We start from the raw sequence: 112283 nt of genomic DNA on the forward strand, positions 1-112283 counted from the left end.
TTACCCATGCAGGAGACATGCGAGTGGGCAACGGCCCAAAGCCGTTGCCCACTAGCGGTGTCTGCTGAAAGGTCACATGTCTCGCTCCGTGCACCGGGGAAGATGGATCCGCCTGCCTTACGCTACGCACACCCCAGTCCGCCGTCAACCCCTAGCGCGGCGCTCAGCACTCCTCTTCGTCCTCTCGATGTCGCGCAGGAGGGCCTCGTGCATCGAAGGCCAGTCGAAGGTTGTTTCCCCAGGCTCAAGGTTCCACTGCCCGTTCAGATAGTCAAGGAAGACCATCGCCCGATCGAGCCTGTCATCAATATTCCCGACATCGTGAATCTTCGACCTTGCGACCGGGTCAACAATAGGCGTGTCGACAATTATGGAGTCGACATATGCGAAATAGGTAATCATTCGCTTTCGCATATAGGCGCCAGCTTGCGTTACTTGCAAGCTATAGCCGGTCGACTCTTCGTCCCCACGCTTGAGGAGTCTGCGATTTATGCCCCGCTCCAACTGACCCTCCACTTGCTCAATGGAGTAACCCAGTTCCTGGCAGTGCCGATAGAGAACGCCAATATCGACGAACCCGTTGGGGCTAGCCTCGCCGCGCGATTCACACGCAGCAAGCAATATCAACAATAAGAAATGTTCACGGCCATCCTTTGAGATGATGTCAAACACATTGGCAACGGGCGAAGACTCGGGATCATAGTAGGACCCCTCCTCGAACATGATCGCACGCAAAAATTCATGCAGAGGAATAGTGTATCGACCGCCCCGTTCGTGAACCTCAAGGATTCGGCGCGTTGAGACGTATCCACTTCCGACAAACGTCGAAATGAAGTCGAGTGCGCGGCGAACGTTTCCCGAGGACAGATTATCGACTAGTTCCACAAGCGCTTCATTGCGCTCGAAGGCCTCAGTGAGGACATCCAGATAGACCATCAAGTTTTCCGACGTCACAGTAAGACCTGTCGGGAAGGACTCAAGGCGACCGGATCGCTCGAGCTGCTCACGGGCAAACCGAAGGCGCCTGCTGATGACCAAGTCAACGCGTGGCGGCTGCACGGAGAATACCTTCGGCAGATACGCAGTGATGGAACCCGACCGCCTCGACCTATTAAAAGTGTCCGGTCGGAGGCTCAAAAACACCGCCACGGGCCAGGTCTCAGCGAGACTCTGCCCTAAGACATAAATCTGCTCTTGGAACACTGCGTCGTGGTGATCGACATTGTCCAAGATGACTAAGAAGTCTAAATTCCGGGTGCCTCGGAGGTGCTCCAAGCTTCTTCGAACGTGGTTCGTAGGAACGTTTATCTTTTCCTGGAGCATGCGAATTTCTTCCAGTCGATAGGCGGCTGGATCAAGTTCCTGCAGATCCCCATGGATGCTCCGAGAAAATTGGTTGATCTCCTTGTTGTATACCGCTCGCACGAAAGACCGTTCGTTTATATCGACCCCCAGCTGCTCACGCAGTCTTTCTGTTATAGCTTCAGTCAGTGCGCTGGCGGGGTCGCTCAAGACCGCAGACTCACGCAAGAAGTCAACGTAAAATACGAGCGTATTCCTTAGCAGGTCTGCGGCATCCACGCGCACCAGGTGCTTGAGAAAGATCGATTTCCCGACGCCCACATCGCCCAAGAGTACGACTGGCCGCCGGGACAAAGCGGCTGAAACAACTTGCCCTGTGAGGCCACCAGCGTGGCCCTTCTTGTCCACCACCGCTTTAGGAGAATCGCCTTCTAAAATTCCAGCGTAGCGGTTGCGTAGTATCTCCTTGCTTACAGCGGCATACTGGGACAGTGCCCCACTGGTGCAGTAGCACTCCCTTAGGAACTCGTCCGAAACGTCCCGTTCTTGCATGATGTCAAGCAAGAAGAGATCAGCAAGCAGGGAGACGTCTGTCTCGAGTTCAGTGCGCGGGCGAAATCCTGGGTACTGCGGAAGTCGGGCTGAGAGGCGCTCGGGGGGTGGGGGCAGGGAGCCACCGCGAGTGAGCAGTCGAAGCAGCTCGCCTGAGCGCACTCCGGAAGGGGACAGCGCGTCCCACAGCGAAGGGAAACGTTCAACCATGGACGCTGGAGAGCTGAAAACTAGGGCCTTGCCTTCCAATGGTGGAGTGCCGTCTTGGCGATTAGCAATGAACGTTATAAGCTGCTTCCCGTTGCACAGTGCCGCGTAGGGGATGCCGCCGCGCTGGGCATAGCCAAGGACCTGCTGCAGCGCCGCCCGCGTGTCCGCAGAATGCTCCATCAATGTTCGCAGTTGAACGACGCCTTGATCGTCCATGCCGGCTGGGAGCGTGAAGTGAGAGCCAACCCTTTTGGCTTCCACTACTACAACTCGATGCTGGTTGTTGAGGACGTAGTCGAGGTATTGACCGCCCTGATGCTCCTCAGCATTGATATTGTGAGGGTGCCAGCCAAGGCACTCCTTGAGAAGCACATCTATGAGCCTCAGGCGTGTGGTCGCCTCGTTTTCGGATCCAACTACCAGGCTTTCTGCCTCTCGCGCGAAGTCATCGATCTGGGCCCGACAATGTTCATACAACGTCACTGCGCCTCACCCTTGTTGTCTAACGGTCGCCCAGCCACTTCGGCAATTGACATGTTCCCCAGGTTTGAGCCGGCAACTCCGACGCGTCCTAGTCGTGCCATCACGCGCCGCCGCCGCCACGTAGGACTCCTTCGCTCTTCGTTAGGCGACGTCGTCCTGCAACTGCTCGTCTCAGGTTCTGGCATAACCCGGCGCAGCGCGTGCAGCTGCCTAGCTCGGCGTGGGCACCACGGTGGACAGCTGCGGTTGTGGTGTACCCCCAACAGCCGTCTGCTCGAGGGCCAAAGTCGATGCGAGGTGGACCGGGCCAGTTCGCGTTGGGGGCAGTGTGAGGTCCTGTCTCGCGGCGCACCGACTTCGGTTCGTACCAGATCGCTTTCCTCCTGCAGTTGGTGCGAGGCCTCGTGCTCAACGAGCCCACCCAAGGGATGACCCCCCGGAGCCCACGTTGTCCCAGTGGCGGCTCGGAGTCACTGCCTGGCGTCCGGCACACTGGCCGGCTAGTGACTCGACTGCTGAGCGCGAGCGCGTGTAGATGCCAGCTTCGGTGGTCGAGCTCCCCTCTCAGATGCCGCCGCGTCGGGTGCATGAGTGAACCCACCTCCCCATGAGAGTCTCGCCCGCCACCTTGACCGGGCCCTGTCAGGAGACAGTAGCAACACTCTTCGCCCCGGGTTGTGGCTCCGAGGACGTCAAGATGACTTGCCACGGCGCTCCGATGTCGGAGGAGGCCTGGGTCCGGATGGAGGGCCTGCCGGTGGTGTCAGCCAGGGAGCAGCGGACCGAGGTCATAGACGTGGATCGCCACGTCGCAACACTCGAGCGGTACCGCGAGCGGCATTGCCCGCGGGGGCTACACCTTCGGTTGGACGCAATCTGAGGTTGCTCAGGCTGTTCCAAGTCTCGGAAATATGGCGATGCCGCAGGCCGATGTGTCTGTGAAGACGCTGAGCTGCGACGTGCTTCTGGCCGGGGCCGTCATGGTGTGAATTGCGGGTTGCGCGCCAAACGATGGCCGCTAACGGCCTTCACTGACGCACCGTATGTCGCGCGACACCGTCGGTAGTGGCCCGTTTCATGCTGTATGAAGCGCCCTGGGTTCGATGAAGACTCGGGCTTGAGATATCGACTTGAGTTTGGTCGCGCCGGCTGGGCAGTGCAATACGCCGTCTCGTCTCGGCGGGGGGGTAGGTCGTCGGTGAACCTGTGCCGAGGGTTGTTGTGACGGTGGTCCCAGCCGAGGGTGCGGCAGTCCGGCTGTTCCGCGACCCGCTTCACCGTGCCCTGGCTGGTGCCCAGCTCTCCCCGCAGCGTGCGGAACGTCCGCTCCGCCGTCGCCTCCTCCTCATCGGTGGACCGACGCGACGTGGTCGTCTTCCTCGACTGGTTCCTCTCTGAGATGACTCCACCGTCGTCTACAAGGTCCGGGGCCAACCACCCTCGGGGCGGTTCACCTTGTCCGGTCCGTCGTTCCCAAGGTCGATCGACTGGTCCCCGATTGGTCCCGGGCCGCCGACGGCGTCGCAGGGACGGTACTGGGCGACCCGGCCTGACAGAACGCCTTGCGTTCAGCCCGCACCACCGATGTCCTGGCGCGGCTGCTCGCCCCGGTCCAACTGGTCGCCGTCGGAGGCGTCGACCACCCATCGGATCAGCCGGTGAACCTCTCGTGCGGTCAGCGTCTCGGAACCGCACCATGCCAGCGCCTCTCCCGTCTTCAGTCCCCCGTCCCCGATCAACGACCGCAGAGCTCGCCCTGCTCGCTGCTCGCACTCGGCTACCGCCGCGTCACGCTCGGCCAGTGCCACGACCAGCGCCTTGCCCCATTGGGCCTGCCGCCGCTCCTTCTCGGCTTGCTCCTCGCGCGCCTTCGCTCGAGCCTGCCGAGCTCGAAGCCGCGCCTGCTGCCGCAGCGTCTGCTTCTGCACCACGCACCTCCTCATTGACTCCCTCGGCACCTTCTGCACACCTGAAGCGGACGACCCTGCCCCAGGGACTCACCGCCGCACCGACTCGCCCCTCCCCCGACCCGCACGTGCCCAGCACGCCTCGCGCAAATCGACCCTGAGCCAAGCCCGTTCCACGCAGGCTCAGTGATCCTGACGCTGACCGAAGTCGCCCCGCTCATGTCCCACACACCTCTGGCATTGCCGGCCTTGGTATATCGTTGGCACGATAGGAAACCGTGTAGTAGCGACTCACCGGAGACGCCCGTGGACACCACCGCCAGCAACGTCCCCAGCGTTGGAGACGCGCCGACAACGCCTCGCAGATCGGGGCAGAAGGTCGTCTGCGGATGGTGCCGGACCGAAGTGCCCGTTCCTCCCCGCGGGCGCGTCCCGAAGTGGTGCTCCAGCTCCTGCCGCCACCGCGCGTGGGAGCAACGGCGCGCGGCCGACGCTGGTCTCGCCGCAGTCGAAGTCGTCGACCGCGTGGTCGAGGTGGTGAGAGTCGAGAAGGTCGTCGAGGAGCGTCGCGTGCGAGTGCCTGTGCCCCGGTCCCCCCGGTCGGCTCAGGAGTGGGTTGACGTCCTGAACCGACTCGACTGGGCGCTGCAGACCAACCGTCTGGAACTCGACGACCTGGCCGAGATAGAGCCGGCCCTGGCTCGAGTTATCGCCGCTTACCGTGCTCGGAGCGACAAGCTGCACCTGCGTCGGGGCCGTCGATGACTTCTTCAAGCACGGGGCAACGCCGACGTCGTCATTGCCGCGGCTACGACGTGCAACCACACGTTGCTCGCCACCGGGTGCAAGCCCGTCAAACAGATTGCCGCGCGGGTCTGTCAAACGCGGCGTTATGACGTGCAAGCTGCCACTAAGGAAACATCAACAGTGTCGCTTTCGCGCGGTTCTCGAGCGCCGCAAACGCTCAGCTTCTGAGTGCCGCCGGCCGGCAGCATGACGTGCCGGTCAGCGAGTCGTGTCAGCGTCGAGGCCTCGGACCGCGAAGCCATGTTCCGGGAGCCTTTTGGTCTGCCGACCCCCATGCCTGGCGAGCAGCACCGCCGCCAGGAGCCACAGCACCCAGCCCAGCGCTTCGACGCGCCAGTCGACACCGCCTGAGTCGGCTACCGACTGCAGCTGGAAGACGCGGACGCTGTTGATCGCCCCGTGGACGAGTACGGGTGGCCACACCGATCCAGAGACGAGTCGCAGGGCCACGAGGAAGGGCGCCCATGAGGCGATCCCCGCCAGATAAGCGGCGGACTCGGCCGAGATTGGGTCGGGCAGGAACGTGAGCGCTGGAAGGTGCCATAGCGTCCAGGCCCCTGCCGAGATGGCTGCAGCTGCCGGGAACCCGAGGTGTCGGGTCCGGCTGAGCAGCCATCCGCGCCAACCGGTCTCCTCGCCGACGGCGAATGTTGCCTGCAGCACTAGGAGGGGTAGGACGACGGATGCGGCAGTCAGGATCTCGGCGGTTGGTCGTGGGCGCCACCCGAGGAGCAGCCCCGAGACCAGCTGGACTGCCCCAATCAGCACCAGGATGCCCACTCCCATGGCCGCCCAGCGACCGGAACGGTTCCAACGAAGCGCCAGCAGGTCGCGGGCCCGGCCGGGGCGCAGCACCCGCAAGAAGACGAGCGCGGCGAGTAGGGGTGTGAGCTGGGCAACTGGGACCAGCGCCGGGGCCACGTCGGCGTCGCTGAACCCCAGGATGGCCGGGGCGATCACGAGCCAGCACAGCCCGCTGGCCAGGACGATGTGGCCGGCGATCTCACGCCAGGACGGATGGGGGGCGGCCGGTCGGTCACGCTCACTGTGGGTGTTGAAGGGCTGGTTGCCGTGTGTCTGCATGGTGCATCTCCTCGGTGCAGCGAACGCGGGAAAGGTCGTGCGAGATCTCGGATGCCTTGGGATGTGGTGGCTCACTGGCCGTCAACGTCAGTAGTGCTGAGCCCGAACCCCCGGACGGGGACTCGGGAGGGCTAGGGAGCCAGGAAGAGCATCAGGACGAGAGTGAAGAGGAACAAGCTCTGCCCGCTGTGGGTGATGATCCCGACGAGGGCGCTTTGGTAGCGGCGAGACGGTAGTGACAAGAGGAACGTGTCGATGAGGGCGATCGGGATCACCCAGGGGACGTGCAGGTGATAGACGGCGAAGAGGACACCGTTGGCGATCCAGTCCCACGATCCAAAGACGCCCCTCATCCGGGGCAAGAGGTAGCCCCGGAAGAGCAGTTCCTCACCCAGGACTGTGTTGAATACGAAGAAGGCCAGTAGAACCCCGAGCCAGAGCCAAGAGCCGGAGACCGTTGCCTGTCCGTCAGGGGACCCGAGAAAGTCGCCGAAGTCGCGCCCTGTGGCAGGGGCGAGCTCGAACGGAAGAAACTCCATGAGAGCGAACGCGATGACGCAGATCGGGACGACGAGCCATGTTCGTCCCCCGCGTCGGCCCGTACGCGGGTCACGGGGAGCACGCAGCCAGAGCACGTCCCGGACGACGGACCACTTGGAGGTTCGCTGTTCTTTGAAGACGAGAAGTAGGACCAGGACGAACTGCCAGACCATGCCCGCAGTGAGCACCACGATGAGGGACTGCGCGAGGGCGAGGGGAGAGTCCCATCCGGATGCGAGCAGTGGCGCGAGCACCCACGCTAACCCGGCCATGGGTACAGCGGCCGCTGCCCAGACTCCTATCACCCCGGGGAGGGTGAGTTGCGGGATCGGGTTCTCGGCTGCGATGTCACGCTCCGCGCTGCCTTCGGCTGACGCGGGCGGAGGAAGGGATGTCATGATCTGCTGCTCTCCGGCGGCAGGACAGCGAGGCGGGTAGCAGTCATGCCTGCTGCGGCGCGGGTCGCCCTTCGGGGACCGAGGTCGAGGGTGATGCGGTGCGGCGTGGCCAGGCCCAGGCGGAGCGAAGGATGAAGGCGAGAACGCCGACTTCCAGCGCGACGCCGAGGACGTAGAAGTACATCCAGGGCTCGCCCAATTCCCCCACCGCGTTGAACGCCGCGAAGGGGACCTGTAGCGAGGCCACGACCAGGTTCGTGATGCGGTTTGCCCGGGCGGGAAGGGTCATCGAGAGCACGACCATGAGGATGGGTATGGCCAGGAGAGTCAAGGCCGAGATGGCCCAGGTGGGTGTGATGTCGAGCTCCCAGACGACCCCGGCCAGGATGCCGTCGACGACGCCGGGCTTGTAGAGGGCCAGGATGTCCACGTAGACGTAGAGGAACATGAAGCTGGTCCAGGCTGCGGCGAGTTTGGCCTGCACGGGGATCGGTGGGGTATCGAGCTGGTCCGGGGTGTTCGTTCGGTTGGTCATCGGTTCTTCTCCAGGGCAGAGCGGTCCTTCAGCCGCAGTGACGTCAGGTCCGAGGGTGAAAAGGGCACGAGGTGCCGTTCTGGTCGTCGTGGTCCTCAGATGGTGACCACGACCTTCCCCCGGGTGTGGCCGGCCTCGACGTAGCGGAGGGCGTCGGCCGCTTCGTCGAGGGGATAGGTGCGGTCGATCACGGGTGTGACCTGTCCAGTGGTGAGAAGGTCGGCCAGGGTGCGCAGGTCTCTAGGCTTCTCGACCGATGCGAAAGGCTTCAGATGCTGACGGGTGAACCCGGACAGCACGCGCGCTCTGACGATCCGAGCGAGGGGCCCGAGCCAGCGGCCGCCGCGTCCACTGTTGGGGATGAGCGTGCCGGCAGGCGCCAGCGCTCTGCGGACAGCTGCCAGGGGCTGGGCCTCCACGTTGTCGAGGATGACGTCGTAGCGACTCTCGGCGCGGGTGAAGTCGGTCCTGGTGTAGTCCACGACGTGGTCGGCACCCAGCGAGCGGACCAGGTCGACGTTGCGGGTGCTGCATACACCGGTCACCTCGGCGCCGAACGCCTTGGCGATCTGGACGGCGAAGGAGCCCACCCCGCCCGACGCTCCCGTGATCAGCACGGTCTGGCCGGGTCGAACCTTCGCGACGTCGCGCATGGCCTGTAACGCTGTCAAGGCCGAGGTGGGGACTGCCGCCGCCTCCACGAGCGATGTGCCGACGGGCACGGGCGCGACGTGGTCTGCCGGGACGCAGGCGTATTCGGCGAGCGTTCCCGCCGTGCTCCAGCCGAACACCTCGTCCCCGGGACGCACAGCGGTGACGTGCTTGCCGACCGCCGCCACGACGCCCGCGAAGTCCCGGCCGGGGATCCCAGGGCGCGGCCGGCGGAGCCCGAACACCAGGCGCAGCACGTACGGCCTCCCGGTCATGACGAAGTAGTCGCCGGGATGTACCGAGGCCGCGCCCACCTCGTCGAGCACATCGCCCGGACCGGGCAGCGGCAGGTCGACCTCGGTCGTCCGCAGGACCGACGGCGGGCCGTAGCGCTGCTGGACGACGGCCCGCGTCGATGCCGGCCTGTCCTCCGCCGCCTGGCGCGCTGGACCATCCGATGACTGCGTGGCTTTCACCGAAGTCTCCTTACGTCATAGGTTCAACAGCCGACAGCGTCGTACGGTGTACGCACTAGTCGTACGACGTACTATCGACGTACGCTGTACGATTGTCAAGAGGGTTGAGGAAGGGAGGTCACCCGTGCCTGTGGGGAACGAACGTCAGCCCGCGTCGGAGACGGGTCTGAGCAGGCATCGGGTCGTGGTCGAGGCCGTCCGGCTCGCCGACCAAGACGGGGTGCACGCGCTGAGCATGCGCCGGCTGGCAGGCGTGCTCGACGTGGGTGCGATGTCGCTCTACCACTACGTGGCGAGCAAGGAAGAACTGCTGGACGCCATGATCGATGTCGTGTTCGAGGAGATCGAACTTCCTCCCCAGGAAAGTGACTGGCAGACGGCGATGCGACGGCGGGCAGTGTCGGCCCGGCAGGTTCTCACCCGCCACCCGTGGGCGACCGGATTGATGGAGTCGCGGACGACGCCGGGGCCCGCGAACCTCCGTCACCGCGAAGCGGTCACCGCCTGCCTGCGCAGGTCCGGCTTCACGGTCCCGATGGCGACGCACGCCAACTGGTTGCTCGACAGCTACGTCTACGGGCACGCCTTGCAGGAAACGACCCTCCCGTTCGACACCGCCGACGAGCTCGCGGACATGGTCGAGGACGTCTACCTGCCCCAGCTCCCTCCCGACCAGTTTCCCTACCTCCACGAGTCCGCCGCGACGCTCGCCGCCACCGGTTACGACCCGGCAGAGGAGTTCATCTTCGGCCTCGACCTCATCCTGTCCGCGCTCGAGCCCCTGAGAGCCTCCGCATAGTCGGAAGGCCGAGGGGCGGTCCTGCTCGGTAACTCAGGAATGTCTGTGAGACAGGCCACGGCCCGCAACCCCATCAGGACGCCGAAGCCTCCCCATACCGTCTCGGGCGGCCCTGCCGCAGGCGCAGCCAGCGCTGCTCACAGCAGCGCTGCTGTGAGCAGCGCCCTGACGTCTGGGCCGAATCCTCACTGAGAGTGGTCACATGAGCACCGAATCAGCACCGGCGGGTCGATCTCTAGACGAGGAGATGTACCGGCGCCTGTTTGAGCGTCGAACGCTGCTCCTGGGCGAACCGCTGGAGGACTGGAACGCCAACCGCTTGTGCATCGGCCTGCTCTTGCTGGCCGTCGAGAACCCGGCCGCGGACATCAGGCTACTCATCAACTCACCCGGCGGCTCGGTGCCGGGCATGCTCGCGATCCGCGACTGCATGCGAGCGATCCGGAATGACGTGGTCACAGTCAACGTCGGCATGGCCTACAGTGCCGGTCAGTTCCTGCTGTCCTCCGGCACCCCGGGAAAGCGGTTCGCGATGCCACGCTCCAAGGTGCTGCTGCACCAGGGGTCGGCCGGCATCGGTGGCACGGCAATGGACATCGCCATCCAGGCCGACGACCTGCGGCATACCCGGGACACCGTCCTGAGCCTGATTGCCGAGGACACCGGTCAGGACGTGACCACCGTGGAGCGCGACTCGCGGCGGGACCGATGGTTCGATGCGCACGAGGCGATCGACTATGGGTTCGTGGACCACGTCATCGACAACATCGACCAGGTGATGCCGGTCGCCAGCCGGCCGGTCGGCCTCGGAGGACGTCCATGAGCAGCTACCCCATCCCCTACGTCACCACCCGCACCCACCAGGGAGAGCGCACGGTCGACATCTACTCCAGGCTGCTCGCCGACCGGATCGTCTACCTCGGCACCCCGATAGACGACGGGGTCGCCAACGCGATCATCGCCCAGCTCATTCACCTGGAGTCCGACGATCCAGACCAGCCGGTCCAGCTCTACATCAACTCCCCGGGCGGCTCGATCCCCGCGATGCTGGCGATCTACGACGCGATGCAGTTCGTGCGGGCGGAGGTTCACACCACCTGCGTGGGACAAGCTGCCTCCACGGCGGCTGTGCTGCTCGCCGGTGGCGAGGCCGGGCGTCGGGCGATCCTGCCGCACGGCAGGGTCGTCATCCACGCGCCTGCCGCCGAGGGACGAGGCGCGATCCCCGACCTGATTCTGGAGGCCGACGAGGTCGAACGGGTCCGCACCATGCTCGAGGAGGTGCTTGCCACTCATACCGGCAAGCCACGAGAGCAGATCCGGGAGGACACCGAGCGCGACTTGATCCTCACTGCAGAGGGGGCCTTGAACTACGGCGTCGTCGACGCCGTCTACACCAGCCGCGTCAGCAATGGCGAGTGAGCGTCAGGCCGCCAGGCAGACCGGGCCGCGACTCATCTGCGTGGCAGCCCGCCGCGTGACCTCACCAGCACCAAGGTCCAAAGCGCCGGCGACCGCGCTAAGCACTTCGGAGGAAGGGTCCTTGCGGCCACGCTCAATCTCCGAAAGATACTGCGGCGCAATGCCCGCGCGCTCGGCGACGTCAATGATCCGCTCGCCCCGGTCGAGTCGCTCCTGCCGGACGGTGTCACCCACCGCCTCACGCCACAACGGCTCGGCCAACGTTGTGTGACGGCTCGGGAAGCGGATCACCTCGGACACATTGCCCAGCCTACCCAACGGCAACCTGCCATCCGGTCCCACGAGACTGATGCTCCGTTCTGCCGCTTGGCAGCGCATAGGAAGCATGCTGCGGCCCGGGCCGAGCAGCCTGAGCCTGAGAGATCCTGCCGGCAAGACCGCACGCGTACCCGTCCCAATGTGCGCGACTGGCCGCGTATGACGGCTCTTCGACTTTGAGCGTGGTGGGGCCCTGACGTAGGGCTCGCGGCCCTGCGCCAGCATGGGTGTTGTCTAGGCATCCAATGAGCGAGGACCGCGAGCGTGCACCAGCGTATGTTCGACGTCGATGCGGCGTCGATACTGTTCAACCTGTCCGGGTACCGAGTCGTGAGCGCCAGCCCTGCTGCCGCCGACGAGCGTCCGAGGCAGGTGGTCATCGAGACCGTCGTCTGCGAGCGTGCCTGCCCGTCCTGCGGGGTGCTGTCCTCGCGGGTTCAGGCCCGCCCGGCCCAGCACGTGAAGGACGTGACCTGCGGCGGCAGCCGCTGGATGTGGTCGTGCGCAAGCGGCGGTACGTCTGCCGTGAGGCGCTGTGCCCGCGGCGCTCGTTCACCGAGGAGACCGAGCAGCTGCCGGCCCGGGCACGGGTCACGACGCGGCTGGCCGAGCAGGTGATCAGCGCCTGCCGGGCCGAGCCCCGCGCGGTGTCCCGGGTCGCCGATGAGGCTGGCCTGTCGTGGCCGACGGTGATGCGGATGCTGACCACCACCGTGGACCTGGACACCAGCGTCGACCGCCGGCACGTGGCGCGCCTGGGGATCGATGAGCACCGGTTCCGCACCGTGCGCTACCTGCGCGACCCCGACACCCAGAGCGTGAAGCGGGTCGAGCCCTGGTCGATCGTGGTCACCGACCTCGATAACGGCGCGATCTTGGACGTCGTCGACGGCCGCCGCGGCGGCACCGTAGAGGCGTGGTTGGGTGCCCGGCCCCGGTGGTGGCGCCGGCGGGTGCAGGTCGTCGCACTGGACATGTCCAGTGAGTTCCGTGCCGCCGTCTGCACGGCGCTGCCCAGGGCGAGGGTCAGCGTCGACCACTGGCACGTGGTGCGGCTGGCGAACGAGATGGACACCAAAGTGAGGCGGCGGCGGGTGTGGGAGCTGCACGAGCGTCGCGGCCGCGGCACCGACACCCCGTGGAAGTACCGCAAGCTGCTCACCTGCGCCGGCGACCGGCTCACCGTCCGTCAGCGGACGAAGCTGCAGCAGATCCTGGCCGAGGACGTCGAGCTTGCCGTCGCCTGGGGTATCAAGGAGCACGTCCGCCAGGTCCTCACCGCCCGCGGCACGTCTTCGTTCCAGCGGCACTGGGCCCACCTCGAGAGCGCTGTGCGAGCGACCCGCCTGCCCGAGCCGGTCGCGCTGTTCCGGACGCTGCGTGCGTGGCGTCGTGAGCTGCTCACCTTCTGTCGGACGAGGGTGACCAATGCGAGAACGGAGGCGGCGAACCTGACCGCCAAGACGATCAAGAGGGTTGGCCGCGGGTACCGCAATCACGACAACTACCGATGCCGCATCATTGGCTACGCGCCCCGACCGATCGCGGCGTGAACACCCGAACCACGCTCAAAGTTGAAGAGCCGCTTTACCTCCTATCGACCGCTTGCCCGCCTTCGTCGGGCTCCACCCTTAGAGAGCAGGCACGGTCGCTCTTGAAGCCATTCGCCACGGGATCGAAGCTCACGTCAAATGGTGAGACGGTGCTTGACTGGGCTCAGGAGGTTTCCCAGTAGCACTTTTAAGCCCGTTCCAATTCTGTTCATTGTGAGGTATGTCAACGATCGGACCAGTCCTGGCAGCAGTTGGGTTCTTAATGCCCGGAGCGACTGCCGGAAACCCGATCGGATTGATACAACCAACTATTGCAGCCAGCAATAGCAATGCAACAGGTCGAATCTCCGCACCATGGGGCAATTAGGCAAGTAGCGTCCTTCTGGGCGAAGTGACGCAGCGGGGAGCGATCGTCAGGGGAGTTTCGCTGAACAGCCTGGTGGCGGCTGGGCGTGATGTGACGCCTACCCCGTTGGTGGCCTCCGGCTCCCAACTCACTCCTGGGGAGGGCGGGCCAGGTCGGAGAGCTTGGCGGCGATCTCCGCGTCACGACCCTGAGCGGCGTGCTGGTAGCGAAGGGCGGCCGCGATGGTCGAGTGGCCGAGCCGCGCCTGTAGCTCGGCGAGCGTGGCGCCGGTCATGGCGGCCATGGTCGCGCCGGTGTGCCTGAGGTCATGGATCCGAAGGTCCTCGCGACCGGCAGCGGCCCGCGCCTTACGCCAGGCCGTGTGCAGCACCGTCGGCTGCATGTGGCGCTCGTGGTCGCGCATGGATGGGAAGAGCAGGGTGCCCGCGCCAGGTGGCACGTGCTTCTCCAGGTGCTGCTCCAGGGCAGGGACGATGTGCGGGGGCACGCTGACCTCACGGGTGCCGGCGGCCGACTTCGGCGTGCCGACGATCGGCTGGCCGCGGACCCATGACACCGCCCGGGTCACCTTCACCACGCCGCGGTTGAGGTCGAGATCGCGGCGGCGCAGCTCGAGCACCTCCCCCACCCGCAGGGCGCACCAGGCGCAGAGCAGGACGAGTGCACCGAGCTGGCCCGGCATCTCCTTCACTAGCACGTCCAGCTCGGGAAGCGTCGCCGGGCGGATCTCCTTCTTGGTCGGCGGGTTCGAAGCGGCGCGAACACGGCACGGGTTGCTGGCGAGGAGCTCGTCGGTGACCGCGGTGGTCAGGATGGCCCGCAGCAGCGCGTAGGCGCGCGCGTTGACCGTCGGGTGCTCCGGGGACATACCTGCCCACCATCGGCGCACGAGGGCCGGCGTGAGGTCCGACACGAGCAGGTCGCCGAACTCCGGCGCGAGGTAGCGCCGCAGTAGGTGCTCGTATCCCTCGCGGGTCCGCGGCTTGAGGGAGCGGTCGGTGAGCCACTGGCGGGCGTACTCGCCGAAGGTGGGCGGTGCCAGCCGCTCGGCCAGCTCCGCCCGCCGCTTTGGGGCGACCCAGCCGTCCCCGTTCACCAGGGCCCACTCCTTGGCCAACCAGGCCTCCGCATCTGCTTTGGCGAGGAAGGTGTGCGGAGCGGTGTGCCGCCCCAGATCGGGACCGGTGTAGCTCGCCTGCCACCGCTTCGACGGCAGCCGCCGCAGTGCCCCGAAGCCTCGTCTCGTTGCCATCCCGCACCCCATTTCGTGCAACATACGTGCAACAAGGGTGCCACTTCGCGCCTACTTCTGACAACGTGTGACCACGCCATCTACAGGCGCACGAACGTCGTTCCCGCAGGTCAGAGGGGTTCAATCGCTGCTCAGGAGGAGAGCTGGCGAAGGGACTCGAACCCTCAACCACCTGTTTACAAGACAGGTGCGCTACCAATTGCGCCACGCCAGCCGGTCCCGGCGCTGAGCCGAGCCGACCGTCGATGCTACCGGTCTCAGCCGATGACGTTGGCGTTGAGCCACTTCTGCAGGCCGACGACGGTGCGGTAGTTCATGGAGCTCGACCCGTCCCGCGAGATGCCGATGTGGCTCTGCAGCGCGGCCTGCGACAGCGGGCCCCAGTAACCGTCAGCGCGCGTGCCGATCTCCGCCTGCACCGCCTTGATCGTCCGCGTGTCCCACACCCCGGTCTCGGAGACGCCGACCCAGCGCTGGATCGCCTTGGTGGTGAGCGGTCCGCGGCTGCCGTCCAGCGCCAGCGGCGCCATGTCGCTGCTGCCGCCGCCCCCGGAGCCGCTGCTCACCTGAGCCATGATGCTGGCGCTGATCCAGCCGTAGCGTCCCTCCAGCTTCACCCAACCGCTGCTCTCCGATCCGGTGAAGGTCGTGCCGTAGCGCGCGCCACCGATCACGGCGTAGTTCGTGCCCGGGCCGGACCGGATGTTGGCGCCCTGCCCCGCCGTCACGCGCCACGTCGCGGAGTCGCCCGGCTCGGGCGTCGGCTCCGGGGTCGAGCCGCCGGGGTCGGTCGTCGTCAGCGTCGCTGCGGAGATCCAGCCCCGGCCGCCGTCAATCTGGACCCAGCCGTTGCTCAGGGAGCCGGTGATCCGGGTGCCTCGGCTGGCACCGCCAACCACGGGGTATGACGTGCTCGGGCCCGAGCGGATGTTGGCACCCTGCGAGGCGCTCACCCACCAGGTGCCCTCGGTGCCGGGGTCCGGCGCGGGGGTCGAGCCGCCCGGGTAGGGCTCGAGCCCGTTGCTGAGAGTCAGCCCCGCGCGGACCGAGCAGACCGGCCAGGCGCCCGGGCCCTGCACCTTGAGCACCTCCTGGGCGATCCTGATCTGCTGCAACTTGGTCGCCTGGTGCGCATACGCCGCATACCGCTGCCCGCCGAAGCCGACCCAGGTGGGCTGATAGAACTGCAGCCCGCCGTAGTAGCCGTTGCCCGTGTTGATGTCCCATCGGCCGCTCGACTCGCACTCGGCGACCCGGTCCCACACGTTGTGGCCGTCGGCCGACGCGCTCGGGGCAGTCAGGCCGACCGCCGCGAGGGAGGCGGTGCCGGCGAGGGTGGCCTGGCCGGCGCGACGCAGGGCGGCGCCGACGCGGCGGGGAGCACGGTGACGGGCAGGGCGAGCCATGGGGTAGTCCTATCGGTGGGACGGATTGGGGCGCCTGGGACGGGCCCCCGATCCACCGTAGGGAAGGTTCAGCGCCCAGGGAAGCCCACTGTGATGAGACTCACGTGGTGACGTACACGCCCACTGACGATTGTGACGCTGAGGAACGCGACGCTCAGCGGATCTGGAACGGCAGCAGGTCGAGCACCGAGTAGCCCTCCGGCAGCGGCCACCACGACACGAAATCGCCACCGGTGAGCGAGAGATAGGCCAGCGCCCCACCCCCGACGAGGCACAGCGTGATGAGGATCACCGACGGCACACCGGAGGGCACCACCCCCCGCACCACGGTCCGCGAGCCGCGCCGCAGCGACGTGCTCCCGAGCCCCCACCAGCCGAGCCAGCCACCGATGAGCGAGCCCAGCCCCACGGCGAGCGGGTGATCCGGCCCCACGCCGATCATGAGCTCGGTCGAGCTGACCAGCCCGGAGAAGACGAGCGCCACGACCCCCGCGACGGCCAGCGGCAGCAGCAACGACAGCAGCGTCCCGAGCGCGGCGGAGATCAGGTGCCACGGCGAGGCGAGCACCGCCATCGGCACGTCGCTCCGCCGCGGCCCGACCTCGTGCCGACGCAGCACCAGCCCGGTCAGCGACTTGTCGACCGTGCGCGTCACCAGCCCCCACACGGCATACAGCCCCCAGGCGAGCACCGGCACCGCCGACGCGATCCCGACGAACGCCACGAGCATCGCCGTGAGCGTCCCGCTGCGAGCGCTGCGCCCGATCCTCGGGTCCGGTCGCCCCTGCTCCGGGTATGCCGTCGGCCCGCCGTTCGCGCCGTCCGGTCGCGCCGGGGGCTGGCCCTGGCGCACCTGCGGGCTGGGTGCGTAGCCACCCTGCTGCGGCGCGTAGCCCTGGGGCGCGCCGGAGGGCTGGCCCTGCTCTCCTGCCCAGCCACGCTCCCTCACCGGGCCCTGCCCAGCCCACCCCCGCGGCTGCGCCTGCGTCGAGGACGACGGCCACTGCTGCGGCTCACGTGGCTGCGAGGGCGGGGGCGCCGGGGCTGCCCTCGTCGGGTCCGGCACCCGCCTGGGCGCCTCGCGCGTCGCCGGGCTCTGCGGCGTGGCCCGGGTCGCGTCCGGCACGCGCAGCAACGCCCCGGTGACGTCCTCGCCCCGGGCATACAGCTCGATCGCCTCGAGCACCTCCTCGGTGCTGGGGCGCCAGGACGGCCGCGGCGAGAGCGCCGTCGCCAGCAGCGGCGCCAGCTCGGGGTCGACCCCGTCGAGCTGCACCCGCCCCCGCACGACGCGGTCGAGGACCACGGTCATCGGGCCGCGGCCGAAGGGTGGCTGGCCGGACGCGGCATACGCCAGGCAGGCAGCCCACCCCCACCAGTCGGTCGCCTCGGTCACCTCGCCCCCGTCGACCAGCTCGGGCGACAGATAGCCCGGCGTGCCCATGACCAGCCCGGTCGAGGTCAGCCGGGAGTCGTCGGCGACCTGCGCGATGCCGAAGTCGATGACCACCGGGGTCAGCTGATCCCCCTCACCCACGAGCAGCACGTTGCCCGGCTTGAGGTCGCGGTGCACGATGCCGACGGCGTGGATCGCCTGCAGCGCGTCGGCCAGCCCACGCGCGAGCCGCAGCAGCGCCTCGCGCCCGAGCGGCCCCGTGCTGTCGATGACGTGGTCCAGCGGCCGACCGGGGACGTACTCCGTCACGATGTAGGGCGCATCCCCGTCGACGTCGGCGTCCAGGACCGCCGCGACCCGCGGGTGGTCCACCCGCGCGAGCGTGCTGACCTCGCGCCGCAGCCGCTCGCGCGACCGCTCGTCGTGCGCGATGTGCGGGCGCAGCACCTTGATCGCGACCTCGCGACCCCGGTCGTCGGTGGCGCGCCACACGACCCCCATGCCGCCCTCGCCGATCCGCTCCTGCAGGTCGTAGCGGCCCACCCGACGCGGCACGACGATCGGCACCTGCTCGGTGACGTCGCCCTGGCCCCCGTCCTCGCGCCCACCCGTGGGCACCGGACGGGTCGCGTCCGGTGCAGGCCGCTCGGCGTGCGGCATCTCGGTGGTCACGGGTTCCACGGTATGCGGTCTTCCTGGTCGGGTGGTGAACGTCCGGTGGCGTGGGGTGGACCGGCGGTGTGTCAGGCCCGGCCCCTAGGCTGGTGCCACGTCACAACGGACGATTGAGGGGCGCGAGAGGTTCCACATGGCCGAGAACTCCACCGACGGCACCTACGACTTCGTCATCGCGGCCAACCGGCTGCCGGTCGACCAGCACGTCCTCCCCGACGGCTCCACCGAGTGGCGCACCGCCCCCGGCGGCCTGGTCACGGCGATGGAGTCGGTGATGCGCGGGCGGGAGGCGGCCTGGGTGGGCTGGGCCGGCTTCCCCGGCGAGGCGCCCGAGCCCTTCGACGACGGGCAGCTGCGGCTGCACCCGATCCCGCTGTCGGCCAAGGAGCTCGCCGACTACTACGAGGGCTTCTCCAACGACACCCTCTGGCCGCTCTACCACGACGTCATCGTGCCGCCGACCTTCCACCGCTCCTGGTGGACCTGTTACCGCGAGGTCAACCAACGCTTCGCCGACGCGGTCTGCGAGGTCGCCGCGGAGGGCGCGACGGTGTGGATCCACGACTACCAGCTACAGCTCGTGCCCGCGCTGGTCCGCGACCAGCGCCCCGACCTGCGGATCGGGTGGTTCAACCACATCCCCTTCCCGCCGGTCGAGCTCTTCGCCCAGCTGCCCTGGCGCGCCAACATCCTGCGCGGCCTCCTCGGGGCCGACTTCCTCGGCTTCCAGCGCGCCGACGACGCCCGCAACTTCGGGCGCTCCTGCCGGGCGGTCCTGGGCGCGACCACCAAGGGCGACAAGGTCGAGTGGGCCGGCGCCGACGACGACCGGCTCGGCGCGGCACCGCGCACGGTCCGGGCCGCCGCGGTGCCCATCTCGATCGACGCGGCCGGCTTCCGCGAGCTCGCCGACTCCCCCGAGGTGCGCGAGCGCGCCGCTGAGATCCGGGCGTCGCTCGGCGACCCTGACGTCGTGCTGCTGGGCGTCGACCGGCTCGACTACACCAAGGGCATCAGGCACCGGCTGCGCGCTATCGGCGAGCTCTTCGAGGACGGCTCGATCGCCACCCCCGACGTGACCTTCGTCCAGGTCGCCACGCCCAGCCGGGAGCGGGTCGAGGCATACCGCACGCTGCGCGAGCAGATCGAGGGCACCGTCGGCCGGATCAACGGCGACTACTCCGACCTCGGCTCCAGCGCCGTGCACTACCTGCACCAGTCCTACCCCCGCGCCGAGATGGCCGCGATGTTCCAGGCCGCCGACGTCATGCTCGTCACCCCGCTGCGCGACGGCATGAATCTCGTCGCCAAGGAATACGTCACCGCCCGCCACGACGGCGGAGGCGCGCTGGTGCTCTCGGAGTTCACCGGTGCCGCCGAGGAGATGCCGCAGGCCTATCTGTGCAACCCGCACGACATCGCCGGCCTCAAGGAGACGATCCTGCGGGCGATCCGCGCCGAGCCGGCCGACAAGGCACGCCGGATGAAGTCGCTGCGACGCCGGGTCCGGAAGCACGACGTCCAGTCGTGGGCCGAGAACTTCCTCACCGCCCTCTCCGCTGCTCCCGAACGCCCGTCGAGGACCGTCCCCAAGGAGGACGCGTGACCCTCTCCCCCGACCTGCAGGCTGCCGTCGCCGACTTCGGCGCGCTCGAGCGCGTGCTCGTCGCCACCGACTTCGACGGGGTGCTGGCCCCGCTCGTGCTCGACCCGATGGACTCCCGCCCGGTCGACGGAGGTATGCCGGCGCTCACCGCCCTCGCCGAGCTCCCCGGCACGACGGTCGCCCTGGTCAGTGGTCGGGCGCTCGACCCCTTGCGCGAGCTCTCGGGCGCGCAGGACCCGCTCGTGCTCATCGGCAGCCACGGCGCCGAGGACTCCCGGCAGCCCGGCGGCCTGGCACTCGTCGACGACCAACTGGCGTTGCTGGAGCGCCTCGACGAGGAGCTCGCCGCCTTCCGCGAGGACCATCCCGGCGCCCGGGTGGAGAGCAAACCAGCCGCCCGCGTGGTGCACACGCGTGGGCTTCCCGAGGCCGAGGCCCAGGCCGCGCTCGCGGCGGCGCAGGAGCTGGGGGCACGGCATACCGCGCTGGAGGTGACGCCCGGAAAGGGCGTCGTCGAGCTAGCTGCCGCGCACGTCGGCAAGGGGGTCGCCCTCGTCGCGCTGGCCACGGAGCTCGGCGTTGACGCGGTCTTCTACGCCGGTGACGACCTCACCGACGAGCACGGCTTCGCGGCGCTCGCCGACGACCCCGACACCGATCGGGCTGGGCGCCGGCTCACGATCCGGGTGGGCGACGGCGAGACGTCAGCCCGCTTCCGCGTCACCGACGAGCAGCACAACGTCGAGCTGCTCCAGGCCCTCCTCGCCGCCCGCCAGCACGCGATCGCCTCAGCCAGTTAGCCCCCCTAGCCCCGGAGCCCCCACCCCAACCGGGTGTCGCGCATGGTTGCCCTCCGCCCCACCGGGCGCCACGGATGGTTGCCCCCAGCCCACCGGGCGTCGCGAAGGGTTGCCCTCAGCCCCACCGGGCGTCGCCCATGGTTGCTCGGCGCCGCACTGGCCCCGTCGACTGCCGCAAAATGAGCTCGGGGTCGAAGAGATACTCCCGCCGGTCCACCGGCTCGCCCGCGATCTCCTCCAGCACGGCCCTCACCGAGGCCTCGGCCATGCCGGCGACGTCCATGCGCACCGTGGTCAGCGGCGGGTCGACGAAGGTCATGAAGGCCACGTCGTCACCGCCGACGACCGAGAGGTCCTCCGGCACCCGCAGCCCGGCCTGCGCCGCGGCGCGGAAGACGCCGAGCGCCATGACGTCCGAGCCGCAGATGATGCCGGTCGCACCCGCCTCGATGAGCTGCCGCCCCGCGGCCGCGCCCCCCTCGATGGAGAAGAGCGTCGTGCAGGTCAGCGCGTCGACGTCGACCGCGTCGGCACCCGGATCACCGGCCGCAAGGTCCGCCATCGCCTCCCGGAAGCCCTCGATCCGGCGCTGCACCGGCACATACCGTGACGGCCCGGTCGCGAAACCGATCCGGGTATGTCCCAGGTCGCGCAGGTGCCGCACCGCCAGCCGCATCGACGCGTGGTCGTCGTGGCTGATGAAGGTGGCGTCGATCCCCTCGCGGTAGCCGTTGACCAGCGCGATCGGCAGGCCTCGGTCGCGCAGCGCGGTGTAGCGCTCGATCCCGGCACGGGTGTCGGCGTGGAAGCCGCTGACGAAGACGATCGCGGAGACCCCGCGGTCGAGCAGCATCTGGACGTACTCGTCCTCGTGCACGCCACCGGGCGTCTGCGTGCACAGCACCGGGGTGAACCCGGCGGCGGCCATCTGCGTCTCGATGCATTGGGCGAACATGGGGAAGACCGGGTTGGTCAGTTCCGGCGTCACCAGCCCGACCAGACCGGCGCTGTTGCGCTGCAGCTTGCTGGGCCGCTCATAGCCCAGCACGTCGACCGCGGTCAGCACCGCCTGCCGGGTCGCCGCCGCCACCCCCGGCTTGTCGTTGAGCACCCGGCTCACTGTCGCCTCGCTGACACCGACATAGGCCGCGAGGTCGGCGAGCCGCCCGCGGGCGGTGCCCGTGCCGTCGACCGGCCGCTTCGGGATCGTCATGCTGCTCACCAGCCACCTCGGTAGTCCTCGGGCACCGGCTCCCAGGCAGGCGCGTCGGTCGGCCACGTCACGACGTCGACGGTCGGTCCGTCGGCGCTGATCCGCACCGTCTGCGCACCCACGCCGGCGGCGTCCCCAAACCGCAGGACTCCACCGGCCGCGCCCGGGAGCGTCGTCACGGGAAGCTCCACGGCCGGGTGCGCGGCGCGGGCGATGTGCACCAACGCGGTCTCCTGCGGGTGCTCCCGCAGGAAGATCATCGCGTCGCCCTCAGCATAGAGCCAGCGCAGGCCGCCACCCCAGAGGGCGGGCGACTCGCGGCGCAGCGCGATGAGCGCGCGGTAGTGCTCGAGAAGCTCCTCGTCCCACGCTCCGTCGTCGCTCCCGCGGGAGTCCCACGGCATGGGTCGTCGGCCGTCCTCGCCAAAATCGCCAGGTATGCCGATCTCGTCGCCGTAGGTGATCATCGGGATCCCCGGCATCGTGAGCAGCAGCCCGGCCGCGACCCTGACCTGCTCGACGTCGTCGCCGACGAGGGTGCGCACCCGGGTCGTGTCGTGCGAGCCGACCAGCGTCATCGAGTGCGTCCAGGAGCGCCACGGCACCAGCGAGCCGAACTCCCGCATCGTCTCGGCCACCAGGTCGGCGCCCAGGCGCGGCACCTGCAGCGGGCTGCCGAGGAACTTGGGGGCGAAGTCGGCCGCACGCAGCCAGGTCCACACGGGCCGGGTGAAACCGGAGTAGTTCATCACCCCGTGCCAGCCGTCGCCGTCGACGTCGCGGCTGTGGTCGTGGGTGTGCTCGGCGACGAGCAACCCCTGGCCGCCGGTCGCGCGGTCCACCGCGGCACGCGTCTCGCGGGCGACCACGTGGGTGAGGTCGTCGCTCTTGTAGCGCCCGGTCATGTTGGCGACGTCGACCCGCCACGAGTCGAGGCCGCAGCCCTCCCCCAGCCAGCGCTCGATGACCGAGTCAGGCCCGTCGGTGAGGCGGGCGCGCAGGCTCTCCGCCCGGTGGTCCAGCTTGGGCAGGCTCTCGACACCCAGCCAGGTGACGACGTCACGCGAGTCGGCCTCGTCCCGGACGTACCACGCGCCGAACTCGCCGTCCGGGTCCTGGCGCGCGGCGGCATACCACTCGTGCGCGTCGCCGGTGTGGTTGGTCGTGATGTCGCCCATGACCCGCAGGCCGCGCTCGTGCGCCGCCTCCTGCAGCCGCAGCAGCGCCGCGTCACCCCCGAGCACCGGGTCGACGGCGTCGAAGGTCGAGGCGTCGTAGCGGTGATTGGAGCGCGCCGGGAAGACGGGCGTGAGGTAGAGCACGTCGGCACCGAGCTCGACGAGGTGGTCGAGGTGCTCGCGAGCGCCGTCCAGCGTGCCGCCGAAGACCTGGTAGGGGTTGTCCTCCCGGGTCAGCGAGACGGGGTCGTCCCAGCGGGCAGGCACCGCCCACGGCGGCAGGTCGGCGCGTGGTCCCCCGGCGTCGCCGTCGGGCTCGACGCCGGTGTCGCGGGCGAACCGGTCGGGGAACACCTGGTAGACGACCGCCTGCTGGGCCCACTCCGGCGGCGCGGGGTGGGTGGTGATGCGGAAGTCGCTCGTGTCGGGCACGTCGCGCGGGTGCACCCCGGTGCCGTTGAGCCAGGCATACCCGTCGCCACCGGCTCCCTCGAGCAGAAAGCGGTAGTTCGTCACCGGGTTGTGGCAGGTGATCTCGGCCTGCCACCAGTCCTCGTGGTCGTCGGAGTGCACGACGCGGGCGTCGGTGAAGAACTGCTCGCCGTCCGGGGTGGTCCGGACGTGCACCGCCGAGACCCCGACGGCGCGCGGCACCCGCACCCGGACCGAGACCACCGATCCGGGCGCGGGAGCCGCGTCGCTGACGTAGAGCGGCGACCCGTCGTGGTGGGGATCAGCCGCCTCGGTCACTTCACCGAGCCCGCCGTCATCCCGCCGATGAGCAGCCGCTGTAGGCTGAGGTAGACCAGCACCACCGGCAGCGAGGCCAGGAGAGCACCGGCCACGAACTGGCCGAAGTACTCGTTCTGGTTGGCCTCGCGGGTGTTGTAGAGCCCGACCGCGAGGGTCTGGGTCTCGGCCTGGGTGAGGAAGATGCTCGCGAGGAGGAACTCACCCCACAGGCCGACGAAGGCCAGGATGCCCACGGTGGCCAGGATCGGCCGGACCAGCGGCAGGATGATGGTGAGGAAGACGCGGGCATGGCTGGCGCCGTCGATCTTGGCCGCCTCGTCCAGCTCCCGGGGGATGGTGTCGAAGTAGCCCTTGAACAGCCAGATGTTGGAGCCCATCGCCCCACCCAGGTAGACCAGCAGCAGACCCCACAGGGTGTTGAGCCCGATCTGGGGGATGATCTCGCCGACGTTGGCGAAGGTGATGTAGAGCGCGATGAAGGCGAGCATCGCGGGGAACATCTGGACCAGCAGGATGAAGAGCAGCCCGAACCGGCGACCGGTCCACCGGAGCCGGGAGAAGGCATACGCCGCGGCGGCCCCCAGCACGAGCGTGGCGAGCGTGGCGACACCGCAGATGATGAGCGAGTTGCGATACCACGCCCAGTACGGGCGCGCGCCGTCGTTGAAGAGGTCGTTGAAGTTGTCCAGGCCAGGCCGGGTGGGCAGCAGCCCCGAGGTCGACAGCGTGCCGGCGTTGTTGAAGGCCGAGGACACGATGAAGATGATCGGGAAGAGCGCGAAGGCCAGGCAGAGGAGCGCGAGCGCGTGCCTCCACCAGACCGCCCGGAAGGACGTGCGGCGCGACTTGGTCGTCACGGTGTAGACGTCGGACGCCTTGGTGTCGAGCCGGCCGTCGCGCGCCTTGTCGCTGCCGTGCGCGTCGACCGCGCCCATGGTCGTGTTGGTGGGGTCCTGAGGAGAAGTCATGTCAGTTCACGTCCTCGAGCGCGGCGGTCTGGCGGAATCCGAAGTAGCTGACGATCGCCACCAGGAAGAAGATGATGACCGAGATGGCGGAGGCGAAGCCGAAGCTCGGCGTCGCACCGCCCAGGGCCAACCGGTAGGCGAGGCTGATGAGCAGGTCGGTGGACCCGATCGAGCTCTGGCCCCCCACGAAGGGTCCGCCCTCGGTGAGCAACCAGATGAGGGAGAAGTTGTTGAAGTTGAAGGCGAAGGACGCGATCATCAGCGGCCCGACGGCGACGAGGAGCAGCGGCATGATCACCCGCCGGATCGTGGTGAACGCCCCGGCCCCGTCGATCTGGGCGGCCTCCTTGACGTCGCTCGGGATCGCCTGGAGCGCGCCCGTGCAGACGATGAACCAGTAGGGGAAGCCCAGCCAGAGGTTGGTGATGAGCACCGAGGCCCGGGCCCACCACGCGTTGCCGGTCCAGTTGATGTCGAGCCCGAAGAGGTTGTTGATCAAGCCGAAGTCGGGGTTGAACATCGAGGCCCAGACCAGCGCCGTCACGTAGATCGGGAGCGCGTAGGGAAGGATCAGCAGCGAGCGGTAGATCCCCTTGCCCTTGAGCCGGTCGTCGTTCATGAGGATGGCGATGGCCATGCCCAGGATGAACGTCGCGAAGACGGTGAAGGCGGCGAAGAAGACATTCCACACGAAGACCTTGGTCAGGCCCTCGCGCAAGGTCGCGTTGGTGAAGGCGCTCGTGTAGTTCTCGAAGCCGACGAACTCGCGCCAGCCCTGCGGCAGCTCGGCGCCCTCGCCGCTCTCCGGGACGAAGTTGGCGTCCTCGGCGACGTAGACGGTGCCCGTCACCGTGTCGGTGATGGTGTCGGCCGCCTCGTCGTAGACCTTGGTGGGTGTCCCGATGAAGGCCTCGGACAAGCCCACCTGACGGATGCCGGCCGTCTGCTCGCCCGCGTCGTTGAAGACGGGGACACCGAAGTCGGCGAGGTCGTCGGACCGGTCATTGACCTCCTGCGGGGTCAGTGTCGTCCACCCCTCCGCGGAGGTGATCCGACCGGTCGGGCCGGCCTCGACCCCCTCGGCCGGCAGCTCCTCCAGGCCATCCAGGTTGCCGACGAAGTAGGCACCCTCGGCGTCGGTGAGCAGGTAGGCGAGGTCGCCGGTGGCCGCGTCGGTGCCCTCCGGGACGGCGATGTTGAGCGCGTAGCGCGAAGAGCCATCGACCTCGCGGACCGAGTTGGCCGTGATGGAGGCGATCGCCTCCTCCTTCGAGCTGATGTGCCCGTCACCGAAGTTGGTGAAGGAGATCTGCACCGTGTAGACCAGCGGCCAGATCTGCAGCAGGAGCATGAGCAGCACACCCGGGAAGAGGTACTTCGCCGGGATCGCCCGCTTCGTCGCATACACCGCCAGGACGCACAGTCCGATGAAGGCGACGAGGGAGACCATGAGCCAGTGGCCGGCCTCGATGATCTGCTGGGCCATCCAGCCCAGCACGACCAGACTCAGCAGGATCAGGACCCACTTGACGATCTGGACCCACAGCGGGGTCCGGGAGCTGAACTCGAGGTGCTCGCCGCTCGGTTCGAGGTTGTCGATCGCGGCGTCGACCTCGCGGCTCGTGGTGTTGGACATCATCGTCTCTTTCTCGCTGCGGCTCCCGGCCTCGCGGCCGGCTCGTCAAAGGGTGCTGGTGACGGGGTATGCCGGGGGTGGCGACGTCGCGCGACGTCTCCCAGGACGGACGTGGGGTGTGCCGAGGCCCCCGGCTCTCGGCATACCGCGCAGTGCTGCGGTTGGGGTGCCCCGGCCCGGCGGCAGGTGGGTCTGACCGCCGGGCCGGGACGATGAGGGGAGGGTCAACGGCCGATGTTGGCCACGATCTCCTCCTGCGCTGACGCCAGGCGGTCAGCCGGGGCGTCGCCGGAGACGATGTCGGCGGTGGCCTGGCCCAGGGGCTGCCACACGGCGTTCATCGCCGGGATGTTCGGCATCGGCGAGGCACCCTCGCCGGCCGCGGCCCAGGCCTCGATGTCCTCGTCCTCGGCGGACACGGTGTCGAGGGCCGACTGCAGGGCCGGGGGACGCTGGCCCGCCTCGAAGAGCGCGAGCTGCATGTCCTCGGTGGTGACGTAGGTGTTGACGAACTCCTGCGCCAGGGTCGGGTTCTGCGCACCGGAGGCGACGTAGAACATCTGAACCCCGAGGAACGGCACCGGCTCGCCGCCGTCCTCGAACGCCGGGATCGGGTCGATGGCGTACTCGATGTCGGCGCCCTCGACGTTGGGGATGGTCCACGGGCCGGCGATCATGTAGGGCGTGCGGCCCTCGGCGAACAGCGACTCCATGGTCGGGAAGTCGATGTTGACGTTGAGCGCGTTCTCCTCGGCCAGCCACGCCATCTTCTCGGCGCCCTGGATGGTCTCCTCAGAGTCGACGATGACGTTCTGGGCGTCCCAGCCGCCGTCGTCGTTGGTGCCGAAGATGCCGCCGCCGTAGGCGGACAGGTAGGGGTAGGCGTGGTAGGCGTCGCCGACCGAGGACACGACGGTGACCATCGGCTGGTCCGCGTCACCGGCGTCGACCAGCTCCTGGCCGGTGGAGACGAGCTCCTCCATGGTGGCCGGGGCGTCGGGGGCGAGCGCGGTGTTGCGGATGAGGCCGAGCGACTCGGTGGCGTAGGGGACGCCGTAGATCTGGCCGTCGTACTGCGTGGCCGCGAGGGACTCCTCGGTGAACAGGCCCTGGGTGTCGGACGACATCTGGACCGGCTCCACGATGCCGTTCTGGACGAACTCGCCCAGCCAGTCGTGGGCGCCGACGACGATGTCCGGACCCTGGTCGACGTTGGCGGCGTCCTTGAACTGCTGGCGGACGTCGGTGGCGACCTGGACCTGGGTCGTGATGCCGTACTCCTCCCCGAACTGCTCGGCCCACTCGGTCAGGATCGGGGCGCGGACGTCGTCGGACCAGATGACGAGCTCGGCGTTCTCGTCGCGGACGGGGGCCTCGGTGGAGGCGGCGTCGTCTCCGGCGGCCTCGTCCTCGGAGCCCTCCTCAGAGCCCTCGTCGGAACCAGCCGACTCCTCGGCGGCGTCGCCGCCGGCGTCGGTGGTGTCCTCGGTCGAGTCGCCGCCGCAGGCGGACAGCAGCAGCGCCGCCGCGCTGGTGATGGCTACAGCACCGGTGGTGCGCTTCATGGTTCTCCTTCGAACAGTGATGAGGTCACGGTCCCGCCGCTGCCCGGAGGTGGCGACGATGCCGCCAGCTGCCCCCACGTCAACGGTGTGGGTCAGCCGGTTCGATGAGTATGCAAGAGACCGACGAGCAATGCAAGAACTTGCAAGAATCTGTCAGGTCACGATCTGCTAACGTTACGTCAGTCATCGGCAACGGCGCCCTGACGGCCATGGTCGTCGCCCACGTCGGAGCCGGGGGCATCCCCCTCGGCAACCGTCGACGGGGCCATCCTTTACGACGGATCGTCCGGCACGTACCTGCCGGTGAAGGAGAGCACATCATGGCAACGGTGACCTATGACAAGGCCACGCGCATCTACCCGGGGGCGGACACCCCCTCCGTGGACTCCCTGGAGATCGACATCGCCGACGGCGAGTTCCTCGTCCTCGTCGGCCCCTCGGGCTGCGGCAAGTCCACCTCCCTGCGCATGCTCGCCGGGCTGGAGGAGGTGAACGGCGGTCGCATCCTCATCGGCGACAAGGACGTCACCCACATGCCGCCCAAGGACCGCGACGTCGCGATGGTCTTCCAGAACTACGCGCTCTACCCGCACATGTCGGTCGCCGACAACATGGGCTTCGCGCTCAAGATCGCCGGCAAGTCCAAGTCCGAGATCCGCGAGCGCGTCGAGGAGGCCGCCAAGATCCTCGACCTGACGCAGTACCTCGAGCGCAAGCCGAAGGCGCTCTCGGGTGGTCAGCGTCAGCGTGTCGCGATGGGCCGCGCGATCGTGCGTCAGCCGCAGGTCTTCCTCATGGACGAGCCGCTGTCGAACCTCGACGCCAAGCTCCGCGTGCAGACCCGCACCCAGATCGCCTCGCTGCAGCGTCGCCTCGGCGTCACCACCGTCTACGTCACCCACGACCAGGTCGAGGCGATGACGATGGGTGACCGCGTGGCGGTCCTCAAGGACGGCATCCTGCAGCAGTGCGACAGCCCTCGGCACATGTACGACAACCCGACCAACGTCTTCGTCGCCGGCTTCATCGGCTCCCCGGCCATGAACCTCATGACCGTGCCGGTCGCCGACGGCGGCATCAAGCTCGGTGACTACGTCCACCCGGTGGAGCGCGAGGTGCTCGCCAAGGCCGGCAGCGAAGTCGTCCTCGGTGTCCGCCCGGAGGACGTCGACCTGTCCGACTCCGGCCGCGGCCTGCCGATCGAGATCGACGTCGTCGAGGAGCTCGGCGCCGACGCCTACGTCTACGGCGAGCTGCCCGGCTCCGGCGCGACGGACAAGCCGTTCATCGCCCGCGTCGACGGCCGCACCCCGCCCAAGAAGGGCGAGATCGTGCACTTCTCCCCCAAGGGCGACCACGTGCACCTGTTCAACCTGGAGACCGGCGAGCGCATCAGCAGCTGAGCCGGCTGGCGCGGGCTCGCCGCCCGCGCCACTCTCGACGGAGGCCGCCTGTCCCATCCGGGGCAGGCGGCCTTCGCCGTCCCCTCTCCCCCCATCCCTCGGGCGTCGCCAGGGGTCAGGGTGTGGTGACCCTGTGTGGTCGTGGTGGGCGCGTGTCGCGATGGCGACCCAGGGTCACCACGACCGCACGGGGTCACCACGAGGTCGGTCTGTCTGGTGGTGGCGGTGACTGGCCTAGGCTGGCAGGTATGCCGCTCGACATCAGCGCGATCAAGCTCGACCCGGCGATGCTGGACCTCCCGTGGGACGTGCCGCTCGAGGAGTGGCCCGAGAGCTATCTCGCCGCGCTCCCCCGCGGCATCTCGCGCCACGTGGTGCGCTTCGTCAAGCTCAACGGCAAGGTCCTCGCCATCAAGGAGATGTCCGAGCCGCTGGCGCGCCGGGAGTTCCAGACGCTGCGCAACCTGCGCCGCCTCGACCTGCCGACGGTCAAACCGCTGGCCGTCGTGGCCGGCCGCACCGATGCCGACGGTGAGCCGCTGGACGCCTGCCTCGTCACCCAGCACCTGCGCTTCTCGCTGCCCTACCGCGCGGTCTTCAGCCAGCGGATGCGCCCCGACACCGCCCGCCGCACCCTCGACGCGCTGGCCGTCCTGCTCGTCCGGCTGCATCTGGCCGGCTGTTTCTGGGGTGACGTCTCCCTCTCCAACACCCTCTTCCGCCGCGACGCGGGTGACTTCGCGGCATACCTCGTGGACGCGGAGACGGCCGAGATCCATCCGGCGCTGTCGCGCGGACAGCGGGAGCACGACCTCTTCGTCGCGCACGGCAACATCGCCGGCGAGTTCATGGACCTCGAGGCGGCGGGGCGCCTGGACGAGGGCGAGGACCCGATCGAGATCGCCAACCGGATCATGCACCGCTACGAGCTGCTGTGGGACGAGCTGACCGGCGAGGAGCGTTTCGAGCAGGGCGATCGCTGGCGCGTGGACGAGCGCATGCGCCGCCTCAACAACCTCGGCTTCGACGTCGACGAGCTGGAGATGACGACCGACTTCGACGGGGCATACATCCGGATCCAGCCCAAGGTCGTCGACGCCGGCCACCACTCCCGGCGCCTCATGCGCCTCACCGGGCTGGACGTGGAGGAGAACCAGGCTCGCCGGCTGCTCAACGACCTCGACGCCTACCGCGCCGCCACCGACCGGCAGGACGACGACGAGGAGCTCATCGCGCACGACTGGCTCGCGCAGGTCTACGAGCCCATCACCCGGTCGGTGCCGCGCGAGCTGCGCACCAAGCTGGAGCCCGCCGAGCTCTTCCACGAGATCCTCGAGCACCGCTGGTATCTGTCCGAGCAGCAGGGCCACGACATCGCCATCGAGGACGCGGTGGCCGACTACGTCAGCACCGTCCTGCCGAGCAAGCCCGACGAGATCTCGATCCTCGGCGTCGACACCGAGGAGATCCCGATCCGCGCCCGGGTCTCCGGTTGATCTGAGGTATGCCGCGTCAGTCGCCTATGGTGACCGGGTCGGAGCGTCGGCCGACCAGCACCACGACCGCGGCGACGGCCCCGATGACCACGGAGATGCCGATCACGTAGACCGACACCCCGGCATAGCCGCTGGGCACGAGGTCGGGGTTGTGGGGGTTGAGGAACGGGTAGGAATACCAGAAGCCCTCGCCCGTCACCAGGTTGACGACCCAGGGACCGCGCACGAGGTTGGACAGGATGGTGAAGAAGCTGAAGAAGTTGACGATGGTGGTCCCCAGGTCGCGGTCGGCCTCGACCGCGCCGCCGATCGTCCCCCAGGCCTGAGCGAGGACCGCGGCCAGGATCAGCGCCGCCGCGACGAGGCGGACGACCGCCCAGGTGCTCGCCGATGCTGGTGACCTGCCCACGACAGAGAAAGAGAGCGGTAACAGCAACCACTGGCGACGCTCGGTGGGAGGGGGGTGGGAGGGTCCGTCAGCGGCGGGCGTTGCGGGCGGCTCGGGCGCAGGAGATCTCGTAGAGGCTGACCGCCGCCGCGATGCCGGCGTTGAGCGACTCGGTGACCGCCGCCATGGGGATCGAGACGATCTGGTCGCAGGTCTCCCGGACCAGCCGGGACAGGCCCTTGCCCTCCGACCCGACGACCACCACGAGCGGCTGGTCGGCGAGCTCGAGGCCGGGCAGCTCGACCTCGCCGTCGGCGTCGAGGCCGATGACGAAGAAGCCTGCCTTGCGGTAGGCCTCCAGGGCACGCGTGAGGTTGGTCGCCTGGGCGACCGGCACGCGCGCGGCCGCCCCGGCCGAGGTCTTCCACGCCGACGCGGTCATCCCGGCCGAGCGCCGGGCGGGCACGACGACACCGTGCGCCCCGAAGGCTCCGGCGGAGCGCACGATGGCCCCGAGGTTGCGCGGGTCGGTGATGCCGTCGAGCGCCACGATGAGCGGCGTGCCCGGCAGCTGCTGGGAGAGCAGGTCGTCGGGGTGGGCGTAGTCGTAGGGCGGCACCGCGAGCGCGAGCCCCTGGTGCGCCGCGCCGTCGGTCATCCGGTCCAGCTCGCCGCGCGGCGCCTCCATGACAGGGATGCCGCCCTCGGTCGCCAGGGTCAGGCTCTCCCTCACCCGGTCGTCGGACTCCATCCGGGAGCCGACGTAGAGCGCCGTCCCGGGCACCCCGGTGCGCAGGGCCTCCAGGACGCTGTTGCGCCCCGCCACCACCTCGGTCGAGGGCTTGCCACCGCGCCGACCACCCGAGGCGCCACGCGTCCCTGTGGCGCGGGTGCCACCGCCGGCCCGACCGGTCGCCTTCTCGGCCCGTGCCGACCGCCGCGCCGCCGGGTGGCCGGTGCGCTCCTCGGCGCGCGGGGTCGGCCCCTTGCCCTTGAGCTGCTTGCGGCGCTGGCCGCCCGAACCGACGACCATGCCCTTCTTGTTGCTCGTGCGCGCCGCGCGCCGCCGCTGGTTGCCTGCCATGTCTCTCCTCCTCAGCGCAGCGCCCAGCGGGCGCCGGCCGGCGTGTCCTCGATGACCACGCCGAGCGCGGTCAGCTGGTCGCGGATGGCGTCCGCGGTCGCGAAGTCCTTGTCCGCCCGGGCCTGCGCGCGGGCGTCGAGCCGGTCCTGCACCAGTGCGCCCAGCACCTTGGCGCCGCGGTCCTGGCCCGCTGCTCCGGCGCCGCCCCAGGCAGTGTCCAGCGGGTTGGCGCCGATGACGTCGAGCATCGCCAGCACCTGCAGCACGGTATGCCGCAGCGCACCCGCGTCGGCCGCTCCGTCCGCGTCGTCCCCGAGCGCCTTGTTGCCCTCCCGCACCAGACCGAAGACGACGGCGAGCGCCTCGGAGACGTTGAGGTCGTCGTCCAGAGCCTCGCGGAACGGTGCCGGGAAGGCCTCGTCCACAGCCAGGGCCCGCGACGCCTCGACCAGCTCGTCGGCGCTCGCGCCGAGCGCCTCGCTCGCCCGCCCGAGGAAGCCCTCGATGCGCTCCACGGAGGCGAGGGCCTCGGCGAGCGAGCCCTCGCCATACTCGATGACGGAGCGGTAGTGCACCGCCGAGAGGTAGAAGCGCAGCACGAGCGGCCGCACCGACCGCGTCAGCTCGGTCACCGCGAGCGCGTTGCCGAGCGACTTGCCCATCTTGGCGCCCTTGACGGTGACCCAGGCGTTGTGCAGCCAGAAGTTCGCGAACTCGAGCCCGGCCGCGCGTGACTGCGCCTGCTCGTTCTCGTGGTGGGGGAAGCGCAGGTCGACGCCGCCGCCGTGGATGTCGAAGGCGTCGCCGAGATACTTGCGCGCCATCGCCGAGCACTCCAGGTGCCAGCCGGGGCGACCCTCGCCGTAGGGCGTCGGCCAGCTCGCCGTCTCGGGCTCGCTCGCCTTGCGCCCCTTCCACAGCGCGAAGTCACGCGGGTCGCGCTTGCCGCGCGGGTCGGCGTCACCGGCGGGCTCCATGTCGCTGAGCTTCTGCCGGGTGAGCGAGCCGTAGTCCGGCCAGGAGTTCACGTCGAAGTAGACGTCGCCGGAGCCGTCCTGCGCGGCATACGCATGACCCTTGTCGACCAGCGTGTCGATGAGCGCGACCTGCTCGGTGATGTGCCCGGTCGCGCGGGGCTCGTAGGTCGCGGGGAGCACCCCGAGCAGCTCCAGCGCGTGGCTGGTCTCGCGCTCGTGCGCATACGACCAGGCCCACCAGGGGCGGTCCGCCTCGGCCGCCTTGGTGAGGATCTTGTCGTCGATGTCGGTGACGTTGCGCACGAGGGTGACGTCGTAGCCGTGCCCACGCTCCAACCAGCGGCGCAGGATGTCGAAGGCGACGGCGAAGCGGACGTGCCCGATGTGCGGGCTGCCCTGGGTCGTGAGCCCGCAGATGTAGATGCCGACGTGCAGGCCGGCCGGGTCCAGCGGCACGAAGGGCCGCAGCTCGCGGGTGGCGGTGTCGAACAGGTGCAGACTCACGAGGGTCAAGGCTACCTGCGGTATGCCGCCTCCCTCGCCGTCCGCGTATGTCGGGACCGCGCTCTCCGCCTCAGGGTGGAGGCCCGATCTCCCCCGGTCGTCCGGCGCGGCGTGGGTCCGGCCATCCCTAGCGTGGAGGCATGCTCATCGCCGAGGAGTTCCTCATCGTCACCCGCCACGACCGCGGCCACGACGCCGTCGGGCACGCGGACCTCACCGCCGCCGGGGCGCTGCTGTGCGAGCTGGCGCTGCGGGAGCGGATCGCCCTCACCGACCGCAACGGGGGCGGCGGTGGCAGCAGCTGACCCAGGCCCTCTCCTAGGCTCGACGGTATGCCGATCGTGCACGAAGGTGACCAGACCCGCCTGACCGTCCTCACGCCATACCTCCTCCGGGTCGAGTGGTCACCGACGGGGACCTTCACCGACGCACCCACCCAGACCGTGCTCACCCGCGACCTGCCGGGCGGTGCGGGCCTGGACCCGCTGGTCGAGCCGTGGCGCGGCGGGGTGAGGGTGGTGACGGAGGGCTTCGAGCTGCACCACGACGGCGGCGCACCCACCGCCTCGGGTCTCACCCTGCAGGCGCGCGGAGGCGTGACGAGCTATCACTCGCGCTGGCGCTTCGGTGAGCCGGTCGACGACCCGCTCCCCGGCACGACGCGCACCCTCGACGGCGTCGACGGGCGAACCCCTCTAGAGCCATCCTTCCTGTCCCGCAACGGGATCGGGGTGCTCGACGACTCCGCCTCGCTGATCCGGACTGGCCCGGGTCTGACCGACCTGACCCCGCGCGAGCCGGGGGCGGTCGACCTCTACGTCTTCGCCCACGGGCGCGACTACCGCGGGGCACTCCGCGACTTCCACGCGCTCACCGGACCGGTGCCGCGGGTGCCGCGCTTCGTCCTCGGCAACTGGTGGAGCCGCTACCACCCCTACACCGCGCAGGAGTATGCCGCGCTGCTCGACCGCTTCGAGGCGGACCGGGTGCCGTTCTCGGTCGCGGTGCTCGACATCGACTGGCACCCGGTCGACATCGACCCGGCGCTGGGCAGCGGGTGGACCGGCTACAGCTGGAACACCGACCTCATCCCCGATCCTGACGGGTTCCTCGCGGATCTGCACCGGCGCGGGCTGCGCGTCACGCTCAACGACCACCCGGCGGACGGCGTGCGCTCGCACGAGACGGCCTACGCGGCCATGGCGCGCGCGATGGGGATCGACCCTGCCTCCGGCGACCCGGTCGCCTTCGACCCGACCTCGGAGGACTTCTGGAGCGCCTTCTTCGAGCACGTCGCCGGGCCGCTTCAGGAGCAGGGCGTCGACTTCTGGTGGATCGACTGGCAGCAGGGAGCCCACTCGGCGCTGCCCGGGCTGGACCCGCTGTGGATGCTCAACGAGCGGCACTACGCCGAGCAGGCGGCAGCCGGGAAGCGGCCCCTGGTCTTCTCGCGCTATGCCGGGCCGGGGAGCCACCGCACGCCGATCGGCTTCAGCGGCGACACGATCATCAGCTGGGAGTCGCTGGCCTTCCAGCCGGAGTTCACCGCGAGCGCGGCGAACGTCGGCTACGGCTGGTGGAGCCACGACGTCGGCGGGCACTGGGGCGGGGTCAAGGACGTCGAGCTCGCGGTCCGGTGGGTGCAGCTCGGGGTGTGGTCACCGGTCAACCGGCTGCACGCGTCGGCCAGCCCGTTCCAGGGCAAGGAGCCGTGGCGCTTCGGGCCGGAGGCGGAGCGACTCATGGGCGACGCGCTGCGCTGGCGGCACCGGATGCTGCCCTATCTCGCGACGATGGCCGAACGCGCTGCGGCAGAAGGGATCTCACTGGTCGAGCCGGTCTATCACCGGCACCCCGAGGCCGAGGGTGCGTATGCCCACCCGACCACCTTCTTCTTCGGGGCCGACCTGCTGGTCGCGCCGGTCGTGACCTCACGCGACCGGCGGACCGGGCTGGCGGCGACCCCGCTGTGGCTGCCGCCCGGGCAGTGGCGCGACCTCGAGACCGGCCGCCGCTACGACGCGGGCGCGCACGGGCGGAGCGTGACGGCATACCGGGATCTGGCGCACACGCCGGTCTTCGCCCGGGCCGGCGCGGTGCTGCCGCTGACCGCGGCGGAGGAGGTGGTGGGCGGTGTTGACCTGCCGAGCCACCTCGAAGTGCTCGTGGCGCCGGGGGCCGACGGTGAGCACGTGCTCGTCGAGGACGACGACGGGCCGGAGACGACGCGCCGCGTGGCCCGGACGCCGCTGAGGTGGGACGACGCGGCGGGAGTGCTCACCGTCGGGCCCGCCGAGGGCGAGGTGGGCGTGCTGTCGGAGCGGCGCACCTGGAGCGTGCGGGTGATGGGTACGACCGCGTCGGCGACGACGCGGACCGACGTGCCGGTGGGCGAAGAGCTGACGCTCCGGCTGGACCGGGGTGCGGAGCCGGGGGACGACCTCCTGGGTGCGTGCTTCGCCCTGCTGGACGCCGCCGAGGTCGAGCACCACGCCAAGGAGCGCGCCTGGGAGGTGCTGCGCCGCGGCCTCGAGGGCCGCGCCGGGGGCGCCCGGGTCGGAGCCGCCCGGGTCGTGGACGAGCTCCGCTCGGTCGACCTCGACGATGCTCTCGTCGGGGCGCTGACCGAGATCGTCACCGCCGGCGCCGACTGACGACCTCGCGGGCCGCTCGACACCGGCGGCGGCCCGCGTCAGATCGCCGGTCGGGTCGGCTCAGTGACCCCGGTCGATCCACTCCTGCCGGTGCGGCTTCTCCGCGCCGATGGTGGTGGTGTCGCCGTGGCCGGTGTGGACGACCGTGTCGTCCGGCAGGGTGAGGAGCCGGTCGGTGATCGACTCGACGATCGTGTCGAAGTCGCTGAAGGACCGGCCCGTCGCCCCGGGACCACCGGCGAAGAGCGTGTCGCCGGAGAAGACCGCGCCCAGCTCAGGCACGTGGAAGCAGCACGCGCCGGGCGCGTGCCCCGGGGTGTGCAGCACTTCGATGGTCACGCCGGCGACCTCGATGCGCTGACCGTCGGCCAGATCCTGGTCCCACCGGGCCTCGGCATGGGTCAGCTCCCAGACGGGAGCGTCGCCGGGGTGCAGCAGCAGCGGAGCCCCGGTGCGCTCCTTGAGCGCCAGCGCCGCGTCCACGTGGTCGCTGTGGGCGTGGGTGAGCAGGACGGCACGCACCTGCCGGTCGCCGACGACCCGGGCGATCTCGTCGGCGTCGTGCGGGGCGTCGATGACCACGCACTCCGTGTCGTCGCCGAGCACCCAGACATTGTTGTCGACCTCCCAGGAGCCGCCGTCGAGCTCGAAGGTGCCGCTCGTCGTGGTGTGGTCGATGCGCGCGCTCATGCGTGGCTCCCATCGGTGGCGGCGGCGCCAGCGGCGTCAGCCGTGGCGCCCTCGTCGATCACGACGACCGAGCGCAGCACGTCTCCGCCATGCATCTTGTCGAAAGCGGCCTCGACGTCACCGAGCCCGATCGTCTCGGTGACGAAGGCGTCGAGGTCGAAGCGGCCCTGGCGGTAGAGGTCGATGAGCATGGGGAAGTCGCGGCTGGGCAGGCAGTCGCCGTACCAACTCGACTTCAGCGCTCCGCCGCGGCCGAAGATGTCGAGCAGCGGCAGCGTGACCTCCATCTCGGGGGTCGGCACGCCGACGAGCACGACGGTGCCGGCGAGGTCGCGGGCGTAGAACGCCTGCCGGTAGGTCTCCGGGCGCCCCACCGCCTCGACGACGACATCGGCGCCGTTGCCGCCGGTGAGCTCCCGGATCGCCTCGACCGGGTCGGTCTCCTTGCTGTTGACGGTGTGCGTGGCGCCGAACCCCTTTGCGGTCTCCAGCTTGCGGTCGTCGACGTCGACGGCGATCACCGTGGTGGCACCTGCGAGGGCTGCTCCGGCGATGGCCGCGTCGCCGACGCCACCACAACCGATGACCGCGACGGAGTCTCCGCGACCCACGCCGCCGGTGTTGACGGCGGCACCGAGGCCGGCCATCACGCCGCAGCCGAGCAGACCGGCCGCCACGGCGGAGGCATCCCGGTCGACCTTGGTGCACTGGCCCGCGTGGACGAGCGTCTTCTCGCAGAAGGCGCCGATGCCGAGGGCTGGGCTCAACTCGGTGCCCGCCATCTCGTCGCCCTCGGCGAGCGTCATCTTCTGACTCGCGTTGTGCGTGGCGAAGCAGTACCACGGCTGGCCCTTGGCGCACGCCCGGCACTGACCGCATACCGCACGCCAGTTGAGGATGACGAAGTCGCCGGGCTCGACCTCGGTGACCCCCTCCCCGACCGCCTCGACCGTGCCGGCGGCCTCGTGGCCGAGCAGGAACGGGAACTCGTCGTTGATCCCGCCCTCGCGGTAGTGCAGGTCGGTGTGGCACACGCCGCAGGCCTCGACCTTGACGACGGCCTCGCCCGGGCCCGGGTCCGGCACGACGATGTCGACGACCTCGACGTCGGCTCCCTTGCTGCGGGCGATAACGCCCTTGACGGTCTGCGGCATGCTCGGGTCCTCCTGCGGTAGTGGCTGCGGATGCTGACCCCACCGTAGGGCGTGGGGGTGAAAGTCCGCAGCCGGTCCTTGCTCCCTCTCCGCAGCGGCGGCGCTCGGGTTGAGCCACATGAGCAGTCCGAGGTGCCTCGATCACCTCCCCAGGTCCGCGCCTGAGGACTCGTGAACTGCTCATCCGCGACGGGACTGCTCCGGCATACCCTGAGGCGATGGCGGGCACGATCATCCTCATGTGCGGGCCGGCGGGTGCCGGCAAGACCACCGTCGCGCGGGAGCTGGAGCGGGGCGGCGCGACACGGCTGTCCTACGACGAGGAGTTCTGGCGCCGGGGCTACCGCGGCACGCACCCCGTGCCCCGCGACCTCGCCCTGCAGGTGCAGACGGACCTCGACCGACAGCTCACACAGTCCGTGCAGCAGGACGACGTGGTGCTCGACTACTCCTTCTCCACCCGCGACATGCGCGACGACTACCGCCGTCGGGCCGCCGACCTCGGCGCGGACACCCGGCTCGTCTACGTCACCGCGCCGATCGAGGTGCTCCGGAGCCGGATCGCTGCCCGGCGCGGCAAGCACGCCAACGACGCACGGCTGGACCCGGAGACGCTCGAGGAGTTCGTGACGAACTTCGAGGCCCCGGCTCCCGACGAGCACGCCGAGGTCATCCGCACCGGCTGAGGAGGTATGCCGCACCCCACGTCTCCCTCGGCGCACGCGCGCGTTGGCGGCCCGGATGAGCAGCCGAAGGTGCTTCACGCAGATGCCCTGACCCGTGTCTGAGGACGCCCGGGCTGCTCATGCGCACCGGCTGTCGCGTGGGCGAGTCAGACGAGGGGCACCACGAGCGCGGTCGCGACGCAGGCGAGGCCCTCGCCGCGTCCGGTGAGCCCGAGGCCGTCGGTCGTCGTAGCGCTCACCGACACCGGGGCACCGTCGAGAGCGGCCGACATGGCGGCCGTCGCCTCCTGCCGTCGCGGCCCCACCTTGGGTCGGTTGCCGATGATCTGCACCGCGACGTTGCCGACGCCCCAGCCGGCGTCGCGCAGCATCCCGAGCACATGCCCGAGCATCTGCGTGCCACTCGCGCCCGCCATCTCGGCCCGGTCCGTGCCGAAGACCGACCCCAGGTCGCCCAGCCCGGCCGCCGACAGCAGCGCGTCGCACGCGGCGTGGGCGGCGACGTCGCCGTCGGAGTGCCCCTCGATCCCCCGCTCCCCCGGCCACTCCAGGCAGGCGAGCCACAGGGCGCGCTCGTCCGCGGCATACCCGTGGACGTCGACACCGACGCCGGTGCGCGGCCAGAGCGTGCTCATCGGTCCACCTCCCCCGCCTCCTCCTCGACCATCGCCGCCGCGACCTCCAGGTCGCGCGCGGTGGTCACCTTGAAGGCCCGGTGGTCACCGGTCACGACGGCTACCCTGCCGCCGAGGACCTCGACCATCCCGGCGTCGTCGGTGACCGCGCCTCGACTCTCGGCATGCGCCCGCTCGAGGGTCTCCCGGAGGAAGCCCTGCGGCGTCTGCACAGCGCGCAACCCGGCGCGATCAGGGGTGGAGACGACGGTCTCGACGTCACCGGACACGTCCTGCTGCACCTGCTTGATGGTGTCGACGACGGGCACGGCCGGGATCACCGCGGCGTGACCACTGCGCACGGCGTCGACCACACGATCGAAGACCGCCGTCGGGGTGAAGGCCCGGGCCGCGTCGTGGACCAGCACGATGCCGACGTCGTCGGGCAGCGCGGCGAGACCGGCGGCCACCGAGTCGGCACGCTCCGCTCCGCCGGCGACCACGGCCACCGAGACCCCGGCCGACCGTCGAATTCGACCATGGGTTGTGGTGCCATGGCGCGACAAGCCGTGGTCGAATTCGTGGGGGGAGAGGTCGAGCGCGGCGCGGATCTGCTCCATGCCCTCACCGGGCGGAGCGACGACGACGACGGCTGTGAGCCCCGACGTCTCCAACGCGCGGTCGAGGGCGTGCGAGACCAGCGGGCGCGCCCCAGGTGAGGTGCCGACGGGCACTAGTGCCTTCGGCATACCCGCCCCGAGGCGGGCGCCGAGACCGGCCGCGACCACGACGAGGCCGACGCCGCCAGGGGCGACGTCGGCCGTCATCTGAGTCAGGAGGCGAGGACCTCGTCGAGGGTGGCCTCGGCGGTGTCCTCGTTGGTCTTCTCGGCGAGCGCGAGCTCGCTCACGAGGATCTGGCGTGCCTTGGAGAGCAGCCGCTTCTCGCCGGTGGACAGCCCCCGGTCCTTGTCGCGACGCCACAGGTCGCGAACGACCTCGGCCACCTTGATCACGTCGCCGGAGGCAAGCTTCTCGAGGTTGGCCTTATAGCGGCGAGACCAGTTGGTCGGCTCCTCGGTGTGCTCCGCGCGCAGCACGGCGAACACCTTGTCCAGACCTTCCTTGCCGACCACGTCGCGCACTCCGACGAGGTCGCAGTTGTCGGCAGGGACCTCGATGGTGAGATCACCCTGCGCGACCTTGAGCTTGAGGTAGAGCTTCTCCTCGCCCTTGATGGTTCGAGTCTTCATCTCTTCAATGAGAGCGGCCCCGTGGTGGGGGTAGACAACCGTCTCTCCGACCTTGAACGACATCGTGGTTAAGCCCCTTTCGCGGACCTCCAGAATACCACGCGTGGTGGACGTCACGTAATCACACGACTGCCATTTCCGCTGGTCAGGGGGTTGACAAGCGGCTCAGCGTATGCATCACGCACCCTTGCGCCCGCACGCGCGAGCCGCATGTGACAGGTGGTGCGGCGCTGGCCGGTCACGCTGCCCGGTGGTCGCGCGGCGCCTGATCGAGGCGCGCGCGAACGGTGGCTGCGGCATACCAGGCGGGGTTCGTCGGCCCTGGACGCTAGGCTGTCTCCGTGACCACTGCACCGACCTCCCACGCCCGTCGCCGCGCCGCGCTGCTGGCTGTCGCCGCCTCTGCCGGCCTCGTCCTCTCCGGATGCTCGGTCAACTCCCCGGCGGCCACGACGCTGACCTACGCCCCCGCCGACGGGGTGCAGGCCGACGGCACCGAGATCGGCGTCCGCGACCTGCTGGTGGTCAGCCAGGGCAACGGCGCTCCCGCCGTCGTGTCGGGGGCCGTGCTCAACCTCACCGACGAGCCGGTCACCGTGGCGATCACCGCCGCCGGGACCAGCCTGTCGCCCGAGGTCACCGTCGAGCCCAACTCTTCGCTGCGCCTCGACGGCACCTCCGCCGACGGCACCCCGGGGGAGCCGCTCACCATGCCGGCGCTCGACACCCCCGCCGGGGTCAACGTCGAGGTGCGGCTCAGCACGGGCAGCGAGACCCTCTCCGCCGACACGCCCGTGCTGCTGCCGCAGGGGCCCTATGAGCAGTTCGCCGACGAAGCCGGCGGCACCGTCGAGCCCCACGCCGATCACGAGGACGACGAAGACCACTGACCAGGGCTCAACGTCGGCGACGCAGAGCGGTGGCTCAGGCGTCTCGCGGCACCGCGGTCCGGACCGGGTCGTTGTCGCCCGGGAGCTGCTCGTCGTGCCACACCCCGGTGACCAGGTAGACCACGCGCAGCGCCACGGAGACGGCGTGATCGGCATACCGCTCGTAGTAGCGGGAGAGCAGGGTCGCGTCCACGGTGACCTGGGCGGCGTGCTGCGCACCCGGGTCGAGCAGCGCCTGGAAGACCTCGCGGTGCAGCCGGTCCATGGTGTCGTCGGCCTTCATCAGCTCCGAGGCGCCCTCGGCGTCCTTGGTACCGATGATCTCCCCCGCGCGCAGGATCATCGCCTCGGCGGTGGTCGCCATCTCGGCGAAGATCGGGCGGAGCCCGGCCGGCAGGGCGTGCGCGGGGTAGCGCAGGCGGGTGAGCTTCGCGACGTGCCGCGCCAGGTCGCCGCTGCGCTCGAGGTCGCTGCTCATGCGCAACGCGGTCACCATCTGCCGCAGGTCGGTCGCCACCGGCTGCTGCCGGGCGATCACGTCGATGGCGCGGTTGTCGAGCTCACGGCGGAGGGCGTCGATGAGCTGGTCGTCGGAGATGACCTGTTGGGCCAGCGTCAGGTCGGTCTCCATGAGCGACCGGGTGGCCCGCTGGAGCGCGGTGGCGGAGAGGCGGCTCATCTCGACCAGCTGCTCGCTGATGAGGTCGAGCTCCTCCTGGAAGGCACTGCGCACGGTGATCTGCCCCTTTCGCGACGGCTGGTGTGAGTCGGTGCCGGCCCACGGACAGCCGCCACCAGCGTGTGACGGTGACAGGGTGACATGAACGGCTGGAGACGACCAGATGAATAGTGGCCCGCCCGGTCACCGCCGTGGCACCCTCCATGCATGAACCGGTCGTCGCACCACCCTAGGCTGGTCATGTGACACCCCTGAGCGCGGGCCTTCTCGGAGCGGCCCTCGGGCTGCTCCTCGCGGCCCTCGTCTGGTGGCTGGTCCGCAGCGCGGAGCACGCCCCCGCTGCTGGCGACGCCGTGGACGACACCGCCGACACCGTGCCCGAGGGCGCCAAGGAGGTGCTCAGCGTGCTCCGCTCCGGCGCGATCGTCGTCGACGAGGCCACCCGGGTCCGGACCGCTACCGGTGCTGCCCTCGCCTTCGGTCTCGTCCGCGGCGACGACCTGGTGCACCCGCGGCTGCGCGAGCTGGCCGGCGAGGTCATGGCCACCGGCGCGGTGCTAGAGGAGGAGCTGGACTTCGCCCGCGGGCCGATCGGCGCAGGCCGGGTCCTGCTCGGCGTCCGGGCCGCGCCCTTCGGGGACGACCTCGTGCTCGTGCTCGTGGACGACCGGACCCAGGCCCGGCGCGTCGAAGAGGTCCGTCGCGACTTCGTCGTCAACGTCAGCCACGAGCTCAAGACCCCTGTCGGTGGGCTGGCGCTGCTCGCCGAGGCGGTCGGGGACGCCGCCGACGACCCCGAGGCCGTGGCCCGCTTCGCCGGCCGGATGAAGACCGAGACCGAGCGGCTCACGCGGCTGGTCAGCGAGATCGTCGACCTCTCCCGCCTGCAGACCAACGACCTGCTGGCCGACATGGTCGTGGTCGACGTGGCCGCCTGCGCCGCGGACGCGGTCGAGCAGACGCGGCTGGTGGCCGGCACCCGCACCGTGGTCGCCGCGCCGGCGGGTCGTCCCGAGGAGCTGCGGATCTATGGCGACCGCGAGCTCATCACCACCGCGGTCCGCAACCTCGTGACCAACGCCATCGCCTACTCCGAGGACGGCACCCGCGTCGGGGTCGTCACCCGGCGTGCCGGTGACCAGGTCGAGGTGTCGGTCTCGGACCAGGGTCGCGGCATCTCGGCGCAGGACCAGGAGCGCATCTTCGAACGCTTCTACCGCGTCGACCCGGCGCGGTCGCGCCGCACGGGGGGCACCGGGCTCGGACTCTCGATCGTCAAGCACATCTGCGCGGGCCACGGCGGCGGGGTGACGGTATGGAGTGAGGAGACGCAGGGGGCGACCTTCACCATGCGCTTCCCGGCCGTCGACGACAGCCGTCCCGTCGGCTCGCCGGCCCCCTACCGGCAGGGCCGCCCGGCCCGCGTGCCCGACCCGGCCCACGGCGACTCCCTGCCGGCCTCGTCCGCCCGGACCGACGAGCCCAGCCAGCCCCGAGGAAAGGTGACCCGATGACCCGCATCCTGGTGGTGGAGGACGAGGAGTCCTTCTCCGACCCGCTCTCCTACCTGCTGGAGAAGGAGGGCTACGACGTCACGATCACCGGCACGGGCACCGACGGGCTGGCCGAGTTCGACCGCAACGGCGCCGACCTCGTGCTGCTCGACCTCATGCTGCCCGGGATGTCCGGCGTCGATGTCTGCCGGGCGCTGCGCCAGCGCTCCAGCGTGCCCGTCATCATGCTCACCGCCAAGGACTCCGAGGTCGACAAGGTCGTCGGCCTGGAGCTCGGCGCCGACGACTACGTGACCAAGCCCTACTCCGGCCGCGAGCTGCTGGCCCGGATCAAGGCGGTGCTGCGCCGCCTCAGCGAACCCGAGGAGCTGCTTCCGTCCACGATCGAGTCGGGACCGGTCCGCATGGACGTGGAACGGCATACCGTGTCCGTCGACGGCGAGCCGGTGTCGCTGCCGCTCAAGGAGTTCGAGCTGCTCGAGATGCTCCTGCGCAACGCCGGCCGGGTGCTCACGCGCGGCCAGCTCATCGATCGGGTCTGGGGCAGCGACTACGTCGGCGACACCAAGACCCTCGACGTCCACGTGAAGCGGCTGCGCGCCAAGATCGAGCCCAAGCCCTCCAACCCGCAGCACATCCTCACCGTGCGCGGACTGGGCTACAAGTTCGAGACCAGCTGACCGACCGCGCGAGATGTCGTGACTGACCGCGCGGTATGCGGTGGAGTCACCGCATACCGCGACTCCAGTCACGGCATACCGCGCGGCCAGTCACGGCATACCGCGCGGCCAGTCACGGCATATCGCGCGGCCAGTCGGGGTGCGACGGGGTGGGTGGTGACTACTTCTTGCCCTGGTTGGCGACCTGCTGGATCGCGTCGGCGGCGGCGTCGGCGTCGAGGTAGCGGCCGCCGCGGGTGAGCGGCTGCAGGTCGGCGTCGAGCTCGTAGAGCAGCGGGATGCCGGTCGGGATGTTGAGCCCGGCGATGTCCTCGTCGCTGATGCCGTCGAGGTGCTTGACCAGCGCGCGCAGGCTGTTGCCGTGGGCGGCGACGAGCACCGTCTTGCCCTCGCGCAGGTCGGGCACGATGTCAGAGTCCCAGTAGGGCAGCATCCGCGCGATGACGTCCTTGAGGCACTCGGTGCGCGGGAGGTCGTCGCCGAGGTCGGCGTAGCGCGGGTCACCGGCCTGGGAGAACTCGCTGTCGTCCTCGATCGGCGGCGGCGGGGTGTCGAAGGAGCGGCGCCACAGCATGAACTGCTCCTCGCCGTACTTGTCCCGCGTCTCCGCTTTGTTGAGGCCCTGCAGCGCGCCGTAGTGGCGCTCGTTGAGCCGCCAGTGCCGGTGCACCGGGATCCAGTGCCGGTCGGCGACGTCGAGGGCCGAGTTGGCGGTGGTGATCGCGCGGCGCAGCAGCGAGGTGTGCAGCACGTCCGGCAGCAGCCCCTCCTCGCGCAGCAGCTCGCCGGCCCGGCGCGCCTCCTCGTGCCCGGTCTGGGTGAGGTCGACGTCGACCCATCCGGTGAAGAGGTTCTTCTCGTTCCACTGGCTCTCGCCGTGGCGCAGCAGGATCAAGGTGTATGCGGCCTCGCTCATACCGCCCACCCTACCGATCAGGGGTGCTCGCCCTCGGAGTCGGTCAGCGCCTCCAGCTCGGCCCGGAAGGCCTCCAGGTTGGCGGTCGACTCGCCGCGGTCCAGCCGCCAGGCCCACTCGCGCCGGATCGAGGTCCAGAAACCCAGCCGGAGCAGCTCGTTGAAGGGCTCGTCGCAGGCCGCGAGCACGGCCCCGAGCAGCTCGTCGAGCGTCTCGACCGAGAGCCCGGCCAGCGGCACCCGCCCGGTGAGGTAGACGTCGCCGCTGGCGTCCACGGCATACCCGACGCCGGGCAGTCGCAACGAGCGCCGCAGGAGGTAGCGGTAGACCCCCTCGTGGTTCTCGTCGGGGTTGCGGATGACGAAGGCGCGCAGCTCGACCGCCCGCTCCCCCACCACGAGCGAGAGGACCGTGCGCAGCTTGCGCTCGCCGGGGAGGGCGACGACGGTCTCGCCCGGCCGGGTCCCCTGCTCCCAGTCCACCTCCAGCGCGTCCAGGTGCTCGCGCAGCGTGGTCACGGCCGACTCATCCATGGCGTCCTCCTCGGCGGGTGGTCACCGCCGCAGCATAGGCCGCGAGCAGCGCGTCGACGGTCCGCTCCCACGAGTAGCGCTCGGCGTGGTGGACCGCCTGGGTCGACCACCGCTCGCGCTCCCCCGGAGCGTCTAGCCGGTCCAGCGCCCCCTGTAGGGAGTCCGCCCAGTCCTCCGGTGCGTGCCCGTCCACCAGCACCCCGGCCTCGCCGACCGCGAGCGGCAGACCGCCCACGCGCGCAGCGACCACGGGGGTGCCGCACGCGAGCGCCTCGATCGCCACCAACCCGAAGGACTCGTTGTGCGACGGCACCGCGACGAGGTCGGCCGCCCGCATCCAGGTGGCCAGCTCCTCCCGCCCGACGGGTGGCCCGAAGGAGACGAGGTCGGCGACCCCCTCCTCCTCCGCGACCCGGTGCAGGGCCTCGGGGCGCGTCACCCCCGAGCCGGACAACCCCCCGAGGACCGCGACGACGAGCCGCTTCTGCAGCGACGGGTCCCGCCGCACCAGCTCCCCGGCGGCGCGCACCAGCACGTCCGGCCCCTTGAGCGGCTGGATACGGCCCACGAAGAGCAGGACGACCGCGTCCTGCGCCAGCCCCACCTCGCGCCGCGCCGCGCCCCGGTCACCGGGGCGGAAGGTCTCCAGCGCCACCCCCGGGGGGACGACGTGGACGCTGCCCGGCGCAGCGGCATACAGGTCGATGAGCTCGCGTGCCTCGGCGGGCGTGTTGGCCACGAGCGCGTCCGCCTGATCGACCAGCTGCTGCTCCCCCGCGATCCGCTCGGCCGGCTCGGGCGTGTCACCCGCGGCGAGCGCACGGTTCTTGACGCGCGCCATGGTGTGCATCGTCTGCACGAGCGGGACGTCGAAGCGCCGCGCGGTCAGCCCCCCGACCTGGCCGGACAGCCAGTAGTGCGCATGGAGGACGTCGTAGTGCCCCTCCGCCAGCCCCGCGACGTGCCGGGACAGGTCGTCGGCGAAGGCGCACAGGTGCCCCGGCAGGTCGCCCTTGGGGACGGTGTCCAGGGGCCCGGCACCGACGTGGTGCACGGCGACGTCCAGGCCGGGCTCGAGCTCCACCGACGGCTCCTGCCGCGCGCTGGTGGCCCGGGTGAAGATGTCGACCTCGATGCCGCGGCGGGCCAGCCGGGTGGCGGTCTCGACGACGTAGACATTGAGGCCGCCGGCGTCGCCGGTGCCCGGACGCTCCAGCGGCGAGGTGTGCAGCGAGACCATCGCGACCCGCCGGATGGGCGCCGTGGGAGGGTCGGGGTCGGCGCTCACCGCGCCAGTGTGGCACGCGCCCACGCGGGTGGACCGCCGCCCTAGTCTGGCCCCGTGCCCACCCGTCCCGCTCGCCGCCCTGTCGGCGCCATCACCCGTGGCACCACCAACCCCAACCGGCTGCGGCGGGTGGACCGCTGGATCGGCCACGCGCTCGGCAGCGTGCTGCGCGCCGCCCCGCCCGGTCGTCCCCCCGTCGTCGTCGACCTCGGGTATGGCGCAGCGCCCGTCACGGTGCTCGAGCTCGCCGAGCGGCTGCGCCGGGTCCGGCAGGACGTGCGGGTCGTCGGGGTGGAGATCGACCCCGAGCGGGTCGAGCGCGGGCGTGCGGTGGCCGACCCGCCGCGGGTGGACTTCGTGCTCGGGGGCTTCGAGGTGCCGCTCCCGGCGGAGGTCGGGGCGTCGGCCCCGACGGTGGTGCGAGCCTTCAACGTGCTGCGGCAGTACGACGAGAGCGAGGTGGCCCCCGCCTGGGAGCAGGTCGTCGGGCGGTTGGCCCCCGGTGGCGCGCTGGTGGAGGGCACCTGCGACGAGCTGGGACGGCTGGCCGCGTGGGTGGACGTGCGGCGGGGCGACGAGGTGGACTCTGGCGGCGCTGGCTCGGGCGGCGTCGGCGCGGACCCGACCGGCACCGGGTCAACCGGCACCGGCTCGCGCGCGGCGGGCCCGCGCAGATCGGGGGCCACACACCCGATGCCGCAGCCCCGCACGCTGACGCTCTCGTGGCGCCTGGCCGGGCTGGAGTCCCCCTCGGTCGTCGCGGAGCGACTCCCCAAGGTGCTCATCCACCGCAACGTGCCGGGCGAGCCGGTCCACGACCTCATGGGTGCGCTGGAGCGGGCCTGGGAGCGGTCGGCGCCGCTGGCGAGCTTCGGCGCCCGGCAGCGCTTCGTGGCGACGGTCCGCGAGCTGCGCGAGGCCGGCTGGCCCGTGCGTGACGGGGTGGCGCGCTGGCGGCTCGGCGAGCTGACCGTGGACTGGTCGGCCGTGGCGCCGAGCCGCTGATCACCAGGGGCCGTAGGGCCCCATGTGGTTCCCGCCGTTGCCTCGCCCCTGCACGGACTTCAAGGCTGGTCGCACATCCGCGTGGTATACGCCGGCGGCGACGATGGCGATGAGGTTGAACAGGTTGAGGGGGTTGAACATGAAGAGGAACCCCAGGAGGGTGGCCCCGCCGGTCAGCAGCAACCAGAACTGCTTGGTCCGCTTGCCCGCGGCGGGGAAGGCGTCGGCACGGGTCCGCGCGCAGTCCACCAGGGCCCACGCCATCATCCCGAAGAGCGCGACCCCGATGACGATCTCAATGAGGCTCTGAGCCTGGTAGATGGCTGGCATGGCCCCAGCCTACGCGTCGCGGGTGTCGACGATCACCGTGAACGGCCCGTCGTTCACCAGCTCGACCTCCATCATCGCCCCGAAGCGGCCGGTCGCGACCTCGATGCCCCGGTGGCGCAGATCGGCCACGACCGCGTCCACGAGCGGCTCCGCGACCGGGCCGGGCGCGGCGTCTCCCCAGGAGGGCCGACGCCCCTTGCGGGTGCTGCCGTAGAGCGTGAACTGACTGACGACGAGCACGGCACCACCGGTGTCCGACACCGAGCGCTCGTCGCGCAGGATGCGCAACTCGGCGATCTTGCGGGCGGTCGTCTCGACGTCGGCCGGACCGTCGTCGTGGGTCGCAGCCACCAGCGCCACCAGGCCGGGCCGGGTGATCTCGCCGACCACCTCGCCCTCGACCGTGACCCGCGCCCGGACGGCCCGCTGCAGGACCGCCCTCACCGGTCGACCTCGGGAAGCACCGCACGGATCTGCCCCACGGGCTCGCCATGGCCACGGACGACCGCCCGGGCCTCGAGGGCCGTCAGGGTGGCTGCCACGTCCGGCGCGAGCGCCTCGAGCCCCGCCCCGCGCAGCACGGCGGCGGTCACCACGACCCGGGCCCGCTCCCCGCCGTCGGTGATCTTCACGGTGAGCCCGCGTCCGTCGGCCAGACCCACGGCATACACCGACTCCGCACCGTCCTTGGCGATGAGGCCCGGGACGCCGCGGATGAGCTCGGTGACGTCGCGGCCGGTCCCGCCCAGGAACTCCGGGTGCGACCTGATCGCGGCGGCGACGCGCCCCGCCTCGGTGTCGGGCGCCGCAGCCGCGATCCGGCCGAAGGCCCGCGCCAGACCCGCGGAGGAGACGGCGAGCGCCGGGGCCCCGCAGCCGTCCGTCGTCGACGCCGCGACCGGCTCGCCGGCGAACTCCTCGACCACGCTCACCACGAGGCGCTGCAACGGGTGACCGGGGTCGCGGTAGGTCTCGAGGTCCCAACCGGAGGCGACGCACGCCGCGAGCATCCCGGCGTGCTTGCCGGAGCAGTTCTGCGCCAGCGAGGTGGGCGGGTTGCCCTCCCGGATCCAGGCGCGGCGCTGCTCCTCGTCCAGCGGGAGGTCAGGGGTGTTCTGCAGCGCGGACTCCTCCAGGGCCGCGGCGGCCAGGATGCGGCGGGCGCCCTCCAGGTGGCGCTCCTCCCCGGAGTGGCTGGCGCAGGCGAGGGCGAGCAGCTCGCCGTCGAGGTCCGCACCCGCCCGCAGCATGGCGATCGCCTGCAGCGGCTTCAACGAGGAGCGGGGCAGGATCGGCGCACCGACAGGCCCGACCGCGACGTCCACCGCGCCGTCGGCGCCGGTCAGCGCCACGACACCGTGGTGCAGCGACTCCACGACGCCGTTGCGCACGACCTCGGCCACGACGGGTGCGTCGGCGAGGGGGGAGCGGGAGGTGTGCTGGGTCACGGCTGCCATGGAGAGGCATCCTGCCAGGACCGCCGACCTGCCGCCGAGGCACCCGGCGTCGATCTCAGGAGCCGACGATCTCGGTCTGAGCGGCGGAGGTGCCGTCGGCGAGCAGCGTCATACCGGGGTCGAGGTTGCGCTTGACGAGAGCGAGCGCGATCGGGCCGTCGTCCGCGTGGCGCGCCACCGTGGTCAGCCGACCCACCGCTCGCCCGCCGTCCAGCGGCGTCAGCTCGACACCCGGCTCCGGTATGACGTGCCCCGAGCCGTCCAGGTGGAGGAAGACCAGGCGCCGGGGCGGGCGGCCGAGATTCTTGACCCGGGCGACCGTCTCCTGGCCGCGGTAGCAGCCCTTGTGCAGGTGCACCGCGGTCCGCAGCCAGTCGAGCTCGTGCGGGATCGTCCGGTGGTCGGTGTCCACGCCGGCCCGGGGGCGCCAGGCCGCGGCCCGCAGCGCCTCGGCCGCCCAGGTCCCGGCCAGCGGTCGGTCGCCGACCGCGGCGTCGAGCTCCCCGCGCGGCACGATCAGCTCGCGCCAGGCGCGGACGGCACCCGGGTGCGCCGCACCCTCGGGGCCGTAGCAGAAGGTGTCGCCGACCGGGCCGGGCCACGGGTCGACCCACGCCAGCGGCTCCCCCGGGGCCGACTCGCGCGCGACGGGCTCCCCGAGCACGGCATACCCCTCGGAGACGTCGGCGACCTCCACCCGCAGCATGAAGCGCATCGAGTCGAGCCACCCGGCCACCGCCGCAGCGGCGCCGGGCTCGGTGGTGAGCCACGTCGTCTCGCCGTCGTCGACGACGTGCAGCGCGTGCTCGACGTGTCCCTTCGGCGAGAGGATCAGGGTCTCCGCTGAGCGGCGTGGCGGCAGGTCGGAGAGCTGCTGGGTGGTCAGGGAGTGCAGCCAGCTGAGTCGGTCCGGCCCGGTCACCGTGACCACGCCGCGGTGCGAGAGGTCGACGACGGCCAGCCCTTCTTCGAGCAGTCGCTGCTCCCGGTGCGGGTTGCCGTAGTGGGCCGCCACCCCGGCGTCCACCTCCGTGCCGTCGACGGCACCGGGTCGGTCCAGCAGCACGGTCATGGCGGTCGCTCTCCTCGGTCGCGGCGGGGTCCGCACGGAGCCCTCGTCCTCCACGGTACGCGTCGGACGCCCTGCCCGGGAATCCGGCCGTAAACTACCCGCATGGGGTACGACCAGACCCCCCGCGCACGGCGCGCAGGGGCCAGTGCAGGAAGCCGTGAGCGCCGACCGTTCCGCACGGTCGTGGTCGGCATCGGCGTGCTCGCCCTGCTCGGGGTGCTCGCCCTCGGCGGCTACGCCTTCTTCCTGCAGCGCACGGTCGAGAACAACATCGAGCGCGACGATCTCACCGCCAAGAACAACGCCATCGTCACCATCTCTCCCGACGGCGCCAACCAGGCGGGCGAGGACGGCGCCGGGACGACCGGTGACGTCGACCCCGAGACGGGCGAGCGCGAGGACGGCGAGAGCGAGGGCGAGGACGGCGAGAGCGAGGGCGAGGACGGCGGGAACGGCGAGGATGGCGCGATCGAGACCGAGGGCGACACCGACTCCGTCGACGACGGCACAGCGCCCATCGTGGGCGAGGACGGCGAGGCCATCGAGGTCACCGAGAGCGAGTTCGTCGCGACCACCCCGACCCGGCCCGCCGACGCCGGGGACGCCATGAACTTCCTCATCATCGGCTCCGACAGCCGCGACCTGTCCGTGGAGCGCGGCCGCTCGGACGTCATCGTGCTCATGCACATCAGCGACGAGCGCGACCGGGTCGACCTCATCCACTTCCCCCGGGACCTCTTCGTCCCCATCGCCGGGACGGGCGGCTCGTCCAAGATCAACGCGGCCTACTCCTACGGCGGCGCCCCGCTGCTCGTGCAGACGCTGCAGCCGCTCATCGACGTGCCGATCGACCACGTGGTCATCGTCAACTTCGAGAGCTTCAAGGGGATGACCGACGCGATCGGTGGCGTCGACGTCAACGTCGCCGAAGCGTCGCCGGGGTTCCCCGCCGGCACGATGTACATGGACGGCGAGACCGGGCTGCGCTTCGTCCGCGAGCGCTACGCCCTGTCGCAGGGCGACATCTCTCGCGGCCAGCGTCAGCAGGCCTTCATCAAGGCGATCATGACCAAGGCCCTGTCCCGGGAGACCATCACCAACCCGGCGCGCCTCGCGAACTTCGTCGACGCGGCGACGACCAACCTCACCGTCGATGCCGACCTGCAGGTCAGCGACATGCGCGACCTGGGCTTCTCGATGCGCGGCGTGCGCGGTGACGACATCACCTTCGTGACCGCCCCCTGGAGCGGGGTCGACATGCACCCGGTCGCCGGGTCCATCGTCGTCATGGCCTCCGACCAGATGCAGGTCCTCTCCCAGCACCTGCGCAGCGACACCATGGAGTCCTACTCCGACCCGGTCTCGCCACGCTCCGGCTTCGGCCGCTGAGCCCAGCCCCCCACCCGGCACCACGACCGAGCGTCGCGAAGGGTTGCCGAGGAACCCATCGAGCGTCGCGAATGGTGGGCGCGCTGCATACCATGGCGTCGTGCCCATCGAACTCGATCCGACCATGCACCCCGACAACGCACCCCTCGCCTGGATGCTCGGCACCTGGGCCGGGGCCGGCGTCGTCGGATACCCGACGATGGAGTCGCGCAACTTCGGCCAGGAGATCGAGGTGACGCACGACGGGCGCCCGTTCCTGCAGTGGACCTCGCGCACCTGGTTGCTCGGCGAGGACGGCAGCAAGGACGAGGTGTATGCCGTGGAGACCGGTTTCTGGCGACCGCAGGCCGACGGCGGGGTGGAGCTGGTGCTCGCGCACCCGACCGGCGTCGTCGAGATGTACTACGGCGAGACCAGTCCGGCGAAGGTCGAGATCCGCACCGACAGCGTCGTCCGCAGCGCGGGCGCGGAGGAGTATGCCGCAGCGCAGCGCCTCTACGGCTACGTGAACGGCAACCTCATGTGGGTCATGGACATGGCCTCCGGTGGGCACGAGATGCAGTCGTACATGTCGGCGGAGCTCAAGCGCGTCTGAGCAACCATGCGCGACGCCCGGTGGGGTGGTGACGGAGCGGCCTCAGCCGGTGAGGGCCGCGGGCAGGAAGGCCAGCCCCACGAGATAGGGCACCACGCCGACCACGAGCACCGAGGCCACGCTCGCGACCAGTCGGGGCCGGGCGTGACTGAGGGTCGGCAGCGCCGTGAGCACCACCCGCATCGACTGGCTGAGCGCTCCGGAGGCGACACCGAGCAGCAGCCAGGTCGTCGGTGGGGCGTCCAGCGCCAGCGCCACGACCACGGCGGCGGCTCCGCCGGCGGCCATCGCCACCGCGAGCAGCCAGGGACGCACCCCTTTCCACCGCCCCAGCAGGTCGGTCACCGAGGAGACCGCTGCCGCGGCGAGCGCCCCCAGCAGCAGCGCGATGCCCTCGGGGCTGTGGCTCACGGGGATCATGAGCACGCCGCAGGCCACCAGGGCCAGACCGAGCACGACCGAGCTCACCGACTGCACGACGCGCGGTCGCCCGTCGCGGCGCAGCAGCTGGTGCACGAAGGCGGCGATCATCGCCAGCGCGAGCGCCGCCGGCACCCACTGCAGCCACGGGCTCTCCTCCTGCACGGCGACCGAGCCGACGAGCGCAAGGCCTCCGACGAGGAGGACGCCCACGGTGCCCCGCGGTGAGGGCAGGCCCACCGTCCCGGCCCAGCCCCACGCCACGATGACCGTGCACGCCGCCAGCGTCACGGACACCAGCACGGGACTGGAGAGGGCCGTCACCCCGAGGATCGCCGCCACGACGCAGACCATGACCGCCAGCGTGCCGACCCGCGGCGCGGGGGCCGTGACGGTCCGCTCGCTCGCGGTGACCTCGAACATGGCCCCCATCTTGCCCCACCGCGCCTGAGGAGCCGGGCTGGCGACACGGTCCCTATCCTGGTCCCGTGGCCGACCTGGTCCTGCTCACCCCCCGCACCGCCGACGACACGTCGGCGGCGCTCGTGCTGCCCGGGATCGCGCTGCTGCCCCACCGTGTCTCGGTGACCGGCATGGACGTCGGCGCGCTGCTGTCCCGCCGCGATCCCGACCTCGTCCTGGTCGACGCCACCGCCGATCTGGTGCAGGCGCGAGGCGTGCTGCGCTCGCTCAGCACGCTCGGGCTCGGCGTGCCCGTCCTCGCCGTGGTCGGCGAAGGGGCGCTCGCCGTCCTCGACGAGCAGTGGCCGATGGACGACCTGCTCGTGCACAGCGCCGGGCCGGCCGAGCTCGCGGCCCGGCTGCGCATTGCGCTGCGCCGAGGCCCGCGGGCGGAGGCAGCCCCCCAGGCGCCCGACCCGGAGACCGAGCCGGAGGCGATCCGGGTCGCGGACGTCGTCGTCGACGAGGCCGGCTGGTCGGTGCGTGCCGGTGGCCGCACGCTGGATCTGACCTTCAAGGAGTTCGAGCTCCTGCGCTACCTCGTGCAGCACCCGGGCCGCGTCGTCACCCGCGACACGCTCCTGCAGGAGGTCTGGGGCGGTGACTACTACGGGGGGACCCGCACGGTCGACGTCCACATCCGCCGGCTGCGGGCCAAGCTCGGCCCCGAGCGGGAGTCGCTCATCGGCACGATCCGGGGCGTCGGCTACCGCTTCACCGGGGCGCGCAGCACCGAACGCTGATCGGCGTGTCAGACTGACCCCCATGCCAGGCCCGAACCCGGAGATCGAGCACCTGTCCGCGCTGCCCGGCAAGCTCTCCGGCGACGTCCTCGCCCTTGCCGTGCGCGCGGGCCAGCACGACGGCGTCAAGCCGCTCTCAGAGCAGACCGTGCTCCAGGCGCGGCGGCTGCCCGAGGAGACCGGGGGTCACGAGACCGGCACCCACCTCGTCGCCCGCGACGAGCAGGGCGCCGTCCTCGGCTACGGCCATGTCGACACCAGCGACCCCGACGCTCCGTCCGCCGAGCTCGTCGTCGACCCGGCGCACCGCCGCCAGGGCGTCGGCGGCGCGCTCCTCGACGAGGTGCTCGCGCAGTGGCCCGGGGTCCGGTTGTGGAGCCACGGCGACCTCCAGGACGCCCGCCGTCTCTACACCTCCCGCGACCTCACGGTGGTCCGTGAGTTGTGGCAGATGTCGCGGCCGCTCTCCGGCGAGTGGGCCGACCTGCCGACCGAGGTCGAGCTCCCCGACGGGCTGCGGGTCCGCAGCTTCCAGGTCGGCACCGACGAGGAGCCCTGGCTCGCGGTCAACGCTCGCGCCTTCGCCGACCACGCCGAGCAGGGCCGGATGACGCTCACCGACCTGAAGGACCGCGAGTCCGAGCCGTGGTTCGACCCGTCCGGCTTCCTCGTCGTCGACGACCCCTCCGACACCGACGCCGAGGGCACGCCCCGGCTCGCCGCCTTCCATTGGACCAAGATCGAGACGGACCAGTCGGGCACCGGTGAGGTCTACGTCGTCGGGGTGGACCCCGACTACCAGGGCCGTGGCCTGGGCACGGCGGTCACCCTCCTGGGCCTGCTGCACCTGCGCGCCGTCGGGGTCGAGGAGGCCACGCTCTACGTCGACGGCGACAACGAGCCCGCGATCGCGACCTACCAGCGGCTCGGGTTCGAGCGGTCGGCGATCGATGTCATGTATGCCGCGGGAGCCGCCGGCGCATGAACGCCGGTCCGGCGATCCGGGCCGCGGGCGTCCTTCCCGTGCGGATCCGCGGTCGGGCGCTCCAGGTCGCCCTGGTCCACCGGCCGAAGTACGACGACTGGTCCTGGCCGAAGGGCAAGCTCGACCGTGGTGAGGACTTCCCCGTCGCCGCCGTCCGGGAGACGTTGGAGGAGACCGGGCTGCAGGTGCGGTTGCGCACGCCGCTGCCCAGCTCGCGCTACGCCGTGCGCGGGAGCGGCAAGGTGGTGCGCTACTGGACCGCTGAGGTCCTCGGCGGCGCCGGCGCGCTGGAGCACGAGGTGGACGAGGTCGTCTGGCTCTCCCCCACCCTGGCATCCCGGCGTCTCACCTACGCCCGCGACCGGGAGCAGCTGGAGGCCGCGGTCGCCCACCACGAGGACGGCACCCTCCAGACCTGGTCCCTCCTCGTGCTGCGGCACGCCCACGCCCTGGACCGCGCCGACTGGACCGGCCCCGACCCGGACCGACCCCTCAGTGCCGCCGGCCGACGCCGGGCTGCCGGGCGGATGGCGGCCCTGCTGGCGGCATACCGCCCGGAGCTGGTCCTCACGAGCCCGTCGGCGCGGTGCGCCGACTCGGTGCGACCCTTTGCCGAGCACGCCGGGATCGAGGTGCTGGCCAAGAAGGGTTTGTCGGAGGAGGGGTTCGAGGCCAGGCCGAGCAAGGTCGACAAGCATCTGCGGAGGATCTTCGGGGCGGGCGTCCCCGCGGCGCTGTGCACCCACGGACCCGTCCTGCCGCGGGTCATCGGCACGCTGGTCGACCGCGTGAGCAACTGCCTGGACGGCCACGACCGCTGGATGCTCACGCGGCTGCTGGACACGCCCATGGACAAGGGCGAGGTCCTCGTCTGCACGATGCGCGGTGCGGGCGAGCAGGCCGAGGTCGTCGCGGTGGAGCGCTACCGCCCCGGCTGATCAGCACGCTCGGATGGCCGCGCTCGGCCGGGGCGGCGCGACCGCCCGGCTGGCTGACGAAGAGGAAGAGTGCGTGCCGGGCCGGGAGCGCCTCTCGGCGCGTGGCCGCTCGTAGCGGCGAATGTTGGAGCCCGGGGCTGCCGCGGCCCGGCACGCACTGAGTGTCAACGGTACGCACCTCTGGGATGTTCCCCAAACCCACCGAGCCCCCGGCATACCCGTTGCAGCTGCCGGTGACACAGGCGTGCGCCGAGCAACGCCTGGGTCACAGACGCCGCACCGACATGGGCACAGACGTGGCTCGGGCCGGCACGCCGGGCGGCACCGACCCCTCAGTGCAGATCGCCGAGCCGCCAGAGCCGCGCGCAGGCGGTGAGGTCGTCGGCGGTGTCGCGCAGGCGCGCGGCCCGGGCGATCTGCTCCGACGGGATGTCGTCCCCCGAGGGGTCGGCCAGGCCCACCGCCATGACGTGGCAGAAGGCGCTCGCCCGCTCCAGGGCGATGGCGAGGTCACCGGTGAAGACCCCGGTGAGGATCTGCTCGGTCAGGTGCCGCAGCGCATCCGGGTCCGGCGGCTCCTCGACCCCCGCGATGGCGCGGTAGACCTCGGCGTGATCGGCTCCGGCGGCGAACTGCCGCCCCACCTCGTCCGGCTGCCGCAGCACCCACTCGTGGAGGAGGTAGAGCCGCCACAGCGCCCCCGGCAGGGTGCGCGCCGGGCGGTCCGACCACAGCTGGGCGACCGTCGCCAGGCCCACCTCCGTGACCAGACCGACGAGCCGCGAGGTCAGCTCCTCGTCCTCCCGCGACTCGGCGCGGCCACGCCCCACGACCAGCTCGGCGCTACGGTGGGCCGCCTCGGCGACCTCCAGCGGGTCCACCCCGCCGTCCGAGGCCTCGATGATCTCGGGCGGGCGCAGCGTCGGACGGTGAAAGGGCCGGCGCGGCTCGTCACTCATCTCGTCACCACCAGCACGCTGTCGGGCCCGAGCAGGGCGACCTCGCCGTCGATGAGGTGCAGATCGGCCGCCCGCCCCTGCCCCGGCAGGTCGACCCGCCCGAAGCGGGTCAGGACCTCGCCCGGCGGCATCGGGACCGGCATGCCCTCCGCGCCCCGCAGGTGTGCCGCGACCGTCACCCCGGGTCGGCTCACCACGAGGAGCTCGCCGTCACCTCCGTCCGGGGTCCGCTGCACACTGCCCACGGTCCCACGCGCCTCGGGCCCGGTCGCGGCGCGCCAGTGCAGCAGCGCGCGGTAGAACGCCAGCATCCGGGCGTGCGGCTCCTCGTCGCGCTCGGCCCAGTCGAGGGTCGACGCGGCGACGGTGCCGGCGTCCTGCGGGTCCGGCACCTGCCCGGCCCAGCCGTGCTCGGCGAACTCCGCCTGCCGCCCCTCGCGGATCGACTGCGCGAGCCACTCCTCGGCGTGGTCGGTGAAGTACTGCCACGGCGTCGAGGCGCCCCACTCCTCCCCCATGAAGAGCATGGGGGTCCAGGGTGCGGTGAGCAGCAGCGCCGCCCCGATCGCGTGCCGCCCCTGCGGTATGCCGTGGTGCACGCGGTCGCCCATCGCCCGGTTGCCGACCTGGTCGTGCGTCTGGAGGGACGCGACGAAGCGCCACGGCTCGGTGACCTCGAGGTCCACCGGGCGCCCGTGGGCGCGCCCCCGGAACGTCGACAGCGTCCCGTCGTGGAAGAACGGCGTCTCCCCGAGCACCTTGCCGATGGCCTCGGGTGCGGCGAAGTCGGCGTAGTAGCCCTGCTCCTCCCCGGTGAGCAGCACGTGCAGGGCGTGGTGGACGTCGTCGGCCCACTGGCCGTGCAGGCCGAGCCCACCGGCACCGCCGGGGCCGCGGCGCGACACCGTGGCGGGGTCGTTGCGGTCGGACTCGGCGACGAGCGATCGCGGTATGCCGGTCCGCCCGCCGATCTCGTCCGCCAGGGCCGCCAGCTCCTCCAGCAGGTGCACGGCCCGCTCGTCGTGCAACGCGTGCACGGCGTCGAGGCGCAGCCCGTCGAGGTGGTAGTCCTCGAGCCACATCCGGGTGTTGTCGCGCAGATAGGCCCGCACCTCGTCGCTGCCGGGACCGTCGAGGTTGACCGCCTCGCCCCAGGGCGTGTGGTGCCGGTCGGTGAAGTAGGGGCCCACCTGGCCCAGGTAGTTGCCGCTGGGGCCGAGGTGGTTGTAGACCACGTCGAGCCACACCGCGAGGCCCTTGCCGTGAGCGGCGTCGACGAAGCGGGCCAGCCCTTCCGGACCGCCGTAGGCCTCGTGCACGGCATACAGCGCGACGCCGTCGTAGCCCCAGCCGTGCTCGCCGGGGAAGGGCGCGACCGGCATGAGCTCGACCACGGTGACGCCGAGATCCACGAGGTGGTGGAGGTGCTCCGCCGCCGCGTCGAAGGTGCCCTCCTCGGTGAAGGTGCCGACGTGCAGCTCGTAAGCCGCGGCGCGCTCCATCGGCACACCTCGCCAGGCCTGGTCGGTCCAGGAGAACGCCCCGGTGTCGACGAGCTTGCTCGGCGCGTGCACGCCGTCGGGCTGACGCCGCGAGGCCGGGTCGGGGACGGCGATGCCGCCGTCGACCGCGAAGGCATACCTCCCGTCGTGCGGGGCGGGGTCCTCGGTGGCCTCCCACCACCCCGCCTCCGCAGGCGCCATCGGGACCCGCACCGTCTGGTCCGGATCGGCACCGAGCAGCAGCTCGACCCCGTCGGCGTCGGGGGCCCAGAGTCGGAAGGTGTGGCTCATCGGGCGCCCTCCCGCAGGTCCGCGGCCCGCACGAGCAGGGCCGCCGGCCCGTCGGCGAAGACGTCCGCCGCCAGCACGCCCGCGTCCTCGTCGCCGATCTCGTGCTCCGCCCCGGTCAGGGCGTCGACCCAGAGGTCCGGGGGCAGGGGGATGCGCTCCTCCCCCAGCCCGCCCTGCGCCCCCAGCGCCCGCGGGGCGCGGATGGTGAGGGTCGCGGCGACCCCGCCACGCAGGAAGCCGAGCACGTGCGGCCCGCCTTCCAGGGGACGGTAGTCGGCCCCGGGGCCGTAGGCCTGGGGCAGCCAGGACCGCAGCCGCAGCACGCGGGAGGTGACCCAGAGCACCTCGTCGGAGAGGTCGCCGGTCCACCCGGTGGCGTCCAGCCGCTCGAGCCGGTCGATCCGCTCCTGGTAGTCGACCGGGCGACGGTTGTCGGGGTCGACGAGCGAGAGATCGACGACGCCGGAGCCCTGGTAGGTGTCGGGGATGCCGGGCAGGGTCAGCTGGATGATCTTCTGGGCCAGCGTGAGGGTGCGGGTCGTGAGGACGTTGTCGCGCATGGTGTCGGCGATCGCGTCGCCGACCTGGCCGCCGCCGAGCATCTCGGTCGCGAGCGCGAGCACCCGGCCCTCGTAGTCCTCGTCGGGGTCGGTCCAGGTCGTGTGCTCCTTGGCCTCGCGCATGGCCTTGACGAGGTAGGCCTCCAGCCGCTCGGCGTCGACCCGCCCGGCACCGACGAGGGTCTGCCAGATGAGGTGCGCGGTCGGCCGGTCGACCCCGTGGGCGTCGGCCGCCTCGCGGGCGGCGGCGGAGATCCGCGCCCACCCGTCCGCGTCGCCGGAGACGGCGAGGATGCGCGCCCGGACGTCCTCGCTGCGCTTGGTGTCGTGGGTCGAGAGCGTCGTCATCCCGAGCGGCCAGTGCTCGGCCTGGTGCTGGGCCCAGGTATGCAGTGCCGCCACGCCGCGGTCCGCGTCGAGACCGACCGAGGGGTCGGCGCCGACCTCGTTGAGGGCGACCAGCCGGTGCCAGCGGTAAAACGCGGTGTCCTCGATGCCCTTGGCCATGACCGGGCCGGTCGTCTGCTGGAAGCGCACGCACAGGTCCACCGCCGCGCCCGGGTCGGTCGCGCAGCCCTGGGGATCGGACAGCACCTCCACCAGCGCGTCGATCTCTTCCCAGAGGTCCGGGCGCGAGGCCACCGCGCGCTGCCGGCCCGCGAAGAGCGGGGCCACCAGCGCGGCGTCCTGCGCGTCCGCCGGGGCTCCGGGACGCACGTAGGCGCGGTAGACGTGGACCGAGACGAGCAGCTCGACCAGCGCCTCGTGCAGCCGGCTCTCCTCCCAGCGCGGCAACGCCTGGACCGCCCGACGCATGAGGCGGGCGACCTCGGGCTCGAGGAGCCGCGAGACCGCGAGCCTCTTGCACCGCTCGATCTCGACGTGGACGTCGGGCTCGCCGCCGGTCGCCAGCCACTCCTCGGAGACGGTGCGGGTGGTCGTCGGGTCGACCAGGGCAGCGGTGAGGGCGGCGTTCGCGTCATACCCGGTCGTGCCGGAGCACGCCCACGGCTCCGGCAGCCGCTCGTCGCCCTCGAGGATCTTCTCGACCCAGATCGGGGTGCCTGGCCGACAGGCGTCGCTGAGCATCTGCAGGTATGCCGTGGGGTCGGCCAGACCGTCGGGGTGGTCGATGCGGAAGCCGTCGACGACGCCCTGGTGGTGCAGGTCGAGCAGCAGCTCGTGGGTGGCGGCGAAGATGTCCGGCTCCTCGACGCGCACCCCGATGAGGCCGTCGACCTCGAAGAAACGGCGATAGTTGAGGATCTCGGCGGCATCCCGCCACGAGGCCAGCTGCCAGCGCTGCGCGTCGAGCAGCGCGGTCAGCTCCACCGGCGTGTCCGAGGGCATGGCCTCCGTGCCCGGGGCCAGCGGCAGGACGTGCTCGTAGTAGCGCGCCACGGGCTGACCGGCGGCCGGGCCCTCGTCGTCGCGCCCGGTGTCGACGGTGATCTCGCCCCGCCGCACCACGTCGGCCAGGTCGTCGCCGAGGACCGGCAGGCCGAAGCGGCCGCCGAGGTGGGCCCAGTCGACGTCGAACCACGCGGCGCGGGCCGCGGTCGGCCCGTCGCGCAGCACCTCCCAGAGCGGGGCGTTGCGCCACAGGGGCGCGACCAGCGCCATGTGGTTGGGCACGACGTCCACGACGACCCCGAGGCCGTGCTCGTGGCAGGCCGAGGCGAGCGCCTCGAGCCCGGCCCGACCACCGATCTCGGGGTTGACCTCGGCGTGGTCGAGGACGTCATACCCGTGCTCGGAGCCGGGGACGGCGGTGAGGACCGGGGAGAGGTAGGCGTGGCTGACCCCCAGCGCACGCAGGTAGGGGACGACCTCCTGCGCGTCGGCGCAGGTGAAGCCCGCGTGCAGCTGCAGGCGGTAGGTCGCGGTGAGGGGACGTGTCGTGCTCGGTGCAGTCTCAGAACCTGTCATGACACCGTCCAGTCTCTCAGGGCACGCCGATCCATCCAACGCGACGAGCCCGCGTGGTCCGGCCAGGGCCGGTCGGGGCTCAACCGGCCGAACGCTGCCCGACGTACCAGCCGAGCAGGAGCACCAGCAGGCTGAGGGCGAGCAGCACCGCGAGGGCCCCACGGCGCCGGGCCCGTCCCTCCTCGGCACGAACCCAACTCCGGTGCGCGAGGTGGGCGGAGCGCGCGACATCGAGGCCGGGCACGGGGGCCCGCAGGACACGCCGGAGCAGGTCCTCTAGGGCGCGGATGGTGGTCTGCGTCACGGGTCGGTGCCGTTCGCCGGATCGAGGAAGGCGAGGTTCTCGGCGGTCTTCTGGGCGATCTCGGCGGCGATGTCCACCGTCTCCTGCAGAGAGGAGACACGGCCGGTGGACGGATGGGTCCGGACGGTGACACCGACCAGGTAGTCACCCTGACGGACCAGCGCCCCCGCGAGGCGGGTGTCGGCCAGTGACGCGTTGCCCACGAGGAGGTGGTCGGCGTCATCGTGACCCGGCCAGGGTAGCGGCTCAGGCACTGTCACCGCGCCGTCCGGCGCCCACACGCCGTTGAGCTGGCCACCGGCCGTGCGAATGTCCTGCAGCGCCGCTGCACTGTCGTCCCACGCGGTGATCTTGATGTCGACGATGTCCTGCTCCCAGGAGTTGGTCGGCTCGAAGTAGGCCCAGTCGGCCCCACTGTGCGGTTCGACGCTGCCCTCGCCGCTCACCATGTAGTCCGAGAGGGCCATCGTGCGCGGATAGAGCGAGGCGTCCCGCGGGGCACCCAGCGCGTCGAGGAAGGGGATGCCGACAGGTCGGGCGTCCGGGATGTCGACGCGGTTCGGCAGGTCCGGGTTCAGCGGCGTCCTGTCCAACGGCGCGGGTGGCGGGCTGGCCTGCCACGGCGGGGTGGCGACGGGGGCGGTCTCCTCGACCGACGGCTCCGGCTGCGTGTCCTCGGAGGGCTCGTCTGCAGCGGTCTCGGTCTCCTGCGCGGGCTCGGTCGAGTCCTCGTCGGGAGCAGGCGTGGTGGTCTCGGGATCTACCGCGGTCGCCGCTGGCGGCTCGACCGGCTCCTCGGAACTCGCCTCGTCGTCCGTGGCCGAGGGCGAATCTGTGGCGACGACGTCGGGGGCCGGCGCCAGCGTCGGGGTCTCGGTCTGGGTGGCGATGGTCACGTCGACCGACCCCTGAGGGTCGCCGGTGAGCCGGTTGCCGAGGATCCAACCGGTGCCCGCGAGGGTCGGCACGACGACGGCGGCGGCCACGGCCGCGCTCACCGCGCGACGCCGGCGGATCCGGCCGGCTCGCCGCAACGTCCCGGCGACGAGCGCCTCGTGGTCGAAGGACTCGCGCTCGGTCGCGCCTCCCAGTGCTGCGCGCAGCTCGTCGTCGACCGAGGGTCGGCGGTCAGGGGTCCCGTCAGGGCCGTGCGTGCTCATCGCTGCGCCTCCTCTCCGGCGAGCTCGGGGACCAGGCCCCGCAGTCTGTTCAGGGCGCTGTGGGCCGCGCTGCGGACGGCCTGCTCGGAGCAACCGAGCGCCTGGGCGATCTGCCGGTCCGGCAGGTCCTCGTAGTAGCGCAGCGCCACGACGGCGCGCTGCCGGTCCGGCAGCTGCCGCAGCAGCTCCAGCACCGCGGCCCGGTCGGCGACGGCGCGTTCGGGCGACGGGCTGGCCGGGGCGCTCCAGTCGGCGGTGACGGTCTCGTGCGAGACCACCTCGCCGGCCGACTTCTTGCGCTTGCGCGAGCTGAGCCGGTTGACCATGGTCCGGCGCACGTAGGCGTCGATGTTCTCCGCCTCCCGCACCCGCGACCACTTGGTGATGACCAGCGCCAGGGTGTCCTGCACCAGGTCCTCGGCATCCGCCTTCTGCCCGGTCATGGCATAGGCCAGGCCGACGAGCCGCGGCATCGCCTGCTCGACGTAGGCCTCGGCCTCCGCGCGGTGGGCGGACCCACCCCCGAAGAGCCTCATGGCCCGATCCTGGCAGTCATACCCCTTAGACGCGGTGGGACCCCGCCGATGTTGCGTGGCCCCCTGCGACTGGCCGCGCGATCTGCTGCGATCTTCAGGCATATCGTGCGGCCAGTCACGACATACCGCGCGGCCAGTCACGACATACCGCGCGGCCAGTCACGACATACCGCGCGGCCAGTCACGACATACCGCGCGGCCAGTCACGACATACCGCGCGGCCAGTCACGACATACCGCGCGGCCAGTCACGACATACCGCGCGGCCAGTCACCGTGCAGGTGTGGACCGGCCGCACGGTATGCGGTCCGCTCACGGCATATCGGCACGTCCTGCGGCCCCCCGCCGCCGCGGGCGAGGGCTCCGTGGACGCTTCGGCGGGAATCGGTGATCTGGCAGGAGATCCGTAGAATCTTCCGGGTGCCCTCCTTGACCCGCCCCGACCTGCGCGACCTGGCGCGCGAGCGCATCCTCGTCCTGGACGGCGGCTACGGGACCCTCATGCAGCAGGTCGGGCTCGAGGAGGCCGACTTCCACGGCGACGACGCCGACCCCGCCTGGGCACCGCTGCGCGACATCACGCTCAAGGGCAACTTCGACCTCATCGCCCTGACCCGCCCCGACGTGCTGGCCGACGTGCACCGGTCCTACCTCGAGGCCGGAGCGGACCTGCTCACGACCAACACCTTCACCTCGACGTCCATCGCCCAGGCCGACTACGAGGCCAGCCATCTCGCCCACGCGATGAACGTCGCCTCGGCCCGGGTCGCCCGCGAGGTCGCCGACGAGGTCGAGGCCCAGACCGGCCGCCCGCGCTGGGTGGTCGGCTCGATCGGCCCAACCAACCGCACCGCGTCCCTCTCCCCCGACGTCGAGCGCCCGGAGTTCCGCGCGATCACCTACGAGCAGCTCCGGGATGCCTACGCCGAGCAGACCCGCGGGCTGCTCGAGGGCGGCGCCGACCTGCTCATGGTCGAGACCGTCTTCGACACCCTCAACGCCAAGGCGGCGCTGCACGCCGTCGCCGACGTCCTCGCGGACCGGGCAGAGCAAGGTATGCCGCGCGTCCCGGTCATGCTGTCCGGCACCATCACCGACGCCTCGGGCCGCACCCTCTCCGGCCAGACCCCGGAGGCCTTCGCCGTCTCGACCGAGCATGTCGACCTCGTCTCGGTCGGCCTCAACTGCGCGCTGGGCGCGGAGGAGATGCGACCGCACCTGCGCGAGCTCGGCGGCGCCAGCGTGGCGCTCACCTCGGTGCACCCCAACGCGGGCCTGCCCAACGCCTTCGGCGGCTACGACGACACCCCCGAGGACATGGCCGAGGTGCTCGGCGACATGGCCCGCGAGGGGCTCATCAACATCGTCGGCGGCTGCTGCGGCACGACCCCCGACCACATCCGCGCGATCGCCGACGCCGTCGACGGGGTGACGCCGCGCTCGGCACCCGGGCCCACGACATACCTGCGCACGTCAGGGCTGGAGGCGTTCACGCTCACCCCGGACGTCAACTTCGTCAACGTCGGCGAGCGCACCAACATCACCGGCTCTCCCAAGTTCGCGCGGCACGTCAAGGAGGGCGACTGGGACGCCGCGGTCGCCATCGCGCGGCAGCAGGTCGAGGCGGGCGCCCAGATCGTCGACGTCAACGTCGACGAGGGCATGCTCGACGGCCCCGAGACGATGACCCACTTCCTCAACCTGCTCGCCGGCGAGCCCGACGTCGCGCGGGTGCCGGTGATGATCGACTCCTCCCGCTGGGAGGTGCTCGAGGCCGGGCTGCGGTGCATCCAGGGCAAGGGTGTGGTCAACAGCCTCTCGCTCAAGGACGGGGAGGCGGAGTTCCTCCGCCGGGCCGCGGTGGTGCGCCGCTACGGCGCCGCCGTCGTGGTCATGGCCTTCGACGAGACCGGTCAGGCCGACACCTACCAGCGCCGGATCGAGGTGTGCGAGCGCGCCTACCAGTTGCTCACCACCCCCAGCGAGGCGCTGCCGCAGCCGTTCCCGGCGCACGACATCATCTTCGACCCCAACATCCTCACCGTCGCGACCGGCATGAGCGAGCACGACCGCTACGCCCTCGACTTCATCGAGGCGACCCGGTGGATCAAGGCGAACCTGCCCGGCGCGCTGGTCAGCGGCGGTGTCTCCAACGTCTCCTTCTCCTTCCGCGGCAACAACGTCGTCCGCGAGGCGATGCACGCCGTCTTCCTCTTCCACGCCATCGAGGCCGGCCTCGACATGGGCATCGTCAACGCCGGGATGCTGGGCGTGTATGCCGAGCTCGACCCCGAGCTGCGCGACGCCGTGGAGGACGTCGTGCTGGCCCGGCGCGAGGACGCCACCGAGCGCCTCATCGAGCTGGCCGAGCGGATCAAGGCCGAGAGCGATGGAGCCAGCCCCGGTGAGCGCAGCGCCGCCGCGGCGGCCAAGCTGGCCTGGCGGGACGAACCGGTCGCCGAGCGGCTGCGGCACGCGTTGGTCGCCGGGATCGACACGTATGCCGTGGAGGACGCCGAGGAGGCCTACCAGGAGCTGGGGTCGCCGCTCGCGGTCATCGAGGGGCCGCTCATGGCGGGGATGGACGTCGTCGGCGACCTCTTCGGCGCCGGCAAGATGTTTCTCCCCCAGGTGGTGAAGTCGGCGCGGGTCATGAAAAAGGCGGTCGCGCACCTGACGCCCTATCTGGAGGCGGCGGCCGCCGAGACCGGAGGCCGGAGCAAGGGCCGGATCGTCATGGCGACGGTCAAGGGCGACGTGCACGACATCGGCAAGAACATCGTCGGTGTCGTCCTCGGCTGCAACGGGTATGAGGTCACCGACCTCGGCGTCATGGTGCCGGCCGAGAAGATCCTGGCCACGGCGGACGAGATCGGGGCCGACGTCGTCGGCGTCTCCGGCCTCATCACGCCCAGCCTGGACGAGATGGTCTCGCTGGCCACCGAGATGCAGCGGCGCGGACTGACGACGCCCCTGCTCATCGGCGGGGCCACGACCTCGGCGGCCCACACGGCCGTGAAGATCGACCCGGCCTACGAGGGCACCGTCGTGCACGTCGTCGACGCGTCCCGCGCCGTGGGTGTGGTGGCCGATGCGATCAACTACGAGGAGAAGCTGCGCGACCGCGTCGCCGGGACCTATGCCGAGCTGCGGGAGCGGCACGGCAGCAAGGAGGTGCGGCTGACCTCCCTCGCCGAGGCCCGGGCGAGCAGCCGGGCGGTGGCCGAGCCGGTGCCCGTGACGCCCTCCTCACTGGGCACCCGCGTGGTCGAGCCGACCCTCGCCGAGCTGGTCGAGATCGTCGACTGGACGCCGTTCTTCAGCGCGTGGGAGCTGCGCGGCTCCTACCCGCGCATCCTGGACGACCCCAAGGTCGGCGCGCAGGCCCGCGCCACCTGGGAAGACGGGCAGCGCTGGCTGGGCCGCATCCTCGACGAGGGGCTGCTCACCCCGCGCGGCGTGGTGGGCCTGTGGCCCGCCGCGCGCGCCACGAACGGCGACGACATCGTGCTGGACGTCGCAGGGGCGCCGGTGACACTGCATACCCTCCGGCAGCAGAAGGAGCGACGCCAGGGCGGGTATGCCGCGCTGTCCGACTTCGTCGCGCCCGAGGGTGACCACGTGGGCGCCTTCGCGGTGTCGATCCACGGCGCCGACACGCTCGCGGCGCAGCTGCGCGACGAGGAGCAGGACGACTACGGCGCGATCATGGTGCAGGTGCTGGCCGACCGGCTGGCCGAGGCCTTCGCCGAGTGGGTGCATCGCGAGGTGCGGATCACGCTGTGGGGCTATGCCCCGAGCGAGGACCTGCCGGTCGAGGAGCTCATCAAGGAGCGCTACGACGGCATCCGCCCGGCGCCCGGCTATCCGGCGCAGCCGGACCACACCGAGAAGTTCACGCTGTGGGAGCTTCTCGATGCGGAGCAGCAGGCCGGGATGACCCTCACCGAGCACGGCGCCATGAGCCCCAACAGCGCGGTGTCCGGGCTGATCCTCGGTCACCCCGAGGCGAAGTACTTCGCCGTCGGGCGCATCGACGACGACCAGGTGGCGGACTACGCCGAGCGCAAGGGCTGGGACCTCGAGACGGCGCAGCGCTGGCTCGGGCCGCTGCTGCGCTGAGCCGCCCAGGGGGGCACCACCGGACACCACGCGCACCACAGGTACCACGGGCACCACGGGCACCACGATGCCGGGAAACTCGGATCTGCCGGGGTTGTGGAGGCGGCAGTCCGATTTTTCCGGCACGCTGGTGCGGGTGTGACAGCCGTGACCAACCCGCCGGGCTCAGGACGGCCCGGCACCAGGCCCATCGGTCGTCGCCCATGCTCCGTCGTCCACAGGCGCCGGCCCTTCCCTGGCGTGTCGCGTCGGCGCCGACCTACAGTGGGCAGATGACCGCGACCGGCCTCGAGCGCACGGTGGGACAGCTCGACAACGACGTGTCGGAGATCTACACGATGATCTTCGACATCCATGGGACCCAGAAGCGGCACAGCAACCGCTTCGACGAGCTGCAGACCGACATCACGGGGCTCGGCGCGCAGATGACCGGGCTGGAAGGGCGCATGGGGTCCCTCGAGGGGCAGATGACCGGACTGGAGAGGCGGATGGGCTCCCTCGAGGGCAAGGTCGACTCCGTGGCAGCCCAGCTGGGCGAGGTCATCTCCCTCCTGCGCTCCTGAGCTGGCTGCCGCCCCTCGTCGACGGGAGCCGGCTCCGACGAGCCCGAGGGGGCGGATTCCCGCTCACAGCGGATCGTGACCGAACTGTTGCCCACGTCACAGTCGCGTCACGAAGCGGCCAGATCGGGTTGCTCGGCAAGAAACTGCCGTGGTCTCGTTGCTACGTTCGGGGGACTCTTTGTGCCCCGACCCGCAGGAGACCCGTGGCCTCCATCACCGCAGACCATCTCTACAAGATCTTCGGTCGACGACCCCAACGCGGCGTCAGCGCCCTCGAGAGCGGCGCCTCTCGGGACGACCTGCGCCAGGACGGCCTGACCCCCGCCGTCATCGACGCCTCCTTCGACGTCGCGGAGGGTGAGATCTTCGTGGTCATGGGCCTGTCCGGTTCGGGGAAGTCCACGCTCATCCGCATGGTCAACGGCCTGCTCGAGCCGACCAGCGGCAGCGTCTCGATCGACGGCGACAATGTGACCGAGCTTTCCGGGGAGCGGCTGCGCGCGGTGCGGCGCGAGAAGGTCAGCATGGTCTTCCAGCACTTCGCGCTGCTGCCGCACCGCAGCGTCGGCGAGAACGCCGCCTACGCCCTCGAGATCAGCGGTGTCGGCCGCTCCGAGCGGCAGCAGCGCGCCGACCGCGCCCTGGAGATGGTCGGCCTCGGCGGCTGGGGCGCCTCGATGCCGGGCGAGCTCTCCGGAGGTATGCGGCAGCGCGTCGGGTTGGCCAGGGCGCTGGCGTCCGGCACCGACATCATGCTCATGGACGAGGCGTTCAGCGCCCTCGACCCGCTCATCCGGCGCGACATGCAGGATCAGCTCATCGAGCTGCAGCGCGAGCTGGGCAAGACCATCCTGTTCATCACCCACGACCTCAACGAGGCGATGCGCCTCGGCGACCGGATCGCGATGATGCGTGATGGCCGGATCGAGCAGGTCGGCAGCACGGGCGAGATCCTCAACCGTCCCGTCAACGACTACGTCGCCAACTTCGTCCAGGACGTCGACCGCACGCGGGTGCTCACCGCGCGGGACGTGATGGAGCCGACGACCCAGGAGCCGGGCCCGGTGCCGGACGAGGCGGTCGTCCCGGCCGACGCGCTGCTCAGCGACCTCTTCACCCGCGCCCGCACGCACGACCCGCTGGCCGTCCGCGACTCCTCCGGCGCGATCGTCGGAGTGATCCCCCGGGTCGCTCTCCTGGCCGCCCTCGACGGCGGGGCGCAGACCGCCCCCGACGACCTGCAGCCGACCGGAGGTGTCGCATGAACGAGAACGACTCGATCATCCCGCGGGTCCCCGTCGGAGAGTGGGGCGACACCGCCCTGGACTGGATCAACGACAACTTCGAGTGGCTGCTCGAGTTCCTCGCCACCGTGCTGGACTGGCTGGTCACGAGCGTCACCGACGTCCTGCTCGTCATCCCCGCTCTCGTGCTCGTCGTGATCTTCGCCCTCCTCGGCCTGCTCGTGCGCTCCTGGGAGCTGGCGCTCGGCACGCTCGTGACCTTCCTGCTCATCATCGCGATGGACCAGTGGGTCACCGCGATGCAGACGCTGGCGCTGGTCATGATCGCGACCCTGGTGGCCATCCTCGTCGCCGTGCCCATCGGGATCCTCGCCGCGCGCAGCGACCGGGTCAGCGCGGTCGTCCGGCCGGTGCTCGACTTCATGCAGACCATGCCGGCCTTCGTCTACCTCATCCCGGCCGTCGTCTTCTTCGGGATCGGCGTCGTCCCCGGGGTCTTCGCCACCGTCATCTTCGCGCTCCCGCCCGGCGTCCGGCTCACCGAGCTGGGCATCCGCGGGGTCGACGCGGAGACGGTCGAGGCGGGCCAGGCCTTCGGGGCGACGCCACGGCAGATCCTGCGTGGCATCCAGCTCCCCCTGGCCATGCCGACCATCATGGCCGGCGTCAACCAGGTCATCATGCTCTCGCTGTCGATGGCGGTCATCGCCGGCATCGCGGGGGCCGACGGCCTGGGCAAGGAGGTCGTCGCCTCCATCTCGACCCTCGACGGACCGCAGGGCATCGAGGCCGGCCTCGGCGTCGTCATCATCGCGATCTACCTCGACCGCCTCACCGCGGCTCTGGGCCGCCCGGGTGACTACCCGCACTCGATCCTGGGACGGCTGCGCCGACGGTCCAGCGACCAACGATCCGACAGCGACGCCGCCGGGGAGCAGGGCGAGCAGCTGGCCGCCACCGGCCCGACGATCCGCATGTAGCCCGAGGCCGGACACGACATACCTGACCGACCACCCACGCCGTCCCCGGACGGCCGAAGGAACACGAAGAAGGGAAAGCAGATGACACTGCGTAAGCGCACGACCACCCTGGCGGTGGCCGCCCTGGCCACCAGCCTGACCCTCGCCGCCTGCGGCGACTCCGACACCGACACCGAGGCCGGGGGCGAGTCCGACAGCTCGGAGGAAGCCAGCGCCGGCGACGACTCTGGCGAGGCCGCCGGGAGCGCCGAGGGCACCATCACCCTGGGCTTCATCCCGTCCTGGACCGATGGCCTGTCCACCGCCTACCTGCTGGAGGACCAGCTCACCAAGCTCGGCTACGAGGTCGAGATGGAGGAGCTGACCGAGGCCGCGCTGCTCTACACCGGGCTCGCGAACGGCGACGTCGACATGTACCCCTCGGCCTGGCCGGAGGTCACCCACGCCTCCTACATGGAGGAGTACGGCGACAACATCGAGGATCTCGGCGCCTACTACGACAACGCGAAGCTCACCTTCGTGGTGCCGACCTACACCGAGATCGAGTCGATCGCCGACCTCACCGGCAACGCCGACATGTTCGGCGGCCAGATCATCGGCATCGAGCCCGGGGCCGGCCTCACCGCCGCCACCCAGGACTCGGTCATGCCGACCTACGAGCTCGAGGGCGACTACGAGCTGGTCACCTCCTCCACCTCGGCGATGCTCACCGAGCTGGAGAGCGCCATCGAGGACGAGGAGGACATCGTCGTCACGCTGTGGCAGCCCTTCTGGGCCAACAGCGCCTTCGACGTGAAGACCCTCGAGGACCCGGAGGGCGCGCTCGGCGAGGCCGAGGCGCTGCACTTCCTGGGCACCGCGGGCTTCGCCGAGGAGTTCCCGGAGGCCGCCGAGCTCATCGCGGGCATCCAGCTCGACGACGAGCAGTACGGCGCGCTCGAGGACATGGTCGTCAACGAGTACGGCGAGGGCCAGGAGGCTGACGCGATCGACGCCTTCCTGGAGGAGTACCCCGACGCCTTCGACACGCTGGTCACCGAAGGCCGCTGAGCCACGCGCACGAATCGACGGCCCTGCGGCGAGCTTGCCGCAGGGCCGTCGGCCTGCCCGGCGATTTCCCGACCCGCGGCCGCTGCTGGGAAACTGGATGACCATGTCCCCCAGCGCATCCCGCATCTCGGTCGAGCTCGTCCCCCGCAGCCCGGAGTCGGTGCGCGCCGAGATGGCGACCGTCGCCGAGCGTCTCGGGGGCGTCGACACGATCAACATCCCGGACCTGCTGAAGTTCGACCTGCGCTCCTGGGAGGCGACCGAGGTGGCGCGGGAGGCCGCCACCCGGGCCGACGGCGCGGCATACCGGACGATCCCGCACATCCGCGCCGCCGACGTCGACCCCGAGGCCCCGCTGCCGATGGCCGACGAGGCACGCCGCACCGGCGAGCTGCTCGTGGTGTCCGGCGACGACGCCGACTACTTCCACTCCGCGACCTTCCCCGTGGACGCGGTCGACGTGATCCGCCGGATCAGGACCGAGCTGCCCGAGGTCACCATCTACGCCGGCCTCGACCCCTACCGCCAGGCGATGACGACCGAGATGCGCTACCTCGACCGCAAGCTCGCGGCCGGGGCCAGCGGCATCTTCACCCAGCCCTTCTTCGACACGCACCTCATGGCGGCGTGGGCGGCGGTGCTGCCCGAGGGCATCGACGTCTGGTGGGGCGCGACGTCGGTGACCACCAGCGGTGCGATGGGCTACTGGCGCCGCCGCAACCGGGTCGTCTTCCCATCCGGGTTCGACTCCTCGATGCCGTGGCAGCGCGACTTCGCCCGACGGGTCGTCGACTTCGCCCGCGAGCGTGGGCAGCACGCCTACCTCATGCCGGTGCGCGCGTCGGTCGCCGACTACCTCGACGGCGTGCTCTGAGCAGCGCTTCTGCGCCCCGGGTGTGGCGGTGGCCGGTGCGACGACAGGGGTATGTCGCACAGCACCTCCTCCGGCACCTCCCGGCCCGTGGCCGGGGAGGGCGACGGGCGGTCGCGGCGGGCGATCGTCCTCATCCACGGCATCGGCGAGCAGCAGCCGACGGGCACGCTGCGCGGCTTCCTTGACGGCCTCGGGCTGGGCGCGGAGGCGTGGAGCAAGCCGGACCGGGTGAGCCGACAACCTCGAGCTGCGCCGGATGTCGGTCTACGGCAGGAGCTCGCGACGGGCACCGACCGATCTCTACGAGCTCTACTGGGCGCACCATGCCCCACGGCGAGCGGGCCGCAGGTGCTGAGCTGGATGGGCCGGCTGCTGCGGCGCCGGTCGGCGTGGTCCGGGGGGCCGGCCTCCCCGGTGCTCACCGTGCTGACCCTGCTCCTGTGGCTGACGCTCGCCGCGGCGGTGGTCCTCGCCGTGGTCATGGTGTGGCGCGACGGCGTGCGGGGGTGCCGACCTTCGACCTGACCCCTCGCCCGGGCACCGTGGGGCTGCGTCGCCTCTGCCTCAGGGCGGCGGCTCGCGCGGCCCCGTGCCTCACAACCGCCGGAAGGCAGTGGCGAGCAGGACCGGTTCGCCGACGGCGTCGCTGGCGTCGAGGTCGCACTCGGCCTCGATGACCCAGTCCAGGTCGCCGTCGGGGTCGGTCACCGTCTGGGCGACCCGCCAGACCCGCTGTGCCTGCCCGCCGGCGATTTCGGCCTGCTCGCCCCGGGCCGGCTCGACCCGGAGGTGCTGCGGGCCCCGGGCGTCGGCGTCGAGGACCACCTGGTCGTGGTCGTCGTAGAACGCGCCGACGGCTGCGTCCCAGTCCTCGCGGGTGAGCAGGGGGTCCAGCGGTGGATCGGGGAGGGCGGCGATCTGCGCCTCCAGGTCGCCGAGGGCCTCCCACGCGTCGTCGGCGACGAGCTCGACCCGGCGCCACATGGCGTTGCGGACCATGACCCGGAAGGCGCGCTCGTTGCCCGTGATCGGTCGGGCGGGGGGCGCGGGAGCACCCTCCGCCGCGCGCTGCGCTGCCTCGGCCACCCGCTCGGGGTCGGTCAGCGCCTCCCACTCCTCCAGGAGCGAGGAGTCGGTCTGGCGGATCGTCTCACCCAGCCAGTGGACGAGGTCGTGCAGCTGATCGGTGTAGGCCGACTCCGGCACGGTCTGGCGCAGCGTCCGGTAGGCGTCGGTGAGGTAGCGCAACACGACGCCCTCGGAGCGGGCGAGCTGGTAGTAGCCGACGAACTCGGTGAAGCTCATCGCCCGCTCCCACATGTCCCGCACGATCGCCTTGGGCGAGAGCGCGTCCTCGCGCACCCAGGGGTGGGACTGGCGATACATGGCCAGGGTGCCCTCGAGCAGCTCGGCGAGCGGCTGCGGCCACGAGATGTCCTCGAGCAGGGCCATCCGCTCGTCGTAGTCGATGCCGTCGGCCTTCATCTGGCCGATGGCCTCGCCGCGCACCTTGTGCCGTTGCGCCAGCAGCACCGGCATGGGGTCGTCGAGCACCGCCTCGACGACGGAGACGACGTCGAGCGCGTAGGTCGGCGCCTCGGGGTCGAAGAGCTCCAGGGCCGCGAGCGCGAAGGGCGCCAGCGGCTGGTTGAGGGCGAAGTTCTCCGCGACGCCGGGGGCGAGGTCGATGCTGCGCTCTCCCTCGGCCGCGTCCGGCCGCCGGACCAGCACCCCGGAGTCGAGGAGCGACCGCCCCAGGCTGATCGCCCGGCGGGCCAGCCGGGCCTGCACCGCAGGAGTCTCGTGGTTGTCCCGCAGCAGGGTGGCGAGGTTGCGCACCGGGTCGCCCTGGCGGGCGACGGTGTTGAGGATGACGGCGTGGTCGACCTTAAGCTTGGACTGCAGCGGCTCGGGCGGCGCGTCGACGAGTTTGGCGTAGGTCTGCTCGCTCCAGGAGACGAAGCCCTCCGGCGGCTTCTTCCGCTGGACCTTCTTCTGCTTCTTGGGGTCGTCGCCGGCCTTGGCCAGCGCGCGGGCGTTCTCGATCGTGTGCTCGGGAGCCTGCACCTCGACATACCCCACCGTGTCGAAGCCCGCGCGGCCCGCCCGCCCGGCGATCTGGTGGAACTCCCGGGCCCGCAGCACCCGCTGCCGCGAGCCGTCGAACTTCGCCAGCCCGGTGAAGAGCACGGTGCGGATGGGCACGTTGATGCCCACGCCCAGGGTGTCGGTGCCGCAGATGACCTTGAGCAGGCCATCCTGGGCGAGCTGCTCCACCAGGCGCCGGTAGCGCGGCAGCATCCCGGCGTGGTGCACGCCGATGCCGGCGCGGACGAGCTGGGAGAGGGTCTTGCCGAAGCCCGCGGTGAAGCGGAAGGCGCCGATTCGGGTGCGGATCGCCTCCTTCTCCGCCGGATCGACCAGGTGCGGGACGGACAACAGCGACTGGGCCCGCTCGAGGGCGTCCTTCTGGGTGAAGTGCACGACGTAGATCGGCGCCTGCCGGTCCTCCAGCAGCGTCTGGATCGTCTCGGGCACCGGGGTCATCGCCAGCGTCTCGCCGAAGTGAAGCGGCACCGGGCGCTCGGCGCCGGCCACGAGCGCGGTCTCCCGACCGGTGCGCCGGGTGAGGTCCTCCTCGAAGCGGGTGGTGTCGCCGAGGGTGGCCGACATGAGCAAGAACTGCGCCTGCGGGAGGGTGAGCAGCGGCACCTGCCAGGCCCAGCCCCGCTGGCCGTCGCCGTAGTAGTGGAACTCGTCCATGACCACGACCCCGATGTCGGCGCCCGCGCCCTCGCGGAGCGCGATGTTGGCGAGCACCTCGGCAGTGCAGACCACGATCGGGGCATCCGGGTTGACCGCGGCGTCGCCGGTGAGCATGCCGACGTTGTCGGCCCCGAAGACCTGGCAGGCGTCGAAGAACTTCTCGCTCACCAGCGCCTTGATCGGCGCGGTGAGGAAGGCCACCTCGTCCCGGGCGAGCGCGAGGAAGCACGCCGCGGTGGCAACCAGCGACTTGCCGCTGCCGGTCGGCGTGGCGAGCACGACGTTGCTGCCCTGGAGCAGGTGCAGCAGCGCTTCCTCCTGGTGCGGGTAGAGGGTGGTGCCGCGGTCGGCGGCCCAGGAGGTGAAGGCCTCGAAGAGCGTGTCGGCGTCGGGTGCGGCCGTGCCGCTGGCCGGCAACCGGTCGGTCAGGGTCTGGTGGGCAGGCATCACCCACCATTGTGGGTGATCGGTGTCAGGGGGCCATCGGCACCCGGACGACGTCGCCGACGTGGATCACGTCGGGGTCGCTGATGGTGCCCGGATTGGCGGTGACGAGGCGCGGGTAGAGGCTGCCGTCGCCGTAGTACTGCTGTGCGATCGCCCAGAGCGTCTGACCCGCCTCGACCCGGTGCTCGAGGTAGCGGGCGTAGCCGGGGACGACCTGCGACCCGAGGACGACCTCGACGGTCTGGGTGTCGATCTCCGCGCCGTCCTTCGGAGAGACCCAGAAGACCTCCACGAAGATCCGGGGCAGCGTGAAGGCGGCAGCCGAGACGTCGACCTGCAGCTGGAACTGCCCGTGCCCCCCGGTGCCGTCCCCGGCCATGAAGTGCCCGGTCACCTCGTCATGCCCTTCGTGGATGCGGTAGTTGAAGGTCGCCTCGAACGCCCCTCCGGCGAGGCCGGCCACGAGGACCGTGTCACCGACCAGGTCGAACTGCTGCGGCTGCTGGATCTGGATGCTCATGGCTGCTCCCCTTCGTCAGGCGGGTCCCGGTGTCCGGACCCACCCCTCCTGAGCCATGAGGTGGCCGCCAGATACGTCAGGCCCTGCGGCGGCCCTGCCCCGGTGACGCGCCTCGCGCTGGGGCAGGATGGAGTCATGCTCAGCGTCGACCTCGCCCGTCAGCTGCACGAAGCCGGCCTCATCTGGTCGCCGCTCGCCGGAGACCGCTTCGTGGTCGACCGGGCCGGTATGGCGCACGACGTGTTCTACCTGGCCGACATGACCGTCGAGGTCCACGAGTTCGTCGGGGGCTCGGTCATCGGGTTCAACGGCGTCGCCGAGTGGGCCCTGGACTCGGTGGCGCTCGACGACACCGTGTGGCTCCCCCGGGAGGACCAGCTCCGGGCCGTCCTCGGCCACGACTTCGTGGGTCTGGGCAAGCAGGGCGCGACGGGTGAGGGGGACGACGGCGAGGTGTATGCCGTCGTCGCACTGATGGAGGGGAAGCCGCGCACCTTCACGCACCGCGACGCCGAGCAGGCCTACGGCCTGGCCTGTCTGGCGGTGCTCGGCGCTCGCCACTGATCGGCGCTATGCCGCGGGGTCCCGGTTGCGCGGCAGACTTCCGCCCGGCCCGGGTCCGCAAGGGTGGCGGGGGCGCGCCATGGCGGCGCCGCGCCAGCCGAATCCCTAGTCCCCGCGCTTGCGGCGCAGCACGATCGGAGGATCGCCGACGCAGCTGAACCACGAGGGGTCCTCATATCGCACCACCACCGTCGCTGGGCGCTCGCCCTGAGCATCGGGATCACGACCGCCGGAGCCTCTCCGGATGACACCACGCTCCCGGTGGGCTCGACGGCGAGACCTACGTGATGCCCGTCTTGGCGTTCGAGGCGCTCAGCCAGGGCCGGCTAGATGCCGAGCTCTTCAACGTCACCAGCCTGATCGCGCAGGGCTACGACGACCTCAGCCGTGACACCCTGCCCGTCATCGTGGGCGGCGCCGGCGGTCTTACCCGGGCCGCGGGCGTCTCAACGACCGCCCAGCTGGAATCCATCGACGCGGTCGCCGCGAGCATCGGCAAGACGACCGGCACCCGCGCCCTCGGCCCGGCGCTCGCCCGCAGCTCCTCGGCCCGGATCTGGCTGGACGCGAAGGTCTGGTCCACCGCCGCCCTCGGCGCCGGTGACCGCGGAAGCGAGCGGCAGCATCGCGGCCGAGCCGCGGGCGATGGCCCGCTCCTCGGCGTCCTTGGCCTCGGCGCTCACCGCCACGACGTCCGAGCGCACCGTGGCGGGCGTCGCCCTGCAGCTGGGCGAAGCGCTGGGCCACGGCCTGTGGCCCAGGTCGATGACGTCGGCCAGCGCGGCGGTGAGCGCCACGTCGGGCAGCCCCGTGGCGCGCGCCCAGGTGCCTGGTGGTCTGGGGGCCGACGTCCACGGCCGAGGCTAGACCGCCTCCGCCTCGGTGGACAGGCCGAGCGGCTCGAGCATCGGGCACCTCCTCGCGACGTCAGCGTCGCACGGTGATCTGCGGCGCGTAGAGCTCCATCGTCGCGAGCGCGCGCTCGTGCGCCTCGTCGCTTGAGCCCGCGCAGGCGGGTGCCGCGATCTCGACGGTGCACCCGGCGTCCGCCGCGGCGAGGGCGGTGGAGAGCACGCAGCAGTCGGTCGCGACTCCGGCGAGCACGAGGTGGGCGTCCGGTCGCACCACGTCACGCAGGTGCTCGCCCCACTTGCCGAAGGTCGGCTCGGACACGGTATGCGGCAGCCGCAGCTCGGCGATCTCGTCCACCAGGTCGAAGATCGGGTCGTGCTGCTCCCGGTCGGCGAAACCGAAGCGCTCGAAGTAGGGGATCCAGGACCCGTGCTTGACATGCGGAGGCACCCAGCGTGTCTGGACCACGCGCTCGCCCTGGCCGTGCTCGGCGACGAGCTCGCGGATCGGCTGCACCGTCTCGGCGAAGCGCGGGGCGCACCACTCCGAGTCCGGGTCGGCGAAGATGCGCTGCGCGTCGATGACCACGAGCCAGGGCGGGGACGTCATACCCGCTCCTCCTGACGGCGCACGATCGCCCGGCCGAGGACGAGCCACCCGACGAAGCCGATCGCCAGCGCCACGAGGACACCGAGGTTGGCCCAGGCCCAGGTGCCCTCCTTGCCACCCAGCCCGAGCGGGCCGAGCAGGTAGCCCTGCCAATTGTTCCACGAGGCCGCGTCGGCGAACAGGTTGATGACCAGGCCCCAGCCGATCACCGAGGCGGTGCCCATGATCCCGATGGCGGTCCAGTCCCAGTCGCCGTAGCGGCCGCGCGGGTCGAAGAGCGCCCGCTCGTCGTAGTCCCTGCGGCGCAGCGCGACGTCGGCCATGAGGATGCCCGCCCAGGCGGCGATGGGCACCCCGAGGGTGATGAGGAAGCTCTGGAACGGCGCGAGGAAACTCTGCGCGAAGAAGACCACCCAGATCGTGCCGAGCGTGAGGATGGTGCCGTCGATGAGCGCCGCCGCGGGCCGGGGGATGTCGACGCCGAGCGAGAGCAGCGTAAGGCCCGAGGAGTAGATGCCGAGCACGGCCCCGCTCACCAGGGCCAGCACCGCCGCCAGCAGGAACGGCACGAGGAACCAGATCGGCAGGATCGTCGCGAGCGTCCCGATCGGGTCGCCCACGATCCCGTCCTCGAGCTCGGGCTGGGAGCCGATGAGCAGCAGGCCGTAGATGACGAGCAGGGTGGGTGCGAGCGCGCCGCCGAGGGTGTTCCAGAAGACGATCGCCCCGCCGGAGGCGCCCCGGCGCTGGTAGCGGGACCAGTCGGCGGCGATGTTGATCCAGCCCAGGCCGAAGCCGGTCATGAGCATGACCAGCGCCCCGATGACCGCCTCGGGAGCCCCGGCCTCCCGGGAGGTGACCGCGGCGAGGTCGATGCGGTCCATCGTCATCGCGATGTAGGTGATGGTCGCCGCGCCGGTGAGCCAGGTCAGGACCGACTGCAGTTTGATGATGGTGTGGTAGCCGGCGACCGAGGCGATGACGATGAGCGCCGCGATGACGGCGCACGCCACGACCTTGGTCGTCGTGCCTCCACCCCAGCCGAGCTGGGTGAAGACGGTGGCCGTGGCCAGCACCGCCATGATCGCGAGGAAGGTCTCCCACCCCATGGAGATCAACCAGGAGAAGACGCCGGGCACCTTCTGCCCGTTGACGCCGAAGGCCGCACGCGACAGCACCATCGTCGGGGCCGAGCCCCGCTTGCCGGCGAGGGCGATGATGCCGCAGGCCAGGAAGGACGCGACGACACCGATGACGGTGACGACCAGCGCCTGGGTGAAGTTGATCCCGAAGCCGAAGACATAGCTGGCGTAGCTGATGCCGAAGACCGACACGTTGGCCGCGAACCAGGGCCAGAAGAGGTCGACGGGGCGTGCGGTGCGCTCCGCCTCGTCGATGATCTCGATGCCGTTGGTCTCCACCAGCCGGCGCTCGGTGTCGCTGAGACGCGTCGAGCTGGCTGCGGTGATCTCGCTCATGGGGGGCACTCTCCCATACCGGCAAGGGTTCACCCAGGGTTCAGGTCTGCCACCGCGCACGGAGCGCGCCCTGTCCTACGGTGTGCGGTATGACGACGCGCACGGCATACCTCTCCGTCCTGGCCGCGACCGCCCTGGCGGGTGGCCTGGCCGTCGCACCCGCGGGCGCGGCTCCCGACCAGGGGGCATGGGGGTCGGGTGGCGCCGACGGCGACGTGCGGGTCGCGACCTTCAACGCCTCGCTCAACCGTTTCTCCGAGGGCGAACTCGCCGCCGACCTGGCCACCGGAGACGACGAGCAGGCGCAGAACGTCGCCGAGACGATCCAGCGCACCCGGCCCGACATCGTGCTCATCAACGAGTTCGACTACGCGCCCGGCAACGAGGACCTCTTCCGCGACAACTACCTGGAGGTCGGGCAGAACGGCGCGGAGCCGATGGACTACCCCTACGCCTACCTCGCGCCCTCCAACACCGGCATCCCGAGTGGGCTCGACCTCAACAACGACGGGACCGTGGGTGGCCCGGACGACGCCTACGGCTTCGGCTTCTTCCCCGGGCAGTACGGCATGGTCGTCTACTCGCAGTATCCGATCGACATCGAGCAGGTGCGGACCTTCCAGCAGTTCCGCTGGCAGGACATGCCAGGCAACCTCCTCCCGACCGACTTCTACGATGCGCAGGAGCAGGAGGCTCTGCGGCTGTCGAGCAAGTCGCACTGGGACGTGCCGGTCGAGGTGGGCGGCAAGACCCTGCACGTGCTCGCGGCGCACCCGACTCCCCCGACCTTCGACGGCGAGGAGGACCGCAACGGGCGCCGCAACCACGACGAGATCCGCTTCTGGGCCGACTACGTGGCCGGCAATCGGACTGCGTCCTATATCTACGACGACCAGGGCCGCGCCGGCGGCCTGGACCGCAGCGAGCGCTTCGTCATCGTGGGCGACTACAACGCCGATCCGCTCGACGGCGACTCCCGCGACGGGGCGGTCAACCAGTTGCTGGACAGCCGCTTCGTCACCACCAAGGTCACGCCCGCCAGCGAGGGAGGGGTGGAGCAGGCGGCCCTGCAGGGCGGCGCCAACACCGAGCACGTGTCCGACCCGGCCTTCGACACCGCCGACTTCAACGACAACCCGGCGCCGGGCAACCTGCGCGTCGACTACGTCCTGCCGAGCCGCCGGATGCTTATCCTCGACGCCGGTGTCTTCTGGCCGACCGAGGACGACCCGCTGTTCCGGCTGGTCGGCACCTTCCCGTTCCCGACGAGCGACCACCGGCTCGTGTGGGCCGATCTGCGGCTGCCGCACCGGGACTGAACCGGTCGCGGCGGCCGGATCGGCCTCGGCGGTCGACCGGGTCCGCTGCGAGGTCGCCGCCACCGGGCCGTGGGCAGGAAGCGATACGGTGGACCTCATGACGGGGACGCCGGAGGAGCAGGGAGCGCGGGCACGAGGCGAGGAGCGCGGAGCCCAGCCGCCGCTGCCCGGCCCGAGCGAGGAGACCGAGCGCCCGATGACGATCATCGGCGGCCCGGCGGCCCAGGACTCACCCGACTGGCGTCCCGAGCGCGGGGTCGAGGTGAGCGGCGGAGCTGCAGCGCCCGCGCACCGAGGCGCAGACGTGCCGGCCCTCGCGGCCTCCCCGCAGATCCGGGCCTACTTCAGCACGACCAGCCGGATCGGTCGCTGGCAGGTGCCGCCGGTGCTGAAGCTGGTCGGTGCCTTCAACGAGACGGTGCTGGACCTCCGCGAGGCGATCGTCACCTCGTCGACGGTGGAGCTATGGCTGTCCGACACCTTCTCCAGCTGCAAGATCATCGTCCCCCGGGGCGTCGGGGTCGACGTCACCGGCGGCACCTCGATGTTCAGCGACCTCAAGGGCGACTACGAGGGCGTCTCCGATCCCGGTATGTGGCGGCTCACCATCGTGCAGAAGGGCCACTTCAGCAGTGTCCGGATCATCTCGCTCGACCCCGGCGAGCCGGAGCCCAAGTGGTGGCAGAAGCTCTTCTGAGTCCGGCGCGCCCGCGGTGCGTCTCGAACCGCGACATTCTCACGACTATCCCTTGATATCGAACACATGTTCGATGATCCTGGTGGGATCAGGACTGGGTGCTTCATCTAAGGGGGTGAGGGGCGTGGCGGTCGCGGCGATCGAGTCGGCGGAGGAGGCGGCGCTGAGTGCGCTCGGGGCTGTGGCGGCGGCCCGTTCGGGTCTGGAGGCGCGGTTGGTGGTGGCGGTGACTGGGGCTGCGGTGCTGGCGCAGAAAGGGTTCGTCTCGGTGGAGGAGCTGACCGACGGTCAGCGGGCGAGGTGGCTGGCGGAGACGAAGCGGTCGGCGTGCGCCAAGGTGCAGGCGCGGCTGGTGATGGGTGTCACGCAGGCGCGGCACCTCGTAGGTCTGGCGTGCGCGCCGGTCGGGGTGCGGGCGGCGGTGCTGGGTGCCTGGGACCGGGGCGAGGTGTCGTGGGACATGGCGAGGGCGTTCTGGCGGCGGTGCGGCTCGCTGGAGGCCGACGGGTCGCTGCTGGTCGCCGAGGGACTGTTCGGCACGGACCCGCACGTCGTCGTGGCCGAGCGGCTGACACCAGAGGGTGAGCTGCGTCAAGGGCCGTGGCACGAGGCGGACTACACCGCCGCGCTGGCACGGGAGGCGACCCGGGCCGAGGGGAGCGACGTGGTGGCCGAGCGGGAACGGCGCAGCAGGGCCTACCGGGAGCGTCGCGCGACGATCACGGTCCACGACGACGGGACGGCGACTCTGGAGGCGACCGGGCCCGCGATCTCGTTGATCGCGGCGCACGCCCGGGTCGAGCGCGCTGCCCGGCTGCTGCGCAAGCAGGGCGACCCCCGCACCCTGAACCAGCTCCGCTCCGACGTGCTCACCGCCTTCCTCGTCCACGGACGGCTGCCCGTGCCCGACCATCTCGTCAGCCCGCATGAAGGGCACCCAGCCATTCGCTCCCCGAGCCCGGGACGGCGACCGGTGCACACGCCCTGGAGCCCGGGGCAGCTGGCGAAGCCCGCGCCCCCGAGGATCATCACCTCGCGGCTGATGAGCCTGGACCGTCCGGTTCGACTGCTTCGTCTGCGGCGGCAGACGAAGCAGTCCGGAGGGCTGGGCCGATCTGGTCACGCCTGACGAAGACGTCGGCGGCCAGGACCTGGCGGCGCATCGCTGCGTCCGGGCGGTACGTGGTCAGGGACCGCTCGACCAACCGACCGTCCGCGGGATCGGTCAGCAGCCTGGCCAGCGTCGTGCCAGGCATCAGCGCGAGCTCGCGGACCTGCCCCGGTCACCCCCTGGGGACCGGAGTGGCCCGGTGGGCCGACCGCGGAGACCAACCTCGTCGCGCTGGGCAAGTCCGCCCACCAGCTCACGACGCTCGGACGCGCTCTCGCCGAGGTCAACGACCTGCGTGACCTGACCTGGACCACACTGCTCGGCCAGACCGAGACGACCCGGGCACACGACTACCGGCAGTACGGCCACGGACTCCGCACGGCTGCCGCCTGTGACCGCGCCGAACCAGGCGCAGAGGCAGCACCAGACCTGACCACCCCGGCACCGGTGAGCACGGCGGGCCGCTGTCGGGGTGGATGTGGGTCACCCGCACAGAGACCGGCCGCCGCCGCGACGGCGCCGACCCCACCACCCCGACCCCCGAAGCAGTCCTCGGGGGAGAAAAGAGCACTGCCGAGCAGGCGACCGGGGCAAGCGATGCGGGCACCGGGCCCGCTGCAGTGTGCCGGCCCGACCCGGCGCAGGGGTCTGCACAGGAGGCCAGAACGGCGTCCGGGGCCGGTTCAGAGCCTCGACGCTGCACCGCTGACCCGGATCCGACCGGCTGGCGCACCCCGCCCGGCAACGAGCCTCCCTTCTGAGCAGGGGCTCACCTTCCGCACCGTTCTGGCCGTGCGAGCGGGCGCCCGGCCCTCGCCGTGTCAGCAGCGGCTAGCCTGGGACGCCGGAGCCGAGACGGCGTTGCCGTGGTCGGGCTCCGGGCCTCTAGCTCAATTGGCAGAGCTGCGGACTTTTAATCCGTAGGTTCCGGGTTCGAGCCCCGGGGGGCCCACCTCGGGAGCGCGAGATCCAGGCGCTCACTCCCGGACGGCCGGGGAGGTCGCGACATCGTCGACGGTGTCGATGACCACCCGGCTCATCTCGATCAGGGCGCCGTAGAGCGGCCAGCGCTGGTCCGGGAGATCGGCCGAGGACAGCCGCGACGCCAGGTCGTCGACGTCCTCGCGCAGCGCGATGACGTCACCCTGCGGGTCCGCCACCCGGCGCCCCAGCTCCTCGACCAGGTCTGACCAGGTGGTGCGGAACACCGCGTCCCAGTCCTCGGCCTGCACCGCCGACTGGTGGATGAGCCGCGCCATACCCCGCACCTGGGCGATGCCATCCTCGAGCCGTCCGAGGACCCGCGACAGCTCCTCGGCATCCCCGCCCTGCCGACGCGGGTTGCCCCACCGGCTCTCGCGCGCCTCGTAGACCAACCGCCAGGCACTCTCCAGCCGGCCGTCCAGGGTGCGCGTCCGTTCCACCCAGTCCCCCGTCCGCTCCTCGTCCGCGCCGGCCCGCACGCCGTCCGCCATGTCGGAGAGCAGCTCGCCGAGCCCGCGGTCGATCTCGGCGATCTGCCGTCGCGCGCTCGCGTCGCGCAGCGGCGCCGCGACCACCACGTTGACCACGAGCGCGACCACCACACCGATCGCGGTCGCCCCGAGCCGATCGAGCAGGCTCCCCGGACCGGTGCTCGACGACGTCGTGATGACGAAGAGCACCGTCGTGGCGACGGTGACCCCCTCGTCCCGCAGCACACCGACCCTGGCCAGCAGCATCGCGACGAGCAACGCCAGCCCGAGGGTGAGGACACCCCTGCCGCCCAGCAGCACCGCCACGAACGCCAGGGTCACGCCGGCGGTGGTCGCCAGCACCGCCTGGGCGCCGCGCGACACGGTGCGGTAGACCGTGGCGTGCACGGTGAGCAGGGCGGTCCACGGCGCCAGGAAGGCCTGCTCGAGGCCGAGCACCCGGTCCGCCAGCACCCACGCCGCCACCGCCGCGACGACGCTCTTGAGCACCTGCACCAGGTCGCTCGTGACATCCGGGCGGCGCAGCCACGCCCCGAGGTCGTGCGCACGTGAAGCCATCACCCCATTCTGTCATCGCTGGCACGGCGCGCCCTCCGCCCAGAGCGCCGCCCGGGACTCAGGACGTGCGCTCGACCACGCGGCGCAGGAAGGACGTCAGCACCTCCCGCTCCGCCTCCCCCATGCCGTCGAAGAACAGCCGCCGGACAGTCCTCACGTGATCGGGCGCCGCCCCCTCCAGCGCCTCACGTCCGGCGTCGGTCAGCACGACGAAGGCCCCGCGGCCGTCCTCGGCGCACTCGACCTTCTCGACGAGACCCCGTCCGCCCATGCGACGCAGGTGGTGCGAGAGCCGGGACCGCTCCCAGTGCATCTGCTCGGCCAGCGCCGAGACGCGCAGCCGCCCCTCCTCCGCCTCGGACAGCCGCACCAGGGTCTCGAAGTCCTGCAGCGACAGCTCGCTGTCGGCGTGCAACGCCCGCCCCATCGCCGCCGGCAGGTCGGTCTGCACCCGCAGCCAGGCGCGCCAGAGCTCCATCTCGGACTCCTCAAGCCAGGGCACGGCGGGTGTGGACGACATACCGCCAGAATACCAGTTGCGTGACACGTCACGGACATCTAGGATGCTGGTTGACACGTCAACGACTCCCGAGAGGACCCACCATGACCGAGACCACCGCTACCCCCACCGCCCTGCGCGACCTGGACGGCACCTACGCCATCGACGCCTCGCACAGCCGGGTCGGCTTCTCCACCCGCCACGCGATGGTGACCAAGGTCCGCGGCGCCTTCAACGAGATCGAGGGCACCGCCACCACCGGCACCGACCTGGAGGGCGCCTCGATCCAGGTGACGATGCAGGTCGCCTCGGTCGACACCCGCTCGGCCGACCGCGACGGCCATCTGAAGTCGGCCGACTTCTTCGACGCCGAGACCTACCCGACCATCACCTTCACCTCCACCGAGGTGTCCGCGGTCGACGCCGAGACCCTTCGCGTGACCGGCGACCTCGCCATCAAGGACGTGACCCGCCCGGTGACCGTGGACTTCGAGTACGCCGGTGCCGCCACCGACCCCTTCGGCAACGAGCGCATCGGCTTCGAGGGCTCCACCGTGGTGAACCGTAAGGACTTCGGCCTCACCTGGAACGCCGCGCTGGAGACCGGCGGCGTGCTGGTGGCGGACAAGGTTACGCTGGAGTTCGAGATCTCGGCGATCAAGTCCGCCTGATCTCGAGCACTCTCCGCCTGATCTCGAGCACTCCCCGGGCGCCCCTGCCCTCAGCCCGGGTGAGCGACGGCCCCGCCGGCCCTGTGACCCGGCGGGGCCGTTGTCGTGCTCGAGAGGTATGCCTCAGCTGCGGAACTGCGTGAAGTCGGCCGTCTGCGGGTCGGGGAACATCCGCTCGTCGGTGTCCAGCCCGGTGATCGCGGCCATCTGCGTGTCGTCCAGCTCGAAGCCGAAGACGGCGATGTTGGCGCGGATCCGCTCGGGCGTCGCCGACTTCGGGATGACGATCCGGCCCTCCTGCAGGTGCCAGCGGATGACGACCTGGCCCGGGGTGACGCCCAGCGCCTCCGCCGCCTCGGCCACGGCCGGCAGCTGCAGGTCCTGGCCCTGGCCGATCGGCGCATACGCCTCCACGGCGATCCCGGCTGACCGCGAGGCCTCCTGGGTGCCCGGCTGCTGGAAGCTGGGGTGCACCTCGATCTGGTTGACCGCAGGGGTGACGTCCGCGCCGCGGAGCAGCTCCGTGACATGGTCGGGCAGGAAGTTCGAGATGCCGATCGCGCGCACCGCGCCCTCGGCATACAGCTCCTGCAGGACCTCCCAGGTCTCCCCCGCGAGGCCCTTGCTGGGCACCGGCCAGTGGATGAGGTAGAGGTCGACCGCGTCCACCCCGAGCGCCTCGCGCGAGGCCTCGAAGGCCGCGCGGGTGCGCTCGCGCCCCTGGTCGCCGTTGCGCAGCTTGGTGGTGAGGAAGACGTCCTCGCGCGGCAGTCCGCTGCTGCGCAGCGCGGCTCCGACACCGGCCTCGTTGTAGTAGCCCGCGGCGGTGTCGATGTGGCGGTAGCCCGCCTCGAGCGCGGTCTCGACGACCCGCTGCGTCTCCTCCTCGTCCACCTGGAAGGTCCCGAACCCCAGCTGGGGGATCTCGACGCCGTTGTTGAGGGCGATGCGTGGCTGCTCAGTCATCTGGCCAGCCTACGGTGCTGCACACTGGGACCCATGTCGTGGGCCGACCTCCCCGACGATCCCGACGAGCGCCGGGGTCTGCGGGACAGAGCCGCAGCCGCCGAGCAGATGACCGGTCATCTGCAGGTGCAGCTGCCGGGCCTCGTCGAGCGCCGCGTGCCGGTCCGCGGCATCACCCCCGGCCCGGCGCAGGGCGTGGGCCGGATGCGCCTGGCGGACTCCACGACGTTTCTCATCGGAGGTTTCGTGCCTGGCGACCTGGGGCGCGTGGGCCGCGCCCTCCACAACCGGTATGCCGTGACGATCGCCCGGTGGGAGCGCGAGGAGAGCGGGCTGCTGCTCACGCTGGCGGGGGTCCCGGGCCGCGAGCCGGTGCGCGTCTGGCTCCTCGGCCCGGACCAGCCGGACTGAGCCTGCCCCGGCGGGGACGAGGGTGCGGCCGGCTCAGCCGGAGTCGGCCCTCGCGAGCGCGAGCGCCTGCAGCATCGAGCGCGCCTTGGTGCGGGTCTCGGCATACTCCTCGTCCGGGTCGGAGAGCGCGGTGACGGCCCCGCCGACGCCGAAGGTCACCTCACCCGCACCCCAGGTCACCGTGCGGATGACGATCGAGGTGTCCATGCAGCCGTCCAGCCCGATCCACCCGATGGCTCCGGAGTAGACGCCGCGCGCCGCCCCCTCCAGGCTGTCGAGGATCTCCATCGTCCGGACCTTGGGCGCCCCCGTCATGGACCCGCCAGGGAAGCAGGATCGCAGCACGTCGGTCGGGCGCATCCCCGCGGCCAGCTCACCCCGCACCGTCGAGACCAGCTGGTGCAGCGTCGCGTAGGTCTCCACCGCGAAGATCTCCGGCACGTGGACGCTGCCGGAGCGGCAGACACGATGCAGGTCGTTGCGCAGCAGGTCGACGATCATGAGGTTCTCCGCCCGGTCCTTGACCGCGGTCGCGAGGTCTGCGGCGAGCGCGGCGTCCTGCTCGGGCGTGGCGCCGCGGGGGCGGGTGCCCTTGATCGGTCGGGCCTCGACGACCCCGCTGCCACTCTGCACCGAGACGAAACGCTCCGGCGAGCCGGACAGGATGCTCACCTCCGGCGTGCGCAGCCAGGCGCCGTGCGGCACGGGAGAGACCTGGCGCAGCGCGCGGTAGAGCGCCCCCTCATCCACCCCGGTGCCGGGTGCGGCATAGGTGGTGGTGAGGCAGACCTCGTAGGACTCGCCCCGCGCGATCTCGCGCTGCGCCCGCCGCACCAGCTCGAGGTATGCCGTCTCGTCGTGCCGCGGCACCGCCACCTCGACCCTCTCTCCCGACCGAGCGTCGCCCATGGTTGCTCCCAGGCCGACCGAGCGTCGCTCGTGGTTGCTCCGCTCACCCTCGGAGCGGGCGCGCGCGACCGCCGCAGCGACCTGCTCGACCCAGGCCCGCTGCTCCTGCTCGACGTGGGCGTCCTCCAGCCAGATGGCCCACACCGCTCTCGCGTCGTGGTCGACGACGACCCCCCGGTCGGCAAAGGTCAGCCAGGCGTCCGGCCACGGTGAGCGGTGGGCGGCGAACCCTCCGGTCTCAGCCTTGAGCTCATAGCCCCAGTAGCCGACGAAACCCGGGCGCCAGGGTGGGCAGGCGGGATCGTCGAGCGCGGACGACGCACGCGGGCGCCAGCCGTCCAGCAGCACGTCCAGCCGGTCCAGCAGGGGCAGGCCCTCCCCCACCCGGTGGGCCAGCTCGAAGGCGAGCGGCCCGCGGGAGTCGGCGAGCAGCGACCAGCCCCGACCGTCCGAGGCGTCCAGCCAGACCGAGGTCGGCGCGTCGGCGAGCAGCAGGTCGCGCAGGACCGCCACGTCGACCCCCGCACCTGAGACCTGGCGCGCCTGCACGGTCACCAGGCGACCGCCCGGTTCGTGGTCGCCGGTAGCCAGGGTGTCGCCGATCGCCACGGGGCCTGCGTCGAGACCCGGGTCTAGGCCGTGGTCCGGAACGCTCGGAGGGGCCCCGGCTCCCTCCGACAGCTCCACCCCGGCCAGCCGCAGGAAGTTGGCGACGATCAGCTCGCCGTGCTCGGAGAGCACCGACTCGGGGTGGAACTGCACGCCCCAGAACGGCCGCTCCGGGTCGGCCAGCCCCATGACGCAGCCGTCGTCGGTGGAGCGGGCGGTCACCCGCAGGCCGGACCGCAGCGGCTGCGCCACCTCGAGGGAGTGGTAGCGCACCACCCGCAGCGGGCTCGGCACACCGTCGAAGAGGTCGACCCCGTCGTGCTCGACCTCGCTGACGATCCCGTGCCGGGTGAGCGCCATCTCGGCGACCCGCTCCCCGGCGACGTGCGCGAGGCCCTGGTGCCCGAGACATATCCCCAGCACCGGCACCTCGCGCTGGCGCAGCGCGGCGTCCGACAGCCCCATGTCCGAGGGGACCTGCGGCCGGCCCGGGCCGGGTCCGACGACGATCGCGGCGAAGGTCGCGAGCTCGGCCGCCCCGGCCACGTGGTCGTGCGACCACAGCACGGGGGCGCGACCGAGCACGCGATGCACGAGGTCGGCGACGTTGTAGGTGAAGCTGTCGACGTTGTCGATCAGCAGGACCTCCCCCGGCACGGCTCAGCCTCGCGGACGCAGCCGGACCTGCGGCAGCGCCGGCGCCGGGAGCGAGTCGCCGGGGTAGTCGACCGCCCCGAACCGTCCCTCGGCGTCCTGCCCCAGCTCGCACTGCCACCGGTCGCGCGCCGCCACGACGTCGTCGTGCGAGCGCCCGATGAAGTTCCACCACATGACGATCTCCTCGCCGAAGGGCGTGCCGCCGAGCAACAGCAGCCGCGCTCCCTCGGCCCCGTCACCCGCCGACACCGTGATCGTCGTGCGCCCCGGCGACAGGTGCGCGAGGTGCGCCCGGCCGAGCGGCATACCCTCCACGAGCACCTCCCCCTCGTCGGCGAGCACGCCGTGCTCGAAGTCGGCGTCGACGCTCAGCCGGAGCGAGGCGCCCGGCGCCAGCCGGACCTCGGCGCCCAGCAGCGGGGAGTAGGTCGTGACCGGCGAGTCCACCCGGCGCCCGTCCTCCAGGCCGAGCCCCCCGAGGAAGACGCTCACCGTGGCCCCGTCCACCGGCACCGGCTCCGGGGCGTAGTGCTGGAAGGACGGCTGCACGTCGACGTGCTCGGCGGGCAGCGCCACCCAGAGCTGGGCCCCGTGGAGGACGGTCGGCGCGGAGGCGTCGCGCTCGGGGGTGACCGAGACCTCGGAGTGACAGACGCCGTGCCCCGCGGTCATGAGGTTGAGCTCTCCCGGGTGCACGAGGGCGTGCGCGCCGGTCGAGTCGCGGTGCTCTATCCGCCCGCTGAAGAGCCAGGAGACCGTCTGCAGCGCAGTATGCGGATGGGGCGGCACCACCATGCCGCCCGTCTCTGCGACGTCATCGGGCCCGTAGTGGTCCACGAAGCACCACGCGCCGATCATCGTCCGGCCCCGCGCCGGCAGGGTGCGGCGCACCGTCATGGCCCGGGGGCCGCCCAGCGGCACCTCTCGCGGCGCGAGCACGTCGACCGGCTCCGCGCCGCGGGCACCGGCGTCGCGGCCCTCGCCCTCGCCCCCGCAGGTGATCTCGTCCGGGCGCGTCTCCAGCGAACTCATCGCCACAGTGTCGCACCGTGACCAATGTCATGCCGTCGTCGCGTCACAGGAGGGCCTCTTCAGGATGAGAGTGCCGCGGAATCGGGTTGACTAGGGGTATGAGCAGCAACGCCTCCACCCCCGCCGCGACCCGCCCCCACCGTGTCCTCATCATCGGCTCCGGCTTCGGGGGTCTCTTCGCGACCAAGGCGCTCTCGGACCCCGCCGTCCAGGTGCTCATGGTCGCGCGCACCGGCCACCACCTCTTCCAGCCCCTGCTCTACCAGGTGGCCACCGGGATCCTCTCCGAAGGCGTCATCGCCCCGCCGACCAGGGACGTCCTCGCCGACCAGGACAACGCCACGGTCATGCTCGGCGACGTCCAGACGATCGACATCGATGAGCGCACCGTCACCGCGGTCACGGCCGGCGAGGAGATGGTCTACGACTACGACAGCCTGATCCTGGCCGCCGGCGCCAACCAGTCGTGGTTCGGCAGCCCGCACTTCGCGGAGTACGCCCCCGGGATGAAGTCGATCGACGACGCGCTGGAGCTGCGCGGCCGGATCTACGGCGCCTTCGAGCTGGCCGAGCTGGCCGCGGCCGCCGGTCGGCACGACGAGGTGGAGCGGCTGCTGACCTTCGTCGTCGTCGGCGCCGGGCCGACCGGGGTCGAGATGGCCGGCCAGCTGGCCGAGCTGAGCAAGCGGACGCTGCGCAGGGAGTTCCGCCACATCGACCCGACCAAGGCCCGCATCCTGCTCGTGGACGCCGCCGACCAGGTGCTCGCCCCCTTTGGTGAGCAGCTGGCCGACAAGACGGAGAAGAGCCTCGGGACCCTCGGCATCGAGGTCAAGCTCGGGCGCAAGGTCGTCGACGTCGACGAGGCCGGGGTGGTGCTGGAGTCGATGTCCGACGGCAGCCAGGAGCGGATCGACTCCGCCACGAAGGTCTGGGCCGCCGGAGTGCAGGGCAACCCGCTGGGGCGCAAGGTCGCCGAGCAGGCCGGCGCAGAGCTGGACCGTGCCGGGCGGGTCAAGGTGCAGCCCGACCTCACGCTGCCCGGCCACCCCGAGGTCTTCGTCGTCGGCGACCTGGCCGCCGTGGACGGCGTGCCCGGCGTGGCCCAGGGGGCCATCCAGGGAGCCCGCTTCGCGGCCGACCAGATCCTGCGCCGGCTCCGGGGTGAGGAGACGGGTCAGACATTCGAGTACTTCGACAAGGGCTCGATGGCCACGATCTCCCGCTTCCGCGCGGTGCTCAAGCGCGGCAACATCGAGCTCACCGGCTATCCCGCCTGGGTGGGCTGGCTGGCCGTCCACCTGTTCTACATCATCGGCTTCAAGAACCAGCTCGCGACGCTGCTGCACTGGGCGGTCAGCTTCGTGGGGCGAGACCGCTCCGAGCGGACGGTCACCGAGCAGCAGGTGTATGCCCGGCTCGCGCTGGAATACCTGGGCGACGACTTCCGCAAGCAGCCGCGCCACTGACGACCGGCCACGTCGTCTGGGCTCAGGCCCGCACCATCGGCAGGTGCGGGATGCCGTCCTCGAGGTAGTCCGGGCCGCTGCGGACGAACCCGAGGCGGGCGTACCACCCCTCCAGGTGCGCCTGCGCGCCGATGTGCACGGGTCCGCCGCCCAACCGGCGCAGCCCCTCCTCGACCAGCTGTGCGGCATACCCGTGGCCGCGGTGGTCGCGATGGGTGGCGACGCGACCGAGCCGTCGGGTGCCGTCGGCGTCGACGAGCGTGCGGACGGTGGCGGCGACCTCCCCGTCCGCGTCGATCCACAGGTGCTCGGTGTCCGCCTCGGTGTCGCGGCCGTCGATCTCGGGGTAGGGACACTCCTGCTCCACGACGAAGACGTCGACCCGCAGCCGCAGCAGGTCGTGCAGCACGCGGGTATCGAGGTCGGCGAAGCGGGCGGTGCGCAGGGTCGGCATGAGCCCGAGCCTAGGCCCCCGGCCCGACCTTCTGGACAGAGGATTCTGGGGCCCGTCGCCCAGAATCCTCTGTCCAGAACGTCCGATCCGGCCGCTGCGTAGGCTGCGGTCATGACCGATGCACCCGCTGCGCTGGAGCCGGTGGACGCGCTGCGCCGGATCGCCTTCCTGCTGGAGCGGGAGCGGGCCGAGACGCGGCGGGTGGAGGCCTATCGCAAGGCCGCCGGGGTGATCCTGCCGCTGGGGGAGGACGAGGTGCGGCGCCGGGCGGCCGCCGGCACGCTCACCGACCTGGCCGGGATCGGCCCGTCCACCTCCGCGGTCATCGAGGCCGCGGTCGCGGGTGAGGTGCCGGCCAAGCTCGCCGAGCTCGAGGCCCGCGCGGGCGAGCCGCTCGCCACCGGCGGGGAGTCGATGCGTGCGCTGCTGCGCGGCGACCTGCACAGCCACTCCGACTGGTCCGACGGTGGCAGCCCGATCGAGGAGATGGTCGCCAGCGCGCTGGAGCTGGGCCACGACTACCTCGCGCTCACCGACCACTCCCCCCGGCTCAAGATCGCAGGCGGCCTCAGCCCGGCGCGACTCCGCCGCCAGCTGCAGATCGTCGACGCGATCACGGCGCACACCGCCCGCTCGGACCCGCCCTTCACCCTGCTCAAGGCGATCGAGGTCGACATCCTCGACGACGGCGCGCTGGACCAGGAGCCCGACCTCCTGGCGGCGCTCGACCTGCGCGTGGCCTCGGTCCACTCCAAGCTGACGATGGAGTCCGCGGCGATGACCCGGCGGATGATCGCCGCGGTGCGCAACCCGCTCACGTCCGTGCTCGGCCACTGCACCGGGCGGCGCCTCATGCCACGGCGCGGCGACAAGGCCGAGCGGAGCGGCAGCCGGATGCGGCCGCCGAGCGAGTTCGACGCCGCCGCCGTCTTCGCGGCCTGCGCCGAGACCGGCACCGCCGTCGAGATCAACTCCCGACCCGAGCGCCGGGACCCGCCCGGAGAGCTGCTCGCCCTCGCCATCGACACGGGGTGCCTCTTCGCCATCTCGACCGACGCGCACGCCCCCGGGCAGCTGGACTTCCTCGACTACGGCTGCGAGCGAGCGGTGCGCTACGGCGTGCCGCCGGAGCGGGTCGTCAACACCTGGCCCGTCGAGCGGCTGACCGCGTGGGCGGCGTCCCCGGGAACAGAGCTCTGACCAGCGGTGATGCGGCCCCTGGCCGCGCTCACGGCATACCGGAGGAACCGTTTTGGAGGTTCGCGGATCGATCCCGTATGCTCTTTCACTGTCCTCAACGGATAGGTCCCCATCGTCTAGTGGCCTAGGACCCCGCCCTTTCACGGCGGTAACACGGGTTCGAATCCCGTTGGGGATGCACACAGGTCTCGACCTGACAATCGAGGCCCCGTGGCGCAGTTGGTTAGCGCGCCGCCCTGTCACGGCGGAGGTCGCGGGTTCGAGTCCCGTCGGGGTCGCAGAGTATGCGGCGTAATCACCGGAGAGATCCGGTGACCACGCCGATGACTCTCCTGGCCAGGTAGCTCAGTTGGTACGAGCGTTCGACTGAAAATCGAAAGGTCGGCGGTTCGACCCCGCCCCTGGCCACGCGACGAGCCGCGGGTCCGCCCCCCCATGACACCCGCGGCTTTCGCATGTCCCGGCTCCGCGTCACAGGCCCACCACAGGTGAACCTTGTGCGTTCCACAGGGCTGGGGGATGTCGTGGGGACATGAGACGACGACACCCCCGCCGGCTGACGACCCTCACCCTCACCGCTGCGCTCCTGCTCTCGGGGTGCGCGACGACGAGCACCACCGGGCAGGACTCCACCAGCGTCACGACAGCCTCATCGCCGGCCGCCTCCACAGCGCTCTTCACCGCGACGCAGGTGCACACCATCGAGGTCGAGGTCGAGGAGGACGTGCTGACCCAGATGATCCAGACCTACCTGGACACCGGCGAGAAGGAGTGGGTCACCGGCACCGTCACCATCGACGGCCAAACCTTCGAGGACGTCGGCATCAAGCTCAAGGGCAACTCCTCCCTGCGTAGCATCTCGACCGACACCCCGGCGCAAGAGCTGCCGCTGCGCATCCGCCTCGACAAGTTCGTCGACGATCAGAACCTCGAGGGCTACAGCGATTTCACGGTCCGCTCCACCACCACGACGACGGCGATGAACGAGGCTGTCTCCCTCGACCTGCTCTCCGCGGCCGGCTTAGCCTCGACGGAGGCGATCGCTACTCGCTTCTCGGTCAACGGCAGCGAGGCCGAGCTCCGGCTCACCGTCCAGAACCTCGATGACGCCTGGCTGGAGGATGCCTTCCCGCAGGCCGGCGAGGGCAGCGTCCTCTACAAGTCCGAGGCGGAGGGTGACTGGTCCTGGCGAGGCGAGGACGGCGACTACTCGACCGCCTTCGACATCGAGGCGGGTGAGGACGACTACGGCCCGCTGATCGAGCTCCTCGATCTGCTCAACAACGGCACGGAGGAGGAGATCGCCAAGCGCCTCCCCGAGCTGGTCGACCTCGAGTCCTTCGCGACCTACCTCGCGGTGCAGGAGATCATCCAGAACTGGGACGACATCGACGGGCCGGGCAACAACTCCTACCTCCTCTGGGACTCCCTGACCGAGCAGTTCACCGTCGTCGCCTGGGACCACAACCTGTCTTTCGGAGCAACGAATGCCGGGGGTGGCCCCGGCGGGGGCGGCGCGGGCGGCGGAATGCCCCGCGTCGAGGAAGGGGAGATGCCCGAGGGCATGGAGCCACCCACTTTCGAGGACGGCCAGGCGCCCGAAGGGATGGAGCCACCCAGCTTCGAGGACGGCCAGGCGCCCGAAGGGATGGAGCCACCCACTTTCGAGGACGGCCAGGCGCCCGAAGGGATGGAGCCACCCAGCTTCGAGGACGGCCAGGCGCCCGAAGGGATGGAGCCACCCAGCTTCGAGGACGGCGAAGCGCCTGCAGGCGGACGTGGCGGCATGATGAGTCGGTCCAACCCCCTCGTGGAGATCTTCCTGGCGAACGACGACTGGGCCGCGGTGTACGACGATGAACTGACTCGACTCCAGGGCGAGCTCCTCGACGACGGGGTGCTGAAGGAGTCGGTGGCGGCCTGGACGCAGACCCTGACCAGCGAGGCCGCCGACCTGGTGACCGTCGAGGAGGTCGCGGAGGACGCCGACGCGATCCGCGCCGCCGTCGCCTGACGCTGCCGCCGAGCGGCGCCGCATACAGTGGCAGGGTGACCGCATCCACCCGTCCCGACCAGCGCATCTCCCGCTTCAAGGCCCTCGCGCAGTCCTCCCGAGCCCTGCACCTGGGCATGAACGCCTGGCCGCCGTTCCTCTTCTCCGGCATCCGGATCCAGGAGATGGACGAGGACTTCCGACACGTCCGGGTGCGGCTGGCGCACACGCCCCTGACGACGAACTACGTCGGGACCCTCTTCGGCGGCTCGCTCGCGGCGATGGCCGACCCGTTCTGGATGATCATGGTGCTGCGCAACCTCGGCCCGGGGTATGTCGTGTGGGACAAGGCGGCAGAGATCGAGTTCGTCTCCCCGGGGCGGGCGTCGGTGTCGGCCACCTTCGACCTGGACGAGGAGGTGCTGGACGAGCTGCGTGCCGAGGCCGCCGACGGCGCCAAGGTGCTGCGCTGGTTCGAGAACGACCTCGTCACCGACGACGGCACGGTGGTCGCCCGGGTCCGCAAGCAGCTCTACGTCCGCCGCAAGCGCTGACCGCCCGCCGCTAGGCCAGTGCCTGGCGGATGAGGCCGTGCAGCGCGACGAGGCCGTCCCGGGAGAGCACGGACTCGGCGTGGCCCTGGATGGTGGCGACCCTCGGCCCGCGCAGCGCCACGACGGCGTCGTCCGGCTCGTGCACCGCCTGCTCCAGCTGGACGCCGCCCAGCACCGCCCGCCCCGGCCGCGCGACGAAGGTGTTGTAGAACCCGATCCGGCGCACCTGGCCCCACAGGTCGACGGGGAGCTGGATGCCCTGGTTGGGCGAGGGCAGCTTGCTGATCGGCAACCCGACCATCGCGCTGAGCACCTGGTGCGACAGGCAGACCGCGAGCACCGGCAGCTCGGCCTCCAGACGCGCGTGCAGCAGCGCGTGGAGCCGGGCGATCCGTGGGTCGTCGAGGTCGGTGGGGTCACCCGGGCCGGGGCCGTAGAGCACGAGGTCCCAGACGAGTTCGCCCTCCTCGTCGCGCGCGACGACGTCCTCGACCGCAACCTCCTCCCACCGGCGCACGAGCGCCGCCATCCCGACGTGCCGCACCATGTGCGCCAGCATCTGGGTCCAGGTGTCCTCGGCGTCGATGACGAGCACCCGGCGTCCCAGCAGCAGGGGGTCCGGGCGGGCCTCCTGCGGGCTGAGCCAGAAGGGCGAGAGCGAGTCGTTGCGCGCGGCGAGGTCCTCGGCGACGCCGGGCAGCTCACCCAGGTCGACGGCATACCCCAGATCGCGTCGCGGGCGCAGCCCGAGCGCGGAGAGCACACCGCGCGCCTTGGCGGACGTCTCGGCGCACTCCGAGACCGGGTCGCTGTGCCGCACGAGGGTGGCGCCGGCGCTCACCGTGATCGCGCCAGCACCGTCGAGGTGCGCCGTGCGGATGAGGATCGGCGCGTCCAGCCGCTCAGCCCCCTCCTCGTCGAGGTCGATCAGGGCGAGGACGCCGCTGTAGTAACGCCGCCCGGCGGTCTCGTGGCGCGCGATGACCGTGCAGGCGTTCTCCATCGGCGAGCCGGTCACCGTCGGGGCGAACATCGTGGCGCGCAGCACGTCTCGCACGTCGACGTCGCTGCGCCCGTCGAGGAGATACTCGGTATGCGTGAGGTGGGCCATCTGCTTGAGGTAGGGCCCGGTGATCCGCCCGCCGTCGGTGCAGATCTGGGCCATCATCTTCATCTCCTCGTCGACCACCATGAAGAGCTCCTCGGTCTCCTTGGCGTCCTTGATGAAGGCCCGGAAGTCCTCGCGCAGGACGGATCCCTCCGGCCCCTCCTCGGCAGGGTGCCGGAAGGTGCCGGAGATGGGGTTCATCCAGACCCGGCCGTCGCGGACGCTGACGTGCCGCTCTGGGGTGGCGCCGACGAGGGTGTGACCGGGAGTATGCACGGCGAAGGTCCAGTAGGCACCGCGTTCGTCCACGAGCAGGGTGCGCAGCCAGGTGAGCGCGGCGAGCGCGGGGTCGGTGTCGGTCTGCGCCTCCACGTCGCGGCGGATGACGAAGTTCGCCCCCTCGCCGTTGCCGATCTCCTCCTCGATGACCCGCGCCACCGTGGCGGCGTAGTCCTCGTCGCTCACGCTGAAGCGCTCCCCGCCGACCGGCACGGGCGCCGACGGCAGGGCCGCGACGAGGTCGGCCACGTCGATCCGCTCGACGGCGGTCGGCGCCAGCACCCGCAGCGGGGTGCCGTCGTCGTGCGCGTCGAAGCCCCGCTCGGTGATCTGCCGGAAGGGCACGAGCGCCAGGACCGGCAGATCGGCGGACGGACGGGGGATCTGCGCCAGTGCGTCGAGGTCCGTGACGTCGCCGACGACGACCTCGACCGCTCCCTGCTCGGCGCGCCACAGGATCGCCCAGGACAGTCCCGACGGGTCGGCGAGGATGTGGTCGAGCAGGCGAGACGGCATAGGCGAAAGTCTGTCACGGTGCGCTCTGCACCGATGTCGTGACGTAATTCTGGTGAGGGTAGCCTTGTTCTTAGCCACCCGCGCCCTCGCCACGACAAGGAGTCCCATGTACGGCACGGTCCTGCGCACCGAGCAGCTCACCCCCCAGCTCCGCCGGGTCGTCCTCGGCGGCGACGGGCTCGCGGACTTCGCGGAGCCCACCTTCGCCGACAGCTACGTCAACGCCTTCTTCCTCCCGGACGGCGCGGGCTACGCGCCACCCTTCGACGCCGAGGCGGTCCGCGACCTCCCCCGTGACGAGCGGCCCTACCCGCGGCGCTACACGATCCGGCACTGGGACGGCGAGCGCCGCGAGCTCACCATCGACTTCGTCGTGCACGGCGCCGTGGGGTATGCCGGTCGCTGGGCCACGCGCGCGCGTCCCGGTGATCGGCTGCAGCTGCGCGGCCCGGCCGGTGACTACACCCCGCCGGCCGACGCGGACGCCTACCTCATGATCGGCGACGAGAGCGCGCTGCCCGCGATCGCCGCCGGCCTCGAGTCGGTGTCCGCCGGACGACCGGTCGTGGTGCTGCTCGAGGTTGAGGACGCCGCCGGCGAGGTAAGTCTGACGACCCCTGGTCTGCTCACGCTCACGCAGGTGCACCGCGCCGGAAGCCCGGAGCCGGAGCGGCTCCTCGTCGAGGCGCTCGCCGCGACCGAGCTGCCGGCGGGCCGGCTCAGCGCCTTCGTCCACGGCGAGGCGGAGTCGATCCGCGCGGTCCGCCGCCACCTGCTGGACCAGGGCGTGGTGAGTGCCGACCAGCTCTCGTGCTCGCCCTACTGGCGCAGGGGGCATACCGACGAGCAGTGGCGCTCGATCAAGAGAGACTGGGTCCGCGCCATGCACGCCGAGACCTCCTGAGCCCCACCCGCCCCATCCCGGGCGGGTGACCGTCACCGGACGGACACCTGCGCGTCACCCTCGGCTGACAGGGTGGTCCGCATGTCAGCACTGGTGCCCGGCGCGATGGCCGGGATCGTGGAGGACCTGGTGCGCAAGTTCGGGGGGACCTTCAGCGAGGCCGAGGTGAGCTTCGTCGTCGAGGACAGCCGCGCCACGCTGAAGAAGTGCTCCCGGACCCAGCACTATCTCCCCGTGCTCGTGCGCAAGGATGCGACCGACCGGCTGCTGCAGATGGCGCGCTACCGCGGGGCGCGCTGACCGGTCATTGAGCCGTCGGGAAGGGTCCGCCTCGCGGCCATCCGGCGGCTACCGTGCCGTCAACACCGGCCGCAGCCACCTCGCCGCCGTCGTCGCCAACGGGTGCGGCGAGGGGCTGATCCGCGCCCGCTCGGGTGGCGTCACGCCGGGTGAGTCGATCCGCCCCGAGATCCAGGACCTGTTGCGGCGCAGGGGAAGGGGCGCGAGGGCGCGGAGCTCGAGGCCGCCTTCGAGGAGATCGAGGCCAAGGTCAGCGAGCTCGTCGACTCCCTCCTGGAGAAGGATGTCGCGGCGCGGGAGGTCGACCCGGAGGTCGACGCCGAGGTGCGCTCCGTCATCGAGGAGCTGCATGCCGGCGACGACACCGGCAGCCGCACCACCTGACCTGACCCACCCCGCGCACCTCTCTTCCCCACCCATCCCCCACCGACGCCCGGTCAGTGGGTGACGGCGCCCTCCGAGGCGGAGCGGACGAGCGCGACGTACTTCGCGAGCACGCCGCGGCGGGCCCGCTCGGGCGGCTCGGGAGCCGACCAGGCGGCCCGACGTCGCTCCAGCTCTGACTCGTCGACACCGAGGTCGAGGCGACCGTTCGCGACGTCCAGGATGATCGGGTCGCCGTCCTGCACCAGCGCGATCGGCCCGCCCTCGGTGGCCTCGGGCGCGATGTGGCCGACGCACAGCCCGGTCGTCCCGCCGGAGAAGCGGCCGTCCGTGATGAGCAGGACGTCCCTCCCGAGGCCGGCGCCCTTGATCGCCGCGGTGATCGCGAGCATTTCGCGCATCCCCGGGCCGCCCTTGGGCCCTTCGTAGCGGATGACCACGACGTCGCCTGCGGAGACCGCGCCCTCCTCCAGCGCGTCCATCGCCGCCCGCTCGCCGTCGAAGACCCGGGCGGTCCCCTCGAAGACGTCGGAGTCGAAGCCCGCCGACTTCACCACGGCGCCGCCCGGCGCGAGCGAGCCGTCGAGGATCGTCAGACCACCGGTCGCGTGGATCGGGTTGTCCAGCTGCCGCAGCACCGTGCCGTCCAGCGGGGGTGCCTGCAGGTCGGCGAGGTTCTCCGCCATGGTCCGTCCGGTCACCGTGAGCACGTCGCCGTGCAGCAGGTCCGCGTCGAGCAGCGCCTGCATCACGACGGGTATGCCGCCGATCCGGTCCACGTCGACCATGACGTGCTGCCCGAAGGGCTTGACGTCGGCCAGGTGCGGGACTCGCTTGCCGATGCGGCGGAAGTCGTCGAGCGAGAGCTCCACCTCCGCCTCGTTGGCGATCGCGAGCAGGTGCAGCACGGCGTTGGTCGAGCCACCGAAGGCCATCGTCACCGCGATGGCGTTCTCGAACGCCTCCCGGGTGAGGATCTGGCGCGCCGTGATGCCCTGGCGGAGCATCCCGACCGCCGCCTCCCCGCTGCGCCGGGCGAAGCCGTCGCGGCGACGGTCGGTGGCCGGGGGCGCCGCGGACCCGGGCAACGACATACCCAGGGCCTCGGCCGCGGCCGCCATGGTGTTGGCGGTGTACATCCCGCCGCAGGCGCCCTCACCTGGGCAGATCGCCCGCTCGATCGCGTCGACGTCCTCGCGCTTCATCAGGCCGCGCGAGCACGCGCCGACCGCCTCGAAGGCGTCGATGATCGTCACCTGCTTCTCCGAGCCGTCGGAGAGCTTGGCGATCCCGGGGAGGATCGAACCGGCATACACGAAGACCGACGCCAGGTCGAGGCGCGCGGCCGACATGAGCATGCCCGGCAACGACTTGTCGCAGCCGGCCAGCAGGACCGAGCCGTCGAGCCGCTCCGCGGACATCACCGTCTCCACCGAGTCGGCGATGACCTCCCGCGAGACGAGGGAGTAGTGCATCCCCTCGTGACCCATGGAGATGCCGTCGGAGACCGAGATCGTGCCGAACTCCAGGGGGTAGCCGCCGGCCGCGTGGACGCCGTCCTTGACCGCCTTGGCCAGCCGCTCGAGCGACAGGTTGCAGGGGGTGATCTCGTTCCAGGAGCTCGCGACGCCGACCTGCGGCTTGGCGAAGTCGTCGTCGTCCATCCCGACGGCCCGGAGCATGCCGCGGGCCGCAGCCCTCTCCAGGCCGTCGGTGACGTCGCGCGAGCGCGGCTTGAGGTCGACCTCAGCCACGGGCGGCCGACCCCTCGACGTAGTCCTTGTCGGCCTCGTGACCCTTGACCCACGCCATCATGCCGCGCAGGTCCTTGCCGACACCCTCGATCGGGTGCTCCGCGCCCTGGGCGCGGAGCTGCTCGAACTCCGGACGACCGTTGTCCTGGTCGTCGATGAAGCGCTGCGCGAAGGCACCGTTGCGGACGTCCTCGAGGACCGCCTGCATGTTCTCCTTCACCGACGGGTCGATGACCCGCGGGCCGGAGACATAGTCGCCGTACTCCGCCGTGTCAGAGACCGACCAGCGCTGCTTGGCGATGCCGCCCTCGTACATGAGGTCGACGATGAGCTTGAGCTCGTGGAGGCACTCGAAGTAAGCGACCTCCGGCTGGTAGCCCGCCTCGGTGAGCGTCTCGAAGCCGTACTGCACCAGCTGGCTCATGCCGCCGCACAGCACCGCCTGCTCGCCGAACAGGTCGGTCTCGGTCTCCTCGGTGAACGTGGTCTCGATGCCGCCGGCGCGCAGCCCACCGATGGCGGAGGCGTAGGACAGCGCCAGCGCCTTGGCGTTGCCGGAGGCGTCCTGCTCCACGGCGACGAGCACGGGCACGCCGCGCCCGTCGACATACTCGCGGCGCACGAGGTGACCCGGGCCCTTGGGCGCGACCATGCAGACGTCGACCCCGGCCGGCGGCTCGATGTAGCCGTACCGGATGTTGAAGCCGTGGGAGAAGAAGAGCGCGTCCCCGTCGTTGAGGTTCGGCTCGATGGCGTCGCGGTAGACCAGGCGCTGGACGTGGTCCGGCACCAGCACCATGATCACGTCCGCCTCGGCGCACGCCTCCGCCGGCGTCACGACCCGCAGGCCCTCGGCCTCGGCCTTGGCCCGGCTGCTGCTGCCCTCCGCGAGCCCGACGCGGACGTCGACTCCCGAGTCGCGCAGCGACAGCGCATGGGCGTGGCCCTGGCTGCCGTAACCGAGGACGGCGACCTTGCGGGACTGGATCAGCGAGAGGTCGGCGTCGTCGTCGTAGTACATCGTGGCCATGAGGTGGAGTTCTCCTGTGGGGTAGGTGGTGAGTCGAGCCGTGGGTGGAGGGGCGGAGCCCCGGTGAACCGCGAGCGCAGCGAGCCCTCTTCGCACCGGACGTGCGTTCGTCACACCGCAACCGCGGATGTGACGAACGCACGTCCGGCGTGTGACGAACGCACGTCCGGTGCGGGGATCAGAAGGCGGCGGCGGCCATGGCACCGACGGGGCGCGGACCGTTGTCGTTGATCTGCCACAGCTGGGTGCGGATCGCGTCGGCGTCATCGAGCTCCTCGATGTGGATGACCTCGACGAGCTTGTCGAGCTGGCTGGTCACCTTGTGCAGCTGCTCGGCGTTGACGTTGACGACGATCGTCATGCGGGACACCTTGTTGTCCTCGGTGGGGCCGACGACGAGGTGGTCGATGTTGAAGTTGCGCCGGGCGAAGAGCACGGAGACGCGGGCGAGGACGCCCGGGTTGTTCTCGACCAGGACGGATAGTGCGTGGCGGGTGCGAGCTGCGTTGCTCATGGTGGTCCCTTTCCTCGGGTGGTGCGGGTGGGTGGTGGATGGTTGGTATGCCGGTGCCGGGGTGGGTACCGCGGCCTCGGCGGGCGGGTAGTCGGACAGGAGCGTCACTCGTCCTCCCCGAAGTCTGGGCGCACGTCGCGGGCGTGCTGGATGTCGTCGTTGCTGGTGCCGGCGGCGACCATCGGCCAGACCATCGCGTCCTGGCTGACCCGGAAGTCCACCACGACCGGCTGGTCGTCGACCTCCATGGCCCGCTCGATGGTCGCGTCGACGTCCTCCGGGCGCTCGCACCGCAACCCGAGGCAACCGTATGCGGTCGCGAGGGTCGCGAAGTCGGGCACCTGCATCGAGGGCAGCTGGCTGTGGCTGAAGCGCTCGGAGTAGAACAGCGCCTGCCACTGCTTGACCATGCCGAGCGCCGCGTTGTTGATGATCGCGACCTTGATCGGGATCCCCTCGACCGAGCAGGTCGCGAGCTCCTGGTTGGTCATCTGGAAGCAGCCGTCGCCGTCGATCGCCCAGACGGTGGCGTCGGGGCGCCCGACCTTGGCACCCATGGCGGCGGGCACGGCATACCCCATCGTCCCGAGTCCGCCGGAGTTGAGCCAGTGCCGCGGCTCGTCGTAGCCGATGAACTGGCTGGCCCACATCTGGTGCTGGCCGACGCCGGCCGCGAAGATCGTGTCCGGTCCCGAGATGGCGCCGAGCCGCTCGATGACCAGCTGGGGGGCCATCGCGCCGTCGGACGGGGCGTCGTAGCCGAGCGGGTAGCGGCGCTTCCACGACAGGCACCGGTTGACCCAGGCCTCGTGGTCCGCGCTCGCGCCGGCGGCGGTGCGCCGCGTCCACTCGGTGACCAGCAGCGAGATGGTCTCCTTGGCGTCACCGACGAGGCCGACCGCGGTCGGGAAGTTCTTGCCGATCTCGGCCGGGTCGATGTCGGCGTGGATGATGGTCGCGTCGGGCGCGAAGGTGTGCTTGGCGCCGGTGACGCGGTCGTCGAATCGGGCGCCCAGGCTGATGATGAGGTCCGACTTCTGCAGCGTCGCGACGCCTGAGACGCTGCCGTGCATCCCCGGCATCCCCATGTGCTGCGGGTGGCTGTCCGGGAAGACCCCGCGGGCCATGAGCGTCGTGACGACGGGGATCCCGGTCAGCTCGGCGAGCTGACGGACCTGTTCGGAGGCGCCGGCCCGCAGGCAGCCGCCGCCGACGTAGAGGACCGGGCGCCGGGCGGTGAGCATGAGCTCGACGGCGTCCCGGACCCCTTCCGGTGCCGGGCTGCTCGGGATGCGGTAGCCCGGCATCGGCAGCTGCAGCATCGTCTCGTCGGCCTCGGCGACGAAGGCGTCCTTGGTGACGTCCACGAGGACCGGGCCCGGGCGGCCGGTCGAGGCGATGTGGAACGCGGACGCGACCGTGGCGGCGATCTCGTCGGGGTTGGTGACGAGGAAGGAGTGCTTGGTCACCGGCATCGAGATGGACCGGATGTCCGCCTCCTGGAAGGCGTCCGACCCCATCGCCGAGCTGGCGACGTTGCCCGTGATCGCCACCATCGGGACCGAGTCCATGTTGGCGTCGGCCAGCGCGGTCACCAGGTTGGTCGCGCCGGGACCGGAGGTGGCCATGCAGACGCCCACCTTCCCGGTGGCGGCGGCATACCCCTGCGCCGCGTGCCCCGCCCCCTGCTCGTGCCGGACGAGGATGTGCCGCACGTCGGCGCCGTAGAGCGCGTCGTAGAGCGGCAGCACCGCTCCCCCGGGCAGCCCGAAGATGTGCTCCACCCCGAGCCGCTCCAGGGTACCGACGAGGGCCTCGGCCCCGGTGCGTCGGCCGGGCTCGCGGGAGGTGCCACCGGTAGTTCCCGGGGCGGTCGCGGTGGCGCCGTCAGAGATGCGATCGCTGCTCAGGTGCGTGGCGGTCATGCGGTGTCCTGACTGCTGGAAGTGGTCGTCTGGGCGGTCTGCGGTGCTTCTGGCAACAAAAAACCCCTCGGCCCGGAGGGCTGGCGAGGGGAGGACGCGTCGATGGCGAGGATCGGCCGGCGGCGCGTCCCTAGGTAATAAGTACGAGGGCAGAGAACTGCATGGGCACATATAACCGCCCGGAGTGCCGCCACGTCAACCCTCTGCATACACATGTGACGTGTTGCACAAGTATGCACGGTGACGATAAATATCGACATATCGTTGACATATCTTGACGCATCTTGTTAGTCTTGCGTATGGCGTCACGCTGTTCTGGAGCGCGACGTCACCCACTCTTCACGGAAGGAGACGCCATGACGTCTCGACAGAACTACGGCCGCGGTGGCGCCGACTTCGGCTTCAACCTGGACGACCAGATCTTCGGCCCGAACGGCCTGCTCGGGCAGGTCTTCGGGCAGGGCAGCGGCCCCTTCGGCCCCCAGGGCTTCGGCTCTGGCGGACCACGTCGTGGGGGATCGTTCGGCCCTCAGGGCCGGGGCCCGGGTGGGCCGCGACGCGCCCGCCGCGGCGACGTGCGCAACGCCGTGCTGCACCTGCTCCAGCGTGAGCCGATGAACGGCTACCAGCTGATGCAGGAGATCGCGCAGAGCTCCGGCGGGGCCTGGCAGCCGAGCTCCGGTGCCATCTATCCCGCGCTCGCTCAGCTCGAGGACGAGGGCCTGGTCCGCCAGACCGAGGTCGACGGGCGACGCGCCTACGAGCTCACCGACGAGGGCCGCGAGGCTGCCGCAGACCTGCCTCCGCAGGGCTGGGCCGGCGGTGAGGAGCCCGAGGACCCCTGGGCCGAGGACGGCCGGCGCCGTGGGCCGCGCGGCGAGCGCGGTCGTGGCGGCCGGGGTGGGCGCGGCCACGGTCACCGCCACGGTGGGCCGGACCAGGGCCGTGGCTCCGGCAGCGCGGGCACGCTCTGGAAGGCGCTGGGCAGCGTCGCGATGGCGACCCAGGCCGTCGGCCAGTCGGGCCAGGACGACCTGAACCAGCAGGCCGCCGAGCTGCTCGACCGCACCCGCCGCGACCTCTACCGCATGCTCGCCGAGGCCGAGGTGGACCGCGACGAGGCGGACGAGCCCGACGACGCCGACGAGCTGGACGAGATCGCCGAGGGCGAGATCGTCGAGGACTAGGCCTCAGCCGACCGCGACATCCCGGTGAGGATCGGTGCACCCGCACCGGTCCCCGCCGGCGTACCGCCCCCACCCGGAGAGGATCGGTCCACCCGCACCGGTCCCCGCCGGCGTACCGCCCCCACCCGGAGAGGATCGGTCCACCCGCACCGGTCCTCACCGGCGCACCGCCCCCACCCGCAGAGGATCGGTCCACCCGCACTAGTCCTCACCGGCGCACCGCCCCCACCCGCAGAGGATCGGTCCACCCGCATCGGTCCTCACCGCATACCCCTCAACGGCGAGTGCGGCTGCTCGCGCAGCGAGCCCGGGCAACCGCGAGCGCAGCGAGCCTGGTTGGCCGGAACCAGGAGCGCGAGCGAGCGAAGCGAGCACAACGCAGTACCCGAGGGGGTGCCCGGGGGCGAAGCCCCCGGGGGTAGGCGAAGCCCCACCTCGTCGAGCGAAGCGAGCCTGGGGGTGCCCGGGGGTAGGCGAAGCCCCACCTCGTCGAGCGAAGCGAGCCTGGGGGTGCCCGGGGGCGAAGCCCCCGGGGGTAGGCATACTGTGGCCTTATGGCCGATCACTATGACGTTGTTGTCCTGGGCGCCGGTCCTGGCGGGTATGTCGCGGCGATCCGCGCGGCCCAGCTGGGCAAGAAGGTGGCCGTCGTCGAGAAGAAGTACTGGGGCGGTGTCTGCCTCAACGTCGGGTGCATCCCCAGCAAGGCGCTGCTGAAGAACGCCGGGCTCGCACACACGCTCCACCACGAGAAGGACAAGTACGGCATCGAGGGCGACGTCACGATGACCTACGCCCCGGCCCACCAGCGCAGCCGCAAGGTCAGCGCCGGCATCGTCAAGGGCGTCCACTTCCTCATGAAGAAGAACAAGATCACCGAGGTGGACGGCTGGGGCACGCTCACGTCGGCGACCTCGATGGACGTCAAGGACGACGAGGGCAGCACCACGCAACTCACCTTCGACCACCTCGTCCTGGCCACCGGCTCGGTGACCAAGATGCTGCCTGGCGTCGAGGTGAGCGACAACGTCGTGACCTACGAGGAGCAGATCCTCGACGAGGAGCTGCCCGGCTCGATCATCATCGCCGGCTCGGGCGCGATCGGCGTGGAGTTCGCCTACGTCATGGCCAACTACGGCGTCGACGTCACGATCGTGGAGTTCCTCGACCGCATCGTGCCGCTCGAGGAGCCGGAGATCTCCAAGGCCCTGGCCAAGGAGTACAAGAAGCTCGGCGTGAAGATCATGACCGGCACCAAGGTCGAGAACGTCGAGGACACCGGCAGCGGCGTCAAGGTCACGGTCACGCCGGCCGACGGCGGCGACTCCCAGACGCTCGAGGCCGACAAACTGCTCTCGGCCATCGGCTTCGCCCCGCGCACCGAGGGCTTCGGCCTGGAGGCGGCCGGGGTGGAGCTCTCCGACCGCGGGGCCATCGCGATCGACGACTACATGCGCACCAACGTGGACAACGTGTATGCCATTGGTGACGTCACCGCCAAGCTCATGCTCGCGCATACCGCCGAGTCGATGGGGATCATCGCGGCCGAGACGCTGGCCGGCGCGGAGACCATGCCGCTGGACTACACCTTCATCCCGCGCGCGACCTACTGCCACCCGCAGATCGCCTCGATGGGCATGACCGAGCAGGCGGCCAAGGACGCGGGCCACGAGGTCAAGACCGCGCAGTTCCCGTTCTCCGCGAACGGCAAGGCGATGGGCCTGGGCGAGGGCGTGGGCTTCGTCAAGGTCGTCGCGGACGCCGAGCACAACGAAATCCTCGGGGCGCACATGATCGGCCCCGACGTGACCGAGCTGCTGCCGGTGCTCAACTTGGCCCAGACCTGGGACCTCACCGCCGACGAGATGGCCCGCGTGGTCTTCGCCCACCCGACCCTGGGCGAGGCCGTCAAGGAGGCCGTCCACGGCATCGCGGGGCACATGATCAACCTCTGAGCCTCACCCCGTGCCGGCGACAGGCCGGTCGGCAACGGCCCTGGCGTTCACGTGAACGCTGGGGCCGTTCGGCGTCGGGGTGTCGGCGGGACGCCCCAGCTCGAGGAGCGGTCAGACCCGGCTGCGGGGGTTATCCCCCCGCCACATCTGGTGGCCGACCGGCTCCTGCGCGCCCGCGCGAGACGGAAACATGGATGTCATGAACGAGAACCCCAGCACCGGCAGCACCCTGCCCCCCATCCTCCCGGCCCAGCCGCACCAGGAGCAGCGCACCAGCGTCCTCGACGGCGTCTACGCCTCGCTGCGCCGGCTCCCCGCCCGCCGCACCGACCAGGCCGTGCTCGGCGGCGTCTGCGCCACCCTCGCCGACCGGCTCGGCGTCGCCCCGATCGCGGTGCGCGCCGCCGCCGCACTCAGCGTCCTCTTCTTCGGCGTCGGCATCGGGCTCTACCTCATCGCCTGGACGGCGATGCCCGACGCGTCCGGCCGCACCCACCTCGAGGAGGGCCTGCGCCGCGGCCGCGGGCGCTCGCTCATCGTCCTGGCCCTCGGCACGATCGCCGCGCTCGGCGTCGTCCTCGGCAGCCTCTCCTTTCTCGCCGGCATCCTCCCCGAGCTCATCGGGATCGCGCTGGTCGGCGCGGCCGGCTTCTGGGTCTGGGGCCGGATGAGCCAGCGCACCAACGCCGCCCAGCAGGGCTGACCCGCACTCCCCCGAGGCGACGCAGGGACTCGTCGCCGCCACCGATGACGTCAGGGACAACGTCATCACGCCGACGGCGTCAGGGACGGCCCCGTCGGGCCGGAGCCGGCGGAGCACACGCTCCGCCGGCTCCGTGCTACCCACGCCGCTCAGGCGTCGGCCAGCTCGGCGCGCAGCGCCGCCAGACGAGCCAGGGTCTGCTCCACCTCGCCGATCGCCCGATCCAGGTCGCGCACGGCCTCCTGGATCCGGCGGCGCACGAGGTGATCGGTGAAGAGGTTGTCGAACCACACGTCGATCCCCCGGTCCAGCCCATCGGTCACCGGGGCCCGCAGTCCCGGCAGCTCGACGTCGGCCAGCTCGCGCGACAACCGACCGAGCGCGGCGCCCGCAGCGCTCACCTCCGCCACTGCCGCGTCGAGGTGGTCGTACTTCACGAGGTCGTCGAGCAACCCCAGGCCTCCGATGAGGTCGGCGGTCGCCCACTCTGCCGCTCTGGCGCAGCGCCGGCGCGCCTCCCGCAGCCGCGGCAGCGCCTCGTGCGCGGCCGCGATCGCCTCCTCGACCTCCCGGCGCCGCTCGATCGCGGCCAGGCGCCGCTCCGCCTCCGCCTCGATCTGCGCCGCCCGGTCGTGATCGCTGACCCGGACGGTGAGCAGCAGATCCGACAGGCTCTCCTGGTATGCCGTCTCGACGTCGCCGAGGCGCGCCCGGTCTCCCTCGAGCTGGTCCGCCTCGGAGGCCACCCGCGCCAGGGCGGTCCGAGCGTCGCGCAGCCGGTAGACCGCCTCTTCACGCTCGGCCCGCTCGCGGGTGACCCGGTCGGTGAGCGACCCGCTCAGTCCCGCGAGGATCCGGCTCAGCGAGACCCCCTCCAGGCGCTCGACGTCGGCGTGCTCCTCGGCCAGCACCTGTTCGCGCCGAGCCACCTGCTGCCGTGCCCGATCCAGCTCAGGCTGCAGCCGCGACCGCCGGCTCGCGAGCCGGCGGGCCTCGGCCCGAGCCTCGAGCAGCTTCTCGACCTGGACGAGGGCACGTTCCACCTGGCTCACGGCGCAGGAACGCCCTGCTCGCGCACGGCCGTCGCGACCTGCCGCGCGGCGAGCAGGCAGAGCACTCCGCCGAACGCACTGAGCACCAGCCCCGGACCCGGCAGCCAGCCCTCGGTGCCGACGAGCGAGAGCAGGTAGCCGACCTGCCAGAGCACCAGGCCGAGACCCACCGCGCCACACACGACCGCCTGGACCACGATGATCTTCGCGAGGCGACCGGGCACCATACCGCCGGCGAGGGCGAGGAACCCGGCGTAGAACACCCAGAGTCCCCCGCCGACCGCCCCGCTCACCGGACCCAGATGGGTGTAGACCCACGGCAGCCAGCCGCCGAGCATCATGAAGAGCCCTGCGAGCAGCAGGCGTCCTTGCCCGGGCAGCCGCGACCTCATGTCGGCACCCTAACCCGCGGTCCCGACCCGACGCGGTGGTTCGCCTTGACCCTGCACCCGCGCCGGTATATTCATACCTTGACGCCGCGGCAGGCTCCCCGCCGCGACCAGGAGCAAGGAGGCTCGATGCTTGACGCCGATCAACGCCGTGAGTACTGGCGACGCAACGTCCGACTGATGTCGATCCTGCTGGTGATCTGGGCGTTGGTGTCCTTCGGCGCCGGCATCCTCTTCGTCGACCAGCTCAACCAGCTCTCGATCTTCGGCATCCCGCTCGGCTTCTGGTTCGCCCAGCAGGGGTCGATCGTCGTCTTCGTCATCCTCATCGCGATCTACGTGTGGCGGATGGACAAGCTCGACGCCGAGTTCGGCATCACGGAGTACGAGCAGGAGGTGCATCACCAGTGAGCACCATCCAGGTCTGGACCCTCGTCTTCGTCGTCATCACCTTCAGCGTCTACATCTACATCGCCTACCGCAGCCGGGTCGCCGACACCGCCGGGTTCTACGTCGCCGGCGGCGGCATCCCGGCGCCCGCCAACGGGGCCGCCGTCGCAGCCGACTGGATGAGCGCGGCGTCGTTCATCTCGATGGCAGGGCTGGTCGCCTTCAGCCAGAACGGCTATGCCGGTTCGGTCTTCCTCATGGGCTGGACCGGCGGCTACGTGCTGCTGGCGCTGCTGCTCGCGCCCTACCTGCGCAAGTTCGGCAAGTACACCGTCCCCGACTTCGTGGGTGACCGCTACAACGAGACGGCGCGGCTGGTCTCGGTCGTCTGCGCGCTGGTCGTGTCCTTCGTCTACGTCGCCGGGCAGATGGCCGGCGTCGGCGTGGTCTTCCAGCGCTTCCTCGGGGTGGACCGGACGTGGGGCGTCGTCATCGGTATGACGATCGTCTTCCTCTACGCGGTGCTCGGCGGGATGAAGGGCATCACCTGGACCCAGGTGGCGCAGTACAGCGTGCTCATCATCGCCTACATCATCCCGGCGGTGGCGATCTCGCTGCAGCTGGCCGGCAATCCGTTCCCCCAGATCGGGTTCGGGGAGATCCTGGGCGAGCTCGACGCGCTGCAGCAGGACCTGGGGCTCGCGGCCTACACCGAGGCCTTCACCCAGACCTCGATGATGAACATGATCCTCATCACGGCGGCGCTGATGTTCGGCACCGCCGGCCTGCCGCACGTCATCGTCCGCTTCTACACCGCCAAGTCGGTGCGGGCAGCGCGCTACTCGGCGCTGTGGGCGCTCTTCTTCATCTCGCTGCTCTACACCACGGCTCCCGCCATCGGTGCGTTCAGCAAGTACAACGTGCTGCAGCAGATCCCGGGCAGCGCCCTCGACGAGACGCCGCAGTGGTTCAACACGTGGCGCGACGTCGGGCTCATCACCGTCGACGACCAGAACGGCAACGGCATCATCGACGTGGCCGGGGCGATCGGCGAGGGCACCGAGCTGGCGATCAACAACGACATCGTGGTGCTGGCCGCGCCGGAGATCGCCGGGCTGCCGGCCCCGATCGTCGGCCTCGTGGCAGCGGGTGGCCTGGCGGCGGCGCTGTCGACCGCGTCGGGGCTGCTGCTCGTCATCTCCAGCTCGGTCGCCAACGACCTCTACTGGAAGAAGTTCAACCCGCAGGCGACCGACGCCCAGCAGCTGCGGGTGGGCCGGATCGCGATGGCCTGCGCGATCCTCGTCGCGGGCTACCTCGGCATCAACCCGCCCGGGTTCGTCGCGGAGGT

100 protein-coding genes, 5 tRNA genes and 1 pseudogene (1 of these 106 only partly in view) are annotated in these 112283 nt (G+C 71.0%); 48 read left to right on the forward strand and 58 right to left on the reverse strand.

The genetic code is table 11. The features are described from left to right. Window positions 1–144: 144 nt before the first annotated feature. The 6 genes from AC5PYY_RS01170 to AC5PYY_RS01195 form a co-directional block, all read right to left on the reverse strand. Complete coding sequence (locus tag AC5PYY_RS01170; protein WP_493898003.1) at window positions 145–2436, reverse strand: hypothetical protein; 2292 nt, start codon at window positions 2434–2436, stop codon at window positions 145–147. A gap of 1679 nt (window positions 2437–4115) precedes the next feature. Continuing rightward, the gene (locus AC5PYY_RS01175; RefSeq protein ID WP_493898004.1) at window positions 4116–4475 is read right to left on the reverse strand and encodes a hypothetical protein; all 360 of its coding nucleotides are present in this window, start codon (window positions 4473–4475) and stop codon (window positions 4116–4118) included. Window positions 4476–5459: 984 nt separating this feature from the next. After that, window positions 5460–6344 carry a CPBP family intramembrane glutamic endopeptidase gene (locus tag AC5PYY_RS01180; protein WP_493898005.1) on the reverse strand — a complete coding sequence of 295 codons (885 nt, stop codon included), beginning with the start codon at window positions 6342–6344 and terminating at the stop codon, window positions 5460–5462. Between the two features lie 131 nt (window positions 6345–6475). Continuing rightward, window positions 6476–7282, reverse strand: a complete 807-nt coding sequence (locus AC5PYY_RS01185; protein WP_493898006.1) for a CPBP family intramembrane glutamic endopeptidase — start codon at window positions 7280–7282, stop codon at window positions 6476–6478. Between the two features lie 43 nt (window positions 7283–7325). Then, window positions 7326–7817, reverse strand: a complete 492-nt coding sequence (locus AC5PYY_RS01190) for a DUF6326 family protein (protein ID WP_493898007.1) — start codon at window positions 7815–7817, stop codon at window positions 7326–7328. 95 nt (window positions 7818–7912) lie between these two features. After that, on the reverse strand, window positions 7913–8794 hold the full coding sequence (locus AC5PYY_RS01195) for an NAD(P)-dependent alcohol dehydrogenase (RefSeq protein ID WP_493898008.1): 882 nt from the start codon (window positions 8792–8794) through the stop codon (window positions 7913–7915). Between the two features lie 334 nt (window positions 8795–9128). Here AC5PYY_RS01195 and AC5PYY_RS01200 point away from each other — a divergent pair, with 334 nt between their 5' ends. The 3 genes from AC5PYY_RS01200 to AC5PYY_RS01210 all read left to right on the forward strand — a co-directional run bounded on the left by AC5PYY_RS01200 (window position 9129) and on the right by AC5PYY_RS01210 (window position 11165). Then, window positions 9129–9743, forward strand: a complete 615-nt coding sequence (locus AC5PYY_RS01200; RefSeq protein WP_235585621.1) for a TetR/AcrR family transcriptional regulator — start codon at window positions 9129–9131, stop codon at window positions 9741–9743. Window positions 9744–9990: 247 nt separating this feature from the next. Continuing rightward, window positions 9991–10566 (forward strand): ClpP family protease, encoded by a 576-nt coding sequence (locus tag AC5PYY_RS01205; protein WP_493898009.1) that lies wholly within the window; start codon window positions 9991–9993, stop codon window positions 10564–10566. Next, window positions 10563–11165, forward strand: a complete 603-nt coding sequence (locus tag AC5PYY_RS01210; protein WP_493898010.1) for a ClpP family protease — start codon at window positions 10563–10565, stop codon at window positions 11163–11165. The genes AC5PYY_RS01205 and AC5PYY_RS01210 overlap by 4 nt, the downstream gene beginning before the upstream one ends. A 3-nt stretch (window positions 11166–11168) precedes the next feature. Here AC5PYY_RS01210 and AC5PYY_RS01215 read toward each other — a convergent pair whose 3' ends face one another. After that, the gene (locus tag AC5PYY_RS01215; RefSeq protein WP_028130775.1) at window positions 11169–11465 is read right to left on the reverse strand and encodes a helix-turn-helix domain-containing protein; all 297 of its coding nucleotides are present in this window, start codon (window positions 11463–11465) and stop codon (window positions 11169–11171) included. Between the two features lie 294 nt (window positions 11466–11759). Between AC5PYY_RS01215 and AC5PYY_RS01220 the strand changes: the two are divergent. Continuing rightward, window positions 11760–13036: pseudogene (locus AC5PYY_RS01220) on the forward strand (ISL3 family transposase). A 494-nt stretch (window positions 13037–13530) separates the two neighbouring features. Here the strand turns inward: AC5PYY_RS01220 and AC5PYY_RS01225 are convergent. The 4 genes from AC5PYY_RS01225 to AC5PYY_RS01240 form a co-directional block, all read right to left on the reverse strand. Then, on the reverse strand, window positions 13531–14655 hold the full coding sequence (locus AC5PYY_RS01225; RefSeq protein WP_493898011.1) for a tyrosine-type recombinase/integrase: 1125 nt from the start codon (window positions 14653–14655) through the stop codon (window positions 13531–13533). Window positions 14656–14796: 141 nt separating this feature from the next. After that, a tRNA-Thr gene (locus AC5PYY_RS01230) sits at window positions 14797–14869 on the reverse strand. A 43-nt stretch (window positions 14870–14912) separates the two neighbouring features. Further along, entirely contained in the window at window positions 14913–16061 is a 1149-nt protein-coding gene (locus AC5PYY_RS01235; RefSeq protein WP_493898012.1) for a transglycosylase family protein, read from the reverse strand. A 154-nt stretch (window positions 16062–16215) separates the two neighbouring features. After that, window positions 16216–18129 (reverse strand): serine/threonine-protein kinase, encoded by a 1914-nt coding sequence (locus tag AC5PYY_RS01240; RefSeq protein ID WP_493898013.1) that lies wholly within the window; start codon window positions 18127–18129, stop codon window positions 16216–16218. A 136-nt stretch (window positions 18130–18265) separates the two neighbouring features. Here AC5PYY_RS01240 and AC5PYY_RS01245 point away from each other — a divergent pair, with 136 nt between their 5' ends. Further along, a complete protein-coding gene (locus AC5PYY_RS01245) occupies window positions 18266–19738 on the forward strand; it encodes an alpha,alpha-trehalose-phosphate synthase (UDP-forming) (RefSeq protein WP_493898014.1) in 1473 nt (490 codons plus the stop codon). After that, on the forward strand, window positions 19735–20538 hold the full coding sequence (otsB, locus tag AC5PYY_RS01250; protein WP_493898015.1) for a trehalose-phosphatase: 804 nt from the start codon (window positions 19735–19737) through the stop codon (window positions 20536–20538). The genes AC5PYY_RS01245 and otsB overlap by 4 nt, the downstream gene beginning before the upstream one ends. Before the next feature lie 115 nt (window positions 20539–20653). On the opposite strand, the gene AC5PYY_RS01255 is transcribed toward otsB, so the two are convergent. The 5 genes from AC5PYY_RS01255 to AC5PYY_RS01275 form a co-directional block, all read right to left on the reverse strand. Then, entirely contained in the window at window positions 20654–21751 is a 1098-nt protein-coding gene (locus AC5PYY_RS01255) for a LacI family DNA-binding transcriptional regulator (protein ID WP_493899307.1), read from the reverse strand. A gap of 5 nt (window positions 21752–21756) precedes the next feature. Beyond that, on the reverse strand, window positions 21757–23679 hold the full coding sequence (locus AC5PYY_RS01260) for a glycoside hydrolase family 13 protein (RefSeq protein ID WP_493898016.1): 1923 nt from the start codon (window positions 23677–23679) through the stop codon (window positions 21757–21759). Then, complete coding sequence (locus tag AC5PYY_RS01265) at window positions 23676–24650, reverse strand: sugar ABC transporter permease (RefSeq protein ID WP_151525414.1); 975 nt, start codon at window positions 24648–24650, stop codon at window positions 23676–23678. The genes AC5PYY_RS01260 and AC5PYY_RS01265 overlap by 4 nt, the downstream gene beginning before the upstream one ends. Before the next feature lies 1 nt (window position 24651). Beyond that, complete coding sequence (locus AC5PYY_RS01270; protein WP_493898017.1) at window positions 24652–26289, reverse strand: ABC transporter permease subunit; 1638 nt, start codon at window positions 26287–26289, stop codon at window positions 24652–24654. Between the two features lie 221 nt (window positions 26290–26510). Further along, a complete protein-coding gene (locus tag AC5PYY_RS01275) occupies window positions 26511–27851 on the reverse strand; it encodes a sugar ABC transporter substrate-binding protein (protein ID WP_493898018.1) in 1341 nt (446 codons plus the stop codon). A 320-nt stretch (window positions 27852–28171) separates the two neighbouring features. On the opposite strand from AC5PYY_RS01275, the gene AC5PYY_RS01280 reads away from it, so the two are divergent. Then, on the forward strand, window positions 28172–29254 hold the full coding sequence (locus AC5PYY_RS01280) for an ABC transporter ATP-binding protein (protein WP_493898019.1): 1083 nt from the start codon (window positions 28172–28174) through the stop codon (window positions 29252–29254). A gap of 248 nt (window positions 29255–29502) precedes the next feature. Further along, on the forward strand, window positions 29503–30750 hold the full coding sequence (locus AC5PYY_RS01285) for a DUF4032 domain-containing protein (protein ID WP_493898020.1): 1248 nt from the start codon (window positions 29503–29505) through the stop codon (window positions 30748–30750). 16 nt (window positions 30751–30766) lie between these two features. Here AC5PYY_RS01285 and AC5PYY_RS01290 read toward each other — a convergent pair whose 3' ends face one another. The 3 genes from AC5PYY_RS01290 to cysS all read right to left on the reverse strand — a co-directional run bounded on the left by AC5PYY_RS01290 (window position 30767) and on the right by cysS (window position 33703). Next, window positions 30767–31159: a hypothetical protein gene (locus tag AC5PYY_RS01290; RefSeq protein ID WP_493898021.1), complete on the reverse strand. Its 393-nt coding sequence runs from the start codon at window positions 31157–31159 to the stop codon at window positions 30767–30769. Between the two features lie 67 nt (window positions 31160–31226). After that, window positions 31227–32222, reverse strand: a complete 996-nt coding sequence (gene rlmB / locus AC5PYY_RS01295; RefSeq protein ID WP_493898022.1) for a 23S rRNA (guanosine(2251)-2'-O)-methyltransferase RlmB — start codon at window positions 32220–32222, stop codon at window positions 31227–31229. A gap of 11 nt (window positions 32223–32233) precedes the next feature. Continuing rightward, on the reverse strand, window positions 32234–33703 hold the full coding sequence (cysS, locus tag AC5PYY_RS01300) for a cysteine--tRNA ligase (protein WP_493898023.1): 1470 nt from the start codon (window positions 33701–33703) through the stop codon (window positions 32234–32236). A gap of 140 nt (window positions 33704–33843) precedes the next feature. Between cysS and AC5PYY_RS01305 the strand changes: the two genes are divergently transcribed. After that, window positions 33844–34008 carry a hypothetical protein gene (locus tag AC5PYY_RS01305; RefSeq protein WP_493898024.1) on the forward strand — a complete coding sequence of 55 codons (165 nt, stop codon included), beginning with the start codon at window positions 33844–33846 and terminating at the stop codon, window positions 34006–34008. 27 nt (window positions 34009–34035) lie between these two features. Then, window positions 34036–36357 (forward strand): glycoside hydrolase family 31 protein, encoded by a 2322-nt coding sequence (locus AC5PYY_RS01310; protein WP_493898025.1) that lies wholly within the window; start codon window positions 34036–34038, stop codon window positions 36355–36357. Between the two features lie 60 nt (window positions 36358–36417). Here the strand turns inward: AC5PYY_RS01310 and AC5PYY_RS01315 are convergent, their stop codons facing one another. Continuing rightward, window positions 36418–37047 (reverse strand): MBL fold metallo-hydrolase, encoded by a 630-nt coding sequence (locus AC5PYY_RS01315; protein WP_493898026.1) that lies wholly within the window; start codon window positions 37045–37047, stop codon window positions 36418–36420. Then, the gene (locus AC5PYY_RS01320; protein WP_493898027.1) at window positions 37044–38201 is read right to left on the reverse strand and encodes an S-(hydroxymethyl)mycothiol dehydrogenase; all 1158 of its coding nucleotides are present in this window, start codon (window positions 38199–38201) and stop codon (window positions 37044–37046) included. Before AC5PYY_RS01320 ends, AC5PYY_RS01315 begins: the two co-directional genes overlap by 4 nt. A gap of 218 nt (window positions 38202–38419) precedes the next feature. Here AC5PYY_RS01320 and AC5PYY_RS01325 point away from each other — a divergent pair, with 218 nt between their 5' ends. Next, window positions 38420–38887, forward strand: coding sequence for a P-loop nucleotide/nucleoside kinase family protein (locus AC5PYY_RS01325; protein WP_493898028.1), 468 nt, complete (start codon window positions 38420–38422; stop codon window positions 38885–38887). 146 nt (window positions 38888–39033) lie between these two features. Here AC5PYY_RS01325 and ispF read toward each other — a convergent pair whose 3' ends face one another. Genes ispF through AC5PYY_RS01340 form a run of 3 tightly spaced genes read right to left on the reverse strand, consistent with a single transcriptional unit; the run spans window position 39034 to window position 40816 of the window. Beyond that, complete coding sequence (gene ispF, locus AC5PYY_RS01330; protein WP_493898029.1) at window positions 39034–39522, reverse strand: 2-C-methyl-D-erythritol 2,4-cyclodiphosphate synthase; 489 nt, start codon at window positions 39520–39522, stop codon at window positions 39034–39036. Continuing rightward, window positions 39519–40328 carry a 2-C-methyl-D-erythritol 4-phosphate cytidylyltransferase gene (ispD, locus tag AC5PYY_RS01335; RefSeq protein WP_493898030.1) on the reverse strand — a complete coding sequence of 270 codons (810 nt, stop codon included), beginning with the start codon at window positions 40326–40328 and terminating at the stop codon, window positions 39519–39521. The genes ispF and ispD overlap by 4 nt, the downstream gene beginning before the upstream one ends. A 5-nt stretch (window positions 40329–40333) precedes the next feature. Continuing rightward, on the reverse strand, window positions 40334–40816 hold the full coding sequence (locus AC5PYY_RS01340; protein WP_405036237.1) for a CarD family transcriptional regulator: 483 nt from the start codon (window positions 40814–40816) through the stop codon (window positions 40334–40336). A gap of 278 nt (window positions 40817–41094) precedes the next feature. On the opposite strand from AC5PYY_RS01340, the gene AC5PYY_RS01345 reads away from it, so the two are divergent. Beyond that, window positions 41095–41643, forward strand: coding sequence for a hypothetical protein (locus AC5PYY_RS01345; RefSeq protein ID WP_493898031.1), 549 nt, complete (start codon window positions 41095–41097; stop codon window positions 41641–41643). A 34-nt stretch (window positions 41644–41677) separates the two neighbouring features. Here AC5PYY_RS01345 and phoU read toward each other — a convergent pair whose 3' ends face one another. Beyond that, window positions 41678–42376 (reverse strand): phosphate signaling complex protein PhoU, encoded by a 699-nt coding sequence (gene phoU / locus AC5PYY_RS01350; RefSeq protein WP_493898032.1) that lies wholly within the window; start codon window positions 42374–42376, stop codon window positions 41678–41680. A gap of 188 nt (window positions 42377–42564) precedes the next feature. Here phoU and AC5PYY_RS01355 point away from each other — a divergent pair, with 188 nt between their 5' ends. Further along, complete coding sequence (locus AC5PYY_RS01355) at window positions 42565–43836, forward strand: sensor histidine kinase (protein ID WP_493898033.1); 1272 nt, start codon at window positions 42565–42567, stop codon at window positions 43834–43836. Continuing rightward, window positions 43833–44516: a winged helix-turn-helix domain-containing protein gene (locus tag AC5PYY_RS01360; protein WP_493898034.1), complete on the forward strand. Its 684-nt coding sequence runs from the start codon at window positions 43833–43835 to the stop codon at window positions 44514–44516. Before AC5PYY_RS01355 ends, AC5PYY_RS01360 begins: the two co-directional genes overlap by 4 nt. A 160-nt stretch (window positions 44517–44676) precedes the next feature. Here AC5PYY_RS01360 and AC5PYY_RS01365 read toward each other — a convergent pair whose 3' ends face one another. Genes AC5PYY_RS01365 through mshA form a run of 3 tightly spaced genes read right to left on the reverse strand, consistent with a single transcriptional unit; the run spans window position 44677 to window position 47253 of the window. Further along, a complete protein-coding gene (locus AC5PYY_RS01365) occupies window positions 44677–45432 on the reverse strand; it encodes a phosphoglyceromutase (protein WP_493898035.1) in 756 nt (251 codons plus the stop codon). A 17-nt stretch (window positions 45433–45449) separates the two neighbouring features. Continuing rightward, window positions 45450–45965, reverse strand: a complete 516-nt coding sequence (locus AC5PYY_RS01370) for a type III secretion system chaperone family protein (RefSeq protein WP_493898036.1) — start codon at window positions 45963–45965, stop codon at window positions 45450–45452. After that, window positions 45958–47253, reverse strand: coding sequence for a D-inositol-3-phosphate glycosyltransferase (gene mshA / locus AC5PYY_RS01375; RefSeq protein ID WP_493898037.1), 1296 nt, complete (start codon window positions 47251–47253; stop codon window positions 45958–45960). Before mshA ends, AC5PYY_RS01370 begins: the two co-directional genes overlap by 8 nt. A gap of 54 nt (window positions 47254–47307) precedes the next feature. Here mshA and AC5PYY_RS01380 point away from each other — a divergent pair, with 54 nt between their 5' ends. Further along, the gene (locus AC5PYY_RS01380) at window positions 47308–48258 is read left to right on the forward strand and encodes a class I SAM-dependent methyltransferase (protein WP_493898038.1); all 951 of its coding nucleotides are present in this window, start codon (window positions 47308–47310) and stop codon (window positions 48256–48258) included. Here AC5PYY_RS01380 and AC5PYY_RS01385 read toward each other — a convergent pair whose 3' ends face one another. From AC5PYY_RS01385 to ygfZ, 4 genes are read right to left on the reverse strand one after another with little or no spacing between them, the layout of a single operon-like run. Beyond that, window positions 48259–48588 (reverse strand): DUF2516 family protein, encoded by a 330-nt coding sequence (locus AC5PYY_RS01385; RefSeq protein WP_493898039.1) that lies wholly within the window; start codon window positions 48586–48588, stop codon window positions 48259–48261. 9 nt (window positions 48589–48597) lie between these two features. Beyond that, a complete protein-coding gene (dtd, locus tag AC5PYY_RS01390; RefSeq protein ID WP_493898040.1) occupies window positions 48598–49032 on the reverse strand; it encodes a D-aminoacyl-tRNA deacylase in 435 nt (144 codons plus the stop codon). Beyond that, on the reverse strand, window positions 49029–50045 hold the full coding sequence (locus AC5PYY_RS01395) for an asparaginase (RefSeq protein WP_493898041.1): 1017 nt from the start codon (window positions 50043–50045) through the stop codon (window positions 49029–49031). Before AC5PYY_RS01395 ends, dtd begins: the two co-directional genes overlap by 4 nt. Before the next feature lie 55 nt (window positions 50046–50100). After that, on the reverse strand, window positions 50101–51117 hold the full coding sequence (gene ygfZ, locus AC5PYY_RS01400) for a CAF17-like 4Fe-4S cluster assembly/insertion protein YgfZ (RefSeq protein WP_493898042.1): 1017 nt from the start codon (window positions 51115–51117) through the stop codon (window positions 50101–50103). A gap of 102 nt (window positions 51118–51219) precedes the next feature. Between ygfZ and AC5PYY_RS01405 the strand changes: the two genes are divergently transcribed. Both AC5PYY_RS01405 and AC5PYY_RS01410 read left to right on the forward strand, forming a co-directional pair. Next, window positions 51220–52506, forward strand: coding sequence for an LCP family protein (locus tag AC5PYY_RS01405; protein WP_493898043.1), 1287 nt, complete (start codon window positions 51220–51222; stop codon window positions 52504–52506). 100 nt (window positions 52507–52606) lie between these two features. Next, the gene (locus tag AC5PYY_RS01410) at window positions 52607–53101 is read left to right on the forward strand and encodes a heme-binding beta-barrel domain-containing protein (protein WP_493898044.1); all 495 of its coding nucleotides are present in this window, start codon (window positions 52607–52609) and stop codon (window positions 53099–53101) included. Between the two features lie 42 nt (window positions 53102–53143). Here AC5PYY_RS01410 and AC5PYY_RS01415 read toward each other — a convergent pair whose 3' ends face one another. After that, window positions 53144–53944 carry a hypothetical protein gene (locus tag AC5PYY_RS01415; protein ID WP_493898045.1) on the reverse strand — a complete coding sequence of 267 codons (801 nt, stop codon included), beginning with the start codon at window positions 53942–53944 and terminating at the stop codon, window positions 53144–53146. Window positions 53945–54009: 65 nt separating this feature from the next. On the opposite strand from AC5PYY_RS01415, the gene AC5PYY_RS01420 reads away from it, so the two are divergent. Genes AC5PYY_RS01420 through AC5PYY_RS01430 form a run of 3 tightly spaced genes read left to right on the forward strand, consistent with a single transcriptional unit; the run spans window position 54010 to window position 56649 of the window. Beyond that, the gene (locus AC5PYY_RS01420; RefSeq protein WP_493898046.1) at window positions 54010–54726 is read left to right on the forward strand and encodes a winged helix-turn-helix transcriptional regulator; all 717 of its coding nucleotides are present in this window, start codon (window positions 54010–54012) and stop codon (window positions 54724–54726) included. Window positions 54727–54748: 22 nt separating this feature from the next. Further along, complete coding sequence (gene mshD, locus AC5PYY_RS01425) at window positions 54749–55711, forward strand: mycothiol synthase (RefSeq protein WP_493898047.1); 963 nt, start codon at window positions 54749–54751, stop codon at window positions 55709–55711. Next, a complete protein-coding gene (locus AC5PYY_RS01430) occupies window positions 55708–56649 on the forward strand; it encodes an NUDIX hydrolase (RefSeq protein WP_493898048.1) in 942 nt (313 codons plus the stop codon). The genes mshD and AC5PYY_RS01430 overlap by 4 nt, the downstream gene beginning before the upstream one ends. 332 nt (window positions 56650–56981) lie before the next feature. Here AC5PYY_RS01430 and AC5PYY_RS01435 read toward each other — a convergent pair whose 3' ends face one another. The 6 genes from AC5PYY_RS01435 to AC5PYY_RS01460 form a co-directional block, all read right to left on the reverse strand. After that, complete coding sequence (locus tag AC5PYY_RS01435) at window positions 56982–57608, reverse strand: hypothetical protein (protein WP_493898049.1); 627 nt, start codon at window positions 57606–57608, stop codon at window positions 56982–56984. Then, complete coding sequence (treZ, locus tag AC5PYY_RS01440; protein WP_493898050.1) at window positions 57605–59401, reverse strand: malto-oligosyltrehalose trehalohydrolase; 1797 nt, start codon at window positions 59399–59401, stop codon at window positions 57605–57607. The genes AC5PYY_RS01435 and treZ overlap by 4 nt, the downstream gene beginning before the upstream one ends. Beyond that, a complete protein-coding gene (gene treY, locus AC5PYY_RS01445) occupies window positions 59398–61890 on the reverse strand; it encodes a malto-oligosyltrehalose synthase (RefSeq protein WP_493898051.1) in 2493 nt (830 codons plus the stop codon). The genes treZ and treY overlap by 4 nt, the downstream gene beginning before the upstream one ends. Window positions 61891–61969: 79 nt before the next feature. Continuing rightward, window positions 61970–62194: a hypothetical protein gene (locus tag AC5PYY_RS01450; RefSeq protein ID WP_493898052.1), complete on the reverse strand. Its 225-nt coding sequence runs from the start codon at window positions 62192–62194 to the stop codon at window positions 61970–61972. Then, entirely contained in the window at window positions 62191–63354 is a 1164-nt protein-coding gene (locus AC5PYY_RS01455; RefSeq protein WP_493898053.1) for a hypothetical protein, read from the reverse strand. Before AC5PYY_RS01455 ends, AC5PYY_RS01450 begins: the two co-directional genes overlap by 4 nt. Continuing rightward, complete coding sequence (locus AC5PYY_RS01460) at window positions 63351–63890, reverse strand: SigE family RNA polymerase sigma factor (protein ID WP_493898054.1); 540 nt, start codon at window positions 63888–63890, stop codon at window positions 63351–63353. The genes AC5PYY_RS01455 and AC5PYY_RS01460 overlap by 4 nt, the downstream gene beginning before the upstream one ends. Before the next feature lie 419 nt (window positions 63891–64309). Between AC5PYY_RS01460 and metH the strand changes: the two genes are divergently transcribed. From metH to AC5PYY_RS01495, 7 genes are all read left to right on the forward strand, one after another. Then, window positions 64310–68011 (forward strand): methionine synthase, encoded by a 3702-nt coding sequence (gene metH / locus AC5PYY_RS01465; RefSeq protein WP_493898055.1) that lies wholly within the window; start codon window positions 64310–64312, stop codon window positions 68009–68011. A 272-nt stretch (window positions 68012–68283) separates the two neighbouring features. After that, a complete protein-coding gene (locus AC5PYY_RS01470; protein WP_493898056.1) occupies window positions 68284–68574 on the forward strand; it encodes a hypothetical protein in 291 nt (96 codons plus the stop codon). Between the two features lie 203 nt (window positions 68575–68777). After that, window positions 68778–69839, forward strand: a complete 1062-nt coding sequence (locus AC5PYY_RS01475; protein ID WP_493898057.1) for a quaternary amine ABC transporter ATP-binding protein — start codon at window positions 68778–68780, stop codon at window positions 69837–69839. Then, the gene (locus tag AC5PYY_RS01480; protein ID WP_493898058.1) at window positions 69836–70798 is read left to right on the forward strand and encodes an ABC transporter permease; all 963 of its coding nucleotides are present in this window, start codon (window positions 69836–69838) and stop codon (window positions 70796–70798) included. Before AC5PYY_RS01475 ends, AC5PYY_RS01480 begins: the two co-directional genes overlap by 4 nt. A gap of 81 nt (window positions 70799–70879) precedes the next feature. After that, entirely contained in the window at window positions 70880–71848 is a 969-nt protein-coding gene (locus tag AC5PYY_RS01485) for a glycine betaine ABC transporter substrate-binding protein (protein ID WP_493898059.1), read from the forward strand. A gap of 103 nt (window positions 71849–71951) precedes the next feature. Then, window positions 71952–72722 carry a methylenetetrahydrofolate reductase gene (locus AC5PYY_RS01490; RefSeq protein ID WP_493898060.1) on the forward strand — a complete coding sequence of 257 codons (771 nt, stop codon included), beginning with the start codon at window positions 71952–71954 and terminating at the stop codon, window positions 72720–72722. A gap of 51 nt (window positions 72723–72773) precedes the next feature. After that, window positions 72774–73247: a hypothetical protein gene (locus AC5PYY_RS01495; RefSeq protein WP_493898061.1), complete on the forward strand. Its 474-nt coding sequence runs from the start codon at window positions 72774–72776 to the stop codon at window positions 73245–73247. Between the two features lie 69 nt (window positions 73248–73316). Here AC5PYY_RS01495 and AC5PYY_RS01500 read toward each other — a convergent pair whose 3' ends face one another. Both AC5PYY_RS01500 and AC5PYY_RS01505 read right to left on the reverse strand, forming a co-directional pair. Then, entirely contained in the window at window positions 73317–75935 is a 2619-nt protein-coding gene (locus AC5PYY_RS01500) for a DEAD/DEAH box helicase (protein WP_493898062.1), read from the reverse strand. Window positions 75936–75960: 25 nt separating this feature from the next. Continuing rightward, the gene (locus tag AC5PYY_RS01505; RefSeq protein ID WP_493898063.1) at window positions 75961–76455 is read right to left on the reverse strand and encodes a Gmad2 immunoglobulin-like domain-containing protein; all 495 of its coding nucleotides are present in this window, start codon (window positions 76453–76455) and stop codon (window positions 75961–75963) included. A 135-nt stretch (window positions 76456–76590) separates the two neighbouring features. Between AC5PYY_RS01505 and AC5PYY_RS01510 the strand changes: the two genes are divergently transcribed. Next, window positions 76591–77019, forward strand: a complete 429-nt coding sequence (locus tag AC5PYY_RS01510) for a hypothetical protein (protein WP_493898064.1) — start codon at window positions 76591–76593, stop codon at window positions 77017–77019. 446 nt (window positions 77020–77465) lie between these two features. Here the strand turns inward: AC5PYY_RS01510 and AC5PYY_RS01515 are convergent, their stop codons facing one another. From AC5PYY_RS01515 to AC5PYY_RS01525, 3 genes are all read right to left on the reverse strand, one after another. Next, complete coding sequence (locus tag AC5PYY_RS01515) at window positions 77466–77816, reverse strand: hypothetical protein (RefSeq protein WP_493898065.1); 351 nt, start codon at window positions 77814–77816, stop codon at window positions 77466–77468. Between the two features lie 130 nt (window positions 77817–77946). After that, complete coding sequence (locus AC5PYY_RS01520; protein WP_493898066.1) at window positions 77947–78480, reverse strand: cysteine hydrolase family protein; 534 nt, start codon at window positions 78478–78480, stop codon at window positions 77947–77949. Next, window positions 78477–79958, reverse strand: a complete 1482-nt coding sequence (locus AC5PYY_RS01525; RefSeq protein WP_493898067.1) for a purine-cytosine permease family protein — start codon at window positions 79956–79958, stop codon at window positions 78477–78479. The genes AC5PYY_RS01520 and AC5PYY_RS01525 overlap by 4 nt, the downstream gene beginning before the upstream one ends. Window positions 79959–80047: 89 nt before the next feature. Here AC5PYY_RS01525 and AC5PYY_RS01530 point away from each other — a divergent pair, with 89 nt between their 5' ends. From AC5PYY_RS01530 to AC5PYY_RS01545, 4 genes are all read left to right on the forward strand, one after another. Further along, complete coding sequence (locus tag AC5PYY_RS01530) at window positions 80048–81277, forward strand: endonuclease/exonuclease/phosphatase family protein (protein ID WP_493898068.1); 1230 nt, start codon at window positions 80048–80050, stop codon at window positions 81275–81277. 97 nt (window positions 81278–81374) lie between these two features. Beyond that, window positions 81375–81974 carry a hypothetical protein gene (locus AC5PYY_RS01535; RefSeq protein ID WP_493898069.1) on the forward strand — a complete coding sequence of 200 codons (600 nt, stop codon included), beginning with the start codon at window positions 81375–81377 and terminating at the stop codon, window positions 81972–81974. Between the two features lie 124 nt (window positions 81975–82098). Beyond that, on the forward strand, window positions 82099–83103 hold the full coding sequence (locus tag AC5PYY_RS01540; protein ID WP_493898070.1) for a hypothetical protein: 1005 nt from the start codon (window positions 82099–82101) through the stop codon (window positions 83101–83103). A gap of 861 nt (window positions 83104–83964) precedes the next feature. Then, window positions 83965–84037: transfer RNA gene (locus AC5PYY_RS01545), tRNA-Lys, on the forward strand. A 25-nt stretch (window positions 84038–84062) separates the two neighbouring features. Here AC5PYY_RS01545 and AC5PYY_RS01550 read toward each other — a convergent pair. Both AC5PYY_RS01550 and AC5PYY_RS01555 read right to left on the reverse strand, forming a co-directional pair. Then, window positions 84063–85118: an aromatic acid exporter family protein gene (locus AC5PYY_RS01550; RefSeq protein WP_493898071.1), complete on the reverse strand. Its 1056-nt coding sequence runs from the start codon at window positions 85116–85118 to the stop codon at window positions 84063–84065. A gap of 58 nt (window positions 85119–85176) precedes the next feature. Continuing rightward, window positions 85177–85638 carry a MarR family winged helix-turn-helix transcriptional regulator gene (locus AC5PYY_RS01555; protein WP_075817670.1) on the reverse strand — a complete coding sequence of 154 codons (462 nt, stop codon included), beginning with the start codon at window positions 85636–85638 and terminating at the stop codon, window positions 85177–85179. Between the two features lie 83 nt (window positions 85639–85721). Here AC5PYY_RS01555 and AC5PYY_RS01560 point away from each other — a divergent pair, with 83 nt between their 5' ends. Then, window positions 85722–86288 (forward strand): YceI family protein, encoded by a 567-nt coding sequence (locus tag AC5PYY_RS01560; protein WP_493898072.1) that lies wholly within the window; start codon window positions 85722–85724, stop codon window positions 86286–86288. A gap of 123 nt (window positions 86289–86411) precedes the next feature. Here the strand turns inward: AC5PYY_RS01560 and AC5PYY_RS01565 are convergent, their stop codons facing one another. After that, a complete protein-coding gene (locus AC5PYY_RS01565; RefSeq protein ID WP_493898073.1) occupies window positions 86412–87254 on the reverse strand; it encodes an aldo/keto reductase in 843 nt (280 codons plus the stop codon). Window positions 87255–87287: 33 nt separating this feature from the next. Between AC5PYY_RS01565 and AC5PYY_RS01570 the strand changes: the two genes are divergently transcribed. After that, entirely contained in the window at window positions 87288–87665 is a 378-nt protein-coding gene (locus tag AC5PYY_RS01570) for a hypothetical protein (protein ID WP_493898074.1), read from the forward strand. A 33-nt stretch (window positions 87666–87698) separates the two neighbouring features. Here AC5PYY_RS01570 and pabB read toward each other — a convergent pair whose 3' ends face one another. Together pabB and AC5PYY_RS01580 are read right to left on the reverse strand one after the other, a co-directional pair. Continuing rightward, a complete protein-coding gene (gene pabB / locus AC5PYY_RS01575; RefSeq protein ID WP_493898075.1) occupies window positions 87699–89840 on the reverse strand; it encodes an aminodeoxychorismate synthase component I in 2142 nt (713 codons plus the stop codon). Between the two features lie 3 nt (window positions 89841–89843). Beyond that, window positions 89844–90872, reverse strand: a complete 1029-nt coding sequence (locus AC5PYY_RS01580; RefSeq protein WP_493898076.1) for a pirin family protein — start codon at window positions 90870–90872, stop codon at window positions 89844–89846. 98 nt (window positions 90873–90970) lie between these two features. On the opposite strand from AC5PYY_RS01580, the gene AC5PYY_RS01585 reads away from it, so the two are divergent. Next, window positions 90971–92341, forward strand: coding sequence for an NAD(P)/FAD-dependent oxidoreductase (locus AC5PYY_RS01585; protein ID WP_493898077.1), 1371 nt, complete (start codon window positions 90971–90973; stop codon window positions 92339–92341). 22 nt (window positions 92342–92363) lie between these two features. On the opposite strand, the gene AC5PYY_RS01590 is transcribed toward AC5PYY_RS01585, so the two are convergent. Then, entirely contained in the window at window positions 92364–92795 is a 432-nt protein-coding gene (locus AC5PYY_RS01590) for a GNAT family N-acetyltransferase (RefSeq protein WP_493898078.1), read from the reverse strand. A 111-nt stretch (window positions 92796–92906) separates the two neighbouring features. Between AC5PYY_RS01590 and AC5PYY_RS01595 the strand changes: the two genes are divergently transcribed. The 6 genes from AC5PYY_RS01595 to AC5PYY_RS01620 all read left to right on the forward strand — a co-directional run bounded on the left by AC5PYY_RS01595 (window position 92907) and on the right by AC5PYY_RS01620 (window position 96542). Next, window positions 92907–93995 (forward strand): PHP domain-containing protein, encoded by a 1089-nt coding sequence (locus AC5PYY_RS01595; RefSeq protein WP_493898079.1) that lies wholly within the window; start codon window positions 92907–92909, stop codon window positions 93993–93995. A gap of 105 nt (window positions 93996–94100) precedes the next feature. After that, window positions 94101–94173 (forward strand) — tRNA-Glu (locus tag AC5PYY_RS01600). A 26-nt stretch (window positions 94174–94199) separates the two neighbouring features. Next, window positions 94200–94273, forward strand: a tRNA-Asp gene (locus AC5PYY_RS01605). Window positions 94274–94329: 56 nt separating this feature from the next. Further along, window positions 94330–94403, forward strand: a tRNA-Phe gene (locus AC5PYY_RS01610). 124 nt (window positions 94404–94527) lie between these two features. Next, a complete protein-coding gene (locus AC5PYY_RS01615) occupies window positions 94528–96009 on the forward strand; it encodes a CotH kinase family protein (RefSeq protein ID WP_493898080.1) in 1482 nt (493 codons plus the stop codon). Between the two features lie 35 nt (window positions 96010–96044). Beyond that, the gene (locus AC5PYY_RS01620) at window positions 96045–96542 is read left to right on the forward strand and encodes a DUF4442 domain-containing protein (RefSeq protein WP_493898081.1); all 498 of its coding nucleotides are present in this window, start codon (window positions 96045–96047) and stop codon (window positions 96540–96542) included. 10 nt (window positions 96543–96552) lie between these two features. Here the strand turns inward: AC5PYY_RS01620 and AC5PYY_RS01625 are convergent, their stop codons facing one another. Next, window positions 96553–98445, reverse strand: coding sequence for a chorismate-binding protein (locus tag AC5PYY_RS01625; RefSeq protein ID WP_493898082.1), 1893 nt, complete (start codon window positions 98443–98445; stop codon window positions 96553–96555). A gap of 106 nt (window positions 98446–98551) precedes the next feature. Here AC5PYY_RS01625 and AC5PYY_RS01630 point away from each other — a divergent pair, with 106 nt between their 5' ends. Together AC5PYY_RS01630 and AC5PYY_RS01635 are read left to right on the forward strand one after the other, a co-directional pair. Beyond that, a complete protein-coding gene (locus AC5PYY_RS01630) occupies window positions 98552–99349 on the forward strand; it encodes a siderophore-interacting protein (protein ID WP_493898083.1) in 798 nt (265 codons plus the stop codon). 81 nt (window positions 99350–99430) lie between these two features. Beyond that, window positions 99431–99649: a three-helix bundle dimerization domain-containing protein gene (locus AC5PYY_RS01635; protein WP_493898084.1), complete on the forward strand. Its 219-nt coding sequence runs from the start codon at window positions 99431–99433 to the stop codon at window positions 99647–99649. A gap of 48 nt (window positions 99650–99697) precedes the next feature. On the opposite strand, the gene AC5PYY_RS01640 is transcribed toward AC5PYY_RS01635, so the two are convergent. The 5 genes from AC5PYY_RS01640 to AC5PYY_RS01660 form a co-directional block, all read right to left on the reverse strand. After that, window positions 99698–100000, reverse strand: coding sequence for a hypothetical protein (locus AC5PYY_RS01640; protein WP_493898085.1), 303 nt, complete (start codon window positions 99998–100000; stop codon window positions 99698–99700). An 86-nt stretch (window positions 100001–100086) separates the two neighbouring features. Next, window positions 100087–101787 carry a dihydroxy-acid dehydratase gene (gene ilvD, locus AC5PYY_RS01645; RefSeq protein WP_493898086.1) on the reverse strand — a complete coding sequence of 567 codons (1701 nt, stop codon included), beginning with the start codon at window positions 101785–101787 and terminating at the stop codon, window positions 100087–100089. Beyond that, window positions 101780–102817, reverse strand: a complete 1038-nt coding sequence (gene ilvC, locus AC5PYY_RS01650; protein ID WP_493898087.1) for a ketol-acid reductoisomerase — start codon at window positions 102815–102817, stop codon at window positions 101780–101782. Before ilvC ends, ilvD begins: the two co-directional genes overlap by 8 nt. A 178-nt stretch (window positions 102818–102995) precedes the next feature. Continuing rightward, the gene (gene ilvN / locus AC5PYY_RS01655; protein ID WP_493898088.1) at window positions 102996–103331 is read right to left on the reverse strand and encodes an acetolactate synthase small subunit; all 336 of its coding nucleotides are present in this window, start codon (window positions 103329–103331) and stop codon (window positions 102996–102998) included. A gap of 104 nt (window positions 103332–103435) precedes the next feature. After that, a complete protein-coding gene (locus AC5PYY_RS01660) occupies window positions 103436–105256 on the reverse strand; it encodes an acetolactate synthase large subunit (RefSeq protein ID WP_493898089.1) in 1821 nt (606 codons plus the stop codon). Between the two features lie 356 nt (window positions 105257–105612). Between AC5PYY_RS01660 and AC5PYY_RS01665 the strand changes: the two genes are divergently transcribed. The 3 genes from AC5PYY_RS01665 to AC5PYY_RS01675 all read left to right on the forward strand — a co-directional run bounded on the left by AC5PYY_RS01665 (window position 105613) and on the right by AC5PYY_RS01675 (window position 109101). After that, the gene (locus tag AC5PYY_RS01665; RefSeq protein WP_493898090.1) at window positions 105613–106443 is read left to right on the forward strand and encodes a PadR family transcriptional regulator; all 831 of its coding nucleotides are present in this window, start codon (window positions 105613–105615) and stop codon (window positions 106441–106443) included. A gap of 554 nt (window positions 106444–106997) precedes the next feature. Continuing rightward, window positions 106998–108398, forward strand: coding sequence for a dihydrolipoyl dehydrogenase (gene lpdA / locus AC5PYY_RS01670; protein ID WP_493898091.1), 1401 nt, complete (start codon window positions 106998–107000; stop codon window positions 108396–108398). A gap of 190 nt (window positions 108399–108588) precedes the next feature. After that, complete coding sequence (locus tag AC5PYY_RS01675) at window positions 108589–109101, forward strand: PspC domain-containing protein (protein WP_493898092.1); 513 nt, start codon at window positions 108589–108591, stop codon at window positions 109099–109101. Window positions 109102–109250: 149 nt separating this feature from the next. Here AC5PYY_RS01675 and AC5PYY_RS01680 read toward each other — a convergent pair whose 3' ends face one another. Both AC5PYY_RS01680 and AC5PYY_RS01685 read right to left on the reverse strand, forming a co-directional pair. After that, the gene (locus tag AC5PYY_RS01680; RefSeq protein WP_493898093.1) at window positions 109251–110144 is read right to left on the reverse strand and encodes a hypothetical protein; all 894 of its coding nucleotides are present in this window, start codon (window positions 110142–110144) and stop codon (window positions 109251–109253) included. Between the two features lie 5 nt (window positions 110145–110149). Then, entirely contained in the window at window positions 110150–110545 is a 396-nt protein-coding gene (locus AC5PYY_RS01685; protein WP_493898094.1) for a hypothetical protein, read from the reverse strand. 126 nt (window positions 110546–110671) lie between these two features. On the opposite strand from AC5PYY_RS01685, the gene AC5PYY_RS01690 reads away from it, so the two are divergent. Then, complete coding sequence (locus tag AC5PYY_RS01690) at window positions 110672–110953, forward strand: DUF4212 domain-containing protein (RefSeq protein WP_493898095.1); 282 nt, start codon at window positions 110672–110674, stop codon at window positions 110951–110953. Further along, window positions 110950–112283, forward strand: partial view of a sodium:solute symporter family protein gene (locus AC5PYY_RS01695; protein WP_493898096.1) — the 5' portion only. 409 nt of this gene lie beyond the right edge of the window; the window shows 1334 of its 1743 coding nt (coding positions 1–1334); it begins with the start codon at window positions 110950–110952; its stop codon lies off the right edge, out of view. Before AC5PYY_RS01690 ends, AC5PYY_RS01695 begins: the two co-directional genes overlap by 4 nt.

The organism is Serinicoccus sp. JS2-9, from assembly GCF_059025165.1.

What these genes read in the sequence shown, in the direction of transcription:
- AC5PYY_RS01550 (WP_493898071.1), bottom strand. Translation starts at nt 85,118, where the DNA reads ATGGCTTCACGTGCGCACGACCTCGGGGCGTGGCTGCGCCGCCCGGAT.
- mshD (WP_493898047.1), top strand. Translation starts at nt 54,749, where the DNA reads ATGCCAGGCCCGAACCCGGAGATCGAGCACCTGTCCGCGCTGCCCGGC.
- ispD (WP_493898030.1), bottom strand. Translation starts at nt 40,328, where the DNA reads ATGACGGCCGACGTCGCCCCTGGCGGCGTCGGCCTCGTCGTGGTCGCG.
- AC5PYY_RS01685 (WP_493898094.1), bottom strand. Translation starts at nt 110,545, where the DNA reads ATGAGGTCGCGGCTGCCCGGGCAAGGACGCCTGCTGCTCGCAGGGCTC.
- AC5PYY_RS01560 (WP_493898072.1), top strand. Translation starts at nt 85,722, where the DNA reads ATGACCGAGACCACCGCTACCCCCACCGCCCTGCGCGACCTGGACGGC.
- AC5PYY_RS01280 (WP_493898019.1), top strand. Translation starts at nt 28,172, where the DNA reads ATGGCAACGGTGACCTATGACAAGGCCACGCGCATCTACCCGGGGGCG.
- ilvC (WP_493898087.1), bottom strand. Translation starts at nt 102,817, where the DNA reads ATGGCCACGATGTACTACGACGACGACGCCGACCTCTCGCTGATCCAG.
- AC5PYY_RS01275 (WP_493898018.1), bottom strand. Translation starts at nt 27,851, where the DNA reads ATGAAGCGCACCACCGGTGCTGTAGCCATCACCAGCGCGGCGGCGCTG.
- AC5PYY_RS01570 (WP_493898074.1), top strand. Translation starts at nt 87,288, where the DNA reads ATGTCGTGGGCCGACCTCCCCGACGATCCCGACGAGCGCCGGGGTCTG.
- AC5PYY_RS01510 (WP_493898064.1), top strand. Translation starts at nt 76,591, where the DNA reads ATGCTCAGCGTCGACCTCGCCCGTCAGCTGCACGAAGCCGGCCTCATC.
- AC5PYY_RS01270 (WP_493898017.1), bottom strand. Translation starts at nt 26,289, where the DNA reads ATGATGTCCAACACCACGAGCCGCGAGGTCGACGCCGCGATCGACAAC.
- AC5PYY_RS01535 (WP_493898069.1), top strand. Translation starts at nt 81,375, where the DNA reads ATGACGGGGACGCCGGAGGAGCAGGGAGCGCGGGCACGAGGCGAGGAG.
- AC5PYY_RS01205 (WP_493898009.1), top strand. Translation starts at nt 9,991, where the DNA reads ATGTACCGGCGCCTGTTTGAGCGTCGAACGCTGCTCCTGGGCGAACCG.
- AC5PYY_RS01340 (WP_405036237.1), bottom strand. Translation starts at nt 40,816, where the DNA reads ATGTCGTTCAAGGTCGGAGAGACGGTTGTCTACCCCCACCACGGGGCC.
- AC5PYY_RS01470 (WP_493898056.1), top strand. Translation starts at nt 68,284, where the DNA reads ATGACCGCGACCGGCCTCGAGCGCACGGTGGGACAGCTCGACAACGAC.
- AC5PYY_RS01210 (WP_493898010.1), top strand. Translation starts at nt 10,563, where the DNA reads ATGAGCAGCTACCCCATCCCCTACGTCACCACCCGCACCCACCAGGGA.
- AC5PYY_RS01245 (WP_493898014.1), top strand. Translation starts at nt 18,266, where the DNA reads ATGGCCGAGAACTCCACCGACGGCACCTACGACTTCGTCATCGCGGCC.
- lpdA (WP_493898091.1), top strand. Translation starts at nt 106,998, where the DNA reads ATGGCCGATCACTATGACGTTGTTGTCCTGGGCGCCGGTCCTGGCGGG.
- AC5PYY_RS01530 (WP_493898068.1), top strand. Translation starts at nt 80,048, where the DNA reads ATGACGACGCGCACGGCATACCTCTCCGTCCTGGCCGCGACCGCCCTG.
- AC5PYY_RS01675 (WP_493898092.1), top strand. Translation starts at nt 108,589, where the DNA reads ATGGATGTCATGAACGAGAACCCCAGCACCGGCAGCACCCTGCCCCCC.
- AC5PYY_RS01185 (WP_493898006.1), bottom strand. Translation starts at nt 7,282, where the DNA reads ATGACATCCCTTCCTCCGCCCGCGTCAGCCGAAGGCAGCGCGGAGCGT.
- AC5PYY_RS01360 (WP_493898034.1), top strand. Translation starts at nt 43,833, where the DNA reads ATGACCCGCATCCTGGTGGTGGAGGACGAGGAGTCCTTCTCCGACCCG.
- AC5PYY_RS01225 (WP_493898011.1), bottom strand. Translation starts at nt 14,655, where the DNA reads ATGGCAACGAGACGAGGCTTCGGGGCACTGCGGCGGCTGCCGTCGAAG.
- AC5PYY_RS01490 (WP_493898060.1), top strand. Translation starts at nt 71,952, where the DNA reads ATGTCCCCCAGCGCATCCCGCATCTCGGTCGAGCTCGTCCCCCGCAGC.
- AC5PYY_RS01590 (WP_493898078.1), bottom strand. Translation starts at nt 92,795, where the DNA reads ATGCCGACCCTGCGCACCGCCCGCTTCGCCGACCTCGATACCCGCGTG.
- AC5PYY_RS01485 (WP_493898059.1), top strand. Translation starts at nt 70,880, where the DNA reads ATGACACTGCGTAAGCGCACGACCACCCTGGCGGTGGCCGCCCTGGCC.
- AC5PYY_RS01495 (WP_493898061.1), top strand. Translation starts at nt 72,774, where the DNA reads ATGTCGCACAGCACCTCCTCCGGCACCTCCCGGCCCGTGGCCGGGGAG.
- AC5PYY_RS01480 (WP_493898058.1), top strand. Translation starts at nt 69,836, where the DNA reads ATGAACGAGAACGACTCGATCATCCCGCGGGTCCCCGTCGGAGAGTGG.
- AC5PYY_RS01370 (WP_493898036.1), bottom strand. Translation starts at nt 45,965, where the DNA reads ATGGATGAGTCGGCCGTGACCACGCTGCGCGAGCACCTGGACGCGCTG.
- rlmB (WP_493898022.1), bottom strand. Translation starts at nt 32,222, where the DNA reads ATGGCAGGCAACCAGCGGCGGCGCGCGGCGCGCACGAGCAACAAGAAG.
- AC5PYY_RS01285 (WP_493898020.1), top strand. Translation starts at nt 29,503, where the DNA reads ATGCCGCTCGACATCAGCGCGATCAAGCTCGACCCGGCGATGCTGGAC.
- AC5PYY_RS01665 (WP_493898090.1), top strand. Translation starts at nt 105,613, where the DNA reads ATGACGTCTCGACAGAACTACGGCCGCGGTGGCGCCGACTTCGGCTTC.
- AC5PYY_RS01640 (WP_493898085.1), bottom strand. Translation starts at nt 100,000, where the DNA reads ATGCAGCTCCTCGATGACGGAGCGCACCTCGGCGTCGACCTCCGGGTC.
- AC5PYY_RS01405 (WP_493898043.1), top strand. Translation starts at nt 51,220, where the DNA reads ATGGGGTACGACCAGACCCCCCGCGCACGGCGCGCAGGGGCCAGTGCA.
- AC5PYY_RS01615 (WP_493898080.1), top strand. Translation starts at nt 94,528, where the DNA reads ATGAGACGACGACACCCCCGCCGGCTGACGACCCTCACCCTCACCGCT.
- AC5PYY_RS01690 (WP_493898095.1), top strand. Translation starts at nt 110,672, where the DNA reads ATGCTTGACGCCGATCAACGCCGTGAGTACTGGCGACGCAACGTCCGA.
- AC5PYY_RS01430 (WP_493898048.1), top strand. Translation starts at nt 55,708, where the DNA reads ATGAACGCCGGTCCGGCGATCCGGGCCGCGGGCGTCCTTCCCGTGCGG.
- AC5PYY_RS01180 (WP_493898005.1), bottom strand. Translation starts at nt 6,344, where the DNA reads ATGCAGACACACGGCAACCAGCCCTTCAACACCCACAGTGAGCGTGAC.
- AC5PYY_RS01505 (WP_493898063.1), bottom strand. Translation starts at nt 76,455, where the DNA reads ATGAGCATCCAGATCCAGCAGCCGCAGCAGTTCGACCTGGTCGGTGAC.
- AC5PYY_RS01525 (WP_493898067.1), bottom strand. Translation starts at nt 79,958, where the DNA reads ATGAGCGAGATCACCGCAGCCAGCTCGACGCGTCTCAGCGACACCGAG.
- AC5PYY_RS01585 (WP_493898077.1), top strand. Translation starts at nt 90,971, where the DNA reads ATGAGCAGCAACGCCTCCACCCCCGCCGCGACCCGCCCCCACCGTGTC.
- AC5PYY_RS01625 (WP_493898082.1), bottom strand. Translation starts at nt 98,445, where the DNA reads ATGCCGTCTCGCCTGCTCGACCACATCCTCGCCGACCCGTCGGGACTG.
- AC5PYY_RS01580 (WP_493898076.1), bottom strand. Translation starts at nt 90,872, where the DNA reads ATGAGTTCGCTGGAGACGCGCCCGGACGAGATCACCTGCGGGGGCGAG.
- AC5PYY_RS01455 (WP_493898053.1), bottom strand. Translation starts at nt 63,354, where the DNA reads ATGAGCACGCACGGCCCTGACGGGACCCCTGACCGCCGACCCTCGGTC.
- AC5PYY_RS01595 (WP_493898079.1), top strand. Translation starts at nt 92,907, where the DNA reads ATGACCGATGCACCCGCTGCGCTGGAGCCGGTGGACGCGCTGCGCCGG.
- AC5PYY_RS01265 (WP_151525414.1), bottom strand. Translation starts at nt 24,650, where the DNA reads ATGACTTCTCCTCAGGACCCCACCAACACGACCATGGGCGCGGTCGAC.
- AC5PYY_RS01255 (WP_493899307.1), bottom strand. Translation starts at nt 21,751, where the DNA reads ATGACGATCCCGAAGCGGCCGGTCGACGGCACGGGCACCGCCCGCGGG.
- ygfZ (WP_493898042.1), bottom strand. Translation starts at nt 51,117, where the DNA reads ATGACCGTGCTGCTGGACCGACCCGGTGCCGTCGACGGCACGGAGGTG.
- AC5PYY_RS01365 (WP_493898035.1), bottom strand. Translation starts at nt 45,432, where the DNA reads ATGAGCGAGGCCGCATACACCTTGATCCTGCTGCGCCACGGCGAGAGC.
- treZ (WP_493898050.1), bottom strand. Translation starts at nt 59,401, where the DNA reads ATGAGCCACACCTTCCGACTCTGGGCCCCCGACGCCGACGGGGTCGAG.
- ispF (WP_493898029.1), bottom strand. Translation starts at nt 39,522, where the DNA reads ATGAGCACGCTCTGGCCGCGCACCGGCGTCGGTGTCGACGTCCACGGG.
- AC5PYY_RS01635 (WP_493898084.1), top strand. Translation starts at nt 99,431, where the DNA reads ATGTCAGCACTGGTGCCCGGCGCGATGGCCGGGATCGTGGAGGACCTG.
- AC5PYY_RS01460 (WP_493898054.1), bottom strand. Translation starts at nt 63,890, where the DNA reads ATGAGGCTCTTCGGGGGTGGGTCCGCCCACCGCGCGGAGGCCGAGGCC.
- AC5PYY_RS01660 (WP_493898089.1), bottom strand. Translation starts at nt 105,256, where the DNA reads ATGACCGCCACGCACCTGAGCAGCGATCGCATCTCTGACGGCGCCACC.
- AC5PYY_RS01630 (WP_493898083.1), top strand. Translation starts at nt 98,552, where the DNA reads ATGTACGGCACGGTCCTGCGCACCGAGCAGCTCACCCCCCAGCTCCGC.
- ilvN (WP_493898088.1), bottom strand. Translation starts at nt 103,331, where the DNA reads ATGAGCAACGCAGCTCGCACCCGCCACGCACTATCCGTCCTGGTCGAG.
- treY (WP_493898051.1), bottom strand. Translation starts at nt 61,890, where the DNA reads ATGACAGGTTCTGAGACTGCACCGAGCACGACACGTCCCCTCACCGCG.
- AC5PYY_RS01435 (WP_493898049.1), bottom strand. Translation starts at nt 57,608, where the DNA reads ATGAGTGACGAGCCGCGCCGGCCCTTTCACCGTCCGACGCTGCGCCCG.
- AC5PYY_RS01305 (WP_493898024.1), top strand. Translation starts at nt 33,844, where the DNA reads ATGCTCATCGCCGAGGAGTTCCTCATCGTCACCCGCCACGACCGCGGC.
- AC5PYY_RS01310 (WP_493898025.1), top strand. Translation starts at nt 34,036, where the DNA reads ATGCCGATCGTGCACGAAGGTGACCAGACCCGCCTGACCGTCCTCACG.
- AC5PYY_RS01190 (WP_493898007.1), bottom strand. Translation starts at nt 7,817, where the DNA reads ATGACCAACCGAACGAACACCCCGGACCAGCTCGATACCCCACCGATC.
- AC5PYY_RS01520 (WP_493898066.1), bottom strand. Translation starts at nt 78,480, where the DNA reads ATGACGTCCCCGCCCTGGCTCGTGGTCATCGACGCGCAGCGCATCTTC.
- AC5PYY_RS01315 (WP_493898026.1), bottom strand. Translation starts at nt 37,047, where the DNA reads ATGAGCGCGCGCATCGACCACACCACGACGAGCGGCACCTTCGAGCTC.
- AC5PYY_RS01325 (WP_493898028.1), top strand. Translation starts at nt 38,420, where the DNA reads ATGGCGGGCACGATCATCCTCATGTGCGGGCCGGCGGGTGCCGGCAAG.
- AC5PYY_RS01415 (WP_493898045.1), bottom strand. Translation starts at nt 53,944, where the DNA reads ATGTTCGAGGTCACCGCGAGCGAGCGGACCGTCACGGCCCCCGCGCCG.
- AC5PYY_RS01500 (WP_493898062.1), bottom strand. Translation starts at nt 75,935, where the DNA reads ATGCCTGCCCACCAGACCCTGACCGACCGGTTGCCGGCCAGCGGCACG.
- AC5PYY_RS01320 (WP_493898027.1), bottom strand. Translation starts at nt 38,201, where the DNA reads ATGCCGCAGACCGTCAAGGGCGTTATCGCCCGCAGCAAGGGAGCCGAC.
- AC5PYY_RS01385 (WP_493898039.1), bottom strand. Translation starts at nt 48,588, where the DNA reads ATGCCAGCCATCTACCAGGCTCAGAGCCTCATTGAGATCGTCATCGGG.
- AC5PYY_RS01235 (WP_493898012.1), bottom strand. Translation starts at nt 16,061, where the DNA reads ATGGCTCGCCCTGCCCGTCACCGTGCTCCCCGCCGCGTCGGCGCCGCC.
- AC5PYY_RS01565 (WP_493898073.1), bottom strand. Translation starts at nt 87,254, where the DNA reads ATGACTGAGCAGCCACGCATCGCCCTCAACAACGGCGTCGAGATCCCC.
- AC5PYY_RS01555 (WP_075817670.1), bottom strand. Translation starts at nt 85,638, where the DNA reads ATGTCGTCCACACCCGCCGTGCCCTGGCTTGAGGAGTCCGAGATGGAG.
- AC5PYY_RS01395 (WP_493898041.1), bottom strand. Translation starts at nt 50,045, where the DNA reads ATGGCAGCCGTGACCCAGCACACCTCCCGCTCCCCCCTCGCCGACGCA.